The organism is Micromonospora sp. CNZ322, from assembly GCF_007827755.1.
Genome location: NZ_VITD01000004.1, coordinates 57672 through 169866 on the forward strand (window position 1 = coordinate 57672; position 112195 = coordinate 169866).

Annotated in this window: 115 protein-coding genes, 1 tRNA gene and 1 pseudogene (1 of these 117 running past the window's edge); 70 read left to right on the forward strand and 47 right to left on the reverse strand. The window is 70.6% G+C overall.

Going from position 1 to position 112195, the window contains the following annotated elements:
• Window positions 1-180 precede the first annotated feature (180 nt).
• Entirely contained in the window at window positions 181-744 is a 564-nt protein-coding gene (locus FB453_RS11575) for a hypothetical protein (protein ID WP_145790354.1), read from the forward strand.
• 2 nt (window positions 745-746) lie between these two features.
• Here the strand turns inward: FB453_RS11575 and FB453_RS11580 are convergent, their stop codons facing one another.
• The 7 genes from FB453_RS11580 to FB453_RS11610 all read right to left on the reverse strand — a co-directional run bounded on the left by FB453_RS11580 (window position 747) and on the right by FB453_RS11610 (window position 9238).
• A complete protein-coding gene (locus FB453_RS11580) occupies window positions 747-1346 on the reverse strand; it encodes a hypothetical protein (protein ID WP_145789776.1) in 600 nt (199 codons plus the stop codon).
• A 13-nt stretch (window positions 1347-1359) separates the two neighbouring features.
• On the reverse strand, window positions 1360-2538 hold the full coding sequence (locus tag FB453_RS11585) for a M23 family metallopeptidase (protein ID WP_145789778.1): 1179 nt from the start codon (window positions 2536-2538) through the stop codon (window positions 1360-1362).
• Window positions 2535-3092: a hypothetical protein gene (locus FB453_RS11590; protein ID WP_145789781.1), complete on the reverse strand. Its 558-nt coding sequence runs from the start codon at window positions 3090-3092 to the stop codon at window positions 2535-2537. The genes FB453_RS11585 and FB453_RS11590 overlap by 4 nt, the downstream gene beginning before the upstream one ends.
• The gene (locus FB453_RS11595; RefSeq protein WP_145789783.1) at window positions 3089-5044 is read right to left on the reverse strand and encodes an MFS transporter; all 1956 of its coding nucleotides are present in this window, start codon (window positions 5042-5044) and stop codon (window positions 3089-3091) included. Before FB453_RS11595 ends, FB453_RS11590 begins: the two co-directional genes overlap by 4 nt.
• Window position 5045: 1 nt before the next feature.
• Complete coding sequence (locus FB453_RS11600) at window positions 5046-8477, reverse strand: ATP-binding protein (RefSeq protein ID WP_145789787.1); 3432 nt, start codon at window positions 8475-8477, stop codon at window positions 5046-5048.
• 70 nt (window positions 8478-8547) lie between these two features.
• The gene (locus FB453_RS11605) at window positions 8548-8910 is read right to left on the reverse strand and encodes a hypothetical protein (RefSeq protein WP_053654782.1); all 363 of its coding nucleotides are present in this window, start codon (window positions 8908-8910) and stop codon (window positions 8548-8550) included.
• A gap of 13 nt (window positions 8911-8923) precedes the next feature.
• Window positions 8924-9238 (reverse strand): hypothetical protein, encoded by a 315-nt coding sequence (locus tag FB453_RS11610; RefSeq protein ID WP_030327982.1) that lies wholly within the window; start codon window positions 9236-9238, stop codon window positions 8924-8926.
• 356 nt (window positions 9239-9594) lie between these two features.
• On the opposite strand from FB453_RS11610, the gene folP reads away from it, so the two are divergent.
• From folP to FB453_RS11645, 7 genes are all read left to right on the forward strand, one after another.
• Window positions 9595-10491 carry a dihydropteroate synthase gene (gene folP / locus FB453_RS11615; protein ID WP_145789789.1) on the forward strand — a complete coding sequence of 299 codons (897 nt, stop codon included), beginning with the start codon at window positions 9595-9597 and terminating at the stop codon, window positions 10489-10491.
• The gene (folB, locus tag FB453_RS11620; protein ID WP_112601536.1) at window positions 10488-10856 is read left to right on the forward strand and encodes a dihydroneopterin aldolase; all 369 of its coding nucleotides are present in this window, start codon (window positions 10488-10490) and stop codon (window positions 10854-10856) included. The genes folP and folB overlap by 4 nt, the downstream gene beginning before the upstream one ends.
• Window positions 10853-11380 (forward strand): 2-amino-4-hydroxy-6-hydroxymethyldihydropteridine diphosphokinase, encoded by a 528-nt coding sequence (folK, locus tag FB453_RS11625; protein WP_145789791.1) that lies wholly within the window; start codon window positions 10853-10855, stop codon window positions 11378-11380. Before folB ends, folK begins: the two co-directional genes overlap by 4 nt.
• A gap of 19 nt (window positions 11381-11399) precedes the next feature.
• Window positions 11400-11936 carry a DUF3180 domain-containing protein gene (locus FB453_RS11630; RefSeq protein ID WP_112700333.1) on the forward strand — a complete coding sequence of 179 codons (537 nt, stop codon included), beginning with the start codon at window positions 11400-11402 and terminating at the stop codon, window positions 11934-11936.
• Window positions 11937-12054: 118 nt separating this feature from the next.
• Window positions 12055-13269: an ABC transporter permease gene (locus FB453_RS11635; protein ID WP_145789794.1), complete on the forward strand. Its 1215-nt coding sequence runs from the start codon at window positions 12055-12057 to the stop codon at window positions 13267-13269.
• A 53-nt stretch (window positions 13270-13322) separates the two neighbouring features.
• Window positions 13323-13631: a hypothetical protein gene (locus tag FB453_RS11640; RefSeq protein WP_091403607.1), complete on the forward strand. Its 309-nt coding sequence runs from the start codon at window positions 13323-13325 to the stop codon at window positions 13629-13631.
• Window positions 13632-13756: 125 nt separating this feature from the next.
• On the forward strand, window positions 13757-14188 hold the full coding sequence (locus FB453_RS11645) for a hypothetical protein (RefSeq protein ID WP_309251436.1): 432 nt from the start codon (window positions 13757-13759) through the stop codon (window positions 14186-14188).
• Between the two features lie 52 nt (window positions 14189-14240).
• Here FB453_RS11645 and FB453_RS11650 read toward each other — a convergent pair whose 3' ends face one another.
• On the reverse strand, window positions 14241-15245 hold the full coding sequence (locus FB453_RS11650; protein ID WP_186718223.1) for an ABC transporter ATP-binding protein: 1005 nt from the start codon (window positions 15243-15245) through the stop codon (window positions 14241-14243).
• A gap of 2 nt (window positions 15246-15247) precedes the next feature.
• Here FB453_RS11650 and FB453_RS11655 point away from each other — a divergent pair, with 2 nt between their 5' ends.
• From FB453_RS11655 to FB453_RS11670, 4 genes are all read left to right on the forward strand, one after another.
• The gene (locus FB453_RS11655) at window positions 15248-15934 is read left to right on the forward strand and encodes an ABC transporter permease (RefSeq protein ID WP_091403225.1); all 687 of its coding nucleotides are present in this window, start codon (window positions 15248-15250) and stop codon (window positions 15932-15934) included.
• Window positions 15931-16671: an ABC transporter permease gene (locus FB453_RS11660; protein WP_091403223.1), complete on the forward strand. Its 741-nt coding sequence runs from the start codon at window positions 15931-15933 to the stop codon at window positions 16669-16671. The genes FB453_RS11655 and FB453_RS11660 overlap by 4 nt, the downstream gene beginning before the upstream one ends.
• A 200-nt stretch (window positions 16672-16871) precedes the next feature.
• On the forward strand, window positions 16872-17876 hold the full coding sequence (locus FB453_RS11665; protein WP_145789796.1) for a glycine betaine ABC transporter substrate-binding protein: 1005 nt from the start codon (window positions 16872-16874) through the stop codon (window positions 17874-17876).
• Between the two features lie 109 nt (window positions 17877-17985).
• Entirely contained in the window at window positions 17986-19617 is a 1632-nt protein-coding gene (locus tag FB453_RS11670) for a hypothetical protein (protein WP_186718225.1), read from the forward strand.
• 18 nt (window positions 19618-19635) lie between these two features.
• Here FB453_RS11670 and FB453_RS11675 read toward each other — a convergent pair whose 3' ends face one another.
• Entirely contained in the window at window positions 19636-20823 is a 1188-nt protein-coding gene (locus FB453_RS11675) for an NADH-quinone oxidoreductase subunit D (RefSeq protein WP_181518448.1), read from the reverse strand.
• A complete protein-coding gene (locus tag FB453_RS11680; RefSeq protein WP_145789798.1) occupies window positions 20820-21965 on the reverse strand; it encodes an SAM-dependent methyltransferase in 1146 nt (381 codons plus the stop codon). Before FB453_RS11680 ends, FB453_RS11675 begins: the two co-directional genes overlap by 4 nt.
• A 299-nt stretch (window positions 21966-22264) precedes the next feature.
• Between FB453_RS11680 and FB453_RS11685 the strand changes: the two genes are divergently transcribed.
• The 7 genes from FB453_RS11685 (at window position 22265) to FB453_RS11715 (ending at window position 29022) form a co-directional block, all read left to right on the forward strand.
• Entirely contained in the window at window positions 22265-23239 is a 975-nt protein-coding gene (locus tag FB453_RS11685; protein WP_112700377.1) for a Rossmann-like and DUF2520 domain-containing protein, read from the forward strand.
• Window positions 23236-24084, forward strand: coding sequence for a pantoate--beta-alanine ligase (gene panC, locus FB453_RS11690; protein WP_145789800.1), 849 nt, complete (start codon window positions 23236-23238; stop codon window positions 24082-24084). Before FB453_RS11685 ends, panC begins: the two co-directional genes overlap by 4 nt.
• 44 nt (window positions 24085-24128) lie before the next feature.
• Window positions 24129-24557 (forward strand): aspartate 1-decarboxylase, encoded by a 429-nt coding sequence (panD, locus tag FB453_RS11695; RefSeq protein ID WP_030327945.1) that lies wholly within the window; start codon window positions 24129-24131, stop codon window positions 24555-24557.
• Window positions 24558-24653: 96 nt separating this feature from the next.
• Window positions 24654-25550 carry a septum formation family protein gene (locus FB453_RS11700; protein ID WP_145789803.1) on the forward strand — a complete coding sequence of 299 codons (897 nt, stop codon included), beginning with the start codon at window positions 24654-24656 and terminating at the stop codon, window positions 25548-25550.
• A 108-nt stretch (window positions 25551-25658) separates the two neighbouring features.
• Window positions 25659-27353 carry an L-aspartate oxidase gene (locus FB453_RS11705; RefSeq protein WP_145789805.1) on the forward strand — a complete coding sequence of 565 codons (1695 nt, stop codon included), beginning with the start codon at window positions 25659-25661 and terminating at the stop codon, window positions 27351-27353.
• On the forward strand, window positions 27350-28246 hold the full coding sequence (nadC, locus tag FB453_RS11710) for a carboxylating nicotinate-nucleotide diphosphorylase (protein ID WP_145789807.1): 897 nt from the start codon (window positions 27350-27352) through the stop codon (window positions 28244-28246). Before FB453_RS11705 ends, nadC begins: the two co-directional genes overlap by 4 nt.
• Before the next feature lie 17 nt (window positions 28247-28263).
• Entirely contained in the window at window positions 28264-29022 is a 759-nt protein-coding gene (locus tag FB453_RS11715) for a type III pantothenate kinase (protein WP_091403191.1), read from the forward strand.
• 35 nt (window positions 29023-29057) lie between these two features.
• Here the strand turns inward: FB453_RS11715 and FB453_RS11720 are convergent, their stop codons facing one another.
• Window positions 29058-29798, reverse strand: coding sequence for a class I SAM-dependent methyltransferase (locus tag FB453_RS11720; RefSeq protein WP_145789809.1), 741 nt, complete (start codon window positions 29796-29798; stop codon window positions 29058-29060).
• An 87-nt stretch (window positions 29799-29885) separates the two neighbouring features.
• Here FB453_RS11720 and lysS point away from each other — a divergent pair, with 87 nt between their 5' ends.
• The 3 genes from lysS to FB453_RS11735 all read left to right on the forward strand — a co-directional run bounded on the left by lysS (window position 29886) and on the right by FB453_RS11735 (window position 34933).
• Window positions 29886-31394 carry a lysine--tRNA ligase gene (lysS, locus tag FB453_RS11725; RefSeq protein ID WP_112733703.1) on the forward strand — a complete coding sequence of 503 codons (1509 nt, stop codon included), beginning with the start codon at window positions 29886-29888 and terminating at the stop codon, window positions 31392-31394.
• Between the two features lie 112 nt (window positions 31395-31506).
• Complete coding sequence (locus FB453_RS11730) at window positions 31507-31851, forward strand: histone-like nucleoid-structuring protein Lsr2 (RefSeq protein ID WP_036392792.1); 345 nt, start codon at window positions 31507-31509, stop codon at window positions 31849-31851.
• Window positions 31852-32389: 538 nt separating this feature from the next.
• Window positions 32390-34933 carry an ATP-dependent Clp protease ATP-binding subunit gene (locus FB453_RS11735; protein WP_030327930.1) on the forward strand — a complete coding sequence of 848 codons (2544 nt, stop codon included), beginning with the start codon at window positions 32390-32392 and terminating at the stop codon, window positions 34931-34933.
• A gap of 578 nt (window positions 34934-35511) precedes the next feature.
• On the opposite strand, the gene FB453_RS11740 is transcribed toward FB453_RS11735, so the two are convergent.
• The gene (locus tag FB453_RS11740) at window positions 35512-36423 is read right to left on the reverse strand and encodes an HhH-GPD family protein (protein WP_124854981.1); all 912 of its coding nucleotides are present in this window, start codon (window positions 36421-36423) and stop codon (window positions 35512-35514) included.
• A gap of 96 nt (window positions 36424-36519) precedes the next feature.
• Here FB453_RS11740 and FB453_RS11745 point away from each other — a divergent pair, with 96 nt between their 5' ends.
• The 3 genes from FB453_RS11745 (at window position 36520) to FB453_RS11755 (ending at window position 38424) form a co-directional block, all read left to right on the forward strand.
• Window positions 36520-37032 (forward strand): glycine cleavage system transcriptional repressor, encoded by a 513-nt coding sequence (locus tag FB453_RS11745; RefSeq protein ID WP_112588162.1) that lies wholly within the window; start codon window positions 36520-36522, stop codon window positions 37030-37032.
• Entirely contained in the window at window positions 37029-37601 is a 573-nt protein-coding gene (locus FB453_RS11750) for a peptide deformylase (RefSeq protein WP_145789812.1), read from the forward strand. Before FB453_RS11745 ends, FB453_RS11750 begins: the two co-directional genes overlap by 4 nt.
• Window positions 37602-37707: 106 nt before the next feature.
• Window positions 37708-38424 carry a hypothetical protein gene (locus FB453_RS11755; protein WP_145789814.1) on the forward strand — a complete coding sequence of 239 codons (717 nt, stop codon included), beginning with the start codon at window positions 37708-37710 and terminating at the stop codon, window positions 38422-38424.
• 6 nt (window positions 38425-38430) lie between these two features.
• Here the strand turns inward: FB453_RS11755 and disA are convergent, their stop codons facing one another.
• The 4 genes from disA to FB453_RS11775 all read right to left on the reverse strand — a co-directional run bounded on the left by disA (window position 38431) and on the right by FB453_RS11775 (window position 43049).
• Window positions 38431-39615 carry a DNA integrity scanning diadenylate cyclase DisA gene (disA, locus tag FB453_RS11760; RefSeq protein ID WP_030327921.1) on the reverse strand — a complete coding sequence of 395 codons (1185 nt, stop codon included), beginning with the start codon at window positions 39613-39615 and terminating at the stop codon, window positions 38431-38433.
• A gap of 131 nt (window positions 39616-39746) precedes the next feature.
• Window positions 39747-41204 (reverse strand): DNA repair protein RadA, encoded by a 1458-nt coding sequence (radA, locus tag FB453_RS11765; RefSeq protein WP_091403173.1) that lies wholly within the window; start codon window positions 41202-41204, stop codon window positions 39747-39749.
• An 85-nt stretch (window positions 41205-41289) separates the two neighbouring features.
• Window positions 41290-42069, reverse strand: a complete 780-nt coding sequence (locus FB453_RS11770) for a hypothetical protein (protein ID WP_112588159.1) — start codon at window positions 42067-42069, stop codon at window positions 41290-41292.
• Between the two features lie 140 nt (window positions 42070-42209).
• Window positions 42210-43049 carry a UbiA family prenyltransferase gene (locus tag FB453_RS11775; RefSeq protein WP_225855232.1) on the reverse strand — a complete coding sequence of 280 codons (840 nt, stop codon included), beginning with the start codon at window positions 43047-43049 and terminating at the stop codon, window positions 42210-42212.
• 46 nt (window positions 43050-43095) lie between these two features.
• Here FB453_RS11775 and FB453_RS11780 point away from each other — a divergent pair, with 46 nt between their 5' ends.
• The 4 genes from FB453_RS11780 to FB453_RS11795 all read left to right on the forward strand — a co-directional run bounded on the left by FB453_RS11780 (window position 43096) and on the right by FB453_RS11795 (window position 46895).
• On the forward strand, window positions 43096-43869 hold the full coding sequence (locus FB453_RS11780) for a methyltransferase domain-containing protein (protein ID WP_145789816.1): 774 nt from the start codon (window positions 43096-43098) through the stop codon (window positions 43867-43869).
• A gap of 40 nt (window positions 43870-43909) precedes the next feature.
• A complete protein-coding gene (locus FB453_RS11785; protein WP_145789818.1) occupies window positions 43910-45076 on the forward strand; it encodes an acyl-CoA dehydrogenase family protein in 1167 nt (388 codons plus the stop codon).
• 85 nt (window positions 45077-45161) lie between these two features.
• Window positions 45162-46220 (forward strand): type III polyketide synthase, encoded by a 1059-nt coding sequence (locus FB453_RS11790; protein WP_486480240.1) that lies wholly within the window; start codon window positions 45162-45164, stop codon window positions 46218-46220.
• 24 nt (window positions 46221-46244) lie between these two features.
• Window positions 46245-46895: a hypothetical protein gene (locus tag FB453_RS11795; protein ID WP_145789822.1), complete on the forward strand. Its 651-nt coding sequence runs from the start codon at window positions 46245-46247 to the stop codon at window positions 46893-46895.
• Between the two features lie 9 nt (window positions 46896-46904).
• Here the strand turns inward: FB453_RS11795 and FB453_RS11800 are convergent, their stop codons facing one another.
• The gene (locus FB453_RS11800; protein WP_145789824.1) at window positions 46905-47597 is read right to left on the reverse strand and encodes a hypothetical protein; all 693 of its coding nucleotides are present in this window, start codon (window positions 47595-47597) and stop codon (window positions 46905-46907) included.
• A gap of 328 nt (window positions 47598-47925) precedes the next feature.
• On the opposite strand from FB453_RS11800, the gene FB453_RS11805 reads away from it, so the two are divergent.
• The 4 genes from FB453_RS11805 to FB453_RS11820 are packed head-to-tail and all read left to right on the forward strand — an operon-like array spanning window position 47926 to window position 50701.
• A complete protein-coding gene (locus tag FB453_RS11805; RefSeq protein WP_007073334.1) occupies window positions 47926-48411 on the forward strand; it encodes a CarD family transcriptional regulator in 486 nt (161 codons plus the stop codon).
• Window positions 48412-48467: 56 nt separating this feature from the next.
• The gene (gene ispD / locus FB453_RS11810; RefSeq protein ID WP_091403154.1) at window positions 48468-49163 is read left to right on the forward strand and encodes a 2-C-methyl-D-erythritol 4-phosphate cytidylyltransferase; all 696 of its coding nucleotides are present in this window, start codon (window positions 48468-48470) and stop codon (window positions 49161-49163) included.
• Between the two features lie 13 nt (window positions 49164-49176).
• Entirely contained in the window at window positions 49177-49662 is a 486-nt protein-coding gene (gene ispF / locus FB453_RS11815) for a 2-C-methyl-D-erythritol 2,4-cyclodiphosphate synthase (RefSeq protein ID WP_145790359.1), read from the forward strand.
• A gap of 10 nt (window positions 49663-49672) precedes the next feature.
• Complete coding sequence (locus FB453_RS11820) at window positions 49673-50701, forward strand: tetratricopeptide repeat protein (RefSeq protein WP_145789826.1); 1029 nt, start codon at window positions 49673-49675, stop codon at window positions 50699-50701.
• Window positions 50702-50853: 152 nt separating this feature from the next.
• Here FB453_RS11820 and FB453_RS11825 read toward each other — a convergent pair whose 3' ends face one another.
• Window positions 50854-52020, reverse strand: coding sequence for a homogentisate 1,2-dioxygenase (locus FB453_RS11825; RefSeq protein ID WP_145789828.1), 1167 nt, complete (start codon window positions 52018-52020; stop codon window positions 50854-50856).
• A gap of 94 nt (window positions 52021-52114) precedes the next feature.
• On the opposite strand from FB453_RS11825, the gene FB453_RS11830 reads away from it, so the two are divergent.
• The 10 genes from FB453_RS11830 to FB453_RS11880 all read left to right on the forward strand — a co-directional run bounded on the left by FB453_RS11830 (window position 52115) and on the right by FB453_RS11880 (window position 60132).
• Window positions 52115-52984 carry a hypothetical protein gene (locus tag FB453_RS11830; RefSeq protein ID WP_145789830.1) on the forward strand — a complete coding sequence of 290 codons (870 nt, stop codon included), beginning with the start codon at window positions 52115-52117 and terminating at the stop codon, window positions 52982-52984.
• Complete coding sequence (gene fahA / locus FB453_RS11835; RefSeq protein WP_145789832.1) at window positions 52981-54177, forward strand: fumarylacetoacetase; 1197 nt, start codon at window positions 52981-52983, stop codon at window positions 54175-54177. The genes FB453_RS11830 and fahA overlap by 4 nt, the downstream gene beginning before the upstream one ends.
• 175 nt (window positions 54178-54352) lie before the next feature.
• Entirely contained in the window at window positions 54353-54562 is a 210-nt protein-coding gene (locus FB453_RS11840; RefSeq protein WP_112588140.1) for a DUF397 domain-containing protein, read from the forward strand.
• Between the two features lie 144 nt (window positions 54563-54706).
• A complete protein-coding gene (locus FB453_RS11845) occupies window positions 54707-55189 on the forward strand; it encodes an SRPBCC family protein (protein WP_145789834.1) in 483 nt (160 codons plus the stop codon).
• An 81-nt stretch (window positions 55190-55270) separates the two neighbouring features.
• Window positions 55271-56527 (forward strand): outer membrane protein assembly factor BamB family protein, encoded by a 1257-nt coding sequence (locus tag FB453_RS11850; RefSeq protein WP_145789836.1) that lies wholly within the window; start codon window positions 55271-55273, stop codon window positions 56525-56527.
• A gap of 98 nt (window positions 56528-56625) precedes the next feature.
• Window positions 56626-56997 (forward strand): LPXTG cell wall anchor domain-containing protein, encoded by a 372-nt coding sequence (locus FB453_RS11855; RefSeq protein WP_145789838.1) that lies wholly within the window; start codon window positions 56626-56628, stop codon window positions 56995-56997.
• Window positions 56998-57341: 344 nt separating this feature from the next.
• Entirely contained in the window at window positions 57342-57797 is a 456-nt protein-coding gene (locus tag FB453_RS11865) for a hypothetical protein (RefSeq protein WP_186718227.1), read from the forward strand.
• Between the two features lie 58 nt (window positions 57798-57855).
• Entirely contained in the window at window positions 57856-58398 is a 543-nt protein-coding gene (locus FB453_RS11870) for a hypothetical protein (protein ID WP_145789846.1), read from the forward strand.
• Between the two features lie 25 nt (window positions 58399-58423).
• Entirely contained in the window at window positions 58424-59488 is a 1065-nt protein-coding gene (locus tag FB453_RS11875; protein ID WP_145789848.1) for a hypothetical protein, read from the forward strand.
• Between the two features lie 188 nt (window positions 59489-59676).
• Complete coding sequence (locus FB453_RS11880) at window positions 59677-60132, forward strand: hypothetical protein (protein ID WP_145789851.1); 456 nt, start codon at window positions 59677-59679, stop codon at window positions 60130-60132.
• Between the two features lie 104 nt (window positions 60133-60236).
• On the opposite strand, the gene hisC is transcribed toward FB453_RS11880, so the two are convergent.
• The 4 genes from hisC to hppD are packed head-to-tail and all read right to left on the reverse strand — an operon-like array spanning window position 60237 to window position 64244.
• Entirely contained in the window at window positions 60237-61340 is a 1104-nt protein-coding gene (gene hisC / locus FB453_RS11885) for a histidinol-phosphate transaminase (protein WP_145789853.1), read from the reverse strand.
• Window positions 61337-62329 carry an RDD family protein gene (locus FB453_RS11890; RefSeq protein ID WP_112640985.1) on the reverse strand — a complete coding sequence of 331 codons (993 nt, stop codon included), beginning with the start codon at window positions 62327-62329 and terminating at the stop codon, window positions 61337-61339. Before FB453_RS11890 ends, hisC begins: the two co-directional genes overlap by 4 nt.
• Window positions 62326-63027, reverse strand: a complete 702-nt coding sequence (locus FB453_RS11895; protein WP_145789855.1) for an RDD family protein — start codon at window positions 63025-63027, stop codon at window positions 62326-62328. Before FB453_RS11895 ends, FB453_RS11890 begins: the two co-directional genes overlap by 4 nt.
• An 11-nt stretch (window positions 63028-63038) precedes the next feature.
• On the reverse strand, window positions 63039-64244 hold the full coding sequence (hppD, locus tag FB453_RS11900) for a 4-hydroxyphenylpyruvate dioxygenase (protein ID WP_145789857.1): 1206 nt from the start codon (window positions 64242-64244) through the stop codon (window positions 63039-63041).
• A gap of 139 nt (window positions 64245-64383) precedes the next feature.
• On the opposite strand from hppD, the gene FB453_RS11905 reads away from it, so the two are divergent.
• From FB453_RS11905 to FB453_RS11925, 5 genes are all read left to right on the forward strand, one after another.
• Complete coding sequence (locus tag FB453_RS11905; protein ID WP_112588124.1) at window positions 64384-64887, forward strand: Lrp/AsnC family transcriptional regulator; 504 nt, start codon at window positions 64384-64386, stop codon at window positions 64885-64887.
• A 78-nt stretch (window positions 64888-64965) separates the two neighbouring features.
• On the forward strand, window positions 64966-66402 hold the full coding sequence (locus FB453_RS11910) for an outer membrane protein assembly factor BamB family protein (RefSeq protein WP_486480241.1): 1437 nt from the start codon (window positions 64966-64968) through the stop codon (window positions 66400-66402).
• Window positions 66403-66528: 126 nt separating this feature from the next.
• Window positions 66529-68196, forward strand: coding sequence for a fumarate hydratase (locus FB453_RS11915; RefSeq protein WP_145789860.1), 1668 nt, complete (start codon window positions 66529-66531; stop codon window positions 68194-68196).
• Window positions 68197-68455: 259 nt separating this feature from the next.
• Window positions 68456-71434: an AfsR/SARP family transcriptional regulator gene (locus tag FB453_RS11920; RefSeq protein ID WP_145789863.1), complete on the forward strand. Its 2979-nt coding sequence runs from the start codon at window positions 68456-68458 to the stop codon at window positions 71432-71434.
• A 35-nt stretch (window positions 71435-71469) separates the two neighbouring features.
• Window positions 71470-72879, forward strand: a complete 1410-nt coding sequence (locus tag FB453_RS11925; protein ID WP_181518450.1) for a class II fumarate hydratase — start codon at window positions 71470-71472, stop codon at window positions 72877-72879.
• A gap of 19 nt (window positions 72880-72898) precedes the next feature.
• Here FB453_RS11925 and FB453_RS11930 read toward each other — a convergent pair whose 3' ends face one another.
• The gene (locus FB453_RS11930; RefSeq protein ID WP_145789866.1) at window positions 72899-73189 is read right to left on the reverse strand and encodes a hypothetical protein; all 291 of its coding nucleotides are present in this window, start codon (window positions 73187-73189) and stop codon (window positions 72899-72901) included.
• Between the two features lie 453 nt (window positions 73190-73642).
• Here FB453_RS11930 and FB453_RS11935 point away from each other — a divergent pair, with 453 nt between their 5' ends.
• From FB453_RS11935 to FB453_RS11945, 3 genes are all read left to right on the forward strand, one after another.
• Entirely contained in the window at window positions 73643-74455 is an 813-nt protein-coding gene (locus FB453_RS11935) for a Scr1 family TA system antitoxin-like transcriptional regulator (RefSeq protein ID WP_145789868.1), read from the forward strand.
• Window positions 74446-74628, forward strand: a complete 183-nt coding sequence (locus FB453_RS11940; protein WP_145789870.1) for a DUF397 domain-containing protein — start codon at window positions 74446-74448, stop codon at window positions 74626-74628. The genes FB453_RS11935 and FB453_RS11940 overlap by 10 nt, the downstream gene beginning before the upstream one ends.
• Before the next feature lie 97 nt (window positions 74629-74725).
• Window positions 74726-75325, forward strand: a complete 600-nt coding sequence (locus tag FB453_RS11945; RefSeq protein ID WP_145789872.1) for a GNAT family N-acetyltransferase — start codon at window positions 74726-74728, stop codon at window positions 75323-75325.
• Here FB453_RS11945 and FB453_RS11950 read toward each other — a convergent pair.
• Window positions 75292-75837 carry a CGNR zinc finger domain-containing protein gene (locus FB453_RS11950; RefSeq protein WP_091403587.1) on the reverse strand — a complete coding sequence of 182 codons (546 nt, stop codon included), beginning with the start codon at window positions 75835-75837 and terminating at the stop codon, window positions 75292-75294. The two genes, FB453_RS11945 and FB453_RS11950, sit on opposite strands and share 34 nt — an antisense overlap.
• 86 nt (window positions 75838-75923) lie before the next feature.
• On the opposite strand from FB453_RS11950, the gene FB453_RS11955 reads away from it, so the two are divergent.
• The 3 genes from FB453_RS11955 to FB453_RS11965 all read left to right on the forward strand — a co-directional run bounded on the left by FB453_RS11955 (window position 75924) and on the right by FB453_RS11965 (window position 79577).
• The gene (locus tag FB453_RS11955; protein WP_145789874.1) at window positions 75924-76889 is read left to right on the forward strand and encodes a DMT family transporter; all 966 of its coding nucleotides are present in this window, start codon (window positions 75924-75926) and stop codon (window positions 76887-76889) included.
• 97 nt (window positions 76890-76986) lie between these two features.
• Window positions 76987-77682, forward strand: coding sequence for an HAD family hydrolase (locus FB453_RS11960; protein ID WP_112601557.1), 696 nt, complete (start codon window positions 76987-76989; stop codon window positions 77680-77682).
• Window positions 77683-77858: 176 nt separating this feature from the next.
• The gene (locus FB453_RS11965) at window positions 77859-79577 is read left to right on the forward strand and encodes a S8 family serine peptidase (protein WP_145789876.1); all 1719 of its coding nucleotides are present in this window, start codon (window positions 77859-77861) and stop codon (window positions 79575-79577) included.
• Window positions 79578-79776: 199 nt separating this feature from the next.
• Here the strand turns inward: FB453_RS11965 and FB453_RS34825 are convergent, their stop codons facing one another.
• The gene (locus FB453_RS34825) at window positions 79777-80187 is read right to left on the reverse strand and encodes an endonuclease domain-containing protein (RefSeq protein WP_486480242.1); all 411 of its coding nucleotides are present in this window, start codon (window positions 80185-80187) and stop codon (window positions 79777-79779) included.
• A 1135-nt stretch (window positions 80188-81322) separates the two neighbouring features.
• Window positions 81323-81964: pseudogene (locus FB453_RS11975) on the reverse strand (IclR family transcriptional regulator); the annotation flags it as partial.
• Window positions 81965-82279: 315 nt separating this feature from the next.
• Here FB453_RS11975 and cysS point away from each other — a divergent pair.
• On the forward strand, window positions 82280-83695 hold the full coding sequence (gene cysS / locus FB453_RS11980; RefSeq protein ID WP_112699296.1) for a cysteine--tRNA ligase: 1416 nt from the start codon (window positions 82280-82282) through the stop codon (window positions 83693-83695).
• Window positions 83695-84828 carry a 23S rRNA (guanosine(2251)-2'-O)-methyltransferase RlmB gene (gene rlmB, locus FB453_RS11985; protein ID WP_112582882.1) on the forward strand — a complete coding sequence of 378 codons (1134 nt, stop codon included), beginning with the start codon at window positions 83695-83697 and terminating at the stop codon, window positions 84826-84828. Before cysS ends, rlmB begins: the two co-directional genes overlap by 1 nt.
• A 138-nt stretch (window positions 84829-84966) precedes the next feature.
• Here rlmB and FB453_RS11990 read toward each other — a convergent pair whose 3' ends face one another.
• On the reverse strand, window positions 84967-86058 hold the full coding sequence (locus tag FB453_RS11990; RefSeq protein WP_091403085.1) for an ABC transporter ATP-binding protein: 1092 nt from the start codon (window positions 86056-86058) through the stop codon (window positions 84967-84969).
• 341 nt (window positions 86059-86399) lie between these two features.
• On the opposite strand from FB453_RS11990, the gene FB453_RS11995 reads away from it, so the two are divergent.
• A tRNA-Thr gene (locus tag FB453_RS11995) sits at window positions 86400-86476 on the forward strand.
• Window positions 86477-86549: 73 nt separating this feature from the next.
• On the opposite strand, the gene FB453_RS12000 is transcribed toward FB453_RS11995, so the two are convergent.
• The 13 genes from FB453_RS12000 to FB453_RS12060 all read right to left on the reverse strand — a co-directional run bounded on the left by FB453_RS12000 (window position 86550) and on the right by FB453_RS12060 (window position 95074).
• Window positions 86550-87791 (reverse strand): site-specific integrase, encoded by a 1242-nt coding sequence (locus tag FB453_RS12000; protein ID WP_145789880.1) that lies wholly within the window; start codon window positions 87789-87791, stop codon window positions 86550-86552.
• Window positions 87791-87988: a helix-turn-helix domain-containing protein gene (locus FB453_RS12005; RefSeq protein ID WP_196929226.1), complete on the reverse strand. Its 198-nt coding sequence runs from the start codon at window positions 87986-87988 to the stop codon at window positions 87791-87793. Before FB453_RS12005 ends, FB453_RS12000 begins: the two co-directional genes overlap by 1 nt.
• Before the next feature lie 31 nt (window positions 87989-88019).
• On the reverse strand, window positions 88020-89819 hold the full coding sequence (locus FB453_RS12010; RefSeq protein ID WP_145789882.1) for a replication initiator: 1800 nt from the start codon (window positions 89817-89819) through the stop codon (window positions 88020-88022).
• A complete protein-coding gene (locus FB453_RS12015) occupies window positions 89819-90088 on the reverse strand; it encodes a hypothetical protein (RefSeq protein WP_145789884.1) in 270 nt (89 codons plus the stop codon). The genes FB453_RS12010 and FB453_RS12015 overlap by 1 nt, the downstream gene beginning before the upstream one ends.
• The gene (locus FB453_RS12020) at window positions 90085-90792 is read right to left on the reverse strand and encodes a hypothetical protein (RefSeq protein WP_145789886.1); all 708 of its coding nucleotides are present in this window, start codon (window positions 90790-90792) and stop codon (window positions 90085-90087) included. The genes FB453_RS12015 and FB453_RS12020 overlap by 4 nt, the downstream gene beginning before the upstream one ends.
• Window positions 90792-91202 carry a hypothetical protein gene (locus tag FB453_RS12025; protein WP_145789888.1) on the reverse strand — a complete coding sequence of 137 codons (411 nt, stop codon included), beginning with the start codon at window positions 91200-91202 and terminating at the stop codon, window positions 90792-90794. The genes FB453_RS12020 and FB453_RS12025 overlap by 1 nt, the downstream gene beginning before the upstream one ends.
• Window positions 91199-91582 (reverse strand): RRQRL motif-containing zinc-binding protein, encoded by a 384-nt coding sequence (locus tag FB453_RS12030; RefSeq protein WP_145790368.1) that lies wholly within the window; start codon window positions 91580-91582, stop codon window positions 91199-91201. The genes FB453_RS12025 and FB453_RS12030 overlap by 4 nt, the downstream gene beginning before the upstream one ends.
• A gap of 20 nt (window positions 91583-91602) precedes the next feature.
• Entirely contained in the window at window positions 91603-91905 is a 303-nt protein-coding gene (locus FB453_RS12035) for a hypothetical protein (RefSeq protein ID WP_145789890.1), read from the reverse strand.
• Window positions 91902-92342, reverse strand: a complete 441-nt coding sequence (locus tag FB453_RS12040; RefSeq protein ID WP_145789892.1) for a DUF6197 family protein — start codon at window positions 92340-92342, stop codon at window positions 91902-91904. Before FB453_RS12040 ends, FB453_RS12035 begins: the two co-directional genes overlap by 4 nt.
• Window positions 92343-92426: 84 nt before the next feature.
• Window positions 92427-92636 carry a hypothetical protein gene (locus FB453_RS12045; RefSeq protein WP_145789894.1) on the reverse strand — a complete coding sequence of 70 codons (210 nt, stop codon included), beginning with the start codon at window positions 92634-92636 and terminating at the stop codon, window positions 92427-92429.
• Window positions 92633-93502 carry an FtsK/SpoIIIE domain-containing protein gene (locus tag FB453_RS12050; protein ID WP_145789897.1) on the reverse strand — a complete coding sequence of 290 codons (870 nt, stop codon included), beginning with the start codon at window positions 93500-93502 and terminating at the stop codon, window positions 92633-92635. Before FB453_RS12050 ends, FB453_RS12045 begins: the two co-directional genes overlap by 4 nt.
• An 82-nt stretch (window positions 93503-93584) precedes the next feature.
• On the reverse strand, window positions 93585-94523 hold the full coding sequence (locus FB453_RS12055; protein ID WP_145790371.1) for a hypothetical protein: 939 nt from the start codon (window positions 94521-94523) through the stop codon (window positions 93585-93587).
• 230 nt (window positions 94524-94753) lie between these two features.
• On the reverse strand, window positions 94754-95074 hold the full coding sequence (locus FB453_RS12060) for a hypothetical protein (RefSeq protein WP_112681382.1): 321 nt from the start codon (window positions 95072-95074) through the stop codon (window positions 94754-94756).
• 175 nt (window positions 95075-95249) lie between these two features.
• Between FB453_RS12060 and FB453_RS12065 the strand changes: the two genes are divergently transcribed.
• Together FB453_RS12065 and FB453_RS12070 are read left to right on the forward strand one after the other, a co-directional pair.
• Window positions 95250-96008 carry an XRE family transcriptional regulator gene (locus tag FB453_RS12065; RefSeq protein ID WP_145789899.1) on the forward strand — a complete coding sequence of 253 codons (759 nt, stop codon included), beginning with the start codon at window positions 95250-95252 and terminating at the stop codon, window positions 96006-96008.
• A gap of 4 nt (window positions 96009-96012) precedes the next feature.
• A complete protein-coding gene (locus FB453_RS12070) occupies window positions 96013-96483 on the forward strand; it encodes an NUDIX hydrolase (protein WP_145789901.1) in 471 nt (156 codons plus the stop codon).
• Here FB453_RS12070 and FB453_RS12075 read toward each other — a convergent pair.
• Together FB453_RS12075 and FB453_RS12080 are read right to left on the reverse strand one after the other, a co-directional pair.
• Window positions 96471-97034 (reverse strand): HD domain-containing protein, encoded by a 564-nt coding sequence (locus tag FB453_RS12075; RefSeq protein ID WP_145789903.1) that lies wholly within the window; start codon window positions 97032-97034, stop codon window positions 96471-96473. The two genes, FB453_RS12070 and FB453_RS12075, sit on opposite strands and share 13 nt — an antisense overlap.
• A 1196-nt stretch (window positions 97035-98230) precedes the next feature.
• Complete coding sequence (locus tag FB453_RS12080) at window positions 98231-98680, reverse strand: hypothetical protein (protein WP_145789905.1); 450 nt, start codon at window positions 98678-98680, stop codon at window positions 98231-98233.
• A gap of 23 nt (window positions 98681-98703) precedes the next feature.
• On the opposite strand from FB453_RS12080, the gene FB453_RS12085 reads away from it, so the two are divergent.
• The gene (locus tag FB453_RS12085) at window positions 98704-99756 is read left to right on the forward strand and encodes a serine/threonine-protein kinase (protein ID WP_145789907.1); all 1053 of its coding nucleotides are present in this window, start codon (window positions 98704-98706) and stop codon (window positions 99754-99756) included.
• A 107-nt stretch (window positions 99757-99863) separates the two neighbouring features.
• Here the strand turns inward: FB453_RS12085 and FB453_RS12090 are convergent, their stop codons facing one another.
• The 3 genes from FB453_RS12090 to FB453_RS12100 all read right to left on the reverse strand — a co-directional run bounded on the left by FB453_RS12090 (window position 99864) and on the right by FB453_RS12100 (window position 101601).
• Window positions 99864-100328, reverse strand: a complete 465-nt coding sequence (locus FB453_RS12090; RefSeq protein WP_486480243.1) for a nucleotidyl cyclase domain-containing protein — start codon at window positions 100326-100328, stop codon at window positions 99864-99866.
• A gap of 215 nt (window positions 100329-100543) precedes the next feature.
• Window positions 100544-100792 carry a hypothetical protein gene (locus tag FB453_RS12095; protein ID WP_145789911.1) on the reverse strand — a complete coding sequence of 83 codons (249 nt, stop codon included), beginning with the start codon at window positions 100790-100792 and terminating at the stop codon, window positions 100544-100546.
• An 89-nt stretch (window positions 100793-100881) separates the two neighbouring features.
• Window positions 100882-101601: a Crp/Fnr family transcriptional regulator gene (locus FB453_RS12100; RefSeq protein ID WP_486480244.1), complete on the reverse strand. Its 720-nt coding sequence runs from the start codon at window positions 101599-101601 to the stop codon at window positions 100882-100884.
• Window positions 101602-102065: 464 nt separating this feature from the next.
• Here FB453_RS12100 and FB453_RS12105 point away from each other — a divergent pair, with 464 nt between their 5' ends.
• Window positions 102066-102845, forward strand: coding sequence for a hypothetical protein (locus FB453_RS12105; protein WP_145789915.1), 780 nt, complete (start codon window positions 102066-102068; stop codon window positions 102843-102845).
• A gap of 24 nt (window positions 102846-102869) precedes the next feature.
• Here the strand turns inward: FB453_RS12105 and FB453_RS12110 are convergent, their stop codons facing one another.
• A complete protein-coding gene (locus FB453_RS12110; RefSeq protein WP_145789917.1) occupies window positions 102870-103208 on the reverse strand; it encodes a hypothetical protein in 339 nt (112 codons plus the stop codon).
• Between the two features lie 173 nt (window positions 103209-103381).
• Between FB453_RS12110 and FB453_RS12115 the strand changes: the two genes are divergently transcribed.
• The 4 genes from FB453_RS12115 to FB453_RS12130 all read left to right on the forward strand — a co-directional run bounded on the left by FB453_RS12115 (window position 103382) and on the right by FB453_RS12130 (window position 105622).
• Entirely contained in the window at window positions 103382-103783 is a 402-nt protein-coding gene (locus FB453_RS12115; protein ID WP_112605121.1) for a helix-turn-helix domain-containing protein, read from the forward strand.
• Window positions 103784-103818: 35 nt separating this feature from the next.
• Window positions 103819-104238 (forward strand): VOC family protein, encoded by a 420-nt coding sequence (locus tag FB453_RS12120; RefSeq protein ID WP_088952055.1) that lies wholly within the window; start codon window positions 103819-103821, stop codon window positions 104236-104238.
• A gap of 11 nt (window positions 104239-104249) precedes the next feature.
• A complete protein-coding gene (locus tag FB453_RS12125) occupies window positions 104250-104909 on the forward strand; it encodes a DUF998 domain-containing protein (RefSeq protein WP_145789919.1) in 660 nt (219 codons plus the stop codon).
• Window positions 104910-104977: 68 nt separating this feature from the next.
• Entirely contained in the window at window positions 104978-105622 is a 645-nt protein-coding gene (locus tag FB453_RS12130; protein WP_145789921.1) for a histidine phosphatase family protein, read from the forward strand.
• Here FB453_RS12130 and FB453_RS12135 read toward each other — a convergent pair.
• Window positions 105610-106179 (reverse strand): hypothetical protein, encoded by a 570-nt coding sequence (locus tag FB453_RS12135; protein ID WP_145789924.1) that lies wholly within the window; start codon window positions 106177-106179, stop codon window positions 105610-105612. The two genes, FB453_RS12130 and FB453_RS12135, sit on opposite strands and share 13 nt — an antisense overlap.
• A gap of 167 nt (window positions 106180-106346) precedes the next feature.
• On the opposite strand from FB453_RS12135, the gene FB453_RS12140 reads away from it, so the two are divergent.
• From FB453_RS12140 to FB453_RS12160, 5 genes are all read left to right on the forward strand, one after another.
• Window positions 106347-108734 carry a M4 family metallopeptidase gene (locus FB453_RS12140; protein ID WP_145789926.1) on the forward strand — a complete coding sequence of 796 codons (2388 nt, stop codon included), beginning with the start codon at window positions 106347-106349 and terminating at the stop codon, window positions 108732-108734.
• Window positions 108735-108958: 224 nt separating this feature from the next.
• Window positions 108959-109726 carry an enoyl-CoA hydratase/isomerase family protein gene (locus FB453_RS12145; protein ID WP_145789928.1) on the forward strand — a complete coding sequence of 256 codons (768 nt, stop codon included), beginning with the start codon at window positions 108959-108961 and terminating at the stop codon, window positions 109724-109726.
• Between the two features lie 148 nt (window positions 109727-109874).
• On the forward strand, window positions 109875-110456 hold the full coding sequence (locus tag FB453_RS12150) for a hypothetical protein (protein ID WP_145789931.1): 582 nt from the start codon (window positions 109875-109877) through the stop codon (window positions 110454-110456).
• Between the two features lie 111 nt (window positions 110457-110567).
• Window positions 110568-111155, forward strand: a complete 588-nt coding sequence (locus FB453_RS12155; RefSeq protein WP_145789933.1) for a hypothetical protein — start codon at window positions 110568-110570, stop codon at window positions 111153-111155.
• Window positions 111156-111233: 78 nt separating this feature from the next.
• Window positions 111234-112195 carry the 5' portion of a serine/threonine-protein kinase gene (locus tag FB453_RS12160; RefSeq protein WP_486480245.1) on the forward strand. The gene runs 649 nt beyond the window's last position, so only the first 962 of its 1611 coding nucleotides appear in the window; it begins with the start codon at window positions 111234-111236; its stop codon lies beyond the right edge, outside the window.

A 112195-nucleotide genomic window follows, 5' to 3' on the forward strand; every position in this document is an offset into this window, starting at 1 on the left:
TTGGCAACCCCTCCCCAAGCAGAGACGGTATCCCAGCCGACGGTGCTCCTCCGGGAGGTGCCTCGGCGCTGCGCCGGTGTTGTCGCGGATCTCACCGGTGGGGAGGGGTCCGTCACGATCCGCTGGATCTGAGGCATTGGCTCCGGGGCGTCCAGCCGATAACTTCAGGAGGTGGAATCAGTGCAGCCCCCCGCCGGTTCCCAGGTCTCCCGCGTACCGGCCCAGCGGACACCGTCGGAGCAGCTGCCGCCCGCCCCGGCACCGCCGGCACCGCAGCCGCCACGCCGCCGGATGCGGACGGTGCTCACTGTCGTCGCTGGCGTGCTCGCCCTGCTCTGCGTCGGCGGGGTCGCCACCGCCGTGGTTTGGTACAACCGCGCCTCAACGCCCGACCGCAGCGCACCCGACGTGGTAGTGGACAACTATCTGCGCGCGTTCCTCGTGGATCGCAATGACGTAAGAGCAGACCTTTTCACCTGCGAGAGTCAGGCCGACCTGCAGGCCGTTCGAGACCTCAGAGCTGAGATTGAGCAGCGCGAGTCGAAGTTCGGCGTCGCCGTGCGAGTCAGTTGGGGCCAACTGACTCGCACGCCATCCAGTGAGGGAGAATCGGTCGGCACTACGCTGACCATTTCCGGGTCGGCCGAGGGCGTTGTCCGAAGCAGCCGCCGAGAGGACTGGACGTTCTCTGTCGTGGAGGGTGACGATGGGTGGCGAATCTGCGGCGGCACGGAGGCTAGCTAATGTCACTCAATCCATAAAAGGTGAACCGGAACCTCCAACGTGGTGGGTGACTGACCGCGCCAGGCCCAGCGGTACCATTCCACTTCGGGTGTGACTCGCACGCAAATGTCCCCTTCGGCGCCAGAGTAGGTCTCGGTGACCGCTCGAAGGTCGCGGTGCTCCAGGCCGCCCTCGACGTGCACCACCCGACGACCGGTGACCGCGTCCGCTTCGAAGACCGGTGTGGGGGTCCGGTGTGCCGGGCCGTCCAGCGAGACCAACCGGATGCCCGTGTCCCGGGCGTCGTCCATCCCCGGACGGCTGCCGACCGTCTCCACCCAGACCCGCTCCACCGGCACCAACGGCGCGAACACCTCGACCTGGTCGGCTTCCGCCCGGTACCACTCGTGCTCGGGGATCACCGGCACGTAGGTCCGGGCGCTCTGCACCACCCGGTCGTCCGCGCGCAGGTCCCCGCGCCAACCCATCCCGGGCAGCCCGACCAGCACCCGCCGTCCGCGTAGCTCGACCCGCTCCGTCGCGGGGACGATGGCCAGCGGTCTCGGCGCTTGCGGTGCCCAGTCGGGCTGATCGGCGAACGGGTCGGGCAATGGTCCGGTCATGACCGCAATGGCCTCACTCAGCGGCGCGCAGCGGGGCACCCCGCTCGCGCATGAACGGGACCGGGTTCACCGCGCCGGACGCGTTGCGGTTGTTACGCAGGTGCACCTCGAAATGCAGATGCGGGCCGGAGGAGTTGCCACTGCTGCCGACCTTGCCGATCACCTGACCGGCCGTCACGATCTGATCCTTCTTGACGAAGGGCTGGACCACCATGTGGCAGTACCGGGTGATGTAGCCACCGGCGTGCAGCAGGTCGACGAACCAACCGCAGCCCCCCTTGCCGGGAAAGCCGTCCACGTTGCAGTCCTGTCGGCCGCGGTGGTCCTCGTCGCAGGTCGAGACCAACACTCGACCAGTCGCTGCCGCGCGGATCTCGGTGCCCTTGGCCGCGCCGATGTCGACTCCGTTGTGGCTGGGTCGGCTGGCGGTGCGGAAACCGGAGCCGACTCCGCCGGGGATCGGGGCGGTCCATCCGGAGGCCGCGATCTGGCCGCGCTCGGCCGCGTTGCACACCGCCTTGCCGTTGATCTCGACGGTACGGGCCGCGCCGCCGGCCAGGGCGTCCACGATCCGGCTGGCTAGCTCTTCGTGTTTGGCGTACGCGTCCGGGTATGCGCTGACCTGCACCCGCTGCGCGACCGCGGTGAGCGGTCGGCGTTGCCAACTCTCCACCTTGACGAGCTTCTCGTAGAACTTGCGAGCCGCGTACGCGGGGTTCAACCGCTGGGCGACAGTGCCCCACCCCGGCCGCTGCTGGAACAGGCCCAGCGAGTCGTGGTCCGCGCCAACACCCTCGTGCGGCAGGGCCAGGGACTCGGGTACGCCGCTGTTCGCCAGGTTGCGTAGGGCGGACTCCTGCATCGCGGTGGCGAGGGCGACCACCCAACCTCGCGAGGGCACGCCCATGTCCTGGCCGACCTTGATGATGATCGCGGCATTGCGGACCTGGGTGTCGCCGTACTCGGTGAACCGCGGCAGCTTGCCCGCGACGTTCACCGCTCGGACCGGCCCGCACTCCATGCCCGCCAAGGCATCCACGCCCTCGGCGTCGTCGCCGCCGAGCCCGGTGAGGAAGAACGCCGCGGTGCCGCCGGTACAGCAGAGCAGGAGCAGCATCCCGGTGAGCACCGCGGCGACCACACCGAGCCGGAGGGGCCCGCGCCGAGTTCCGGCGTTACCAACGTCGTTCATGGCCGCTCCCAGTCCAGAACGTCGACCAGCCAACCACCGTCGGCGGTGACCAGCTCCAACCGGAGCCCGCCGGCATCAAGAGGGAGCAGCAACTCGACGAACGTCTCGTTCCGCTCTCGCATGCTTGGGGGACCGATGACCTTCTCGGCGGGCACGCTCTCGGGCTCGGCGCCAGTCAACTTCTCCCTCAGCGCCGGCGTGGAAAGTGGCCGCAGACCAGCCTGCCACTCTTCGGCGGTCATCCCGGGACGGCCCAGCCAGGCCTTGGCGAAGCGTTCGGCGGTCTGTTCGGGCGTGCGGGCGCCGGGCGACGTGACGGGTGACGGCGGGGCCGCGCTGTTGAGTAGACCGTCGTCGCCGGCCGTCGGGTCCACGGTGATGATCGGTCCATCCGGACGGCTACTCAATCCATCCGCTGAATCGGCCGGGTTGGATATCAGCCGGGTCGCCCCGAGCACGCCGACGACCACCACTCCGATCACGAGCGCAACGCCCAAGCGGGACCGCAGCGCCCGAGTGAAGAGGAACTCCAACGCCCGTCGCATGACCGTCACCTCGCTTCTGAGCGCACCCGAGGACCGGTGCGATCCGGTGCTCGCTCCGTGGAGCCCGGGCGGTAGACCACGAACGATGGGTTCTCAGCCGGAACATCCGGCTCGGTCCAGGTCGCTGGCTGTCGGCGTCGAGGTTGCGGGGCGGCTGGGCGGTTCCGACCCCTGCCCTCCTCCGCCGGCGCCTCGTCGGGCCGCTCTCGACCGTCGGGTCGTACCGCGTCTGCGCGTCGGCCCTCGGCCGCAGCGGTCGGTACCGGGGCCGGGTCCTCCCGCCGCGCCTCCGGACGTAGCCGGGTCTGCGTGGCGTCGGGCGACCGTCGACGTCCGCCCACCGGCTCAGCGGTGCCACCCGGCTCGGCTACGTCCAGCCGCGCGGCGGTCCGCATGTCTCGGAAGAACCGGCGGTGCCAAGACCCGGCCGAACTGACCGCTTCGCTGCTGTCCTTGCCGCCGAGTTGCGTGATCCGCCGGTACGGGCGCAGCAGCAGCCATCCGACCACCCCGCAGAGCCAGACCAGCACCACCTGAAGCCAACCCGGCAGGGCAGGGGTACTCATGATCAGATCGACGGCGAACAGGTAGATGGCGGCCCCGGTGCCGAAGATGGCAATGTTGAACACTGCGGCGACCACGGCGTTCGCCAACCGTCGCAGACCGGCGCTGGCCGGCCGGAGCAAACCGATGGTGCCCAGGATGGGTGCCGCGATCACCGCCCACCGGAAGATCAGGAAGCCCAGCAGTACCAGCACTGACGCGGTCAGGTCGAACATCGCGAAGAGCACGGCGGCGAGCACGGCGATGAACCCCGAGCCGATTCGGTCCATGTCGCGGGCACCGGTCAGAAACTCGTACGCCTCCGGGTCTTCGGTTTCGATCTGCTCCGCGACCGTCATCCACTGCTGCTGCTTGGCCTTAATCGTTGCTCCCCGGGTGCCCGGGTTGGCGCGCAGCTTCTCGGCCTCCTCCCAGGAAAACGCCTTAGCGTCGTACAGGGCGGGGCCATACTTGCGGGCGGTCTCGCTATCCGCCGAGCCGAGCACTCCACGGAGCCAGTTGCGATAGAGCATGGCCTCGGTGGCAGTGTCGCTGGCCCGAACGGCCGGCGGCCGGTTGTCCTTGCATGCTTTGGGATCTGGGTCGTCGCACTGATCCGGCGGGGTGTCCTTTGACGCCGGGCCTATGGCGTCGTGTACGACGCCGAGTGAGGTGATCAGGGTTCCGTCGGCGATGTTCGCCGACTTGACCGGCCACGCCGCCAGCGCGGTGACCGCCACCATCACCAGTAGCGCCCACCCTGCCGTCGTCATCGCATTGCTCATGTCCGACTGGCGGGAGCGCCAGAGCAGGTAGAGACCCACCACGCAGAGCGTGACGATCCCGAAGACGCTGAAGACTTTCTGATAGACGGCCTTGGTGGCCTTCTCCACCAGCGGGTCGGCCCAATCCCACATCGAGCGAGGGTCCCAGGCTCGTTCCCGCAGGGCATTCGAGGCACCCACGACCGCTGTAGCGATCATGAGCTCGCCGTTGGCGACCGTGGTGGTGAACTTGTAGTCGGGATGGAGGATGGCGGAGGCACATCCGCCATCCACTCGATACGTGTTGAAGCTGTAACCGCCGTAGCCGTAGTCGCTGTAGATGCCCTTTGGCCCGGGCAGCTTGGAGGAGTCCGGGCGGGAGGCGAACCAGCCGGCGAGGCCCGAGTCCGGAGCGGAGGGTACGGGGGGCTTCCGACACTCGATCTCCCCCTCACCGACCTGCTTCAGCTTCCCCACGCAGGCGCGGAAGTCGGCTTGCCATTCCGGGGTCGTGCAGAGGTCGGCGCGGGCCTGGGCGGTGGGCGGTGCGGCGGCTGCGGCCTCCGCGCCGATCAACGGCCAGGTGAGGGTGGCCCCGGCCAGTACGCCAAGGGCGAGCAGGAATGACGCAGTCCTTGCCCAGGCCCTAGCCATGTCACGCCTCCAGATCCGGCAGGGGGATGCTCGGCAGGACTCCGGCCGCTGCGGCGATCGCGGCGGGCGTCGTGTCGAGGTGGTCCAGCAGCCCTTCGACGTACGAGACGTCGACTCGGACCTTCTGCACCCGGCCGTCGACGTCGCGCATCACGAACTCGCGGAAGCCGAGCCGGCTGGACGAGCTGGTGTCGGCGGCGGAGAGTGAGGCGAGGGTGGCCTCGTACCCGTCGTTGACCGGTACCCGGAGCAGCCGGAGCGCTTCGGAGGCGATCTCGGCGTCCTCGGCGATGCGGCCGACGAAGACGGTGGAGACGAGGTTCTGCACGTCGAGGCCGAGGATGTCGCGGGGGTTCTGGGAGGCGACCAGTGCGGCCAGGTTCCACTTGCGGGAGTCGCGGGCGAGTCGGACCAGGAAGGAGCGCCCGGACCGCCAGCCTTCCATGAAGTGCGCCTCGTCGAGGCCGACGAGCTTGCGGGATGACATTGAGCCGCCGTAGCAGCGCCGGACGGCGAGCCGGTGCGCGGTGTGCAGCATCGGCAGGGCCAGTGCTTCCTCGGCTGACCAGTACTCCCGTTCGATCTTGAGGTCGGGCAACCGTAGCCCGGCCATGGTGATCACGGTGAGTGCCGCGTCGGCGCCGAGCAGGCCTTCCGGCGGTCGGCCGAAGAAGAGCATGGCCAGTGGCATCTCGGCGGTGTCCAGCAGGAGGTTGGCCAGTTCCTTGCCGGCGTCGTCGTCGAGCCGCCCGAGGCAGCTCACCACGTCGTCCAGGGTGGAGGTCTCCTCGGCGGGGACCTGGCGGACGGCGTGCCGGAAGAGGGTGGCGGTCGACGCCTCCCTGGCCACCTGCGGCGGGACGAGCATCATGCAGATGTCCTGGACGAGCATCCGCCGCTCGGCTCGGGCGTTGGAGACGGCGATCTCGAACTCCCGGTCACCGGCGGCCCCGGTGCCGAACTCGGAGCGAAGCGGCGTCGGGATGAGCGAGTAGGGCGCCAGGGTGCCGTGCTCCGAGCCGGTCAGGTTCAACACCCGGGAGTACGGCCGCAGTTCGGGCATCGCGCAGAGGCGGGCCAGCGGGCCGGATGGGTCGAGCAGGGTCACCTGCACACCTCGGCGGGCGGCCAGGTAGCCCAGGGCGCCGAGCAGGGTCGACTTGCCACCGCCCGGTTCGGCGACGAAGACCGCGAGCCCGGAGCGTTCCCGGACCTCCATGGGGAAGTGCAGGTCGAGGAAGACCGGGCGGCGGCAGGTGCCGGCGGTCCGGCCGATCAGGTCGCCCCGCCGGTCGCCCACGTTGGATGCGGCCTGGGGGAGCGCGGCGGCGAGCAACGGCACCGGCATGCGACGCACGTAGCCGGTGTTGGCGATCGGCTCGCCGGGGATGAACTCGCGGGCCAGCCAGTCCTGGTTCTTCGGGTGCTGCAGCGAGATGCGCAGTTCCCGGGAGTAGAGCTGGATGAGCCGGCGGGCCCGCTCCAGGCATTCCTCCCTGGTCCGGCCGCCGACCGCGATCCGGTGCCAGCCGTGCGCACGGGCCGAGTCCACCGGCAGGCCGGTGGTCATCTCGTCGCCGATCACCAGGGCGCGCTTGGCCAGTCGCTCCAGCTCCGGGGGCGCGTCGATGCCGTGTTCGGCGTAGTCGAGCTGCTGCGAGCGGATCATCCGCAGCCGGTGTTCGAGATTGCGGAAGGAGTCGCCGGAGCCGAGGATGTCGACGCGGGTCGAGATTTCCATCGGCCAGGGCAGCCGCTCGTGGAAGTGCAGCCAGGGCTCGTGTCGTTCCGGGATCTCCAGCGGCTCCATCCGGCCTACCGCGAGCACTGCCACGTGCCGCTCCTCGCCGGTCATCCGGTTGACCAGCTTGACCGTCGAGCCGTACGGGGTGCGGTAGCGCTCGACCTGCTCGGTCATGGCGAGCAGGTCGCCGCGCTCCCAGCGCCCGTCGGTGACGGGGGAGAGGGTGCTCGGCGGCGACATACACAGCGCCACCGAGCGGTAGAGCAACCATTCCAGCTCCTGGGCGGTGACCCGCCGGCCGCGCATGCCGAACGCCCCGAGCACCTCGTCGAACTGTTCCACGGTGCGACCCAGCTTGCGGCGTTCCCCATCGGCGGTGCCCCGGCCGAAGGTGCGCAGCAGCCGCTCGGTGAGCGAATCGCCGAGGGAACGCCGGGCGAAGGTGACACCCAGGTAGGTCTGGCCCTCGGCGTGGTTGACCGCCATCAGGTGGCGTTGGGCGGCGACCAGATGGTCGGCCCAGCCGGTGGTGCCGGGGACGTCGGGCAGCGGCGCCGAGGTGTGCGTGTCGATCGTGCGCGCCCACTCGTCGGCGGGGAACGGCCGGGTGGTGCGGCGCAGGTGCAGTCGGAAGCCGGCCAGGCCGGCGTACTGCTCGGAGATCGCCGACAGCAGCGCCTCGCGTTCGGCGTCCGGCCGGAACGCCCAGCGGACCTCGGGCAGCCAGTACCAGGCGGTGACGGTGTTCGGAGTGAAGGTGAGGTGCCCGGCGATCTCGGTGATGGCCAGTTCGACAGACGGATCCCGATCCCCGAATTTGATCTTTGGAGCGCGAACCCGGGTCGGCTTGATCGGTCGGTCCGGACGGCTCGCCGTGCGCTGTCGGGGTGCGGCGATCTCCTTGCCGGTGCTCCTGGGCCGATCCGAGTCGGTGGCCCGGCGCGGCGCGCGTTCGAGAGCTGGCCGATCCGCAGCCGTGATCATGGCCGGCTGCTCCGAGGTGGCCGTGGACCGGCCGGCCGTGGCCGTCGGCTGGGGCGCTTGAGCTGCCGGTCGGGCCGGCGACGTCGCTGCGGGGTGGCCGCCCGGCGCGGTGCTGGCGGGTCGGCGGACGGGGCTCGCGGTCGCCTGCGGCCCGCCGCCGGTGGACGGGTCGGGCTCGTCCGGCGGACGCAGCATCGGCCGTCGATCGCCGGCCTGGTGCGGCACCCGGGACTCGCTGGCCGGGTGGCCGCCTCCGTGTCGTGGCTCGACGGGTCGGCCACCGTTGCCCGGCGGGTCGGCCGGCGTCCACGGTGGCTCGAGCTCGGGAACCGCGCGGGCCGGTGCCGGGCTGGCGGCGGGTGGCGGCTGATGCGGGATCGCCGGCTGCTCGCGGGTGCTCGGGCCGGCGGTGACGGCTCGTGGCGAGGCGGGTCGTCCCCCGCCGCCGAAGAGGTCCAGGAAGGGAGAGTCGATGTCGGCGTTCTCGCCGGCCGACACGGCGGTGGGCTCGGCCGGTGGCGTCCGGCGGGGAATCGGCCGGGGCGCCTGGAACACGCCGACGGCACCGTGGCCGGGCGACGTCACCAACGCGGGGTCGAGGGCAACCTCGCCCTCGTCCTCCGTGTAGTCGAATGAGTGCGTACGGTGACCGGCTGGTGCGCCCGGGCGGCCGGCCGGGGAGCCCGGCGTGGAGGAGCGGCTCATGCGATCGCCTCGGCGACTGTCGGCAGACCCATGCCCGCGTCCTGCGACAGACCATTCGACGTACGTCCGGTCATGCCAGCTCCTCCCTAATCCTGATCCGGCTGCCGACCAGGCGCGGATCGCGCTGCTCGACCGCCGGCTCCCGGGTGCGTCGCCAGTCGGTCAGCGCGGTGCGGATGACCACCCGCGCCGGCCGATCAGGGTCGACGTGCCGGAAGATGAACGACGTGGTCACGATGGCGAGCGCGATCTCCCAGGCTGGGAAGAGCTCGACCGTCAACGTGAACAGCCAGTGGATGAACATGTAGAGGGGGACCAGCAGCATGAAGAGCCCGTACTGGGCGTAGGGCAGGTGGACCGGAAGGGTGTAACCGGGCGGCCCGAGGTAGACCAGGCGGGCCCGGTAGATGTCGTCGTCGGTGCGCAGCCGCATCTGGTGAACGCGCCTATTCGAAGATCAGGTCGATCAGGTAATCGCCGACGAAGAAGAGTGTTGCCGCGCCCGCTATGAAGGCGAGCCCGACGATGGCGATCGCGGAGCTGGTCAGCACCTTGGAGATCTCGCCTCGGCTGGCACGGCCGATGAAGATGACGCCCAGGACGGCGAGCAGGATCGGCGCGATCTTGCTGGCGAAGAAGGTGACGACACTGTTGGTGTCGATTCCCTTCGGTGCCGGCTCCGCGAGTGGAGCCGACGCCAGGGTGGAGAGCGCGTGGGCGACGCCGGACGACGCCGTCTCCATGAGCTCGAAGGCGATCACTGGAACCTCCCCATAGCGCGGCCGGCGGTGCCGCGGCGGTGCAATAGGCAAGCCGGACGGGAAAAGTGCCCCACAGGGCATGGCGTTCTTGACCCTGTGTTCGTTACTCACCACGGAGGGTGGCGAGGTTTGGGCGGATTTTCCCCGCTTCGGCCCTCCCTCCAAGCTTCGCCATCTCGATGCTGGCCAATTCCAAAGCGTACGGGCCGCCCCGGATTGCGACAAGCCGCGAAGGGGCTGCCCGATACTGCCCGGATGACCGATCGTACACCTGTTCCAATCGGCACGTCAGGGGCAGTGATGCGCGGCCTACCCGGGTCGCTGGGCGCCGCCGCCGCGACCGGTACCGTCTAGTCGTGACCGATCTGGTGCGGGCTTCGGGCCCGGTGGTGATGGGCGTCCTCAACGTCACACCGGACTCCTTCTCCGACGGCGGACGGTACGCCGACCTGGACGCCGCCGTCGGACACGGCGTCCGTCTACGCGATGCCGGCGCGCACCTGGTCGACATCGGTGGCGAGTCGACCCGTCCGGGCGCCGAGCGGATCGACGCCGCGACCGAGGCCGAGCGGGTGTTGCCGGTCATCAGCGAACTGACCGCCGCCGGTGTGGCGGTCAGCGTCGACACCAGCCGCGCGCGGGTCGCGGAGGCTGCCCTGGTCGCCGGCGCGGCGGTGGTCAACGACGTTTCCGGTGGCCTGGCCGACCCGGACATGGCCCGGGTGGTCCGCGACGCGCACTGCCCCTGGGTGCTGATGCACTGGCGTGGGCACTCCCGTGCCATGCGCGAGCTGGCCACCTACACGGACGTGGTGGCCGACGTCCGGGCCGAGCTGGCTAAACGGATCGACACGGCGCTGGCAGCCGGGGTGGCCGCCGACCGCCTCATCGTCGACCCCGGGCTCGGCTTCGCCAAGACGGCCGCGCACAACTGGGAGCTCAGCGCCCGCCTGCCGGAGTTGCTGGATCTCGGCTACCCGCTGCTCTTCGGGGCGAGCCGCAAGTCGTACCTCGGTGGGTTGCTGGCCGGTGCGGACGGCACGCCACGACCGACCGCCCAGCGGGAGGCGGCCACCGTGGCCACCAGCGTGCTGGCGGTCGCCGCGGGCGCCTGGGGCGTACGCGTGCACGACGTGCAGGCCACCGCCGACGCGCTCGCCGTCTGGGCGGCGACCGGCAGCCCCCGCCTGGCCGTGCCGCCGCACGCCAGGAAGCGAACGCAAGACGATCACGAGCATGGGGTACGGCGATGACGACGGACCGGATCCAGCTGACCGGCCTACGGGCGCGCGGCCGGCACGGGGTGTACGACTTCGAACGCGAACAGGGGCAGGACTTCGTGGTCGACGCCGTCCTGGAGCTGGACCTCGGCCCGGCCGCGGCCAGCGACGACGTCACCGCCACCGTGCACTACGGCGAACTGGCCGAGCGCCTGGTCGCGGTGGTGACCGGCGAGCCGGTCAACCTGATCGAGACCCTGGCGGACCGGCTCCTCGCGGTCTGCCTGGCCGACGATCGGGTCGACGCCGCGACGATCACCGTGCACAAGCCGGAGGCTCCGGTGCCGCACACCTTCACCGACGTGGCCGTCACCATGACCCGGGCGCGTACGCGATGACCCGGGCGGTCCTCTCGCTCGGCAGCAACCTGGGCGACCGCCTGGAGCACCTGCGCACGGCCGTCGTCACCCTCGGCGACGCGGTGCTCGTACTCTCCGGGGTGTACGAGACTCCACCGTGGGGCGACACCGATCAGCCCGCGTACCTCAACGCGGTGGTGCTCGTGCAGGACGAGAGCGCGACCCCGCGCGACTGGCTGGAGCGGGCCCGCGACGCGGAGCGCGCGGCCGGCCGGGTCCGTGACCCGCAGCGGCGGTTCGGGCCGCGCACCCTCGACGTGGACGTGATCGCGGTCTGGGGCGACGACGACGAGCCGGTGCTCAGCGACGAGGAGGAGCTGACCCTGCCGCACCCCCGGGCGCACCTGCGCGCCTTCGTGCTGCGTCCGTGGATCGACATCCAGCCGTACGGTCGGCTGCCCGGTCACGGCTGGCTGACCGACCTGCTGACCACCGGTCCCGCGGCCGACGAGGCGTTGGAACTGCGTCCCCGGCCGGAGTTGGCGTTAGAGTCGACGGCATGACCGAGCGGAACCGGCCGGCATGACGCAGGCGAAGCCCCCACCCGGCGGGTCGGGCCCGGACGGGTCCCGGATGGGCCCCACCCGGATTTCGACCCTGGTCGTGGCCGGCCTGGGTGCGGCGGCGGTGGCCTGGCTGCTGATCAGCAGCCTTTACTACAGCGGCATTCCCCGGCTGCCCTGGCTGCCGGTGGTGACGCTGGCCGGGCTCGCCGTGCTGGAGGCGTACGCCGCGATCAACACCCGGGGCCGGATCGAGCGCAAGCCGGGCCGAGACCCGGTCAACCCGCTGTTGGTCGCCCGCTTCGTGGTGCTGGCCAAGGCGTCGGCACTGGCCGCCGCGATCTTTGCGGGCTTCTACGCGGGACTCACCGGCTGGCTCTTCGTGGAAACCACCCGCGCGGCCCTGGACGATCGACCGGCCGCCAGCGGAGGCCTGCTCGCCTCGCTGGCACTGGTCGGCGCCGCGCTCTGGTTGGAGCGCTCCTGCCGGGTGCCAGAACGCCCGGACGACGAGCGCGAGCAGGACTCTCGGGAGAGCCGCCCCGGCCAGCGCTGAGCAGGGGGTTACGCCCGGCTGCGGGCGCGGGTACGGTGCCTGCGATCGGAGAGCAAGGGCCGCCCAGGGTCCGTCCGTGCGCCGGACTGGGACGGTCGGCCACTGGGGAGGCGGCGCCATGGGGTACGAAGAAGCGGGCCGGGACCGGTCGGCCGAACCCGCGTCTGGGGTGCCGGCCGCCGTACTGGAGAACGTCTTCGACGACCCCACCCACGGTGAGCCCGGCCGTGATCGGATCGGCGTGCACCTGTGGTGGGAGCTGCTGCTGCTGGCCGGGCTGGCCGCCGTGAGCTGGCTGCTCTGGCGGGAGGATCCGGCCGCGGTGCGCGACGGCAACCTGCGCACGCTGCTGATCGACGCGGTCGGGCTGGGGTTGCTCGCGCTGGCCGCCGGGCTGAGCCTGCGGACGGCCGCGCCGAACCTGGCCGTCGGCCCGATCGCGGTGGCGGCCGCCCTGCACTACGCCGAGCAGGGTGACCGGGGCCTGCCGGCGTCGCTCGGCTCGGCCATGGCGGTCGCCGCGGTGGGCGGGCTGGCGCTGGCGCTGGCCGTGGTGGTGCTGCACGTGCCGGGCTGGGCCGCCAGCCTGGCCGGCGCCGCCGCCGTGGTGGTGTACATCGAACGCCGTTCGGCGCCCGTGCTGGTGCAGGGCGACTACGACCCCACCAGCAGCGCCGGTTACCTCTTCGCCGGCTTCGCTGCGGTGGCCGTCCTGGGTGGCCTGTTCGGCGCGATCCGGGCGATCCGCCGGCTCGTCGGCCGGTACCGGCCGATCACCGACCCGGCCCGTCGGCGGGGCGTGGTGGCCGCCGTGGTGACCGCCGTCGCGTTGGTCGTCTCCACGGTGCTGGCCGCTCTGGCCGGCATGCTGCTCGCCGCCAACGATCCCGGGCCGGTGGCGCCCACCTCGGGGCTGGACTGGACGGTGCTGGCCATCGGCGTGGCCCTGCTCGCCGGCACCAGCGCGTACGGCCGCCGGGGCGGTGTGTTCGGCACGCTGCTGGCGGTCGGCCTGGTCACCGTCTTCCAGGTGTACGCGCCGGAGCGGGGCTGGACGCTGAGCAACTGGGTGGTCGGCGGAGCGGCGCTCGGCGTCGGGTTGCTGGCCACCCGGCTGGTGGAGACGCTAGGGCGACCGCGACCGGGCAGCCCCGACCGGCCCGAGCCGGTCAGCGACGGCACGATCAGCTCGGGCTGGGCCACGCCGCAGCCGCAGTCCGTCGACAACTGGCCTCCCACGCTGCCGACTCAGGCCGCGCCGCAACCGATGGACCCGTGGCGGGATCCGCGGTGGGAGGACAGCCCGCGACGGTGGGACACCGACGAGCGGTGAGCCGCGTCGCGTCCGCCGAGCCGGAGCTGATCTCGACCGTTAGGCTCGGCGACATGACCGACTCACCTGCCGCCACCCCGGGCGGAACCTCGTTCGAGGAGCTTGACGCGCTGTCCACCGAGGAGCTGCGGGAGCGGGCGTTCGCCCGGGCCCGGGAGCATCGGGACGTGGGCTTCTTCTGGTCGGTGCTGCGCCACCTGCCGAACGCGGACGAGGCCACGGTGCTGGACGGCGCCCCGAACTCGATCGGCCCGACGATCGACGAGGCCAACGCGCTGTGGCGGGAGCTGACCGGTCACGGCTACGAGGAGTCGGCGCCGCTGCTGCGCGCCGCCTTCATCGACTACCTGATGAAGCACTGAGCCGCTCGGGGCAGCCCAGGTCCGCCCGAGCCACCGGTTCGGGGCCTGGGCGGATCGCGTCGCTCGTCCACCGTTCCGGCCCGGTCAGCCGCTACGGCACGGCCGCCGGCACCGGCGCGCTCGCCGTGTTGCTGCTGGTGGGTATCTGCGGCAGTCCGGCGTACACCGGCTGGGCCGCCACCCTGACCGACCCGGAGTCGGGCGGCGCGTTCTACGCGCGCCTGCTCGCCTGGCCGGCCTGGCGGCTCGACGCGGACGGGCAGGCCGGCGGGTTGTTCGCCGCCGACCTGCGAGCTGTGCTGCTGGTGGTCCTCGCGGTGGCGCTGCTCTACCTGTTGCCCGCCGCGCAGGTCGCCCGGGTGCCCGGCCCGGTCAGTCAGTTCTTCTCCGGCTGGGCCGCGTACGTGCTCGCCGGCGGGCTGGCCGCCGTGCTGGCGGCGCTGCTCGGCCCGGCACCGTCACTGCTGGGGGCCCTGCAGGACGCCAGCACCGGTGCCGGTTACGGCTTCCTCACCGGGTGGATCATCGGCATCGCCAGTCTCGGCGGTCGCGCCTGACCCGGCCGAGGCGCGGTCAGGCGCGGCGGTCGTGCCTGCCCCGGCCAGGGGTTCAGCTGCTCGGGCGGCCGAGGTCGAGGAGGCGCTGTCGGCTGAGCGCGCCCACCGGCCGACCGGCGTCGGTCACGAGGAGCCGGTCCCGGCCCGATGTGAGCAGGACCGCCAACGCGTCGTACGCCGAGCCCTCCACAGCGACGGTGGGCAGGTCCGGTGCGGCGTCCTCGGGCACCGGCTCCAGCGCCTCCCGGTCGAGCGGGGTGACCGCCAACCGGCGAATGCCCCGGTCGGCGCCGACGAACTCGCGTACGAACGCAGTGGCGGGTGCGCCGAGCAGTGCGGCCGGGGTGTCGTACTGCTCCAGGTGACCGCCCTCGGAGAGGACCGCGATCCGGTCACCGAGTCGGACGGCCTCGTCGAGGTCGTGGGTGACCAGCACGATCGTCTTGCGCACCTCGGCCTGGAGGCGCAGGAACTCCTCCTGGAGGCGGGCCCGGACGATCGGGTCGACGGCCGAGAACGGCTCATCCATCAACAGCACCACCGGGTCGGCGGCGAGCGCCCGGGCCACCCCGACGCGCTGACGCTGGCCACCCGACAGCTCGTGCGGGTATCGACCGCCGAACTCCGCCGGGTCCAACCCGACCAGGTCGAGAAGCTCGTCGACCCGGGCCCGGGTCTGGCCCTTGGGCCAGCGGAGCAGGCCCGGCACGGTGGCCACGTTGGCCCGCACGGTCTGGTGTGGAAAGAGACCGACGTTCTGGATCACGTACCCGATTCGACGGCGCAGTCGCACCGGGTCGACGTTCGTGACGTCCTCGTCGCCGAGCGTGATGCGACCGGCGGTCGGTTCGATCAGGCGATTGATCATCCGCAGCACTGTCGACTTGCCGCAGCCGGACGGGCCGATCAGCACCACCAGCTCGCCGGCCCGGACGTCCAGGCTGAGGTCCCGGACGGCTTCGGTGCCGTTCGGGTAGCGCTTCTGGATGCCGTGCAGCGCGATCGGCGCCGCGCGAGGGGACTCGGCCACGCTGGCAGCCTCCGGGGTAACGTCCACGTATGTCCTTCCGCCTGAGCTACCGGGCCGACCCGGGTAACCCCTGGTTCTCCTGGCAGTACGTGCGGGACAACTCTGACACGATCCTCGCCGCGGTGCGTGAACACGCCTCCCTCACCGGTCGAGCGGTGTTGATCGCGGTGCTGATCGCCCTGCCCTTGTCCGTGCTGGCGTACTGGGTACGTCCGCTCGCCGGTCCGATCCTCGCCGTCAGCGGGGTGGTCTACACCATTCCGTCGTTGGCGCTCTTCGCGTTCATCGCCCCCTACCTGGGCACCGGGGCGACCACGGTGCTGGTCGGGCTGGTCCTCTACGCGCTGCTGCTGATCGTGCGCAACGTGGTGGCCGGTCTCAACCAGGTGCCCCCGGAGGTTCGCGAGGCCGCCGAGGGCATGGGTTACGGCCGGTGGAGGCGGCTGTTCCGGATCGACCTGCCGCTGGCGCTGCCGGGCATCGTGACCGGCGTACGGCTGGCGACGGTCTCGACGGTGGCGTTGGTCACGGTCGGGGTGCTGGTCGGGCACGGCGGGCTCGGGCAGTTGATCTTCGCGGGCTTCCAGAACAACCTCTACAAGGCCGAGATCATGACGGCAGCACTGCTCTGCGTGGCGCTCGCGGTCGTGCTCGACCTGTTGCTCATCCTGGTCGCCCGACTGGTGACTCCCTGGTCCACCCGGAGGGCACGGTGACCGTCGCGGCGAACCCGATCGGGCAGGCGATCACCTGGATCAACGACCCACTGAACTGGACCAACCCCGGCGGCATGCTGGACCGGCTCGGCGAGCACCTGACGATCTCCGCCCTGGCGGTGGCGCTCGGCTGTCTGGTGGCCTGGCCGCTCGGGCTCTGGTTGGGTCACCTCGGTCGAGGTGGCGGCCTCGTGGTGCTGATCTCCAACGCCACCCTGGCCATCCCGACCCTGGCGCTGCTGACCATCCTGCCAGTCGTCTTCGCCAGCGGCTTCGGGAAGACACCGGTCGTGGTGGCACTTGCTGTCTTCGCCGTACCGCCGCTGCTGGCCAACGCGTACACCGGGGTTCGGCAGGTGGACCCGGAGGCCCGCGACGCGGCCCGGGGGATGGGCCTGTCCAGCGCGCAGCTGCTGCGCCGGGTGGAGTTGCCGCTGGCGGTGCCCTATCTGGCGGCCGGCTTCCGCACCGCGGCGGTCCAGGTGATCGCGACCGCGGCGCTGGCGTCCTTCGTCAACGGCGGCGGTCTGGGCCAGATCATCCGGACCGGCTTCGGTATCGGTATCGCGGCCGGCGGAGGGCAGATCGTCGCCGGCGGTGTGCTGGTGGCCGGGCTCGCGCTGTTGGCTGAGGTGGTCCTCGGCGGCGTCGAACGGCTGGTCACCCCCAAGCCGCTGCGGCGCGGGCGGCAGCGCCTCGGGCGGCCCCGGGCCGCCGACGCGACCGGGAGCGCCTGACCCGTCCGGGTGAGCTCGCGTCGAGCTGGCGACCCACGCCCGTCAAATCGGTGACGATGGGGTGACGAAGTCCATCCCAAGTTGTCGGTCGGTTCCGGAGCATGTTGGGTGGACATTCGCGGGCGGCCGACAGTCAGGATCGCCCGTCGGACACGCGGCCGGCCCGGGACGGGTCGCGCCGGGACACGGAAGGCGGGCACATGCGCGCACGTACACGTCTGGCGATCGGGGCGGTCAGCGCCGTCGCCGGGGCGGCACTCCTCACCGGTTGCGGTGACGCCGGCTCGTCCGGCACCGACGCACCCCAGACCAGCGCCTCCGGCGCCGGGTGCGCCCCGGTCGCCGGCCAGCAGCTCATCGCTCTGCAGGACGACAAGAAGCTCCAGAACTCCGACAACGTCATCCCCGCGGTCAACAGCAAGGCGGCCAACCCGCAGCTGATCGCCGCACTGGACAAGGTCTCCGCCGCGCTCGACACCCCGAAGCTGATCCAGCTCAACAAGGCCGTCAACGAGGACCGCAAGACCCCCAAGGTGGCGGCCGAGGAGTTCGCCAGCGCGAACAACCTCACCGCGGGCATCGCCAAGGGCCCGGGCGGCGACATCACGGTGGGCGCCGGCAACTTCGCCGAAAGTCAGATCCTGGGCGAGCTGTACCGGATCGCGCTCTCCGCCGCCGGCTACCAGGTCAAGGTGCAGCAGATCGGCAACCGGGAGCTCTACGCGCCGGCCCTGGAGAAGGGCGAGATCCAGGTCGTCCCGGAGTACGCGGCCACCATGGCCGAGTTCCTCAACACCAAGGCCAAGGGCGGCACTCCGCCGCCGATCTCCTCGCCCGACATCAACACCACGGTTACCGCGCTCAAGGCCGAGGGCGACAAGGCCGGCATCACCTTCGGCACCCCGGCCGCCGCACAGGACCAGAACGCCTTCGCGGTGACCCAGGCCTTCGCCGACAAGCACGGCGTGCGGACCCTCTCCGAGTTGGCCGCGAAGTGCTCCGGCAGCGCGACAGTGCTGGGCGGCCCGCCGGAGTGCGAGCAGCGTCCGTTCTGCAAGCCGGGCCTGGAGAAGACGTACGGGCTGTCGTTCGGCAAGTTCTCGTCGCTGGACCAGGGTGGGCCGCTGACCAAGAGCGGGCTGCGCGACGGTTCGATCAGCGTGGGTCTGATCTTCTCCTCGGATGGCGCCTTCGCCACCAGCTGAGCCATTTCCGCACGAGCTGAGGACGCCCTCGCCCCGACCGGGCGGGGGCGTCCGTGCGTCCCGGGGACCCCGTTCCCTCCAATGGTCAACGTGGGTAGGCTGCACATCCATGCCAGCCCCGGCCACCTCTGAAGCCCGGCGTCAACCATCGCTGCTGACCATGCTCTTCTGGGCGGGCGTCGCTCTCGCGCCGGTGGCGGCGCTGATCCTGCTGGTGGCCGACGGCAACGGCCCGCTGCGCTTCGCCGCGGTGCTCGCCATCCTCGCGGTGGTGCTGATCGGCCTCTCCATCGCGTTGCGGTCCGACGGCGAGGGCGACTCGGTGCGCGCCGACGAGTTGCTGAACGAGATCGAGGAGCTGCGCCGGGAGCTGCGCAGCGAGATCGTGGCCGCCGCCCAGCGCGGCAACCAGGCGCTCGACCAGGCGCAACGGGCCCAGGAGGGGATCGCCGCGGTGCGCCGCCGTCTCGACACCAGCGGTGCCGCCCTCGCCGGTGCCGCCTCCACCGTCGAACCGGCAGGCGCCGGCCGGGCCCGGGTGGCCGTCGAGCCGCCGGTGGACGACACGCCGGTGGCCCGTAACCGGGGCGACGCGCCGGCCGGCCGCGCCCGGGTGTCCGGCCCCGACGACGCGCCCCGGTGGGGGCGCCCCGAGCACCCGGACGACGACGAGCCGGCGTACGCCCGGGAGGCCCCCGAGCCGCCAGCCACCGCCGGGATGTACGGCGGGGAACGGCCGGCCGCCACCGCGTACGGCTCAGCTCGCCCCCGGGAGCACGACCGCCCCGAGGCGGCGCACCGGCCGGGTGGCGTGGTCCGACACACCGAGACCGTGCACGTCACCACCCGGCACACAGTGGTGGACGGCGGCCCGGCCGAGCCGGCGGGGCGCTACGGCGGTGGGTACGCCGGTCAGTGGACCCCACCCGCGCAGGAGTGGACCCGGGGCGGCGACGCCGATCAGCCCCCTCGCCCGTCCGGCCGGGCGAGGAGCGAGCCGGAGCAGCACCCCAGAGCCGGGTACGGCGACGAGCCGAGCTGGACGGGCCGCCGCGACGAACCGGAGTGGACGGATCGGCGCGACGCGTACGCCCAGCCCGACGAGCCCTCTCCGGCGGCCCGGTCACACCGCACCCCGGAGAGGCCGGCGGCGGAATCCTGGGACAGCCCGGACGATCGGGGCTGGTCGGAGCAGCGCGACCGGGCGGGCGCCCCGGCACCGCAGCCCGGGCCGCCGCTGCGGGCCGACGACACCGGCGAGTACTGGTCGCAGCTGCGGGCCGGTGACCGGTGGGCCGCTGTCCGCGACGACGAGAACGGTCGCGAGTTGCGGGTGGGCGAACGTCGGGCCGAGGTGCACGCCGACGCCACCGGCACCGAGTACCGGGTGGCCGACCGCTGGGCCGCCGTCCGCCACGAGGAGCCGCGCCGTCACGAGGACGCCGCCCGCTACGAGGAGCCGCGCCGTCACGAGGACGCCGCCCGCTACGAGGACGCCGGCCGGTATGAAGAACCGCGCCGCCACGACGGTGGTCGGCGGGCCGAGCCGGGAAGGCCCGCGCTGCCGGTGGGCGGTGTGCCGGTGCCGGACGAGTGGCGCCCACCGCGCCAACGCGGGCACCAGGCGGAACCCGCGCCGGAACGGACCGGGCGGCGACGGGTCGACGAGCGCTACGGCTACCCGCCGCAGGACGACGTGCCGCGTGCCGGCGGCGCGCCACCCACCGACCGCTGGCGGTGACCGGTCAGGCGGCTCGGGTCACTTGTCGATGTCGCCGACCACGAAGAACATCGAGCCGAGGATCGCGATCAGATCAGGGACCAGGCAGCCGGGGAGCAGCGTGGCCAACGCCTGCACGTTCGCGTACGAGGCGGTGCGCAGCTTCAACCGCCACGGCGTCTTCTCGCCCCGCGACACCAGGTAGTAGCCGTTGATGCCGAGCGGATTCTCCGTCCAGGCGTACGTGTGCCCCTCCGGCGCCTTGAGCACCTTCGGCAGCCGGGTGTTGATCGGCCCGGTCAGCTGGTCCACCCGGTCGAGGCACTGCTCGGCAAGGTCCAGTGACGCGTACACCTGGTCGAGCAGCACCTCGAAACGGGCGTGGCAGTCGCCGGCGGTCTTGGTGACCACCGGAACGTCCAGCTCGTCGTAGGCCAGGTAGGGGTCGTCGCGGCGCAGGTCCAGGTCGAGCCCCGAGGCCCGGGCCACCGGGCCGGACGCGCCGAACGCGGCGGCGTCCGCGGCGGACAGCACGCCCACGCCGACGGTGCGGGCCAGGAAGATCTCGTTACGCCGGATCAGGTGGTCCAGGTCGGGCAACCGGCGTCGTACCTCGCCGATCGCCGCGCGGGCCCGCCCGGTCCACCCGTACGGCACCTCTTCCTTGAGGCCACCGACCCGGTTGAACATGTAGTGGATCCGGCCGCCGGAGACCTCCTCCATCACCGCCTGGATGGTCTCGCGTTCCCGGAAGGCGTAGAAGATCGGCGTGATCGCCCCGATCTCCAACGGGTACGAGCCGAGGAACATCAGGTGGTTGAGCACCCGGTTCAGCTCCGCCAGGGCCATCCGCAGCCAGGTGGCCCGCTCCGGCACCTCCATGCCCATGAGGCGTTCCACAGCGAGCACCACGCCCAGCTCGTTGGAGAACGCCGAGAGCCAGTCATGCCGGTTGGCCAGCACGATGATCTGCCGGTAGTCGCGCACCTCGAAGAGCTTCTCCGCGCCCCGGTGCATGTAACCGACGATCGGTTCGCAGGCGACCACCCGCTCGCCGTCGAGCACCAGCTTCAACCGCAGCACACCATGGGTGGAGGGGTGCTGCGGGCCGATGTTCAGCACCATGTCGGTGCCGAGCTGCTGATCACCGGTGCCGGCGATCAGCCCGGCCCCGGTGCCGACGGTCAGTTCACGGAGGTCCCCGGCGTCGGTGGTCATGCCCGTCATCGTGCCACGACCGGCCCGAGCGGGATGCCGACCGGCTGGCGCAACCACCAGTGCCCGCCGAGCCCGGCCGGGTCGGTCAGCTCGGCCACCGCCGACGCGGCGGCCAGCGCCCGCACGTAGCCGACCGGGTCGGTGCCGGCCAGGCTGAGCGGCGGTCGCCCGCCGTCGGCCCCGAGTGCCCGCAGCGCCTCCCGCTGCAAGACCAGGGAGTACGCGCACCGGGCGACCGCCGCACCAGCGGAGGCGACCGAGTCCATGGCCACGTGCGCTGTGACATCACTCGACCCGTCGGGCACCGGAGGGACCTGCCGCCCACCCCGGTACCCGGTCAACGTCCCGTCGACCGGCCTGGTTTCCCGCAGGTGCCCGTAGTCGACGGCTACTGCGAGGCCTTGGCTGATCTTCCCTACCGCCTGCGCCCAGGCTTCGTCTCTCGTCCGGCCGATCTCGGCTCGGTGGTTGCTGTTGGGGGTTTCGGGGCTGGGCCACCAGTTGGTGAGCCAGTCGAGATCATCGGGGCTGACCGGCTCACCGACTGATTCGGCACCGGTGGCGGGGTCGACCAGCAGGTATCGCCAGCCGTCTTCGGTGCGCACCGCGACGTCCAGCGGGACGTTGTCCAGCCACTCGGTGGCCAGCAGCACTCCGGTGATTCCGCCGGGGATCTCGGACGTCCAGTTGATCTCTTCGGGTAGGTCCTCGGGGCGGTGGGCGTACTCGACTGCGGTGAAGCGCACGCGGTCCGCGAGCGACGGTCCGACCGTGCCGGACGACGGCTCATCCCGCAAGAAACGAACGGAGGCCGCGGGAGTCAGGGTTTCCGGGGAGCCCGCCCGCGCAGGGATCAAGCCTGACCGCCCGGAGCGGGTGGGCTCCCCGGAAACCCCCACCGCAACCCCAACGGACGCCAGCAGAGCGTGGAGCAGTTCCCCACGCCCAGCGCCCACGTCGACAACATCGAGTCGGTCAGGGTGGCCGAGGGCGGCGTCCACCTCCGTGACAAGGCGCAGCAGGGCGGTGGCGAAGGCCGGAGAGGCGTGCACGCTGGTGCGGAAGTGGTCGGCCGGCCCGGCGCCGGCGACGAAGAAGCCGCCCGGCCCGTAGAGGGCGCTGGCCATGGCGTCCCGCCACAAGATCGGCATCAGTGCGTTCCGCGTTGCGCGTGGGTCACCGTGCCGACCCTACGGTCACCGGGTACGAGGCGGCTCGTGATCCCCGCACCCGCTGTCCAGCCCGCCGATCTTGCAGTTACTGTCGCGACGTAAGGGACATTTCACGCATCACGGCGACCGGAACTGCAAGATCGGCGGGGCGTGGCCCGGCGCGCGGACGGGGCGTCTCATCGGTGGTGAAGGTTTTCACACATGCTTGTCCGGGTTCGGTAGCCCGGGCGCATACTTGCGATCGACCGGTACCCCTTCTCGAGGACTGGATCGTCGTCATGAGCGCACCGTTGCGCCCGCGTCCGGCCGGCCCATCCGGGCCCGCCGCCTCGTGGGATAGCGCCGTTCCCGGCGCCCGCGCCACCTCCCGTCTGCTCACCGTCGGTGTCGTTGGCGCCGGTCGGGTCGGCGCCGTGCTGGGCGCCGCGCTCGCCGCCGCCGGGCACCGGGTGGTCGCCGTCTCCGGCAGCTCCGGAGCCAGCCGCGCCCGCCTCGCCCTGCTGTTGCCCGAGGTGCCCCGCCGCCCGGTCGCCGCCGTGGCCCACGCCGCCGCCGACCTGCTGCTGATCGCGGTACCGGACGACAGGCTGGCCGGTGTGGTGACTGACCTCGCCGAGCAGGGCGCGCTGCATCCGGGCCAGATCGTCGCGCACACCTCGGGAGCCCACGGCCTGGCCGTGCTGGAGCCGGCCGTCGCGGTCGGCGCCCGGCCGCTCGCACTGCACCCCGCGATGACCTTCACCGGTACGCCGGACGACCTGGCCCGGCTGGACGGCATCTCGTACGGGGTGACCGCCCCGGCGGAGTTGCGCCCGCTGGCTGCCCGGCTGGTCGCCGACCTCGGTGGCGTGCCCGAGTGGGTGGCCGAGTCGGATCGTCCGCTCTACCACGCCGCGCTGGCCCACGGCGCGAACCACCTGGTGACCCTGGTCAACGAGGCGACCGACCGGTTGCGGGACGCCGGGGTGTCTCGGCCGGAGAAGGTGCTCGCCCCGCTGCTGCGGGCCGCCCTGGAGAACGCGCTGCGGCTCGGCGACGACGCGTTGACCGGCCCGGTCTCCCGCGGCGACGCGGGCACCGTGCAGCGGCACCTGGCCCGGTTGGCGGCCACCGCACCGGAGTCCGTCCCCGCGTACCTGGCGCTGGCCCGTCGTACCGCCGACCGGGCGATCGCGGCCGGCCGACTGCGGCCGGTGGACGCACAGTCGCTGCTCGGCGTGCTGGCCGACAGCGGTCGGGAGGTGGCCGCATGACGCAGGTGGTGCACACGCGCGCCGAGTTGGCCGAGGCCCGGGCCGGGCTGAAGGGCACGGTCGGGGTGGTGATGACCATGGGCGCGCTGCACTCCGGGCACGAGACGCTGCTGCGCGCGGCCCGGGAACAGGCCGACCACGTGCTGGTCACGGTCTTCGTGAACCCGTTGCAGTTCGGGCCGAACGAGGACTTCGACCGCTACCCGCGCACCCTCGACGCCGATCTGGAGGTGTGCCAGCGGGCGGGCGCCGATCTGGTCTTCGCCCCGTCGGTGACGGACATGTACCCGGACGGTCAGCCCCGCGTACGCCTCGATCCGGGCCCGCTCGGCGCCGAGCTGGAGGGGGCGAGCCGCCCCGGCTTCTTCCACGGCGTACTCACCGTGGTGCTGAAGCTGCTCCAGCTCACCCAGCCGGACCTGGCGTTCTTCGGCGAGAAGGATTACCAGCAGCTCACCCTCGTCCGGCGGATGACCCGCGACCTGGACGTGCCGGTCGAGGTGGTCGGCGTGCCGACCGTCCGGGAGCCGGATGGGCTGGCCCTCTCCAGCCGCAACCGTTACCTGAGCGAGCCGGAGCGGGTCGCCGCGCTGAGTCTGTCCGCCGCGCTGCGGGCCGGCGCGCAAGCCGCCGATGACGGCCTGGACGCGGGGGCGGTGCTGACCGCCGCGCACGCCGCGTTCGGCGCCGGTACGCCCGGTGCCCGCCTCGACTACCTGGTGCTCACCGATCCCGAGTTGGAACCGGGGCCGGTGGCCGGGCCGGCTCGACTGGTGATCGCCGCCTGGGTGGGCGCCACCCGGTTGATCGACAACGCGGCGATCCACCTCGCCCCGCGTCCCTGACCCGGCCGTACCACCCTCCACCGATACCGCGAAAGGCCACTCCGATGTTGCGGACCATGCTCAAGTCGAAGATCCACCGAGCCACGGTGACCCAGGCCGACCTGCACTACGTCGGTTCGGTGACGGTGGACGAGGATCTGCTCGACGCCGCCGACCTGCTCCCCGGCGAGCAGGTGGCGATCGTGGACATCACCAATGGCGCCCGGTTGGAGACGTACGTGATCCCGGGCGAGCGGGGCAGCGGCGTGATCGGCATCAACGGCGCCGCCGCGCACCTGGTGCACCCCGGTGACCTGGTCATCCTGATCTCGTACGGGCAGATGGACGACGCCGAGGCGCGGTCGTACCGGCCACGGGTCGTGCACGTCGACGCCGACAACCGGGTGATCGAGTTGGGTGCCGACCCGGCTGCGGCGGCACCCGGCACTGCCGGGAACCCGGTGCCCAGCCCGTTGGCCGTGTCCGGAGTCTGATCCCCCGTACCGCGATTCCGGTCTGTCACCAGAAGGTCATTTCCGGTTACCCTGGGCACGCTGGCGGAAGCCGGTCGGTGGCTGGGGGAGGCCGCGATGAGCCGTGCCATGACGACCCTGTTCGCCGCTGCCGTGACGGCAGTGCTGCTGGTGGGCTGTGCCGGGTCCGGCGGCCTGGACGGTGATCTGACCGACGACTGGGCGGCGTTGCCGGCGCCGTCGGCGTTCACCCCGGCCGCCGGTGTGTGTCACGCCGCCGACTTCACCGATCTGGTCAGCCTGGCCAGCTATGAGCCGGTGGACTGCGCCGGGCCGCACCGCCTGGAGACCGTGCACGTCGGGGCCTTTCCGGCCGAGCGGACGGCCGCTCCGGCGGGTGGTTCGGCCGAGCTGCGTGGCGCGTTCGCCGAATGCGACACCCGGGCGACCGGCTACGTGGGTGACGACTGGCGGTCCGGCCGGCTGCGGCTGTCCGTGGCGCTGCCCAACGGGCCGGGGTGGGCGGCGGGTTCCCGGTGGTTCCGCTGCGACCTTACCGAGCTGACCACTGTCGAGGCGGCGGCCACAGTGGTGGTCCGGTCGGGCAGTCTGCGGGACGCGTTGAAAAGGCCCACCGGGCTGCGCCTCGGTTGCCAGCAGACTCGCGGTGGCGTTGGCCGGGGTGTGCAGACGCTGACCCCGGTGGAGTGCGGCAAACAGCACGACGCCGAGTTCGTCGGGGTGTGGCGCGCACCGGACCTGGCGTACCCGACCCGGGACGCCGACTGGCTGCCGCTCTACACAGGTTGTCGCAGCGTCCTGGCCCGGTACGCGGGCGTACCGGACGATGCCAAGCTGCGCTTCCGCAGCGGTGTGGTGGTCCGTCCGCCGGGGGCGGGGCGCTGGAAGGTCGGTGATCGGGGCGTCCGCTGCTATCTGTGGCTCAGCGACCGTACGGTGACCGCCTCGCTGAAGGGCGCGGGCCAGGCTGGTCTACCGGTCCGGACGAAGTGACCACGGCCCGACGGTCGACGCGTCGCGGCGCGCGCCGGACGGGGTCGCCCAAAACACTCGTCGCGCCCCCGCCGCCCCGGGCGAGGACGGTTCGGGTTGACTGGGGGGATGGACCTCCCGACCGTCGACCTGCCTACCCTGCCCGCGCTGCTGGCCGCGCCCGCGCCCGGCTGGGTGGAGACCACCGACGTGATCGTCGTGGGTTCCGGCGTGGCCGGGTTGACCGCGGCGCTGCACCTGCGTGAGGCCGGTCTGCACGTCACGGTGGTCACCAAGGTCAACATTGACGACGGATCGACCCGGTGGGCGCAGGGCGGAATCGCCGCCGTGCTCGACCCGGCCGACACCCCGGCGGCGCATGCCCGGGACACCGAGGTCGCCGGGGTCGGGCTGTGCGACCCGGCGGCGGTCCGGGTGCTGGTCGAGGAGGGCCCGACCCGGCTCCGTGAGCTGATCCGGATCGGCGCCGAGTTCGATCGTCACCCGGACGGCTCGCTGATGCTGACCCGCGAGGGCGGGCACCGGGCGGACCGGATCGTGCACGCTGGCGGCGACGCCACCGGCGCGGAGGTGCAGCGGGCCCTGCACGCCGCGGTGCAGCGCGACCCGTGGATCCGGCTGGTCGAGCATGCCCTCGTGCTGGATCTCCTGCGCGCGCCCGGCGACGGCCCGGACGGGCTCGGGGCGGCTTGCGGGATCACCCTGCACGTGTTGGGTGAGGGCAGCGAGGACGGCGTCGGCGCGCTGCTGGCCCGTGCCGTGGTGCTCGCCACCGGCGGCATGGGGCAGATCTTCTCGGCCACCACCAACCCGGCGGTCTCCACCGGGGACGGGGTGGCGTTGGCGCTGCGGGCCGGGGCGGCGGTGACCGACGTGGAGTTCGTCCAGTTCCACCCGACCGCCCTGATCACCCCGGTCGGCGCGGGGGTGCCCGGGGCGGGGCACGCGCAGCAGCCGCTGGTCTCGGAGGCGTTGCGCGGCGAGGGCGCGTACCTGGTGGACGCGGACGGCAAGAGGTTCATGGTGGGCCAGCACGAGTTGGCCGAGCTGGCACCCCGGGACGTGGTGGCCAAGGGCATCCACCGGGTGCTGCTGGCCACCGGCGCGGACCACGTCTTCCTCGACGCACGGCACCTGGGCGGCGACTTCCTGGCCGGTCGGTTCCCCACCATCGTGGCGTCCTGTCTGGCGATCGGCGTGGACCCGGCGACCGATCTGATCCCGGTGGCGCCGGCCGCCCACTACGCCTCCGGCGGGGTCCGCACCGATCTGCGCGGCCGCACCTCCATCCCCGGCCTGTACGCCTGCGGCGAGGTGGCCTGCACGGGTGTGCACGGCGCGAACCGGCTGGCCAGCAACTCGCTGCTGGAGGGTCTGGTCTTCTCCCGGCGGATCGCCGAGGACATCGCGGCCGGCCTGCCCGAGCAGGCCCAGCCGGCGGAGACCGGCGCCTGGCGTGGCGGGACGGGCTGGGTGCTGCCCGCGGAGGTGACGCCGACCCTGCAACGGGCGATGACCCGGGGGGCCGGGGTGCTCCGATCCGCGGCGACGCTGGCCGGGACGGCCGGGACGTTGACCGAGCTGGGCGTTGCCCGGGGCCGGCCGCGGACCGCCGACTGGGAGGCGACGAACCTGCTCACCGTGGCGTCGACGCTGGTTGCCGCCGCGTACGCCCGTGGTGAGACCCGGGGCTGCCACTGGCGGGAGGACTTCCCGACGGCCGACGAACGGTGGCTGGGCCATCTGGTCGGGGCCGTCGGGGCGCAGGGCCGGGTGACGCAACAGTGGGAGGGAAACTCGTGATCGAGTCGACGGAGACGGCGTTGCGGGCGGCTGGGTTGGAGCCGGCGCACGTACGGCAGGTGATCGAGGGCGCGCTGGTCGAGGATCTCGGCCCGGATTTCCTGGACGTCACAAGCGTGGCCACCATTCCGGCGGAACAGACCGACACCGCCGACCTGGTGGCCCGTGCGGACGGGGTGTTGGCCGGGATGGCGGTGGCCGCCGCCGTGTTCGAGCTGGTGGGCGAGGTGACTGGCTTCGGTCGTACCGTCGAGGTGTCGGTGCTGGCCCGCGACGGCGAGCGGGTGGCCCGCGGCGACGTGCTGGCGACGGTGACCGGCCCGACCCGGCTGCTGCTGACGGCCGAGCGGACGGCACTCAACCTGCTCTGCCGGATGTCCGGGGTTGCCACCCACACCCGCGCCTGGGCGGACGCGCTGGCCGGCTCGAAGGCGATGGTGCTGGACACCCGCAAGACGACGCCGGGCCTGCGGGCGCTGGAGAAGTACGCGGTGCGGGTCGGCGGCGGCACCAACAAGCGGATGGGCCTCTACGACGTGGCCATGATCAAGGACAACCACAAGCTGGCGGCCGGGAGCATCACTGCGGCCTATCGGCGGGTCCGGGAGGCGTTCCCGGAGGTGCCGGTGCAGGTCGAGGTGACAGGAGTCGACGAGGCGGTGGAGGCGGTGGAGGCCGGGGCGGACTTCCTGCTCTGCGACAACATGTCGCCGGAGGTGCTGGCCGAGGCGGTGGCCGCGGTGGGTGACCGGGCGGAGCTGGAGGCGACCGGCGGGCTGACCCTTGAGGTGGCCGGCCGGTACGCGGCCACCGGCGTGGACTTCCTCTCGGTGGGCGCGCTGACGCACTCGTCGCCGATCCTGGACATCGCGCTGGACCTGCGCACGGAGTAGTTGTCTAGGCTGCGTGCGTGCTGCTCTGCATCGACATCGGAAACACCAACACCGTGCTGGCGACCTTCGACGGCGACAAGCTGGTGCACTCCTGGCGGATCAAGACCGATGCCCGCTCGACGGCGGACGAGCTGGGCCTGATGTTCCGGGGTCTGCTCGCCGGGGACAACGTCGAGATCACCGGTGTGGCCGCCTGCTCCACGGTGCCGGCCGCGCTGCGGTCGCTGCGCACCATGCTCAGTCGTTACTACGCCGACCTGCCGAGCGTCGTGGTCGAGCCGGGCGTGCGGACCGGGGTGCAGTTGGCGATCGACAACCCGAAGGAGGTCGGCGCCGACCGGGTGGTGAACACCCTGGCCGCGTACACCCTCTACGGCGGTCCGTCGATCGTCGTGGACTTCGGCACCACCACCAACTTCGACGTGATCAGCGAGCGCGGTGAGTTCCTCGGCGGCGCGTTCGCCCCGGGCATCGAGATCTCCTTCGACGCGCTGGCCGCCCGGGCCGCGCAGCTACGCAAGGTCGAGGCCACCAAGCCCCGCTCGGTGATCGGCAAGAACACCGTGGAGTGCCTCCAGGCCGGCCTGTACTTCGGCTTCGCCGGGCAGGTGGACCGGATCGTCGAGCGGATGACCGAGGAGTTGGGCGAGGTGCGGGCGGTGATCGCCACCGGCGGCCTCGCCTCCCTGGTGATCAACGAGTGCCGCAGCATCACCCACCACGAGCCGATGATCACGCTGATCGGCCTGCGGATGGTCTACGACCGCAACCTGTGACCCGGCCGCCGTCGGGCGCCGGCCCCGTGCGGGCGTCAGCGCCGCCGGGCGCGCAGCACCAGCGTTCGGTACGGCAGCTCGATGGTGTCCCGACCAGTCAGGGCGGGGTGGGTGTTCAGGAGTTCGGTCAGTTCCCGCTCGACCCGCCGCTGATCGTCGGTGGAGGCGGTGAGCCAGTACGAGCGGGTGCGGACCATGCCGAGCAGCTCGTCCGGCGTGAGGGTGGTGCGGTGCGTGAACTCGCGCTTCTCGACGGCGTCGAACGCGGGGCCGAAGTCGGGGCGTTCGCCGAAGACCTGGCTGGTCGACTTGTCACCGAAGTGGGCGATGCGACCCAGCTCGGCCACCCAGTCGACGCTGCCGTCCCGGATGTTCCAGATGGGGGCGAAGGTGCCGCCGGGGCGGAGCACCCGGGCGATCTCGCTGTGCGCGGGCCCCCGGTCGAACCAGTGGTACGCCGTCCCGACCAGCACCGCGTCCACCGCCGAGCCGGGCAGCGGCATGGACTCGGCGCTGCCCGCCAGTGCCGTCGTGTCCGGGGTGCTGGCGGCGAGTTGCACACGCATCCCCGGATCGGGCTCGACCGGTACGACCTCGTGGCCCAGAGCCAGTACGGCACGGGTCAGGATGCCGGTACCCGCCGCGAGATCGACCACCCGGGCTTCGCTCAGCCCGTCGAGTGCCCAGAGGACCGCAGCCTCGGGATAACGTGGTCGAAACCGGTCGTAATCACTCGCGGCGGCACCGAAAGACAGGGCGTGAGTGTGATCGACCATGACGGGCAGGTTATCCCGTAACGCCCTCCGGACCGCTTGAGTACGCTCGGGCCTGACCCCTGTATCTCCGTGACGAGGAAGCGTGCCGTGACCGAGCAGAACCCCGTGCCAGTGGACCCCGCCGATGACCTTCCCGAGCAGATGAAGGTCCGCCGGGAGAAGCGGGACCGGATGCTCGCCGAGGGCGTCGAGCCCTACCCGGTCGGCTTTCCCCGCACCACCACCCTGGCGCAGGTCCGGGCGGCCTACGCCGACCTGCCCACCGACACCGCGACCGGCGACCAGGTCGCGGTCACCGGCCGGGTGATCTTCGTACGCAACACGGGCAAGCTCTGCTTCGCGACCCTGCGGGACGGCGACGGCACCGAGTTGCAGGCGATGCTCTCCCTGGACCGGGTCGGGCCGGAGCGGCTGGAGGCGTGGAAGCGCCTCGTCGACCTCGGCGACCACGTCGGCGTCACCGGTGAGGTGATCACCAGCCGTCGGGGTGAGCTGTCGGTGCTGGCCCAGCAATGGGAGATGACGGCCAAGGCGCTGCGACCGTTGCCGGTGGCCCACAAGCCCCTCTCCGAGGAGGCGCGCGTCCGGCAGCGTTACGTCGACCTGATTGTCCGGCCACAGGCACGGGAGATGGTGCGCACGCGGGCCGCCGCGGTACGCAGTCTGCGGGATTCACTGCACGGGCAGGGCTTCATCGAGGTGGAAACGCCGATGTTGCAACTGCTGCATGGCGGCGCGGCGGCTCGACCGTTCGTGACCCACAGCAATGCGTTGAACACCGATCTGTATCTGCGAATCGCTCCGGAACTGTTTCTCAAGCGCGCTGTGGTCGGCGGCGTCGACCGCGTCTTCGAGATCAACCGCAACTTCCGTAATGAGGGTGTCGACTCTTCGCACTCGCCGGAGTTCGCGATGCTGGAGACGTACCAGGCGTACGGCGACTACGACACGATGGCCGAGTTGACCCGCAATCTCGTGCAACAGGCGGCGATCGCGGTGAGCGGCTCGCCGGTGGTGACCCACGCCGACGGGCGCGAGTTCGACCTGGGCGGCGAGTGGCGGTCCGTGACGTTGTTCGGTGTGCTTTCCGAAGCGCTGGGCGAGGAGGTCACGGTCCGCACCGAACGCACCCGCCTGGTGGAGTACGCGGACAAGGTCGGATTGGCAGTGGACCCGAAGTGGGGCCCGGGCAAGCTGGCCGAGGAGTTGTTCGAGGAACTGGTCGTTCCCGGCCTGGAGGCACCCACCTTCGTACGGGACTACCCGGAGGAGACCAGCCCGCTCACCCGGGCCCACCGCAGCGAGCCGGGGCTGGCCGAGAAGTGGGACCTCTACGTGCTCGGCTTCGAGCTGGGCACGGCGTACTCCGAGCTGGTCGACCCGATCGTGCAGCGGGAACGGCTGGTCGCCCAGGCGCAGTTGGCCGCGCGTGGCGACGACGAGGCGATGCGTCTCGACGAGGACTTTCTTCGGGCGATGGAGTATGGAATGCCGCCGGCCGGCGGTATGGGAATGGGAATCGATCGGCTCTTGATGGCCCTGACCGGCCTCGGAATTCGGGAAACGATCCTCTTCCCGTTGGTCCGCCAGGAGTAGTCCCCTCCGGGCGTACGCCGAGCCGTAACCGGATCCTATTGACGCGACGAGCGGCGCGCGGGTTATTGTGCTCTCGTTAGCAGGAGCACCCTGCTCGAAAGGAATGTGGGACGTGGCCAAGCAGATCATTCACAAGCTGGTCGATGACCTGGACGGCGGGGACGCGGACGAGACCGTCAAGTTCGCCCTCGACGGCGTTCAGTACGAGATCGACCTGTCGAGCGCCAACGCCGCGAAATTGCGCGATGCATTTGCGTCGTACGTGGGTGCCGGCACCAAGGTCGGCCGGGGCGGTGTCGTGATCGGTGGGCGGGCTGCCCGCGGTCGAGGTGGCGCGACCGCCGATCGGGAACAGAACAAGGCGATCCGGGAGTGGGCCAAGAAGGCCGGCAAGGACATCTCGGACCGGGGTCGAATCCCGCAGGAGATCGTGGACGAGTTCCACGCGAAGCGCTGATCCGTCAGCAGCTTGGTGGCCAGCCGTCACCGCAGGCGACACCGACGCCGGGCCGGAGGAGTTCTCCGGGCCGGCGTCGCCGTATCCGGGAGGCCTCGCCGTGCCCCGTTCGGGCGGCGTCGTCGTGCCCGTTCGGGGCCGGGAAGCATTCCGGGCCCACCGGCGTTGTCCACAACCAGTGGAACAGCTATCCACAGCCTGTGGACAACCTCCCCCAGGGCCCGGGCGCGGCACTCGTCGCGACCGCCGGTCCGCCCTCCAGGGCTCCCGGAGCGCTTCCGGACCCCCGGATGGGGCTTCCGTCGAGCCAGTCGGATTTCGCTCTGCGCGTAGCGACAGGGCTACCGGAACACCTCCTGAGCGCGGACGGTTGTTCAAAACGACGTGCAACCGACCCAGAGCAGAGACACACGACCTCAGCTGAGTCGGTCAGCGACGATAGAGTAAGGAGGCACGGACGCCCGTCCTGGACGTTCGTGCACCGGCCCCGCCAAGATCTTGACCATCAAGGCGCACGGCACGTGAGGAGCACGAGGGCATGTTCGAGCGGTTCACCGACCGAGCGCGACGGGTTGTCGTCCTGGCCCAAGAAGAGGCCCGGATGCTCAACCACAACTACATCGGTACGGAACACATCCTGCTGGGCCTGATCCACGAAGGTGAAGGCGTCGCGGCAAAGGCCCTGGAGAGCCTCGGCATCTCCCTGGAGGGCGTCCGTCAGCAGGTCGAGGAGATCATCGGCCAGGGCCAGCAGGCGCCGAGCGGGCACATCCCGTTCACGCCGCGGGCCAAGAAGGTGCTGGAGCTGTCGCTGCGCGAGGCGCTGCAGCTCGGCCACAACTACATCGGCACTGAGCACATCCTGCTCGGGCTGATCCGTGAGGGCGAGGGCGTCGCCGCCCAGGTGCTGGTCAAGCTCGGCGCCGACCTCAACCGGGTCCGCCAGCAGGTGATCCAGCTGCTCTCCGGCTACCAGGGCAAGGAGCCTGCTGCGGCGGGCGCCGCGCCGGGTGAGGCCGCGCCGTCGACCAGCCTGGTGCTGGACCAGTTCGGCCGCAACCTGACTCAGGCCGCCCGCGAGGGCAAGCTCGACCCGGTCATCGGGCGCGAGAAGGAAATCGAGCGGGTCATGCAGGTGCTCTCCCGCCGTACCAAGAACAACCCGGTCCTGATCGGTGAGCCCGGCGTCGGCAAGACCGCCGTGGTGGAGGGCCTGTCCCAGAAGATCATCAAGGGCGAGGTGCCCGAGACCCTCAAGGACAAGCAGCTCTACACGCTCGACCTGGGCGCGCTCGTCGCCGGTTCCCGCTACCGCGGTGACTTCGAGGAGCGCCTCAAGAAGGTGCTCAAGGAGATCCGCACCCGCGGCGACATCATCCTGTTCATCGACGAGATCCACACCCTGGTGGGTGCGGGTGCCGCCGAGGGCGCGATCGACGCCGCGAGCATCCTCAAGCCGATGCTGGCCCGTGGTGAGCTGCAGACCATCGGTGCCACCACGCTCGACGAGTACCGCAAGCACCTGGAGAAGGACGCCGCTCTCGAGCGCCGCTTCCAGCCGATCCAGGTGGGTGAGCCGTCGCTGGCCCACACCATCGAGATCCTCAAGGGCCTGCGGGACCGCTACGAGGCTCACCACCGCGTGAGCATCACCGACGCTGCTCTCGTGGCTGCCGCGACCCTGGCCGACCGGTACATCTCCGACCGCTTCCTCCCGGACAAGGCGATCGACCTGATCGACGAGGCCGGTGCCCGGATGCGGATCCGTCGGATGACCGCGCCGCCAGACCTGCGTGACTTCGACGAGCGCATCGCCCAGGTGCGTCGCGACAAGGAGTCGGCGATCGACGCGCAGGACTTCGAGCGCGCCGCCCAGCTGCGCGACAAGGAGAAGCAGCTCCTCGGCCAGAAGGCTCAGCGGGAGAAGGAGTGGAAGGCCGGTGACCTGGACGTCGTCAGCGAGGTTGACGACGAGCAGATCGCCGAGGTGCTCGGCAACTGGACCGGCATCCCGGTCTACAAGCTGACCGAGGAGGAGACCTCGCGCCTGCTGCGCATGGAGGACGAGCTGCACAAGCGCGTCATCGGCCAGGAGGACGCGGTCAAGGCGGTCTCGAAGGCGATCCGGCGTACCCGGGCCGGCCTGAAGGACCCGAAGCGCCCGTCGGGCTCGTTCATCTTCGCCGGCCCGTCCGGTGTCGGTAAGACCGAGCTGTCCAAGGCGCTCGCCGAGTTCCTCTTCGGCAGCGAGGACGCCCTCATCCAGCTGGACATGTCCGAGTTCCACGACCGTTACACGGTCTCCCGGCTCGTGGGTGCCCCTCCCGGCTACGTCGGCTACGACGAGGGCGGGCAGCTGACCGAGAAGGTGCGGCGTCGGCCGTTCTCGGTGGTCCTCTTCGACGAGATCGAGAAGGCCCACCCGGACGTGTTCAACACGCTCCTGCAGATCCTCGAAGACGGTCGGCTCACCGACGGTCAGGGTCGGATCGTGGACTTCAAGAACACGGTCATCATCCTGACCACCAACCTGGGCACCCGTGATGTCGCCAAGGCGGTGTCGCTGGGCTTCCAGCAGTCGGAGGACTCCGAGTCCAACTACGACCGGATGAAGCAGAAGGTCAACGACGAGCTCAAGCAGCACTTCCGGCCTGAGTTCCTCAACCGGATCGACGACACCATCGTCTTCCACCAGCTGCGCCAGACCGAGATCCTCTCGATCGTGGACATCATGATCCAGCGGATCGAGGGCCAGCTGCGGAACAAGGACATGGGTCTGGAGCTGACCGACAACGCCAAGAAGTACCTGGCCGCGAAGGGCTTCGACCCGGTGCTCGGTGCCCGTCCGCTTCGTCGCACGATCCAGCGCGACATCGAGGACAACCTCTCCGAGCGGATCCTGTTCAACGAGCTGACCCCGGGTCAGATCGTCGTGGTGGACTGCGAGGGCGACCCGGACGACATCGACAAGTCCAAGCTCGTATTCCGGGGCTCGGACAAGCCGGTCGAAGTTCCGGACGCCGTCCCGGCCGATCTCGGTGGCACTGCCGCTGGCACCGCCGCCGCAGGCGTGGACGAGTAACAGAACCAGCAAGGGGCGGGGCCCCGGTGGCGCAAGCCACCGGGGCCCCGCCTTTCTGCGTCCCCCTCACATCACCCCGCCGCCGCCCCGGCTCGTGCCCTCCCGGCCAGCCCCTGCGTCGCACTTGCCCGACGCACCCCACCCGCATGCGGGCGCTCTCACGCTGCGTGCGCGGCAAGATCCCCACAACATCAGGGAAAGTGCTGCCTCGCGGCGTCCGGAGACAGCACTTTCCCTGATGTTGTGGGGCAGGGTGGTGAGCTTGCCGGCGGCCTCGCTCCCCGTGGAGGCCTCGGCCGCAAATCGCGCAACATCTTGGATGTAGTGGCATCCGGCCCGCCCGACACCACTACATCCAGGATCGAGCACGATCTTGAGGTGGAAAGCGCCGATTGCCGGCCTTCGCGCGCCGCGTTCGGGCGTTCGGCGTGGGGCCGGTGCGCGGCGCGCAGACGTGCGGCGGCGGCGCAGGCGTGCGGCGGCGGCGCGGGCGTGCGGGCGTGCGGAGGGCGCGCGGACGTAGCAGCGTGCGGGCGTGCGGATGCCGGCCTGTGGGGCCGGCGCAACGGGTGGGCGGGTCAGGTGGTGAGGTCCGCGGTTGGGAGGGACGGGCCGTCACCGACCAGGCGGAAGGAGTCGGTGCCGGCGGGTTCGACCAGCCCGTCCTGCACCAGCCCGGCAAGGGCGCGGGCGCGTTGCACGTCGTCGGTCCAGACCTGGTCCAAGCGCTGGTGCGGGACCGGCCCGGTGCTGTCCCGGAGCACTCCGAGCAACAGACCGCGGACCTGTCGGTCGGTGCCCGCGTACCGCTGGGGTCGGCGGGTCGGCCCGGCCGGCGCCTCCTGGCCGGACGCACGCCAGGCGCAGACGGACTCGACGGGGCAGGCGGTGCAGCGCGGTGACCGGGCTGTGCAGATCACCGCGCCGAGTTCCATGAACGCTGCGCTGGCCAGTGCCGCTGCGGCCGGTTCGGTCGGAAGCAGTTCTTCGGTGGCGACGAGGTCCGCTGGTCGGGTGACGGGCCCGGCGTCCGGTTCGCCGGCCACCGCCCGGCACACGACCCGGCGTACGTTGGTGTCGACGACCGGGTGCCGCTGCCCGTAGGCGAAGGCGGCCACCGCCCGGGCGGTGTACGTGCCGACGCCGGGCAGTGCGAGCAGCTGCTCCAGCCGGTCCGGCACCTGGCCGCCGTGCCGGTCGACGATCGCGACCGCGCATTCGCGTAGCCGGACCGCCCGACGGGGGTAGCCGAGGCGTCCCCACATCCGGATCGCCTCGGCTGGGGTGTCCGCCGCCAACGCGGCCGGCTCCGGCCAGCGGGCCAGCCACGCCTGCCAGGCCGGCACCACCCGGACCACTGGTGTCTGCTGGAGCATGACCTCGCTGACCAGGATCGCCCACGGGGTGACGCCGGGCTCGCGCCACGGCAGGTCACGGGCGTGCTGCTGGAACCACCGGCTGACCAGGGAGGCGAAGTCGGGTTGAGTCATGGCGTCGTCGATGATGTCACGCCCGGCGTTCCCGTTGGGTGGGCGGCTCGGGCGGGGTGCCACGTCCTCGTTCGGCGGACGGGGGAGAATGCGCGGATGAACGAGCTCGCGATCACCGTCATCGGTCGGGACCGGCCGGGCATCGTGGCCGACGTCGCGGAGGTGCTGGCCCGACTGGGCGCGAACCTCACCGACAGCACGATGACGCGGCTGCGGGGGCATTTCGCGATGACCCTCATCTGCACCGGCCCGGCGGCCGCCGAGGTCGAGGCCGCGCTGGCGTCGCTGGCCGCCGAGGGTCAGCTGCTGGCGACGGTACGCGCCGTCACCCCGGACGGCGATGTGCCTCCGGTGGGTGAGCCGTACGTGATGGCGGTGCACGGTTCGGACCGGATGGGGATCGTCGCGGCGATGACGCGGGTGCTGGTGGATGCCGGGGGAAATGTCACCGACCTGAGTACCCGGTTGACCGGTGCCCTCTACGTGGTCCTGGCGGAGGTCGAGTTGCCGGCCGGTGTGGCTGACGCTGTGCTCGACCGGCTGCACCGGACGGCTGCCGAGCTGGGCGTGGAGGTCACCCTCCGGCCAGCGGATCCGGACCTGTTGTGACCGGCGGGGAGCGCGGGCCGGAGGTCGGCCTGGGGGACTGGACACCGGAGTCGCTGGACGTGCCGGGCGAGGTACGGGCGGTGGTGTCCGCCCCGCATCCGGTGCTGAGTCGGGCCGCGGAGGAGGTCGACCCCAGGGCGAAGGAGACGGTCCAACTCGCGGCCGACCTGATAGCCACTATGAAGGTGTCACCGGGCTGCGTCGGGCTGGCCGCGCCGCAGGTCGGGGTGGGTGCGCGAGTGTTCGCCGTCGACGTGACCGGGCACCCGAAGGCGGTGACGGTTCACGGCACCTTCGTGTTGTGCAACGCGCGCGTGGTCGAGGCGACGCGGTGGAAGCCGGGCCGGGAAGGCTGCATGTCGGTGCCGGACCTGACCGGGGACGTGAAGCGGGCCAGCCGGCTGGTGGTGGAGGGTGACCTGCCGGGCAGCGGCGAGCCGGTCCGGCTGGTGACCGACGGCTTCGAGGCTCGGGCGTTGCAGCACGAGATCGACCACTGCGCGGGGCTACTCTTCCTGGACCGGGTGGCCGGCGCGCACGCGGTCTATCAGCGCAAGGTCTACCTGTGACCGGGTGCCGGACCGTCCTCATTGGAGGGTGGTGTGAGCGCCCCGGAGTGGCTCCGGCGCGTCGCGCCGCACTGCCGGGTACGGCGCGGCTACGGTGGAGGGCATCATGCGTCTGACGGTCGGCCCCCTGCCACCCGCCGTGTACTGGCGGCGTCGCGCCGTCGTACTCGGAGCGGGGTTCCTGTTCCTGATTGTCCTGCTCTACTCCTGCACCGGTTCGGGTCGTTCCGGCGACAAGGAGCCGAAGGCGGGCGGTTCGCCGTCGGCGACGTCCGCCGCGACGTCTGGTCCCGCCGGGCCGGTGCTGACACCGCAGACCGGCGGTCCGTCGTCGTCCGCGTCCGCTGATTCGGGTGCGACGAGCCCGAGTCCGGCGATCACCAGCAACACACCGCCGCTGGGCGCGGCGGCCGGTTCGGAGGACGACGGCACCTGCACCGATGAGGAGATCAGCGTGGTCTCGTCGGCGAGCCCGACCTCGGTGCAGCGGGGCGCCGTGGTCCAGCTGCAATTGAAGATCAAGAACACGTCGGATCGGACCTGCAGTCGCAACGTGGGTGCGGACGTCCAGGAGATCTTCATCAAGTCCGGTGCTGAGAAGGTCTGGTCGTCGGACACCTGCGGCAAGGTCCAGGGCTCGGACGTCGTGTCCTTCACGCCGAACATCGAGCGCTCCTACCAGGTGCCGTGGAACGGGCGGGACACCAGCCGCTGCGACGGCGCGTTGGCCGGCGGGCCGTTCCCGCCGGTTGGGTCGTACCAGGTGTTCGCCCGGGTCGGCACGAAGCTCAGCGACCCGGTGAAGCTCACCGTCACCGGCTGAGCCGGGTCAGACGTAGCGTTCCAGGATGGATGCCTCGGCCAGCCGGGACAGCCCCTCACGGACGCCGCGGGCCCGGGCGTCACCGACCCCTTCGACGGCTTGCAGGTCTTCCACTGTCGCGCCGAGCAGACGCTGGAGGCTGCCGAAGTGCAGCACCAGGCGATCGACCACCGCCACCGGCAGCCGGGGCACCTTGGCCAGCAGTCGGAAGCCGCGCGGGCTGACCGCGGCGTCGAGCGCGTCGGACGCGGCCGGGTAGCCGATCGCCTTGGCCACCGACACCAGGTCGATCAGCTCGGTGGCACCGAGCAGATCCAGCTCGACAAGAGCCTCGTCCAGGGTGCGCGACTTGCGGCCGACGGGGAGGTAGTCCCGGATGACCAGCGTGCGGTCGGCGTCCACTCCGGCCATCAGCTCGTCGAGTTGCAGGGCGAGCAGGCGACCGTCGGTGCCCAGCTCCACCACGTAACCGGCGATCTCGTCGGCGATCCGGCGAACCATCTCCAGTCGCTGCACCACTGCCACCGCGTCCCGCACGGTGACCAGATCCTCGATCTCCAGGGCGGAGAGCGTGCCGGAGACCTCGTCCAGCCGGAGCTTGTAGCGCTCCAGGGTGGCGAGCGCCTGGTTGGCGCGGGAGAGGATGGCCGCCGAGTCGTCGAGCACGTGCCGTTGGCCGTTGACGTAGAGGCTGATGATCCGCATGGACTGGCTAACCGAAATGACCGGATAGCCGGTCTGGCGGGCCACCCGCTCGGCGGTGCGGTGCCGGGTGCCGGACTCTTCGGTCGGGATGGACGGGTCGGGCATCAGGTGCACTGCCGCCCGGACGATCCTGGTGCCGTCGCTGGAGAGCACGACAGCGCCGTCCATCTTGCACAGCTCGCGCACGCGGGTCGCGGAGAACTCCACGTCCAGTGGGAAGCCGCCGGTGCAGAGGCCCTCGACCACCTTGTCGTAGCCGAGCACGATGAGCGCGCCCGTGCGACCCCGCAGGATGCGCTCCAGACCGTCGCGCAGGGCGGTGCCCGGGGCCATCAGGGCGAGATTGGCGCGTAGCGGATCTCCGGCGCTCCCGGCGGCTCCCGCAGTCACGCTCACGCTGATCGGGCGGGCGGGCGAGCCCACGGCGCCGGTGCGGGCCTGGGGCGGCGCGCCGGCTGGCTTGGTGGTATCGCGGTCGATCGGCACGGGCACAGTCTACGGACTGCCGTGCGGTGGGTGCTGTCGTGGTTACTGTGATGTGTCACGATGCCGCACTTTCCAACGTTTCCCGCTTGGGACGTGCTGTCCGGTTTGGCCGCCCTCGTCGGCACGGTGGGTCACTCGGCGGACGCGCGGGCAGCATGGTGCAGCGCCGAACGGACGTCGGTGACCTCGGTCACCCGCATCTGCTCGGGGCCCGCGCCGGTGCTGGCCGGGCCGCAGCCGGGCGGCACCAGGGCCACCTTGAACCCCAGTCGGGCGGCCTCGGCCAGCCGGCGCGGCACCGCCCCGACCCGGCGCACCTCGCCGGTCAGCCCCACCTCACCGATCGCCACCAGGTGCGGCGCGATCGCCAGATTGAGCCCGCCGGAGGCGACCGCCAGAGCCACCGCCAGGTCGGCGGCCGGCTCCACCACCCGGATCCCGCCCACGGTGGCGGCGAAGACCTCCCGGTCGTGCAGGGTCAGCCGCTCGGTGCGCCGTTGCAGCACCGCGAGCACCATCGCCAGTCGCGCCGAATCGAGGCCGGAGACGGTGCGTCGGGGAGAACCCGCCACTGTCGCGCCGATCAGCGCCTGCACCTCGGTGACCAGGGCCCGCCGCCCCTCCATGGCCACCGTCACGCAGGTGCCCGGGACCGGTTCCGCGTAGCGGGTCAGGAACAGCCCGGACGGGTCGGCCAGGCTGCTGATGCCGCCCTCGTGCATCTCGAAGCAGCCGACCTCGTCGGCCGCACCGAACCTGTTCTTCACGCCGCGCACCAGGCGCAGCGACGAGTGCTTGTCGCCCTCGAAGTGCAGCACCACATCGACCAGGTGCTCCAGCACCCGAGGCCCGGCCACCTGGCCGTCCTTGGTGACGTGCCCGACCAGCACTGTGGCGATGCCCCGCTCCTTGGCGACCGAGACCAGCGCGGCGGTGACCGCGCGGACCTGGGTCACCCCACCGGGCACCCCCTCGGTGCCGGTGGTCGAGATGGTCTGCACCGAGTCGAGCACCAACAGGCCCGGCTTGACCGCGTCGAGGTGACCGAGCACCGAGGCGAGGTCGCTCTCCGCGGCGAGGTAGAGCTGCTCGTGCAGCGTGCCCATCCGCTCGGCGCGCAGGCGCACCTGACTGACCGATTCTTCGCCGCTGACCACCAGCGAGGGGCTGCCGGCACCGATCGCCCAATGCTGCGCCACATCCAGCAGGAGGGTCGACTTGCCCACGCCGGGCTCGCCGGCGAGCAACACCACGGCACCGGGGACCAGGCCGCCGCCGAGCACCCGGTCGAGCTCGCTTACCCCGGTGGGCACGGCGCGGGCCGGAGCGGCGCTGATGGTGGCGATCGGTCGGGCCGGCTCGGACGGCATCCGGGAGCTGACCACCCGACCGGAGACGGTCGGGCCGGTCACCGTGTGCTCGACCACCGCCCCCCACTCGCCGCACTCCGGGCAGCGCCCCACCCACTTGGGCGGCTGGTGCCCGCAGGCGTCGCACTGGTAGGCCGGACGCGGATCGCGGGCGGCGGACCGACCACGGGCGGCACCGGCCGTGCCGCCACGCGGAGGGGTCGATCGGGAGGTGGTCACATCAGGACGCTAGCCCTCGCGTACGACGAAAACACCCCGGCGTGGTGGTCACCACGCCGGGGCGTTTGTCGATGTGCGGGTCGGGTCACTCGTGGGTCGTGCCGCCCTCGTTGCCCTCGTAGCCACCCTCGCGCTCGATGATCGGCGACGGAGGGGCTGCCGGGGTGAGCGGCACGGCGATCGGCGCCTGCCCGGTGACGGTGTTGCCGTTGCCGAAGTCGAAGGTCACGACGACGTTCTGGCCGGAGCGCAGCGCCTCGGTCAGGCCGATCAGCCGGAGCTGCGTGGTGGCCTCGGAGTTGAACTGGACGTAGCTCAACGGAGCCAGCTCGATCCGGGCCGGCTGGCCGGGAGCGGAGGGGCTGGCCGAACCGGACGCCCGCGCCGACTCCGGGGCGGACGGGGTGGCCGAGGACGATCCGGTCTCGGAGGGCGTCACCGACGGGCTCGGCGAACCGGACGTCGAGTTCGACGGGCTGGCCGAACCGGACGGCGACGGGCTCATGGAGGCGGATTCCGAGGCGGACGGCGACGGGCTCGCCGAGCCGCCGCTGATCACGATCTCGCGGGCGCTCTCCGTGGTGACGGTGACCGTCACCGTCTCCTTCGAGTCGTTGTAGATCACGGCGCTGAGCCCAGCATCCTGGCCGGCCTTGTAGCCCTCGGTGCCCGGGTAGTCCACGAGCAGGCCACGCACGGAGAAGGATCCGTTGTTGGTGGTGAGGCTGACGCCCTGGACCGACGCCTCCTTGGTGGCGGTCTCGGCGATCTGACCGGTGCCGCAGCCGGACGTCAGCAGACTGGCCGCCGCAATCCCGGACAGCAACAGGGCCGCCCGCCGGGATCCCCTGATCGAGCGCGTCACGTCGGTCCTCCTCGTCACAATCCCCACCCGGGCCGTACGCCGGGCACGGTGGCCATACCCGCGCAGACCGCGCTCCAGGGTAGTTGGGACTGATCGAGGCCCGCACGCGGACCCGGCAATGCCACCTGCCCGGGTGGCGTTCACACCACCCGACCGCTCGCCACCAGCAGAACCACGTCGATGAGGGCCACCAGCATCACCGCCCGGAAGGCCGCCACCGGCCGCCGGCCGGCCCGGGTCGCCGAGCGCCCGGCGTACCAGCTCAGCGGCGGCACCACGGCGGCCGTGCCGACCGCCGCCCAGCCGATCGCCGACGGCGGCCCGGGTGGTCCGAGGACCAGCGTCGCGGTCGCCGCGAGAAGGAGACCCGCCGCGGCCACCCGGCTGCCGGCGGCACCCAGCCGGTGGGGCAGGCCGCGCACGCCGGTGCGGGCGTCGTCGGCCAGGTCGGGCAGCACGTTGGCGAAGTGCGCACCGGCACCCAGGCAGGCTGCCGCCGCCACCAGCCAGACCGGCGGGGTCGGCTGACCGGGCAGCGCCAGCACCACGAAGGCGGGCAGCGCGCCGAACGACACGGCGTAGGGCAGCACCGAGAACGCGGTGGCCTTGAGCGGCCAGTCGTAGAGCAGGGCGGAGACCAGGGCGAGCGTCAGCCAGAACGCCGCCACCGGGTTCGTGGTCAGCGCCAGCAGCGGGCAGGCCACCGCGGCCGCCGCGGCGGCCCAGGCCGTGACGCGTCGACCGACCGCGCCACTGGCGACCGGCTTGTCGGTACGCCCCACAGTGGCGTCCCGCTCGGCGTCCAACGCGTCGTTGGTCCAGCCGACGGCGAGCTGGCTGGCCAGCACGGCGAGCACCACCGAGACGATTCCGGCCGGCCGGTGGCCCACTCCCCAGGCCAGCAGACCGGCCACCGTGGTCACCGCCGCGGCCGGTTCCGGATGGCTTGCTCTGACCAGCCCTAACACCCTCGACGACATAAGGGAAGTCTGGTCGTTACCGAGCAGTCGTGCCACGCTCGGTTCCATGCGAGACGTGGCTGCGGCCGGGGCGTCCACCGGTCCGAGGGTGCTGCCGCGAAACGATCCGCGTCAGTACGACGATCTGGCCGGTGAGTGGTGGCGGCCGGACGGCGCGTTCGCGATGCTGCACTGGCTGGCTGAGGCCCGTGCCGCGCTGGTGCCGCCGGCCACCCGTCCGGACGCGTTGCTTGTCGACCTGGGTTGCGGCGCCGGCCTGCTCGCGCCGCACCTGGCCGGCAAGGGCTACCGCCACGTGGGGGTGGATCTGACCCGCTCGGCGCTCGTCCAGGCGGCCGAGCACGGGGTGCGGGTGGTCCAGGGTGATGCCACAGCGGTGCCGCTGCCCGACGGCTGCGCCGACGTGGTCTCGGCGGGTGAGCTGCTGGAGCACGTGCCGGCCTGGCCGCGCGCGGTGGCCGAGGCGTGTCGGCTGCTGCGCCCCGGGGGCGTGCTGGTGCTGGACACCCTGAACGACACCGCGCTGGCCCGGCTGGTCGCGGTCCGGATCGCCGAGCGGCTGCCGACGGTGCCGCGTGGCATCCACGATCCACTGTTGTTCGTGGACGCCCAGGCGCTGGTGGCCGAGTGCGCGCGACACGGTGTCGAGCTGAGCCTGCGGGGCATCCGTCCGCAGGTCGGCGGCATGCTCGCCTGGCTGCTGCGCCGCGCTCGCGCGAGCCGAACGGCCGGTGCGGTGCCCGCCGGCCGGGCGCCGCGCATCGTGCCGACCCGCTCCACCGCCGTGCTCTACCAGGGCCGGGGGGTCCGCAAAGGATAGTCAGGCCGTGGCGGGGTATGGAACGCCGAGGAGGAACGAGATGACGGTGCACGCGCTTGAGGCAGCACGCCGGTTGGCGCCGCGGTTCGCCGCGCGGGCGGCCGAGCACGACCGGGACGGTTCCTTCCCCGTGGACGACTTCGCCGACCTGCGCGAGGCCAACCTGTTCGGGCTGATGGTGCCCCGGGCGCTCGGCGGTCTGGGCGCCAGCTTCGCCGAGTACGCCGCGGTGGCCACTGAGCTTGCCCGGGGCAACGGTGCGACCGCCCTGGTGTTCAACATGCACGCCTCGGTGACCGGCGCGCTGGGCGCGGTGACCGAGGAGTTGGCCGAGGCGCTGGGCGTGCCCGACGAGGCGCTGGCCGCCCGCGACCGGCTGCTCAACGCGGCGGCGCAGGGCTCCTGGTACGCGGTCGCGATGAGCGAGCGTGGCGCGGGCGCGCGGCTGTCCCAGCTGACCACGGCGTACGAGCCGACCGACGGGGGTTGGCATCTCAAGGGCAGCAAGACCTTCTGCTCCGGCGCCGGGCACGCGGACGGCTACCTGGTGGCGGCGCGCAGCGCGGCCGACCAGTCGGTGGTCTCACAGTTCCTGGTGCCGGCCGGCGACGGGCTGACAGTGGAGCCGACCTGGGACTCGCTCGGCATGCGCGCCACCTCCTCCCACGACCTGCACCTGGACGTCACGGTGCCCGCCGACCGGCTGCTCGGTGGGGTACAGGGGCTTGCGCTGGTGGTGGCCCAGTTGATGCCGCACTGGTTGGTGGCCAGCTACGCCGCCGTCTACGTGGGGGTCGCCCGTGCGGCGATCGACGCGGCGGTCGAGCACCTCAACGCCCGCAACCTGGCCGGTCTGCCGGCGGTGCGGGCCCGGCTTGGTCGGGCGGACGCGGCGACGGCCGCCGCGCAGTTGGTGGTGGCCGAGGCGGCCCGCCGGGTGGACGAGGCGCCCGGTGACGAGGAGACCAACCGTTGGGTGTGGCGGGCGAAGCTGCTCGCCGGGACCACGGCCGCCGAGGTGGCGGCGTCGGTGCTGGAGGCGGCGGGCACCTCGGCGACCCGCCGTGGACATCCGCTGGAGCGGCTCTACCGCGACGCCCGCTGCGGCTCGCTGCACCCGGCCACGTCGGATGTCTGCGCCGACTGGCTCGGCATCGCCGCACTGGGCGGCGACCCGGATCGTGACGGATCGGCACCGCGTTGGTGAGCCCGCCGCACCGGGCTCGCACGGAGGAACGACCAGCCGAGGTGGCTGGTGGGACGGCCAGGGGGAGGACAGCATCTGACGAGAGGTGGGGATCGTGTTCGTACCAGTGATCGCGGGGCTCGGGACAGCGCAGCCGCCGTCCGCTTCGCAGGACGAGTTGTGGGAGGGCTTCTTCTCCCGGCACTTCACCGGCACTACCCGGTCGTTGGCCCAGCGGATCTTCGCCAACTCGGGGGTGACCCGGCGGCAGGCCGCGGTCAATCCGCTGCTGGAGGATGTCTCGGACTGGCCGACCGAGCGCCGGATGCGCCGCTACCAGGTGGAGGCGCTGCCGCTGGGCAAGGAGGCGGTGGGTCGGGCGTTGACCGCGGCCGGGCTGAGCGCCGGCGACATCGGGCTGTTCATCGTCTGCTCCTGCACCGGGTACGCCACCCCGGGGCTGGACATCCTGCTCGCCCGGGACCTGGGCATGGCCGCGGACACCCAGCGGATGTTCATCGGCCACATGGGCTGTTACGCGGCGTTGCCGGGGCTCGGCGCTGCGAGTGACTTCGTCACCGCCCGGGGGCGACCGGCGCTGCTGCTCTGCGCGGAGCTGACCAGCCTGCACATCCAGCCGTCCAGCGCCCGGGTGGACACGCAGCAGATCGTCTCCCACGCGCTCTTCTCGGACGCCGCGGTCGCCGCCGTGGTCGTGCCGGGCGGCTCGGGGTACGCGGTGCGCGAGGTCACCGCCGTCACCGACACCTCGACCGCCGACCACATGACCTGGGACGTCACCGACGCCGGGTTCCGGATGGGGTTGTCGCCGAAGGTGCCGCAGGTGCTGTCGAGGCACGTCCGCGGGCTGGTCGACGATCTGTTGGCCCGACACGGCGTCACCAGCTCCGAGGTGGACGGTTGGGCGGTGCACCCGGGCGGGCCGCGGATCCTCAACGTGGTGGAGCGGGAACTGGCGCTGCCTCCGGTGGGGCTGGCGGCGTCCCGGGCGACGCTTGACGAGCACGGCAACTGCTCGTCGCCGACCGTGCTGCTGATCCTGGACCGGCTGGGTCGGGCGACACCGGCGGCTCGGCGCATCGTCATGCTGGCCTTCGGCCCCGGCCTCACCCTGTACGCCGCCCTTCTCGATCGACAGGACTGAGCCTCCGGCCGGTACGCTCACGGAGTGGATGTGACCTCGGACGACCGGCTGCGCTCGGTGGTCCTGTTTGGCGCGGCGGTGGCCGTCCTGGTCGTCGGTGCCTGGTGGTGGCGTGCAGCCGCGCCCGCGTCGACGGCAGGGACGGCTGTCCCTTCGGCGGCGGCGGTGCCATCGGTCGGGCCGAGCGTCAGCACCCCACTGGAACGTCTCCTCGCGGCTGAGGAGCCCGACGAGCGGGTGACGGTGCGGATGGACCCCAACACCGGCGAGGTCCTGCGGGTGCGAAGCGGCCCGCGGCTGGTGATCGACCCGGCGACGGGCTCGATCAGCGACATCGAGGGCGATCCCCGGGCGCTCTTTTCCGCGGGTGACCTGCCCGTGTTCCAGGAGACGATCTGGCGGGAGCAGCGGGACCTCGCCCCCGGCCAGGAAGTGACCCGGCAGGCCGGCAACCACGGCGCCCGCTACCTGCTCCAGTACCGGTGCACCCGCCCCGGCACGATGGCGGTGACGAGCGACGAAGCCAAGATCAACGGTCCGGCGCGCATCGACTGCGACGGCACGATCGCCAATGCCGAGGTGCTGCCCGGCGCCGGACCGTTCCTGGTGTCGCTGTCAGCCGCCGACCGGCCCATCGACATCCAGGCGCAGCTCGTCGCCCTGCCCCCTCGCTAACAGGGCCGCTCAGGCGGCGAGGGCGTGCAGGTCGCTCCGGTAGGACTCGATAGTGCCCAGGTCGGGCAGCACCCGGGTCACTGTGCCGGCCCGGTCGACCAGCAGGGCGGTCGCGGCGCCGGAGCGGGCCGGCTGGCCCAGGAACGAACGCAGGCCTCCGGCGGGGTCGGCCAGGGCGCGAGCCTGCCGTTCGATGGTGGGCCCGGCTGGGGCCGTCCGCCCTCCGGTCACGGTGACCACGGAGACGCCGGCGGGCGCGGCCGCCAGGGCGTCGGTGACCCGGTCCGGGCAGGGGCAGCCGTCCAACAAAATGATCATGGCGGGCAGCAGGCCGCGCAGTGGCACGGGTGCGTCGTCCGCGTCGACCAGGTCAAGTGCGGGCAGCGCCCGACCGACGAGGGTCGCGGGTGGCGAGTAGGGGGCCGGAGTCGGCCGGTCGGCGCCGCGGTTGGCGCGGGGCCAGGTGACCGCCAGCAGGCCGGCCAAGGTGGTGAGGACCGCCACCAGCAGGACCACCAGCGGCAGACCCAGGGCCCGGTGACCGCCCGGGAGGCCACTGGCCCGGCGCAGCTCACGGCGGATCTCAGCGGCCTCGGCGGCCAGCGCGGAGGCGTCGTCAGGAACCACCACGCGGCCCCATTCGGGCGGTAGGCCGGGCAGGCCGTCGGCTGGCCCGTGACCCTCTGCGTCCGGCTTGCCCATCGGACCTCCTGGAAGCGTCTCGAGAGCGGAGTGCGGCTCGGTCTCCAGGGTCGCGCACCAGGGGCTCCTCCCGCTACATCTGGGCGCAGTCCTGCTGGCCGGGCTACCATGGGAGGAGCGCATAGCCCTTGATCTCGACGTTCTGTTCACCCGTACCGGGCAGTCATTTCCGCGTTACGGAGCGTGTTCGAACCATCGGTTTGACCGCCTGTCAAGCTGAAGCAAGACCTCTCACAGGGCCCCTGAGCTGCGCCAACGGTCAGGACATCGGTGAGACATCGGTGCCTGAGCGTGTTACCCTAGACACAGCGAAAGGGGTTTCGAACCTATGGTTTTCAGTGTCGGCGAGACCGTTGTTTACCCCCACCACGGGGCCGCACTCATCGAGGCAATCGAGACTCGGGTCATCAAGGGCGAGCCTAAGCAATACCTCGTCCTGAGGGTCGCGCAGGGTGACCTGACGGTCCGGGTGCCTGCCGAGAACGCCGAGATCGTGGGCGTCCGCGAGGTGGTCGGCGAAGAGGGCCTCGGGAAGGTCTTCGACGTTCTGCGGGCTCCGCACACCGAGGAGCCGACCAACTGGTCGCGGCGTTACAAGGCCAATCTGGAAAAGCTGGCTTCCGGCAACCCGCTGAAGGTCGCCGAGGTCGTGCGTGACCTGTGGCGCCGGGAGCGGGAGCGGGGCCTCTCTGCGGGCGAGAAGCGGATGCTCGCCAAGGCCCGCGACATTCTCGTCGGCGAGGTCGCGCTGGCCGAGAAGAGCACCAAGGACGAGGCGGAGACGCTGCTCGACAAGGTCCTCACCGAGGCCTAGTCCGCACAGCATCGTCGTACCCACTTCGTAGTGAAGAAACCACCGAGGACCGCGACGTGACCGCGCAGCTCAATCCGCGCGGTGACGTCGCGGTCCTCGTGCCTGCGGCGGGTGCCGGCGTACGGCTCGGCCCCGGCCGACCCAAGGCGCTGCGCCTGCTCGCCGGTGAACCGCTGTTGGTGCACGCCGTGCGTCGACTGGCCGCCGCTCCGTCGGTGCACACCATCGTGGTGGCCGCGCCGGCCGCCGAGGTGCAGGCCGTCCGCGAGCTGTTGGCCCCGGTCGCCCCGGTGATCGTGGTGCCCGGCGGTGCCGAACGGCAGGCGTCGGTGGCCGCCGCGCTGGCCGCGGTCCCCGCCGGCCCGACGATCGTCCTGGTGCACGATGCCGCCCGGGCGCTCACCCCACCTGATCTGGTCGAATCTGTCGCGGCGGCGGTGCGTGGCGGGCGTGACGCGGTGATCCCGGTCCTACCGGTCGTCGACACGATCAAGGAAGTCGGTGCCGACGAGGTCGTGCTCGGCACCGTCGACCGTTCCGCCCTGCGCGCGGTGCAGACCCCGCAGGGTTTCCGTCGGGCCGTGCTCAGCGCCGCCCACGCCGCCGCCGGTGACTCCCTCACCGACGACGCCGGGCTGGTCGAGAAGCAGGGCGTCGCGGTGAGCTGCGTGCCCGGCTCGGAGTACGCAGTGAAAATCACCCGACCGTTCGACCTGGCTCTGGCCGAGCATCTGCTTGCCGCTGCCGGTTGACGCGTACCCTCTGATCATGATCGTTCCCCGGGTGGCCATCGGCACCGACGTGCACGCGTTCGAGCCGGGCCGGCCCTGCTGGGTGGCCGGGCTGCTCTGGCCCGATCAGGACGGCCTCGCCGGGCACTCGGACGCCGACGTGGCCGCGCACGCCGCCTGCAACGCGCTGCTCTCCGCCGCCGGTCTCGGTGATCTCGGTTCCGCCTTCGGGGTGGGCCAGCCGGAGTGGGCCGGCGCGTCCGGGGTGGCTCTGCTGACCGAGACGGCCCGTCGGGTGCGCGTCGCCGGCCTGGAGATCGGCAACGTGTCCGTGCAGGTCATCGGCAATCGCCCCAAGATCGGCCGGCGCCGCGCGGAGGCGCAGGAGGTCCTCTCCGCTGCGGTCGGCGCCCCGGTCACCGTCTCTGCGGCGACCACGGACGGGCTCGGCTTCGCCGGCCGCGAGGAAGGGTTGGCCGGGGTCGCGGTGGCCCTGGTGTACGACGCGTCGGCCGCCTAGGCTCGCCGCGATGTCCAGCGACCCCGCCCCCGACCAGTTCGCCGCCGACGGCTACGTCCAGCGGGCCCAACTCCTCGCCGAACTCGGCCGCTACGACGAGGCGGCCGGGGAGCTGGCCTACGGGTTGGCCCTCCAGCCGGATGACGTCGACGCGCTAACCATGCTGGCCCGGGTGCACCTGGCCGCCGGCCGCCCGGCCGAGGCGCTCACCGCCGCCGACACGGCCGTGGCGGCCGCACCGGAGGCCCTGCCGCCACTGGTCGCCAGGGGCATGGCCCTGGCCGACCTGGAGCGCTACAGCGAGTCGGCGGCCACCGCCGATCGGATCCTCACCCTCGGCCCGGCCGACGCGTACGCCCAGCGGAGCGCCGCGGCGATCCTGGCCGGCGCCCGCAACGGTCAGCCGGCGCTGAACGCGGCCTGGCGCGGTGTCGAGTTGGGCCCGCAGGAGCCGCAGGCGCACCTGGTGCTCAGCCTGGTCGCCGCCCGCCTGGACCTGTTCGACCTGGCCGAGCGCGCCTACCGGGAGGCGCTGCGGCTCGACCCGCGGATCGGCGAGGCCGGCCACGATGTGGGTGTCATGCGGCTGGAGCAGCGTCGTTGGTCGGAGGCGTTGGAAGACGTCGCGGAGGCGGTGACGGTCAGCCCGAGCCGGATCGACTCGCCACGAACCCTCGCGTACGGGCTGCACCGCCTGATGCTCTACGGCGCGGGCTGGTCGCTGGTGGCGGCGGTGCTGGTCGCGTTCGCGGCGTCGGCGAGCGACGGGTTCTCCCGCGTCCTGGCGGTGCTCGCCGCCCTGACCGGCGGGATCATCGTCTGGCAGCTCGCGGCTCGGCTGCCCGGGCTGACCCGGACCGTCCTGCCCGCCCTGCTGCACTCGGACCGGGCGATGGCCCTGGCCATCTACGCCGTGGCCGCCGCGCCGCTGCTGCTGCTGGTGTACGCCATGGTCGGCTCCCCGTGGCCCCTGGTGCTGGCCATCGCCACCACGGCGGTAGCCGAGTTCGCCGTATTCACCAGAACCGCCATCCGCTGACCCAACCCCGGGCCCCAACGCCCAGCATAACCCAGAAGATCACCAGCGTCGCGTAGCTCGACCAGGTCAGGGGTTTCGCCGGAGCCCGCCCGCGTCGGGATCAAGCCTGACCGCCCAGAGCGGGTGGGCTCCGGCGAAACCCCGAACGGCGACTACACAGAACGCGCCCAGGTCCAGGCGTACCCCTCGTCTTCGCAGGCGCTGGCGGCGTCGCAGAGATCCAGCGGGCGGAAGGTGTCGACCATGACGGCCAGCTCGTCGAAGTAGTCCGCGCCGATGGAACGCTCGGCGGCACCCGGCTGGGGGCCGTGGGTGAAACCGGACGGGTGCAGGGAGATCGAGCCCTGTTCGATGCCGGAGCCGCGCCGCGCCTCGTAGTTGCCCCCGGTGTAGAAGAGCATCTCGTCGGAGTCGACGTTGTGGTGGTTGTACGGCACCGGGATCGACTGCGGGTGGTAGTCGACCTTGCGCGGCACGAACGAGCAGATGACGAAGTTGGGCCCCTGAAAGGTCTGGTGCACAGGTGGGGGCTGGTGGATGCGGCCGGTGATCGGCTCGAAGTCGTGGATGGAGAACGCCCACGGGTAGAGGTGCCCGTCCCAGCCGACCACGTCGAACGGGTGGTTCGCGTACACGTAGCGGGTCCAACCGCGACGGTGCCGGACCAGCACCTCGACCTCCTCGCCGTCGACGAGCAGCGGGGCGTCGGGGCCGCGGACGTCCCGCTCGCAGTACGGCGAGTGCTCCAGGAACTGGCCGCGTACGGAGAGGTAGCGCTTGGGCGGGCCGATGTGCCCGGACGCCTCCACGGCGAGCAGCCGGACGGGCTGGTCGCCGGTGGGCACCAGCCGGTGGATGGTCGAGGTGGGGATGACGACGTAGTCACCGGCGACCGCGTCCAGCACTCCGAACGGGGACTCGACCCGCAGGGTGCCCGACTCGACGTAGAGGCAGTGGTCGCCGGTGGCGTCGCGGAACAGCGGTGAGGGTCGGTCGGCGAGGACGTACCCGATCCGTACGTCGTCGTTGGCGAGCAGGTACTGCCGGCCGAGGATGGGGTCGGAGCCGCCGGTGTCCAGTTTGTGGGTGCGCAGGTGGCGGGGCTTGAGCGGCAGGTTCGGCGTCCGGGTGAACGCGGGCGGGGTGAACTCGTCGGCGGCCAGGATCGCGGTGGGCGCGTGCCGGTGGTAGAGCAGGGACGAGTCGGAGGAGAAGCCCTCCTGGCCCATCAGCTCCTCGGCGTAGAGGCTGCCGTCGGGCTGCCGGAACTGGGTGTGGCGCTTGCGCGGCACCTCGCCGACGCTGCGGTAATACGGCATCTCGCCTCCCGATATTTCCCGTTCACCGGCCGAAGGCGTCCGATAATCGGACGCTGTTGTCCGTTCCTCGTAGCGTCCCGTACATTCTTGTTCCGTGTCAACGCAGGTGCCAGCACTCCTCCACGGCCTGGTGGACGACGCCGCCGTCTTCCCACCGGGCAGCGCCGCGCTGCACGACGCCCTGGCTGCCCACCGCCAACACCGCGCCGCCTGGTACGCCGACCTGGTTGGCCCCCTGCTGATCCCTGCGTCGGACGTGGCCGCCGGTGAGCTGAGTGGTCTCGTCGACCCGGGCGAGGGCCTGGTGGTCGGCGTGATCGGTGACACCGGGATCGGGAACCTGCCGTTCGCGCTGTCGTTTCTCGCCCCGGACGGCGTCACCGCGCGTCAGGTCGAGGTGGCGGTCGCCAAGCGCGGCGAGGACCCCCTGCCCGGCATCGCCGAGTTGCTGCGGCTGACCGACGAGCTACCGGGCGTGGAAGCCGTCTACGCAGAGCTGCCGCTGACCTTCGGGCTGATGGGCGCACTGGACGCGCTCGTCGCGGCGCGGGCCGACGGGGCGCCGATCGCGGCCAAGTTCCGCACCGGCGGCCTGGCCGCCGAACTCTTCCCCACCCCGACCGAGCTGGCCGCGGTGATCTGCGCCTGCCGGGACCGGGGCCTGCCGTTCAAGCTGACCGCCGGGCTGCACCAGGCGATCCGACACCTGGACCCGGAGACCGGGTTCACCCACCACGGCTACGCCAACGTGCTGGCCGCGACCCTGGCCGCCGCCGACGGTGACGGTGTGCGCTCGGTCGCCGAGCTGCTGACCGTTGTCGACCCGCGCCCGCTGGTGGAGCGCACGACGGCACGGCTGGACTGGCCTCGCCCTCTGTGGGTGGGCTTCGGCTCGTGCAGCATCCTGGAACCACTGACCGATCTGATCCGGCTTGGGCTGGTGAACGGGGGCTACGACGCATGACCTGGGTGACCGGCGCCGACGGTTCGCCGTACGGGGTGACGAACCTGCCGTACGGGGTGTTCCGGCAGAACGGGGGTCCTGCGCGGATCGGCGTACGGATCGGGTCCTGGGTCTTCGACCTCGCGGCGGCCGAGGCCGCCGAGCTGGTGCTGGCCGCCGGCACGCTGTGCCGGCCCGTGCTCAACGACTTCATGGCCCTGGGTCGTCCGCAGTGGACGGCGGTACGGCAGCGGCTCACCGAGCTGCTGACCGACCCGGCGCACCGGGACGCGGTGGAGCCACTGCTGGTGCCCCTCGACGACGTGGAGCTGCTGCTCCCCATCGAGGTGGCCGACTACGTCGACTTCTACTCATCCGTTCACCACGCGTCGAACGTCGGGCAGATCTTCCGCCCCGGCCAGCCGCCGCTGCTGCCCAACTGGAAGCACCTGCCGATCGGCTACCACGGGCGGGCCGGCACGGTGGTCGTCTCCGGCACGCCGGTGACCCGGCCGACCGGGCAGCGGGCCTCCGCCGAGGGCCCGGTCACCGGCCCATCGGTACGCCTCGACATCGAGGCCGAGGTGGGCTTCATGGTGGGCGTACCCAGCGCGTTGGGCGATCGGGTTTCCGTGGACGACTTCGCCGAGCACGTCTTCGGGGTGGTGCTGGTCAACGACTGGTCGGCCCGGGACATCCAGGCCTGGGAGTACCAGCCGCTCGGCCCGTTCCTGGGCAAGTCGTTCGCCACCTCGGTCTCGGCCTGGGTGACGCCGCTGGACGCCCTCGCCGACGCTTTCGTGCCAGCCCCCGACCAGGACCCGCCGGTGGTGGACTACCTGCGGGACGTGCCGCACCTGGGCCTGGACCTGCGCCTGGCGGTCGAGTGGAACGGCGACCAGGTCAGCGAGCCGCCGTTCGCCACCATGTACTGGACCCCCGCCCAGCAGTTGGCGCACCTCACCGTCAACGGCGCTTCGCTGCGCACCGGTGACCTGTACGCCTCCGGCACCGTCTCCGGCCCGGACCGAGGACAGGTCGGCTCCTTCCTGGAACTGACCTGGGGCGGGGCCGAGCCGGTCAAGGTGGGCGGCGAGAGCCGTACCTTCCTCAACGACGGCGACACGGTGACCATCACGGCCACCGCCCCCGGCCCGGACGGCACCACCGTCGCCCTCGGTGAGGTATCCGGCACGGTTCGTCCGGCCCGCTGAGCGGGCACCCGCCATCCGTCTCGTGCATGGGACCCGTGATCGCACCGGCTGTGCGATCACCGGCCCTGGTTGATCCGTTGATCGTCCGGATTCCGTTGCTACACCGCGCAATCCGAGTCGGGCTCTGCCCGACCGTCAGCGGTGGGGCATCCCGACGCACACGGAGGTAACGACGATGCACGATCTTGCGGGCGCGGTCTGGCGTACCAGCAGCCGCTCAAACGACCAGGGGCTCTGCGTGGAAGTGGCGGACAACCTGGTCGATGTCCATGGTCTGGTCGGGGTTCGCGACTCCAAGGACCAGGCCGGTCCCACACTCGCGGTCAGCCCGCCGGGGTGGACAGCGTTCATCGGCGCGATTCGGGCTGGCCACTTCGAGCGCTGACCGGCGCTTCGGCACCGGTCGACGACGACCGGAGCCGAAGCGACCGCCGAATCGGACAGCGTGGCCCCCGGACGGTGAAAATTCCGCTCCGGGGGCCCCGTCCGGCCCTCACTCCGCGTACCGTCGGGGACACGGGAGGGTGGCATGTCGACGGTGGCGATTACCGGGATCATCGAGGCGCACGCTGTCGACGTCTGGCGTCTTCTGACCGACCTGCCCGGCCGCGCGGCCCGGTTGACCGCAGCCGGCCCGATCGAGGTGCTCACCCCGGGTTCGTTCGGCCCGGGCACCTCCTGGCGCGAGGAGCGGGTCCAGCCGGGCGGCGGCACGCTGACCGAGGAGTTCCTGGTGGTCGAGGCGCTCGCACCGCAGCGACTGGTGCTCTGTTCCTCCGGCACCGGTGCCGACTACCGCATCACCTGGAGCCTGCGTCCGGTCCGCCGCCGCCGCCGGGGTTGCACCTCGATCACCGTCACCCACGAGGCGGTGCCGACCGCTCCGTACGGTCGGGTGGTGGCGCTGCTGCTCGGCGGGCTGGCCGCGCGGGCGGTCGAGGCGGCGCTCTGGCGTGATCTCGCCGACCTCGCCGTCGCGGCCGGTGCCACCGGCTCCGTCGAAGCCGCCTGAACGCCAGTCGCTCAGCCCTCGCCGTGACCTGAACGGGGTCCGGCCACCTCCGCTGGGTAGGGTGCCGGGCGGAGGTGCGGCATGAGGTTCCCGAGAGGCCGGCGACGGCTCGCGATCGCGGTCGCGGCGCTGCTCGCGACGGCGGCCGTCGTGGTCGTCGTCCACCGGGTCCTCGCACCGGCAGAGGTGAGCACTGTGGCGCGGGCCGACTATCCGGCCCCGGCCCGACCGGCTGCCGGAGTGATCGGTCGGTTGCCGGTCGCCCCGTTGATCGTCGACGGGAGACTGCGGGTGTACGCCGCACACCGCCAGGTCTACGCCGACCGGCCGGTCGACGGGCGGTACCGGACCAGCCCGTACTGGTCGTACCGGCGGTGGCCGGCGGAGCTGACCGGGGTGGTGGCCAGCGGCAGCACGGTGGTCAGCCGCTGGTCCGACGGGCAACTCGTCGCACTCGACGCCCGGACCGGCGGGGTGCTCTGGCGAGCCGACGGCCCGGAGCCCGCCGAGAGCGCGGCGCCGGTGCGTCGTACCTGGGCGGCGACGGTCTGGGACGCGCCCGGGCTGCAGCTCACCGACCTTCCCGACGGGCGGACCGTGCTGGTGGTGACCGGGGATGCCCAGGCGCGCGGGGTCGAGCTGAGCGGCGGTCGGGAGCTGTGGCGGGTCGAGCTGCCCGGCAGGTGCCGTAGCGATGTCGGCACCACCGCCACCGGGCAGCTGATCGGCCTGGACACCTGCGCCGGGGCGGCCATTGTCGAGTTCCGGGACGCGGCGACGGGCGAGGTACGTGAGCGTTGGCGACCGCCGGGCAGCCCGGACGGGTTTGTGGTGACGCCGCTCGGCTGTCGTACCGGCCGGTCGGACTGTCTGGGTTTGCGGACCGCCGGGCCGGGTGACGAGGGTGGTCGGGGTTGGTTGTTGGCTGCCGGTCCGCCGGTCGCCGCCCCCGCGCTGGACCCGGCCGGCGCCGCGCTGGTCGGTGAGCAGTCCGTCGCCGTGCTCGACGGGGTCGTGGTGGGCCGATCGGCGCGTACGGGCACCGAGCTGTGGCGGTCCGCGGCCCTGGGCGCGCCCAGGGTGCTGGCCGGGCAGCCTGGCCGGGTACACCTGCTGACCGAGGCGAACGATCTGGTGACGCTCGATCCGGTGACCGGCAGGCAGTTGTCCCGCTTCGTGCTCAACGTCGGCTCGGACGGGACCGGCTGGGCACCCGGGGCGGTGACGGCCGAGGACGGGTTCGTCGCGATCGAGCGGCTCCGCAAGCCGGTCGACCCCACCGGCGACGACCGGCGCTACTACTACACCGGCGAAGCAGTGATCCTGGCCGCCGCCTGATCGGGTCAGGTTGCCTCCGAGGGAATCGAATGCCCGCCCCAGATGACCGAAAAAGGTATTTTTCTCGGGATTGGGGTTCTCCGGAGAGAGGGGTCGTCATGGCAAAGGCCGTCGGCAGGTCGAGGCTCGTCGGGGGACTGCTCGCGGCGGCGGCCGGGCTACTGCTCGTGGTGTCGCCCATGCTCGTCCCGGACGGCGGGGCGCTGAACGCGGTGTCTGCGGCCCAGGCCGCACCGTCGGCGGGGGCCAACGTGATCTTCGAGGTGCTGCCCTCGCCGACCGCCTCTCCGACCCCGTCCCCGACGGCGCAGCCCACCCCGCATCCCACGCAGCCCACCCCGCACCCCACCAGCAGTCACCTGCCGGTGACCGGCGAAGATGGTGGGACGGTGGGGTGGCTCGCCGGGTTGGGCGGGGGCCTGCTGCTGCTCGGCGGGCTGCTGGTGGCCCGTCGCCCCCGGCGGAGCTGATGACGCGCGGAGGGTTGACGAGGTCGCCGCTTTGAGTTACCCGAGACCTGACAATAAGGACAACTAGAACTTATAGTCGTAAGGTGCCCATGCTAGCCGTCCTCCTGTCGTCAGTGCTCGGCGTCAGTGTCGGTCTCACGCCGAGTCCGGGCCCAACGATGCCCCTCGCGTCACCGTCGCCCGCCACCTCTCCCGCGCCGACGTCGAGCAGCACCCCCTCACCGACCGCCCGGCCGAGCGCGCCCACGCCGAGCGGCAGCAACCCGTCTTCGTCCCCGTCGCCGAATCCCGGTCGGGCGCCCGGCGCGGCTCCGACACCGCTCACGAGCGGCTCGCCGGGCCCGGTGGAGGAGCTGCCGGCTCCGCTGGCGGTGGGGTTGGACATCACCGCACCGCCAGCCGTCAACCTGGGCGCGGGTTTCCCCGGCGGTCTGCTGACGGGCGCCCTGGGGGCCGTCGAGGTTGCCGACTTTCGGGGGAACCAATCGACCACGTGGGTGGCCACCGTCACCTCGACCGCGTTCGTCACGGGAGCGGGCGGAGCCAACCGGACGGTGGCCAACTCGCTGGTGTCGTACTGGTCGGGGCCGGTTGTCAAGGCCACCGGCGGCGGAACTCTCGTTCCCGGTCAGCTCACCGCCGCCCAGGCGGTCCCGCTCAACGTGAGTCGGGTCGCCTTCACCAAGACCGCCGGCAACGGCAACAACACGGTCAGCTGGCGCCCGACCCTGCGAATCAGCCTGCCGGCAGGCCTCGTCACTGGCACCTACACGGCCACCGTGGTGCACTCTGTCGCCTAAAGTGTGCTTTGTCCGAATGTGAGTCTTAGGCGTGGTGTGACCGATTAGCGTCGGACTCATGCGGAAGATACTTCTTACCCTGACCGCGTCGGCAGCCACAGTGCTTGCCCTCGCTGCGCCGGCTGCGGCCGCGCCCACCGACGACACAGTCGTCACGTTCACCATCGGCACCGCGAACCTGGACATCACCGCCCCGCCGGCGATCAACCTGGGCGCGGGTTTCGTCGGCGGCACCCTGACCGGCCAGATCGGTCCGGTCACCGTCAATGACGCGCGGGCGGCGCTGGCCGCCACCTGGACGGCCACCGTGACCAGCACGGCCTTCACGACAGGGGGCGGAGGACCGGACGAGACCATCATTCCCGGCCTGGTGGAATACTGGTCCGGCCCGTCGACCGCCACCACCGGCACCGGCACCTTCGTACCCGGCCAGCCCACCGCCGCCCAGGCGGTGGCGTTGAGCCTTCCCCGCGTGGCCTTCAGTAAGACGAGTGGCAGCGGCAACAACACGGCGACCTGGAACCCGACGATCAACGTCCAGATCCCGCCTGCCGCCGTCGCCGGCACCTACACGGCGGTGATCACCCATTCGGTGGCATGATCCGGCTCGCGCCCTCGCCCTGACCGTGGCCGCCCTGGTCACGGTCGGGGCGACCGCGCCGGCCACACCGCACGCGTCGGCCTCGCCGGCCGGCGTCCACGCACCCGACCTACCGGAGGCCGGCCAGGAGGCGTCGGAGCGTAGCCCGGACCGCGAGGGGAGCCCCTCGCCCGGTCCCACCGCATCCGGGCCGGCCCCCTCGGTCGGCATCCGTCTCCTGGAGGCCCCGATCGAGCGCCGCGCCGACAGCCGGGCGCGCAAGTACATCGTCGACCATGTGCATCCCGGTACGACGATCAAACGGCGGATCATCGTGCAGAACACGTCCGAGGTGCGCCGAGCGATCGCCGTCTACGCGGCTGCCGCCGACGTCACGAAGGACGGGTTCTTCTTCGCTCCGGACCGGACCGAGAACGAACTGAGCAGTTGGATCCACGTCGACGACGGGAAACTCCAGCTCGACGCCGACCAGGAAACCGAACTGTTGGTGACCATCGCTGTGCCCGCGAAGGCCGAGCAGCGCGAGCGGTACGCGGTCATCTGGGCCGAGGTGTCCGGAGATGGCGGGCAGACCGTCCGCAACGTCGGCCGGGTGGGCATCCGGGTCTACCTGTCCGTCGGCCCCGGGGGCGAACCGGTGTCCAGCTTCGTGATCGGTGCCCTGACCGGATCGCGGACCCCGGACGGCAGGCCGGTCGTCACCGCCGACGTGCGAAACACCGGTAAGCGGGCGCTGGACCTCGCAGGCGAGCTGCGGCTGCACGACGGGCCTGGCGGGCTGTCGATCGGCCCGGTTCGATCCGAGACGCAGACCCTCGCCCTGGGCGGCGCCACCACGATCCGGGTCGTCCTCGATCGTCGCCTTCCGGACGGCCCGTGGACCGGAAAGCTCGACCTGGCCAGCGGCTGGACCAAGGGCGATGCCAGGGGAACGCTCACCTTCGGCCCCGTCGCCGCCCCGGTCAGCGACACCGGCGACCGGTCCGGCCAGCTCCGCACCGGAGGTCTGGTCGGCTCGGGACTGGTGCTGCTCCTGTTCGCGCTGTACGTGTACCGGAGGCGGCTACGGCACCCGGCAACGGCCGCCTGACGTCACCTGAGCCGTCGCTGTTCCGGATTGACCGAGGCGGCCCAGGTGCGCGCAGGTCAATACGACCTGGTCAGGCCCTCTGGCGGTAAGGGTGTGACAATGGTGCCGCTCGTGCAGTGGCGTTCCAGGCAGCTTGACGACCGAGGTGAGGTTCAGCATGCTCGTCCGGCCTGGATTGGAGTCGCGAGATGCGTGCTGGTCGTTACGCCGTATGCCTGGCCATCGGCATGGTCGTCCCGTTGCTGATGGTCAGCGGCTGCACCGGTGACACGGCGAGACGATCGGCGGAGCCGTCCGAACGCCCCTCACCCACCGTGCCGAGCTGGCCTTCCCCCACTCCGGAAGCGCCGACGGGCTGGTTTCCGGCCGGTCGGGTGCTGCTGGCCGGCCCGCTGGCAGAGCAGAAGGAAGCAACCATCGCCGATGTTGTTCCCAGTGGGGCCAGCTTCACTGTGTATTTCGTCTGCACCGGAGGAGGTCGGATCGCACTGAACGTGAAGACGGCCGCTCCGCTGCGATATCCGTGCGACGGGGTGCCCAACCTGTCGCAGGTCTACGTCGACAAGGGCGTCTCGACCGATCTTGCCGTCGGGGTCGAGGGTGAAGCGCAGTGGCGACTGGCGGTGGTCGACGGAGCGCCCTAGTCGGGTACTGGCGGGCGGGGCAGCTGAGTGCTGTCCCGCCCGCCCCGTCTTTCGTTACCTGCCTGTGTGCCGGTGCGGTACCGCCCGCGAGGGCGAGCTGTCGCTCAGACCAGGGCGGCTTCGGCCGCTGCCAGGAACGCGTCGTTCTCGGCCGGGGTGCCGATGGTGACCCGGACCCCGTCCCCGGCGAACGGCCGCACGATCACCCCGCGCGCCTCGCACGCCTTGCCGAACGCCACGGCCCGCTCGCCCAACGGCAGCCAGACGAAGTTGGCCTGGCTCGTCGGCACGTCCGGCACGAACTTGCGCAACGCCTCGGTGACCCGGTCCCGCTCGGCGACGACCAGGGCGCAGCGACGCTCCATCTCCGCCACCTGGGTCAGCGCGGCGAGCGCCCCGGCCTGGGCTGCCGTGCTGCTGGAGAACGGGGTCGCCACCTTGCGGATGGCGGCCGCCACCACCGGCTGGGCAACCAGCCAGCCCATCCGCAGACCGGCGAGCCCCCACGCCTTCGACAGCGTGCGCAACACCGCCACGTTCGGCCGGTCCAGGTAGTCGAGACCGTCCGGCACCTCCGCGTCGGTGACGAACTCCCGGTACGCCTCGTCGATGACCACCAGCACGTCGTCCGGCACCGCGTCGAGGAACCGGTCCAGCTCGGCCCGGCGCAGCGCCGTACCCGTGGGGTTGTTCGGGTTGCAGACGAAAATCACCCGGGTCCGGTCGGTCACCGCCGCGGCCATCGCCGCCAGGTCGTGCCCGTGCCCGGCGTCGTTGGGCACCCGCACGCTGGTCGCGCCGCTGGTCGCCACGATGATGGGGTACGCCTCGAAGGACCGCCACGAGTAGAGCACCTCGTCGCCGGGCAGGCAGGTGGCACGCACCAGGTGCTCGGCCAGCGCCACCGAACCACAGCCGGTGGCGATCCGGTCGGCGTCCACCCCGTACCGCTGGGCCAGCGCGTCCCGCAGCGCGACCACACCCATGTCCGGGTAGCGGTGCGAGGTGGTGATCGCCTCGGTGACCGCCTCCACCACGCCGGGCAGCGGCCCGTACGGCACCTCGTTGCTGGCCAGCTTGATGGCCTCCGGCAGGCCCAACTCCCGGGCCAGGTCGGCGGGGCTGCGCCCCGGCACGTAGCTGGGCAGCGCGTCCAGGTCGACGCGGGTCAGCCGCAGCGCCGGCTGGTGACGTCCGGAGTCGGTCATGGGGTGTCTCCCGGGGGCTGGTTACGGTCGTTCGAGGGGGCGGTATCGGTGTGTTGGGGGACTTCGACGACCACCGTCTGCGCGCGCTTGTCGTGCAGCGCCTGGCGCAGGGGGTGGTCGAAGAGGGGGGAGAGAGCGTCGACCAGTTGCAGCACCAGGCCGAGCCCGGCGCAGTACCAGAGCAGAGTCGGCAGGCCCAGCGTGCTCCACCGGCTCAGCGCCCGGCGGACGCCCAGCGGCTGGTCGGCGGCCATCGGCACCGCCCGGATCCGCATCACCCGCTTGCCGACGGTCTGCCCGCCGGAGGCCATTGTCGGCACCTCGTACGCCAGCCAGAGCGCGGTGGCGATCAGCAGGATCGCCACCAGCAGAGAATTGGCCTGCTCACTGGGGAGCGGCAGGCCGTCGGCGGAGGTGTCGCCGCGCGACGCGCGCCGGAAGACCTCCTGCCAGTACGGCGCCCATTCCTGAGCCCAGCGCCAGACGAACCAGCCGTTGACAACCACGTTCAGTGCGAAGACGAGGCCGAAGTCGATCAGCCGGGCGACCAACCTACGGCCGTAGCCGGCCAGCCTGAGGCCGTGCGGTCGAGGCTCGGGCGGTCGTCCGGGCCAGCCGGGGTGACCGGCCGGAGGCGCCCAGCCGGGAGGGGCACCCGGTGGGGTCCAGCCCGGCGGACCGCCCTGCGGACCCCAGCCGGGAGGGCCCGCCTGTGGTCCCCAGCCCGGGCCATGGCCCGGTTGCGGGCCGTACCCCGGGGGTGGGCCCTGCTGGGGCGACCAGCCCGGCGCGCCGGTCGCCGAGTCGGGGGTCGTCGACGCCGCGGGCGCGGCCGGGGTGACCGGTGCGGGCGGTGGCTCGGCCGGCGGCGGGCCGTCCGGCGGAGTGGCGTCGACGGGAATGGGCGCACCCAGCCAGCCCTCGCCGTCCCAGTAACGCCGGGTCTCGGTATCGGCGGGGTCGACATACCAGCCAGGTTGAACGCTCACGAAGACACCTTAACGACGACCGTCGCGGCGAACTTGTCATGGAGGCACTGCTGCCACGGCTTGTCCCAGAGCTGCCAGAACCCGTCGAGGTAGCTCAGCCCCGGGAAGAAGCCAGAGAGCTGCTGCACCAGGAACCGCTTCGCGGCGGCCCGGCGGTCGAGGGAGCGCGTCGGATCCAGCGGCACGATCCGCAGGTTCATCATCTTCTTGCCGAAGGTCTGGCCGGTCTTGAACATCATCTCGACGTAGTAGACGTACGCGAGCACGAGCGATATCGCGATGATCCCCAGGTCGATCCAGATCAGGGGCAGCATGAGGTCGTGAAAGAAGTCGACCTCGCCAAGCGAGCCGTCCGACGCGAACAGCGTGATGTCGGGTGCAACGACAACGAGGAAGATGATCGCCGCGGGCACCGCGAGCACCAGGCCGACCACCATGAAGACCGCGGAGTCGAGCAACATGGCCAGTAGCCGATCGCTGAAGCTGGCCAGCGGCTGTCCGCCCGGAGTCAGCGTCGGGGGCGGGGCTGCCGGTCGCGGTGGTCCGCCATAGAACTGCGGCGGGGCGTACCCGGGTGAGGCGTACTGCGGCGGCGCGGCGTACCCGTGGGGGTGTGGGCCGGGCTGCGGCGCGACGCCGCCGGCGGTGGGTCGGGGCCCACCGGCCGGCGGCGTCGGGTACGACGGAGGTTGCGTCACGCTCGCAAGTGTTACAGGTTGCCGCGGGCTTCCTGCTCCCGCTCGATCGCCTGGAAGAGCGCCTTGAAGTTGCCCTTGCCGAAGCCCAGCGAGCCGTGCCGCTCGATCAGCTCGAAGAAGACAGTGGGGCGGTCCTGCACCGGCTTGGTGAAGATCTGGAGCAGGTAGCCGTCCTCGTCCCGGTCGACCAGGATCTTGCGGGACTTCAGCTCCTCGATCGGCACCCGCACCTTGCCGATCCGCTCGCGCAGCTCCGGGTCGTCGTAGTACGAGTCCGGGGTGTCCAGGAAGTCGACACCGGCGGCGCGCATCGCGTCGACGCTGGCCAGGATGTCGTTCGTGGCGACGGCGATGTGCTGCGCGCCCGGGCCCTGGTAGAACTCCAGGTACTCGTCGATCTGGGACTTCTTGCGGGCGATCGCCGGCTCGTTGAGCGGGAACTTCACCTTGCGGGTGCCGTTCGCCACGACCTTGCTCATCAGCGCCGAGTAGTCGGTGGCGATGTCGTCGCCGACGAACTCCGCCATGTTCGAGAAGCCCATCACCCGCTTGTAGAACTCGACCCACTCGTCCATCCGGCCCAACTCCACGTTGCCGACCACGTGGTCGACGGCCTGGAAGAAGCGCTTCGGCTGGATGCCGGCGTCGATCATCGGCTGCCGGTCCACGATCGGGCCCCGGGCCACGAAGCCGGGCAGGAACGGGCCGGTGTAGCGGGACCGGTCGACCAGCGTGTGCCGGGTGTCGCCGTACGCGGCGATGGCGGCCATCCGTACGGTGCCGTGCTCGTCGGTCACCTCGTGCGGCTCGACGACGCTGGCGGCACCCTGTGCGATGGCGTGCGCGTACGCGGCGTCCACGTTCGGGACCTCCAGCGCGATGTCGCTGATCCCGTCGCTGTGCCGGGCCACGTGCTCGGCGCCCTCGGCGTCCGGGCGCACCGCGCCGGTCAGCACGAACCGGGCCGAGCCGCTGGTCAGCACGTACTGGGCGTGGTCCCGGTAGCCCTGCTCGGGGCCGCGGTACGCCACGCAGGTCATGCCGAAGGCGGTGGAGTAGTAGTGGGCGGCCTGCTTGGCGTTGCCGACCAGGAAGTGCACGTGGTCGAGGCCCCGAACCGGGAACGGGTCGTGGCTGATGTCGTGGTCGACAGCGCCGACGAGCCGGTCGACGTCGACGTCCTCGGTCGACTGGGGTCGGTCGATCGCCTGGGTCATGGTGGGCTCCCTCGCGTACCGGCCGGCCTTGTGGGCCGCCGTGGTCGGTTCTTGTGGCGAGGATCGCTGCCCCGGCATCGAGTGGGCAACTGTTGCCAGAAATGCTGGTCAGGTTGCGCATTCGGTATGGTCTTCACTCATGAATGGTGAGCAGAATGTACAGCTCGACGCGCTCGACGTGCGCTTGATCGAACTGCTCGCCGAGGAGCCGCGGATCGGGGTGCTGGAGTGCTCCCGGCGGCTCGGCGTGGCCCGGGGCACCGTGCAGGCGAGGCTGGACAAGCTCATCGAGCGGGGGGTCATCAAAGGCTTCGGCCCCGAGATCGCGCCGGCCGCGATCGGGTTCGGGGTGACCAGCTTCGTCACCCTGGAGATCAGCCAAAGACACGGCCACGACCCGGTCACCGCCCACCTCGCCGCCATCCCCGAGGTGCTGGAGGCGCACACCATCACCGGCTCCAGCGACCTGCTCTGCCGGATCGTGGCCCGCTCCAACACCGACCTGCAACGGGTCATCGACCAGATCGTCTCGTCCGCCGGCATCACCCGGGCCTCGACGATCATCGCGCTGGCCGAGCAGATCCCCTACCGCACGCTGCCGTTGGTGCGTAGCGCTGTTCGGGCCGAGGGAAGGGTGCTGTAACACCTCCGAGCCCAGAAAGCGTGGCGACACGGCGGCGCGGGCGTACGGAAGATCCGTGATCGTGGCTACGGTGTGCGGGTGGCGAAGGGGAGCGTGCGCGGTGGGCTGCTGCTCGGCCTCGCCGTGGTCGTCGCGCTCGCCGCCACCGGCGTGTGGAACCCGTTCCCCGGCCTGTGGGACTGGGTGGACCGCAGCGAACCCATCTCCGAGCCCGACGTGGTCTGGCAGCAACGGGTCGGCGGCACTCCGCGCAGCGTGACCATCGCCGGCGACGCCGTCGTGGTCGAGCAGCGCACCCGGGTCGAGGCTCGCAGCCTGGCCACCGGCGCCCAGCTCTGGGAGCGCAAGGCGGACTGGGCGGCGGTCGCCGGCGGCGACCGCGACCCGGTCGTGGCCGTGGGCAAGCTCCTGGTCAAGGGGTACGAGCTGCTCGACCCGACGACCGGGGTGACCCGGCGGCGTGACGATGACGCGGTGGCCGTCTGGACGTACCGCAACCTGCTCCTCGACGCCAGGTGCACGGACGCCACCGACTGCACCCTGAGCGCCTGGGACCCGCGTGGCACCGCGCCGCTCTGGACGGCCTTCCTGCCCGGGGTGCACAGCGGCCTGCTCGCCGACAATCCGGGTCTGCGCGGCACCCGCCGGCTCACCGCCACCCGGATCGACGACGGCGTGGCCGGGGCGGAGGCCGCGCCACCGCTCCTCGGCTTCCCGGTCGACGGTCGGGTCCACGTGGTCGACACCGCCACCGGCCGGGTGCTGCAGAACGTCGAGCCCGCCCGGGAGGAGCGGCTCTCCGTGGTGGGCGGCCGGCTGCTGCGGATCGCCGCCCGCTCCCAGGACGGCACCTGTTACTTCGCCATCTCCGCCCGGGACTCGGCGACCGGGCAGGAGGCCTGGCAGCGCGCCGGCATCAACCTGCGCACCGCCGACTCCGCCGGCTGCGTGCAACGCGAGGACCCGCAAGGTGCGCGGAACGTGCTGATCGGCGTCGCCCCGGACGGCCGTGAGGCGGTGATCGACGGGTACGACGGCCGGCTGCTCTGGGTTGGTGAGCCGGGCACGAAGTTGATCGCGGTGGACGACCGTTCGGCGGTGTTCCGGGCCGCCGACAAGCGCTCGGTCATCGCCCGCGAGTTGGGCACCGAGAAGGTGCTCTGGACGCGACAGGCCAGCGGCAAGGCCGGAGCCGCGCTCACCCCGTACGCGGTGGTGGTGGCCGACGAGAAGCCGTCCCGGCTGGCGGCACTGGACCCGCGCACCGGCCGGGAGTTGGCCGTCCTACGCACCTCGGCGAACGTCCTCGCCGTCGGGTCACAGGGCATGATCATCGGCGAGGGGCGGGAGATCGGGTACGTCCGCTTCGGCGCGTCCGGAAGCTCGCCCACCCGACCGCCCGGCGACGGTGGGAATCCCGGGCCGGGCGGCCCTGGCCCCGGCGGGCCGAACAACGGCGACTGCGGGCCGAAGGGGGAACTCTGCCCCGACCCGGGCGGCGGCAAGGACGGTTGAGCGGGCGGTTCGCCCGATGATCCACCGGGCGTGCGGGGCCCGGCACGCCCGGTGGATGAGAGCGGCGTCCCAGCACCCGCCCGGCGGGTGGGAGTGATCGACCGGTCTGCCCTAGGCTTGCCGCTCATGAGCAGTGCCGCCGCATTCTCGTACTCCCCTCTGCTGCCGACCGGCCCGGACCAGACGGATTATCGCCTGGTCACCGACGAGGGCGTGGACGTCGTACACGGCCCGGGAGGCCGTCGGTTCCTCACCGTGGAGCCGGCCGCGCTCACCGCGCTGACCGCCGAGGCGATGCACGACATCGCGCACTTCCTGCGCCCCGCGCACCTGGCGCAGCTCCGGGCGATCATCGACGACCCGGCCGCCTCGCCGAACGACCGGTTCGTCGCGCTGGACCTGCTGCGCAACGCCAACATCGCCGCCGGCGGTGTCCTGCCCATGTGCCAGGACACCGGCACCGCCATCGTGATGGGCAAACGCGGTCGGCACGTGCTGACCGACGGTGCCGACGCGGAGGCCATCTCGCGGGGCGTCTACCAGGCGTACACCAAGCTCAATCTGCGCTACTCCCAGCTCGCCCCGCTGACCATGTGGGACGAGCGGAACACCGGCAGCAACCTGCCCGCCCAGGTGGACCTGTACGCCGAGGACCCGGACGGGCACCCCGACGCGTACAAGTTCCTCTTCATGGCCAAGGGCGGTGGCTCGGCCAACAAGTCGTACCTCTACCAGGAGACGAAGGCGCTGCTCAATCCAACGCGGATGATGCAGTTCCTGGAGGAGAAGCTGCGGCTGATCGGCACCGCCGCCTGCCCGCCGTACCACCTGGCCATCGTCATCGGCGGCACCTCCGCCGAGTACGCGCTGAAGACCGCGAAGTACGCCAGCGCCAAGTATCTCGACGCGCTGCCGACAGCGGGTTCGATGAGCGCGCACGGCTTCCGTGACCTGGAGCTGGAGGCGGAGGTGCTGGAGCTGACCCGCAACTTCGGCATCGGCGCGCAGTTCGGTGGGCGGTACTTCTGCCACGACGTACGGGTGGTCCGGTTGCCCCGGCACGGTGCGTCCTGCCCGGTGGCGATCGCCGTCTCCTGCTCGGCGGACCGTCAGGCCGTCGCCAAGATCACCCCGTCGGGTGTGTGGCTGGAGCGCCTCGAAACCGACCCGGCGCGGTTCCTGCCCGACGTGACCGACGATTCGCTCGACGCCGAGCTGGTGGTCCGGGTCAACCTGAACCGGCCGATGGACGAGATCCGCGCCGAGCTGTCGAAGTACCCGGTGAAGACGCGCCTCTCGCTCTCCGGGCCGCTCGTGGTCGCCCGGGACATCGCCCACGCAAAGATCGCCGAGCGGTTGGACGCCGGGGAGCCGATGCCGCAGTACCTGCGTGACCACGCGGTCTACTACGCCGGCCCGGCGAAGACCCCCGAGGGGTACGCGTCCGGCTCGTTCGGCCCGACCACCGCCGGCCGGATGGACGCCTACGTGGAGAAGTTCCAGGCCGCCGGCGGCTCCCAGGTGATGCTGGCCAAGGGCAACCGGTCGGGTCAGGTGACCCGCTCCTGCCAGCAGCACGGCGGCTTCTACCTCGGCTCGATCGGCGGCCCCGCAGCCCGCCTCGCGCAGGACTGCATCAAGCACGTCGAGGTGCTCGAATACGCGGAGCTGGGCATGGAGGCGGTCTGGAAGATCGAGGTGGAGGACTTCCCCGCCTTCATCGTGGTCGACGACAAGGGCAACGACTTCTTCGCCGAGGTGACCAAGCCGGTGCTCACCGTCGGCCGCCGCTGACCCGACAGGTACGCCAACGGGCGCCGGGCGAACTCGCCCGGCGCCCGTTCTGTCGCCCGTGCTCTGCCGACATCGGTACGCCCGCCCCGCTGGGGTGGGACGGGCGCACCGCCCCCGTCGGATGCCGTCACCGACAACCCGGAATGAGTGTGCTGCGCACCGCTGTCGATCCGCTCTCAGATCACTATCGCCTGACCGAGGCGGTCTGTTACCAGCGGACTACTCTGCTGGAAGTTGCACCACTGACGCGGGAGAGCAGATGCGTTTCGGGATCCTGGGGCCCCTGCGGGTGGGCGGTGGCGAGTCCACTGTCACCGCCGGGCGCGACCGGATCGTGCTCGCCATGCTGTTGTTGCGCGCCGGCCGGCTCGTGCCGGTCGACGAGCTGGTCGACGCGGTGTGGGAGGACCACCCGCCGGCCACCGCCCGGGCGCAGTTGCAGACCTGCGTGTCACGGTTGCGCCGCCGGTTCACCGAACTCGAACTGGCGCCGGACCTCATCGTCACCGACCCGGCGGGGTACGGGGTGCGTGCCGCACCGACCGAGCTGGACGCCGAGGTCTTCACCCGGGGCGTGGAGGCGGCCCGAGCCGCCGCCACTGCCGGTCGCCTGGTCGACACCCGTGTCGAATTCCGCGCCGCCTTGGCGTTGTGGCGCGGGCCTGCGCTGGGTGGAATCCCGAGCCGGAGCGTCCGCCGCCGTGCACAGGCACTCGACGAGCAGCGCCTCACCGCCCTGGAGGAGTGCGTCGACGTCGAGCTGCGCCTTGGTCGGGCAGCCGAGCTCATCGAGGAGCTCGCGGAGAGCGTCGACCGGCATCCGTTGCGGGAGCGGCTGCGCGGCCAACTGATGCTGGCGCTGTCCGCGGTCGGGCGGCAGGCCGACGCGCTCGCGGTCTACCGGGAGGGCCGGCGGTTCTACGCCGACGAGTTGGGCATCGAGCCGGGCGTCGAGTTGCAGGAGCTGCACCAGCGGGTACTCGCCGGTGACCTGGCCCTGGCAGGTCGGGAGGCGCGGCCGACCGCTCCGGTCCGCTCGTTGCCCCGGGCGATCGGCGACTTCACCGGCCGGCAGCAGACGATGGCCCGCCTGGTCAAGGAGGTGGAGGCCGGGGCCCGGATCCAGCTCATCGACGGCATGGCGGGCAGCGGCAAGACCACCCTCGCGGTGCATCTCGCCACCGCTCTCGCAGACGACTACCCGGACGCCCAGCTCTACATCGACCTGCACGGGCACAGCGAGCGCACTCCGTTGACGCCGGCCGCGGCGGTGGCCACGCTGCTGCGGCAGCTCGGTGTGCCCGCCGAGAGGGTGCCGACGAGCCAGGACGACCGGTTGGCGCTCTGGCGTAGCGAGCTTGCCGGTCGGCGGGCCCTGCTGGTGCTCGACAACGCGGCGACCGCCGACCAGGTGACGCCGCTGCTGCCCAACGGCTCGCACTGCCTGATCCTGATCACCAGCCGCCGCCGGCTGGTCGGGGTGGATGAGGGGCGACCGTCGTCGCTGCCCGTGCTCGACAGTGACGAGGCGGTCGAGTTGCTCGGGCGGGTCGTCGGCGTGGACCGGGTGGCGGCGGAGCCGGAGGCGGCCACCAAGGTCGTCCAACGCTGCGGACACCTGCCGCTGGCCATCCGGCTGGCCGGTGCCCGGTTGGCACACCGACCCCGTTGGCGCATCGCCGACCTGGCCGAGCGGCTGAGCACCCGGCCGGATCCATTGGCCGAGTTCGAAGCCGGCGAACGGTCCGTCGGCCGGGCCTTCGCCCTGTCGTACGCCCAGGTGTCGCCGGTGGCGCAGCGCGCGTTCCGGTTGCTGGGCCTGCACCCGGGAGTACGGTTCGACAACTCGGTCGCCGCCGTACTGGCCGAGCTGTCCCTACCCGAGGCCCAGGACCTGCTGGACGAGTTGGTCGACGCGCACCTCGTGGAGGAGGCGGAGCCGGGCCGGTACCGGTTGCACGACCTGGTTCGGGAGTACGCGCGGACGCTGGTGGCCGAGCCGGAGCGAACGGTCGAGCGACGGGGCGGTATCGAGCGTCTGCTCGATCACCACCTGCACGTCGCCACGGCGATCGCCCGCGAGAGGGAACTCTCCGCGCTCCGCTCCCTGATTGTGGTGGGGGAGCCGCTCCGTCCTGACCTGGTCATGCTCGTCGCCGAGCAGGGTCGGGCCTGGCTCGACGAGAACCTGGCCGCCTGGACAGCCCTGGTCCGGTTGGCGGAGACCGAGGGGTTCCTCCGCTACTGCTGGCAGTTGGCGAGAGCCTGCTGGCACGCCCAGTTCGAGGGCGGTCGCCTGGATGAACTGATTGAGACACACAGCATCGGCCTGCGCGCCGCCGAGGAGTTGGCTGACGACAGGGCGGTGGGGATGACCCTCAACTATCTCGCCTCGGCCCATTACCGGCTGGGTGATTTCCCCACGGCGATCCGGGTGATGGAGAGGTCACTCGACATCTTCCGCCGCCTGGGTCTGCAATACGAATACCGCAACACCCTGGGCAACCTGGGCACCGCGTACGCGGCCAACTTTCAGTTCCGCCGGGCTCGCGAGTCCTACGACGCTGCTCGGGCGCTGGCGACGCGGATGCGCGACACGACGGCGCTGGCGAACGAACTCAACAACCTGACGATCACCCTGCTGCTCTGGGGACGGCACGACGAGGCGCTGCGCACCGCTCGGCGGCACCTGGGGATCGCCCGCGAGGCCGGCGACACGCGGCGGCTCGGCAATGCCCTCGGGCACCTCGGGATGGTCCGGCACCGGATGGGCGACGTGGTGCCGGCCGCACGGTTGTTGCGCGTGGCGCTGCGCTTCAAGCGCCAGCTGGGCGCCCGGTTCGGTGAGGGTGAGGTGCTCAACGAGATCGGGATGATGGAACGGGAGGCCGGCCGTCCGGAAGAGGCCGCTGATCTGCACCGTGCAGCGCTGGCCGCGATGACCGAGGCGGGGGATCGCATCGGCCAGTGCGGCTCGCGCAACCTGCTGGCCCGAGCCATCCTGGATCAGGGGGACGTGAGCAGCGCGCTCGACCTGCATCGTCGCGTACTCGTCGACGCCACCGGGCTGGGTTCCCTACACGAGCAGGGTCGGGCGCTGGAGGGCGTCGCCCGCTGTTTGCTGGCGATCGACCCGGCGGCGGCGCGGGCGCACCTGACCCGGGCGCTGGCGCTGTTCCGGCAGATCGAGTCGCCGGACCAGCACGAGGTGGAACGGCTGCTCACCGAGTTGGGCTGACGGATCATCTGCGAGTCGGCCACGGGCGCGGCAGGATGGTACGCGTGACGACTCCAGAGGCGACCGGTTACCGCATCGAACGCGACTCGATGGGCGAGGTGGAGGTGCCCGCCGAGGCGCTGTGGCGGGCGCAGACCCAGCGCGCGGTGCAGAATTTCCCGATTTCCGGCCGGGGCCTCGAACCGGCCCAGATCAAGGCCCTCGCCCAGATCAAGGGCGCGGCGGCCGAGGTCAACGGCGAGCTGGGCGTGATCGACGCCAACGTGGCCGCCGCCATCGCCGCCGCCGCCGCGCACGTGGCCGACGGTGGTTACGACGACCAGTTCCCGGTGGACGTGTTCCAGACCGGCTCCGGCACCTCGTCGAACATGAACACCAACGAGGTGATCGCGACCCTGGCCAGCCGGGAGCTGGGCTCCCCGGTGCATCCGAACGACCACGTCAACGCCTCCCAGTCGAGCAACGACGTCTTCCCGTCCTCGATCCACCTGGCGGCCACCCAGTTCATCGTCGAAGACCTGCTGCCGTCGCTGGCGCACCTGGCGTCGGCGTTGGAGGCCAAGGCCGCCGAGTTCGAGACGGTGGTCAAGGCCGGGCGTACCCACCTGATGGACGCCACCCCGGTCACCCTCGGCCAGGAGTTCGGCGGGTACGCCGCCCAGGTCCGCTACGGGATCGAACGGCTGGAGGGCGCTCTGCCCCGACTGGCCGAGCTGCCGCTGGGCGGCACCGCCGTCGGCACCGGAATCAACACCCCGCTCGGCTTCGCCGCCGCCGTGATCGACAAGCTGCGCGAGTCGACCGGGTTGCCGCTGAGCGAGGCGCGTAACCACTTCGAGGCGCAGGGCGCGCGGGACGCGCTGGTGGAGACCTCGGGGCAGCTACGGACCGTGGCGATCGGTCTCTACAAGATCGCCAACGACATCCGCTGGATGGGCTCCGGCCCCCGCGCCGGTCTGCGCGAACTGCGTATCCCGGACCTCCAGCCCGGCTCGTCGATCATGCCCGGCAAGGTCAACCCGGTGGTCGCCGAGGCGATGCGGCAGGTCTGCGCCCAGGTGATCGGCAACGACGCGACCGTCGGGTTCGCCGGCTCGCAGGGCGACTTCGAGCTGAACGTGATGCTCCCGGTGATGGGCCGCAACCTGCTGGAGTCGATCCGGCTGCTCTCCGCGGTGAGCCGGCTCTTCGCCGACCGGCTGGTGGTCGGCCTGGTCGCGGACGCCGAGGTCTGTCTGGCGTACGCCGAGGGCTCACCGTCGATCGTCACCCCACTCAACCGCTACCTGGGGTACGACGAGGCCGCGTCGATCGCCAAGGAGGCGCTGGCCAAGCAGACCTCGATCCGCGAGGTGGTCATTTCCCGGGGCCACGTCGACTCCGGAAAGCTCACCGAGACCCAGTTGGACGAGACGTTGGACCTGCTCCGGATGACCCACCCCTGACCCGGGTCGCCTGCCCTGGTCAGGGTAGGTGCCGTGGTCTCGCCCAGCCGAGGAACCGGGTGAAGAGCGCGGCGGGGTCGGGGCCGTCGTGCGGGTTGAGTCGGTACAGGTCGGCAGCGGCCTCGTGCAGGGCCATGCACAGGTAGATGCTCAACCCGATGCGGTCGTGCGCGTACTCCTGGCGCAGGGTGAGTCGGGCGACCGGGCACGGCCATGGCGCGGCGCACACCCGGCAGAGCCAGAGCGGGCGCAGCGGCAGGTGCGATCGGCGTGGTGTCGTCGCGCGGCCGTCCGGGGCGGTCCGGGACATGCGGCGGCCTTCCTTTCGACCTGAATCGTTTGTGGCATCACCACGCCCCCGGGGCTCGCCCCGGGGCCGGACTGCGCCAAGATCGTGCTCGACCCTGGATGTAGTGGCTTCCGCATGTCAGGACCCCACTCTTTCCAGGATCGAGCACGATCTTGCGTGGTCGGTCGGGGCTGCCAGTGGGGTCCGGTGGCCGAAGTGGTCGGTCGGTTGGTGGGCGTGGTCCGGTGCTGAGCGCGGCTGGAATGGTGGGCATGGTCGGCCTGGGTGGCCGGGGCGGCCCGGGTGGCCGGCGTGGGCGTGGTCGGGGAGCGGCGCCGCGCTTCACAGTCTGGTGATCAGGCGACTACGGTCGGAAGGGTTTGGCCGCGTCGTCATAGTCGCCCTGTTTCGGGTGGCACCGCCGCTGGCGGCCGGCTGGAGATGATCGTCGGCGGGGTGGAGGGGGGGCACGGCATGGCCGATGGACAGATGACGGCGGCGGCGTTCCTGATCGCCGAGCTGCGGCGGGCGCGGGCTCGGCGTGGCTGGAGTCAGGAAGAGCTGGCCAGGGCGGTCAACTACTCGGCGTCGATGGTCAGCGCTGTCGAGCTGGGGCAGCAGCCGCCCACTGCCAAGTACCTGGAACTCGTCGACCGCGCCCTGGACACCGGCGGCCTCTTCGGCCGGATGTCCACCGAACTGGTCAGCCTGGACCGGGCGCAGCCCTGGCTACGCGGCTGGCAGGCGATCTTTACCCAGGCGCGCACACTCCGGTGGTATGAGCCCCGCTACGTGCCCGGGCTGTTCCAGACGGAGGCCTACGCGCGGGCGGTCTTCGAGGCGGGCGGCCTGCTCGCCCCAGAAGAGGTCGACCGGCGACTGACCGCCCGGATGGAGCGTCAGGACGTGCTGCACAGCGAGCGTGCGCCGCAGATCGTGGCGGTGCTGGACGAGGCGGTGCTGCGGCGACGGGTGGGCGGGCGGAAGGTGATGCGCGACCAGACGCTGCACCTGGTGGGCATCGCCACTGGGCACCCCCGGGTCCGGTTGCACGTGGTGCCGCGATCGGCCGAGGAGTATCCGGGGCTCGGTGGACAGTTCGCTCTCGCCGTCCTGCCCGACGGCACGGAGGTGGCCTACCTGGACTGTCAGGTCCGCGGCCAGGAGCTGGACCAGCCGAAGGATCTGTTGCGCTTGCAGCGGGTCTGGGAGGCTACCCTGGGCGAAGCCCTGCCCCCGCAAGCATCGATCGAGCTGATGAACGAGGTGGCCGAGTCGTGGAGTTGACCGGTGCTCGATGGCGCAAGAGCAGCCGCAGCAACCAGGACGCCAACTGCGTTGAGGTGGCGACGAATCTTGGGGACGTGGTCGGGGTGCGAGACAGCAAGGACTCGGACGGGCCCGTGCTCGTTGTCGACGCGTACTCCTGGCGGCTCTTCGTGGGCGCGCCCCCGCGCTGACCCGACCGCCTCGCCCGCGACGGCTGTCGGGTTTTCCGCGCAGCTGGCCCTGGTAAACGGCTCGACGGGGTCCTGAGCAGGACGGATGATCCGGGCCATGGGTGACGATGGCGTGGATGTGCCGGCGGGGACCGAGCGGCTGCGGTTGCGGCGGCTGACCATGGCCGACGTGGATGCGCTGGTCGAGTTGGACAGCGACCCCGAGGTGATGCGTTTCCTCACCGGCGGCGTCGCGACCCCGCTGGCCACAGTGCGCGACGAGCAGTTGCCGAGGCTGCTGGCCCAGTACGACAGGTATCCCGGGCTGGGTCGGTGGGCGGCGCACGACCGGGAGTCCGGCGAGTTCCTGGGTTGGTTCGCGTTGGACCCGTCGGCGGACGGCACCGAGGCCGAGTTGGGCTACCGGCTGCGTCGCTCGACGTGGGGGCGCGGGCTGGCCACCGAGGGGTCGCGGGCGTTGGTCCGGTACGCCTTCGACACCGTCGGGGTGCGTCGGGTCTGGGCCGAGACGATGACTGTCAACGAACGCTCCCGGCGGGTGATGGTGAAGGCCGGGCTGCACTACGTGCGGACCTTCCACCTCCAGTGGGACGACCCGATTCCGGGCACCGAGCAGGGCGAGGTGGAGTACGAGGTGCGGGCGGAGGAGTGGGCGACCGTCGGTCAGGAGCGGCCGGCGGCCCGGCGGGCGCGGTAGGCGGTCACCGCGGCGCGGTTGCCGCAGCCGGCCTCGCAGAACCGCCGGGACCTGTTGCGGGACAGGTCGACGACGACGTTGTCGCAGTCCGGGTATTCGCAGATCCGCAATCGGCTCAGCTCGCCGGTCCGGACCAGATCGGCCATCGCCATGGCGGCTTCGACCGCGATCCGGGTGGCCAGCGGTGCGTCGCGGGGAACGGCGTGCAGGTGGTACGGCTCGTCGTCGTGCTCGATGAGCTGAGGCAGCGCCTTGTGTTCCAGCAGCAGGCCGTTGACCACCGCGACGATCTCGGGTGGTTCGGCGTACCAGATGCGGCGCAGTTGGGGCCGCAGCTCCCGTACGGCGCGCAGCTCGGCCTCGGTGTGCTCGTGCCGGCCGCTGTAGGAGTGGCGGACGAAGAACGCGTCCAGCGCCGCAATGTCGGGCAGCAACTCACCGTCCCGACCTGCGGTGTTGACCAGCGCCGCGGCGGCGATCAGCGAACACTCGGTGTCATGAGCGAATAGCAACTTGACTCCTGTCAGGGCTTCCGCCTAGCGTCATCAGTACGAGGATAGTTTGCTCATGACACGGTGCCCATCCCGAGGAGCGCGACATGCACTCACGATCTGCTGCCGGCATCGGGTTGGCGCTGCTCGCCGCAGTCACCTTCGCCACCTCCGGAACCTTCGCCCGTTCGCTCATCGAGGCCGGCTGGTCAGCCGAGTCCGCGGTGATCGCCCGCGTCGGCGTGGCCGCCCTGGTGCTGGCGATCCCCGCCCTGCTGTCGCTGCGGGGCAAATGGGACGTGCTGCGGAGCAACGCCACCGCCATCGGGCTGTTCGGGCTCCTCGGTGTGGGGCTGGCCCAGGTGTGCTTCTTCAACGCCGTGCGCTACCTGCCGGTCGGTGTCGCGCTGCTGCTGGAATACCTGGGCATCATCCTCGTCGTGGCCTGGATGTGGCTGCGGCACGGGCAGCCGCCCCGCCGACTCACCATCGCCGGGTCGGTGGCCGCGCTGGCCGGGCTGGCGTTCGTGCTGGACCTCGCCGGCACCGCCGACTTCCACCCGGTGGGCGTGCTCTGGGGGCTGGGAGCGGCGTTCGGCCTGGCCGGATACTTCGTGCTCGCCGGCCGGGTCGACCCCCGGCTGCCCTCGGTCGCCATGGCCAGCGGCGGAATGGCCGTCGGCGCCGCCATGCTGCTCCTCATCGGGCTGACCGGCCTGCTGCCGCTGCACGCCACCTTCGGCGAGGTCACCTTCGCCGGGCAGCCCACCAGCTGGTTGGTGCCCATCGCCGGGCTGTCGCTGGTGGCCGCCGTCATCGCGTACCTCGCCGGCATCGCCGGCACCCGGATCCTCGGGCCCCGCCTGTCGTCGTTCCTCGGGCTGACCGAGGTGCTCTTTGCGGTGCTGATCGCCTGGCTGTTCCTGAACGAGCTGCCCACCGGCTGGCAGCTGTTCGGCGGTGCGCTGATCGTCGCCGGCGTCGCCCTGGTACGCCTCGACGAGCTGCGCGGGTCGCCCTCGACGCCCGGGCAGCCCACGCCCGAGCCCGAGCTGGCGCTTGACGGTCGGTGAGGTTTGGCGGTCGGGTGCTCCTGATGATCGGGCGATTGCCGGCGGGCGGTGACCTCGGCGGGCGGTGGGTTCCGCGGGCGGTGAGAGGGTGGGTGTTGTGCTGACCACTGTGGTGTTCGACGCTGACGAAACGCTGTTGGACCTGCGCCCGGCCGTCACCGGCGGGCTGGTGGCCGTCCTCGACGAGATGCGGCGACGCACAACTGCGGCGGCCGGGGTGACGCTCGCCGAACTGGAGTCGGACTGGGGCGCGGTCTTCGGCGAGTTGAGCGCCGCCCCGGTGGCGGAGATCCGGCGCGCCGCACTGGCCCGGTCGCTGGCCCGCGCCGCGCTGGTCCACCACCTGGACGAGATCGCGGACCTCTTCTTCGCCCAGCGCTTCGCCCTCACCCGACCGTTTCCGGACGTGCCACCGGCGCTGGCCACGCTGCGCGGCCGGTACACGCTTGGTTTCGCCACCAACGGCAACAGCCGCGCCGAACGGTGCGGGCTCGCCGGCGAGTTCGCCTTCGAGCTGTACGCGCACGAGAACGGCCTGCCCAAGAAGCCGGCCCCGGAGTTTTATGCCGCGGTGGTCGCGGCGGCCGGGGTGCCAGCCGGGCAGATCGTGTACGTCGGCGACTCGTGGGAGCACGACGTGGTGGCGCCTCGGCGGGCCGGCCTGCGATCGGTGTGGCTGAACCGGCTCGGCCTGCCTCGCCCCCTCGGCTGCCCACCCGACGCCGAAGTTTCCAGCATGGCCGACCTGCCGGCCGCGCTGGCGAATCTCGGTGTCGACGCGGTAGGTGTGTAGGTCGAGGCGGACGCTGCGGGTGTCTCTGCGGCCTGTGCCGGTGCGGCCTGTGCCTGTGCGGCCGGGGTGCGGCTCGAACTGGCGGGATTCACGGCCATAACGGGCGCTCAACTGGCGTAATCCGGATCGTTGTTGTGTGATGGCTGCCACGTCCCTCAACGAGAGGATCCGATGTGGTGAGCAAGCGCTTCACCGCCCGTACGGTCGCGACCGCGGCTGTGCTGGCACTTACGGCTACGGGGTTGGGTGTGCCGGCCAACGCCGCGCCGAGCAACTCCAGGACCTTCACCGTCGTCGCCGAGGATGGCGTCGCCACCGACACGGCCGTCGCCGCGATCCGGGCAGCTGGCGGCACTGTGGTGTCCCGGTCCGATGAGGTCGGCATGTTCCAGGTCAGCAGCGACCGGGCCGACTTCGCGGCCAGGGCGACCGCCGCGCCGACGCTGATCGGCGCCGCCGAGCAGAAGGCCATCGGCCGCAAGCCGAAGCTGGACCGGGTCGAGCAGGAGCACCTGCTGGCCGCTGCCGGTGCTCGTGCGGGTGCTGCCGGTGCTGCCAAGAAGGGCGCCAAGCTCGATCCGCTCGATGACAAGCTGTGGGGCCTGGAGATGATCCGGGCCGACAAGGCCCGCAAGATCGAGCCGGGCGACCGTCGGGTGACCGTCGGCGTACTGGACACCGGCGTCGACGCCAGCAACCCGGACATCGCTCCGAACTTCAACTGGTCGCTGTCGCGCAACTTCGCGCCTGACCTGACCGATGTGGACGGCCCCTGCGAGGTGCCGAGCTGCCTCGACCCGGTCGGCACCGACGACGGCGGGCACGGCACCCACGTGGCCGGCACCATCGGCGCCGCGGCCAACGGCTTCGGTCTCTCCGGCGTCGCCCCGAACGTCTCGCTGGTCGAGCTCAAGGGTGGTCAGGACTCCGGCTACTTCTTCCTCGACCCGGTCGTCAACGCCCTGGTCTACGCCGGCCGGTCCGGGATCGACGTGGTCAACATGTCGTTCTATGTCGACCCGTGGCTCTACAACTGCACCGCCAACCCGGCCGACTCCCCCGAGGACCAGGCCGAGCAGCGGGCCATCATCAAGGCGATGAAGCGGGCGTTGGTCTTCGCGCACAACAAGGGCGTGACCCTTGTCGGTGCGCTCGGCAACAACAACGAGGACCTGGGTGCACCGCGCACCGACGTCACGAGCCCCGACTACGGCGCCGACCCGTATGACCGCCCGATCGACAACGAGAGCTGCTGGGACCTCCCCACCGAGGGCCCGCATGTGATCGGCGTGTCGTCGGTTGGCCCGTCCGGCAAGAAGTCGGACTTCTCCAACTACGGCACCGAGCAGATCTCGGTTGCCGCGCCCGGTGGATTCGCGCGGGACGGCTTCGGGACTCCGACGTACAACACCCCCGGTAACCGGATCCTCTCCAGCTACCCGCTCAAGGTGCTCCAGGAGGAGCCCATCTCCCTCACCATCCCGGACCCCAAGGTGGACGCGGACGGCAACATCGATCCGCGCGTCGCCACGAGCGTGTTCAAGCAGTGCAAGGCCAACGGCGAGTGCGGGTACTACACGTACTTGCAGGGCACCTCGATGGCCTCCCCGCACGCCGCCGGTGTCGCCGCGCTGATCGTCAGCCGGTACGGCAAGGCGCAGGGTCGGACTGGCTTCGGGATGTCGCCGGACCAGGTCGAGCAGCACCTCTACCGCACGGCCGCCGAGCACGCGTGCCCGGAGCCGCGCCTCCAGCAGTACCGCAACGAGGGCCGGGACGAGACCTACGACGCGTACTGCGCCGGTGGGGTCAACTTCAACGGCTTCTACGGCTACGGGATCGTCGACGCATACGCGGCGGTGAAGACCCCGCTCAAGCCGAGCGCCCGCCCGTAGCGCACATCGCACTGCGGTGGCCCAACCGCCGCCGTCCTCCGGGGCCCGGTCGACACCTCGTCGACCGGGCCCCGGCTCGTCCAGGCACGTTGTAACCGGCCACCGCCGGGCGCCAGTCATGATCGACTCGGTTTCCTGGAAGGCGCGGTGTTGGCGCCTGAAGGATGGCGCGGTTTCCAGGAACCCGAGTTGATCCTGGTCATCTGGACGATCCCTGTCGCCAGCCGCGGCTGACCAGCGCGTCGCGCACCTCTCGGAGCACCGACGGGAACTCGCCGTGCAGCCGGCGGCTGGTCACGTGCAGGACCAGCCAACCCGCGGCGACCAGCTGATTCAGCCGACGGCGGTCGCGGTGTAGCTGCTCCACGTCGGAGTGCCACTTCCCGTCGTACTCCACCGCTACCCGATATTGCGGCCAGGCCAGATCGGGGTGCAGAACAATGCCGGTGGGCAGGCGTACCGGATGTTGAACCGCTGGGCGCGGCAGCCCACTCAGCACCAACCGCACGCGTAGTTGTGACTCCGGCGGAGACTCGGCTCCGCCGTCGGCCAGGTCGAACACCCAGCGTGTTCGTCGCGCACCCGGCCGGTCAGCATGGCGAGCAGCCATGGCGGCCAGGGTCTCGCGATCGACCAGCCCCTGCCCGAGCAGCGAATCGACGATGGCGACCGCCCGTACCGGGTCGAGCCAGACAGCCGTCTCCCAGGCGGCCCGCCCTGGGTCGGATCGGGGGATTGGGAGGTCTTGCCCCCTGGGCCTGGGCGGGCTGGCCGCCGCCCACCCATCGCTTCGACCAGGCACCACCATGCCCCCTGCTCCGACGAACACCGCCGCCGGACGGGACAGGCGCCGTGCTGGGCGTTGTGACATTCCGCCGGTAGGTGGGCGGCCCGCTCCCGTAGGTCGCGCTGGATCACGTGGACTTCCAGCGCTCGGCGCTCGTCCTGCGTCTGGGGGTCGTCCTGCGTCTGGGGGTCGTCCTGCGGCTGACCGATGTCCTGGGGTCGGCGGACGGCTCGCGTTCGGTGGCCGGCCTGATGGTCGTCGTGCGGATGGCGCGGCCAGCTCGAGGGTCTCGCTCGCCGTGAGCGGGGTGATGGCGTTGACGTGCACGCGGAGGCCACGCTGTGGGCCTATCCGCAGCGGTCGGGGCACGAGGACGTGCACATCGTCGGTAAAGCTCGCGGCGTGTTGGACGCCGTGCAGGTAGGCGGCCGACGGGCCGCCGACCACCACGCCGGGCGGTAGCCGGAGGAGGGCGGCGCGACACGCGAGGGCGTGATCCCGGTCCAGCCGCGAGTCGGCGTAGATGTCGTGGCGCAACCGCACCCAGGCAGAGTTACGCAGCTGATGTTCGGTGAGCAGGCCGTCCCGGACAGCGTCGGAGCCGCGGAAGACCTGCCAGGCCAGGGCATCGGGGCGATGCGGACGTGGGGGCATGCCGAGCAGCCTGCCGACCACGGACTGTCCACCGAAACCCCTGTGGACAACTCGGCCCGCGCATGCCGCCGGACCTGTGGACAACCACGAATCCGCCTGCCGATCGTGCTATGACAGCGGTCAGAACGGCCGACCAATCAGGCATCGGAGCCGTCGACGGGCGGTGATCCACTCGCGTTTCTGAAAGTCGGGCGATCACCGGCTTCGGGACACCGCGACTTCCATGAACCCGAGTCGATCAAGCCGCGGGGGCAGGGTGGGGCCGCGCGGCGGGGGGCGGTGAGGTGGGGTGTGGCGGTCGGGGTCAGCTGAGGGCGGTGGTGATGGCTCGGGCGGCGGCCAGCACCTCGGGGCCGATCGTGTCGACGTCCAGCGGGGCGAGCGCGACCACGCCGACGCTGGCCTCCAGGCCGGGTACGCCGAGCACCGGTGCGGCCACCCCGTACGCCCCGGCCTGCAACTCCCCGCTGCTACTCACCGGCTCGGCCACCCCGGCGCGACCGGCCAGGATCGCCCGGCCGGCCGCTCCCAGGTCCAGTGGATGCCGTGCCCCGGCCCGGTACGCGACGTGGAACGACGTCCAGCTCGGCTCGACCACGGCCAGGGCGACGCCCTCGCCACCTTCGACGACGGTCAGGTGCGCGGTCGCGCCGGCCTGCTCGGCGAGGCGGCGTAGCGCGGGCAGCGCACCCTCGGCGAGCAGCGGCTGGGCCCGTCGGGCCAGGTGCAGCAACCCGGCACCGAGGCGCAGCCGACCGTCTCCGTCGCGGCGCAGCATGCCGTGCCCGGTCAGCGCACTGACCAGTCGGTAAACGGCGGCCCGGCCGATGCCGAGCCGATTCGCGGCCTCGGTGACGGTCAGACCGCCAGAGGCGTCGGCGACCAGGTGCAGCAGCCGCAGCCCCCGGTCGAGCGTCTGCGACGTCTCCCCGCCCCGCCCCGCAACCGCGTCGGCCCGCCCGGCGCCAGCCTCGGCCCGCCCGCGGGTCGCGTCGGTCGAGCGGGAGGCCCGCCCGGAGGCCGCGTCGGCTGAGCCGGAGCCCCGCCCGAAGGGCACGTCGGCCCGACCTCCACCTGCGCCGGACGATCCGAAGGTTGCGTCCGTCGGCCCGGAAGCCCGCTCGAAGGCCGGGTCGGCGGGGGCGGTGGGGTTGGCTGGCGGGTCACCGGAGCCACCGGAGCGTGCGGTCGCATCCACGCCTGGCAGCGTACGACCCGGCACCGGCGGACCCGGACAGGCACGGACAGCTACCCTTGTACGGTGACGCTACGCCTGTATGACACCGCCACCCGATCGGTGCGGGACTTCGTCCCGCGGGAAGCCGGCAAGGTGGGGGTCTACCTGTGTGGTCTCACCCTCCAGGCGCCGCCGCACATCGGTCACCTTCGCTCCGGCGTCAACTATGACGTCCTGCGTCGTTGGCTGTTGGCCGCTGGCTACGAGGTCACCTTCGTTCGCAATCTGACCGACATCGACGACAAGATCCTGGTCAAGGCGGGCGAGCAGGGCCGACCGTTCTGGTCGATCGCGTACGCCAACGAGTTGCTGCTCGCCGAGTCGTACCGGTCGTTGAACGTGCTGGCGCCCACCTACGAGCCGCGCGCCACCGGGCACATTCCCGAGATGCATGAGCTGATCACGAAGTTGATTGCCGACGGGCACGCGTACCCGGCGAGTGACGGCTCCGGCGACGTCTACTTCGACGTGGCGTCCTGGCCGGCGTACGGGTCGCTGTCGGGTCAGTCTCCGGACGCCATGCAGTCGGCCGGGGACGCCCCGGATCGGGGCAAGCGGGATCCGCGCGACTTCGCGCTGTGGAAGGGTGCCAAACCGGACGAGCCGGCGGACGCCTACTGGCCTTCGCCGTGGGGGCTGGGCCGTCCCGGCTGGCACATCGAGTGCTCGGCGATGTGCTGGCGCTACCTCGGCCCGGAGTTCGACATCCACGGCGGTGGCCTGGATCTGACGTTCCCACACCACGAGAACGAGATCGCCCAGTCCCAGGCGGCCGGGTTGCCGTTCGCCCGCTACTGGGTGCACCACGGGCTGCTCAGCATCGGCGGGGCCAAGATGGGCAAGTCCGCCGGCAACGCGCTGGGCCTGGCGTACGTGGACTCGCTCGGGGTGCGGCCGGTGGAGCTGCGCTACTACTACGCCGCCGCGCACTACCGCTCGGTGATCGACTACTCGGAGGATTCGCTGCGCGACGCGGCCACCGCGTACCGGCGGATCGAGGGTTTCGTGCAGCGTGCCGCCGAGCGGGTCGGTGCCGGGCAGCTCGGTGAGCTGCCCGCCGGATTCGTCGCGGCGATGGACGACGACCTCAACACGTCCGCCGCGCTGGCCGTGCTGCAACAGCACATTCGGGACGGCAACACCGCGCTGAGCGTCGGCGACGATGTGACCGTCCGCACCACGCTGGCCGTGGTGCGGGCAATGCTGGATATTCTCGGGATCGACCCCCTCGACCCGGCCTGGACCGGTGGCGGCCGATCGGACGATCTTCGTGCCGTGGTGGACTCCCTGATCGCGCTGGCCCTGGAGCAGCGTGCGCAGGCGCGGGGCCGCAAGGACTGGGCTGCCGCGGACGCCGTGCGTGACCAGCTCAAGCTGGCCGGCGTGGTGGTCGAGGACACCCCCCAGGGCCCCCGTTGGACTATTGGAGAGCAGGACTGATGGCCGGCAACTCGCAGCGCCGTGGCCGGCGACTGACGTCGAAGGCAGGCGCCCCCAAGGGCACCGGCGGCAAGAACAAGGACTCGTTGGCCGGGCGGGGTCGCACCCTGCCCGCGGACGAGCGGCCGTGGCACAAGGGCTACTCGGGCACCGAGAAGCTGCCCCAGCGCACCGCCTGGAAGCAGGACAAGGAGCGCCGCGCGGCGGCCGAGGAGGGGCGCGCCCCCAAGATCGGCCAGCCTGGCAGCAAGGACACCACCTGGGGTCGGGGCGGCGGTCGGGGCGTACCGGTCGGCCGGGGTGCTGCCACCGGCGGGCGGGGCGGCAAGCCCACCGGGCGGTCCGGCCCCCGGGTCACGCCGGGGCGCAAGTCCAACCCGTCCAAGGACACCCCGGAGCTGTTGGTCGGGCGTAACCCGGTGCTGGAGGCGCTGCGCGCCAACGTGCCGGCGACGGCGCTCTACACGGCCCAGGGCATCGACATGGACGACCGGATCAACGAGATCATCCGGACCGCCGCCGACCGGGGCATCGCCAACCTGGAAATCAGCCGCGCCGAGTTGGACCGGATGACCGGCGGGGTGCTGCACCAGGGCGTCGGCTTGCAGGTGCCGCCCTTCGCGTACCAGCCGTTCGAGGACATGGTCGCCGCTGCCCTGGAGCAGCAGGCCCCGCTGCTGGTCGCGCTGGACGGTGTCACCGACCCGCGCAACCTGGGCGCCGTGATCCGGTCGGCTGCCGCGTTCGGCGCGCAGGGTGTCTTCGTACCCGAGCGTCGTGCCGCCGGGATCACCGCGACCGCCTGGCGGACCAGTGCCGGCGCGGCCGCGCGGGTGCCGGTGGCGCAGGTGACCAACCTGACCCGGTCGCTGAAGGCGTGCCGCGACGCCGGCTTCATGGTCGTCGGCCTGGATGCCGACGGCGACACCGACCTCTACAACCTGGAGGCCGCGGTCGGTCCGCTGGTGGTGGTGGTCGGTTCCGAGGGGCGCGGTCTTTCCCGCCTGGTCGGGGAGACCTGCGACCTGACCGTCAGCATCCCGATGATCTCCGAGGTCGAGTCGCTCAACGCCAGCGTGGCGGCGGCGGTCGCCCTGGCCGAGGTCGCCCGCCGGCGCTCCGTCGAGCAGTAGCGCACGTCGAACGAAGGCCCCTTCCCGCCGAGCGCGGGAGGGGGCCTTCGTGTCAGCTCTGACAGGTCAAGAGCCGCTTCGGGTACGACGAAGGGGCGGCCCGCCGAAGCGGACCGCCCCTGTCGGTACGGCGTTACGTCAGATCCGGCCACCGGTGGCGGCGTGGAAGACGTGGCTGCGACCGGCGACCGGCTTGACGAACACGGTGTCACCCATGTTCGGCATGTTGCGCCGGTCGGTGCGGACGACGAAGCGCTCCGAGTTGCCACCCAGCGCGGCGTGGCCGTAGACGTTCGCGTCCGAGCCGAGGTCCTCGACCAGCTCGACCACGACCGGCATGCCGCCCTCGGTCGGGCTGACCAGCTCGCAGTCCTCCGGGCGGAAGCCCACGGTGACCTTGCCGTCGCCACCCTCGGCGCGGGCCGCCTCGACCTGCTCGCGGGTCAGCGGGATCTGCAGCTCGGCGAACTCGGCGCCCCGCTCGTTCAGCGGAACGGTCTTGATGTTCATGGCGGGCGAGCCCATGAAGCCGGCGACGAACACGTTGGCCGGGGTGTCGTAGAGCGCCCGCGGGGTGTCCACCTGCTGGAGGACACCGTCGAGCAGCACCGCGACCCGGTGACCCATGGTCATAGCCTCGACCTGGTCGTGCGTGACGTAGACCGTGGTGACGCCCAGCTTGGCCTGCAGGGACGCGATCTGAGTACGGGTCTGCACGCGGAGCTTGGCGTCGAGGTTCGACAGCGGCTCGTCCATGAGGAAGACCTGCGGCTCGCGGACGATCGCCCGGCCCATCGCGACACGCTGACGCTGACCACCGGAGAGCGCCTTCGGCTTACGGCTGAGGTACTCCTCCAGCTGGAGCAGCCCGGCCGCCTCCTTGACCCGCCGGTCGATCTCCGACTTGGAGGTCTTGCGCAGCTTGAGGGCGAACGCCATGTTCTCGTACACCGTCATGTGCGGGTAGAGGGCGTAGTTCTGGAAGACCATCGCGATGTCGCGGGCCTTCGGGGGAAGGTGGGTGACGTCACGCTGGTCGATGTAGATCGAACCGGCGTCCACGTCCTCCAGGCCGGCGAGCATCCGCAGGCTGGTGGACTTACCGCAACCCGAGGGGCCGACCAGGACGAGGAACTCCCCGTCGCCGATCTCGAGGTCCAGCTCGTTGACGGCGGGACGCTCTTGGCCCGGGTAGACCCGGGACGCCTTGGAATAGGTGACCGTAGCCATGGTGAAGCGCTTCCTTTCACCGGCAGGAACGTGCCGGACGATCCGAGTGAAGGAGCAACCGGCACGTGTCCGTGCCGGTTCAGCGGACGGCGGCGCGGTCGCGGGGGCGCCCGGTCGTCGTCCGTGTCAGTGAACCGTAAACGCGTTTACCCGTGCTGCCAAGGTGGGGGGCCGCCCAGCCCACCAGGCGGGCTACGCATTCCGGTCACTCGGGCACGGTCAGACATCAATCGACGCCGTGGGAAACGAGTCTGCGTCGGGTTGTTGACGATTCCCGTTCTCGGGAGGCCACGCGATCGGGATTACCGGACGTCAGTCGCTATGCTGACCTCGACGCACGCGCCCCTGTAGCTCAGCTGGCCAGAGCACTCGCCTTGTAAGCGAGATGTCGCCGGTTCGATCCCGGCCGGGGGCTCCAATTCCATCAGGCATTTCCCGATGGTCACTGCCGCGAGTCGACCGGTTGACAGCAACGCTGACAGCAATGGCACTCACGAGAGCTTCCCGTCGAGCTTGCCTAGAGCCTGACGCATCGCGTCGAGGTTGGCGTGAGCGTAGACCTTGAGCGTGATCTTCACGTCGGCGTGCCGAGCGATGGCCTGCACGACGTGTGGCGGTACACCCAACTCCATCAGCAGCGAGACCACGGTGTGCCGCAGGTCGTGCAGGCGGACACCAGGCAGACCGGCCGTTTCCCGGAGACGAGCGAATGAGCGGCTGAGGTTGGTGGGCTCCATCGGAGTGCCCCGTTCCGAGGGAAACACGAGATCGTGGTCCTCCCACACCTCGGCGAGTGCGGCTCGCTCCGTCTGCTGCCGTTCCTGGTGTTCGAGGAGAGTGAGCCAGGTGACCTCGGGCAGCGGCAACACCGCCTCCGAGTCTTCGGTCTTGGCGTCCTGGACGTGGAGCTGCCCGGCAACCCGCTGGACGGTCTGCTGCACCCGTAGCGTGCCCTCGTCTAGGTCGAGATCCGACCAACGGAGGCCGACCAGCTCACCTCGACGCAGCCCCATCGTCGCCGCCACGACATAGAGCGCATGGAGCCGGTGGCCCGCTGCGGCGGCCAGGATCTTTCGTACCTGGTCGACGGACAGCCCTTTGCCGACCTTGTAGCGAGGCGAGGGGATACGAACCAGCTTGGCGACGTTGCGCGACACCAGCTCTTCCCGCATGGCATGTTGAAGTGCGTTGCGGAGCACCGCGTGCACGAACTGAATCTGACGAGCGCTGGGGTAGTGCTGGCAGCAGCGACCGACTGAGCAGCAGCGGCGTTCAGCGGGTCGAATCTTGTCGAGGCCGTTGGTGCAGCAGAGGCACTTACGGCGGAACTCGTCCATGAACGCCTTGACGTGCTGGACCTGCAACCCGTCGAGACGCTTGGTGCCGAGTGCCGGAACGAGGTGCAGCCTTACCGCGCTTTCGTAACCCCGGGCGGTGGTGGGCTTGAGGTCGCTGACGTAGGCGGCCAGCCAGTACGGCAGATAGTCGGCCAGCTTCCAGGCCCGGTCGGGAACCGGGATGCCTCGCTGCGAGCGGGATTTCAGGTCGACAAGCTTGGTGTGAGCTTCTTCCCAGGTCGCGCCGTAGACGAACTTGCGCTTACGGGTGCCCTCGGTGGTGAGCACGTAAGCCTGCCCGACCCAGCGGCCGTCGCTAGACCGCTGATAGATCGAGCCTTCGCCGTTGGGATTGCGACGAGCGGCGGACTGGCGTTGCTTGGGCTCTCTGGGCATCAGGCAGCTTCTTCCGTGAGCGTGGTGATGACTTCGTCGATGGCGGCAGCGGGGATAAGCCGGCGGCTTCCGACCTTGAAGGAGCGGAGGCGACCGGAGCGGATCAGGTCGTAGACGAGCGAGCGACCGATGCCGAGCGCTCGGGCGGCTTCCTCGACGCGCAGCACGCGAGGAGTGATCGAAGTGGGGGCGTCCATCGGTTGGCCTTCCTCGTGCGGCGTGGCGGGATCAAGCGGCAGCCGGCGAGGTGCCGGCCGGGGTGGTGGCGATTTCGTGGGCGAGTTCTTCGCGGCCGGTGGTTCGTCGCTCTCGTGCCATGGCGGCGGCGGTGTTGGCGAGGAGGGCGTCTCCGGTGGTGTGCCAGCCGACTCCGGCGAAGGTGAGGGTGCCGACGATGAGCGTCGTGTCGTCTTCGTCGAGGTGGTCGACGGCGCGGAGGGTGCCGGGTTGTTCGTCGGCCTGGTGCTCGTGCTCCTGGCGTCGGAAGGTAACGCGGGTGTCGCGCAGGAGTTGGAAGGTGACGGAGTAGCGGCGTGCTTTGGTGAGGAAGTGGCCGCCGAAGCCGAGCATGTGCGCCCAGCGCCGCAGCCGGGCGTAAGGGTTGCCCGTGGCTGGTTTCGTCGGTCCGGTGTCAAGGCTGGCTTGACGCTGGGCGACGCAGACGGGGCAGGCGGCGTAGCGGGTGTGGGTGCCGCAGTCGGGGCACTCCCAGCGGTCGACGAAGCCGGGCCGTGGCCGGTGGTCCCGGGGCCTCTCCGCGAGGGGGACGGGTGTGCCGGTGGGTCGGCCGGTGTGCCAGCAGGCGTCGATGAGGCGGGCGGTGTGGTCGCCGTCGGGGTCGGCGTAGTCGCCGATGGAGTCGGCGTCGAGTCTGACGGAGCGGTGCCCGGTTACCTCGGTGCTTTTGGTGGCGTACTTGGCAAGGTAGCCCGCGACCATGCTGTCCGTGACCTCACCGTCTCCGGTCAGGTTGATGGGTCGGATGTCGAGGCCCTTGCCCGGATCACCCCAGGCGATCTGCCAACCACCGGGCCGGTCGGGATGGGTCGGGGTGGTAAAGGCGACCTGCTCGACAGCGGCGCGGATCGCGTCGTCAAGGTCCGCGATGGTGAAGCCGGCTGGTGGCGGGATGACAGCGGTGGGGTCGTCGGGGTGGACGCCGTCGAGGCGCACCAGGGCGTGGAAGTGCACAGCGCCACGTGCCTGGAACTCGGCCACCTTCCCGTGTGACAGCCGCACAGGTGCGACGGTGCGGATGTTGCCGGAGGCGGTGACGACATGGACGCGGGGGATGCCCCGGCGGCGGGCGAGTTTGGCGAGCCATCGTTCCGCGGCTTGCTTTGTGCGGTGCCACAGCTCGCCGGAGAACAGGTTCCACACGACTTGGTGGGTGTGGTCGTAGCAGTCCAGGCACAACGGCTGCCCGAGCACCTGGTCCCCGGCTTCATGGCGTGCCCAGCAGACAGCAGGCCGTCCGTGTTCGCAGAGGCCGGTGTCGCGGCGGGCGTGGCACGGGTCGGGCCGGCAGTCGCAGCGTTTGCGGTTGCCGCAGGTGTGCCGCTTGACCGCCCGGGTGTGCACGGTGCCGAAGGACGGTGCGGTGAACGTGGCGAACACCGCCGGATGCTGGGCGACCGTGTCAGGGACACCTTTGCCGCCGATGAGGCCAGCGCGCAGGAGTTGGAAGGCGTCGCGTTGGTAGGTATGGGCGCAGGCGGGGCAGACGGTGGCGCGTCGGTTGCCGCAGGCGGTGTAGATCGCGGCGTCGGGCATGGCGTCGGTGTGCCGCTGGTCCAGGACCCTGCCCGTTGACGAGTCGACGGTGAGCAGCTGGCCGGCGAGGCGAATGGGTCGGGTGCAGCCGGCGGCGGCCCGGACGTGTTCCAGCCACCCGAAGTAGTCCGGGCGGGTGGCGCGGGTGAATGCGGAACCAGTGGCGGTGTAGTCGTAGACGGGGATGGTGTCGGCGTTCGAGCCCACACCCCGGGCCCTGATGGTCCGGGGTGTGAGGTCCAGCGTCGAGGCCATCAGCCGCGAACCTCAGTGGTGAGGGTGCGGGTGGTGATGGTGCGTTCGGTGACGATGACCCGGCAGGCACCGCACTGGCGCTTGACCGGTTCGTGCCGACGGCACGGGATGGTGGCGGTGGTGTCGCCGCAGCGGATGGTGACGGGTGCCCGGCAGGGACCACCCGGGATGACGTCTACCAGAGTTCGGCGGATGTCGAACGGGTGCGCGTCGGGGTAGGCGGGGCAGGTGTGGGTGACCTGCTCGATGTCGACCAAGACGATGGTCATCGGACACCGCCGATAGTGGTCAGGAGCTTCCCGGCGACGACCGTGCTGACGTCGAGGCGGTCGGCCAGCTCGGCAGGGGTGATGGGTTGGCCGGTGGCCTGTTCGTGCTGCACGGCCGCGAAGCGAGCGGTAGGCAGCAAGTGAGCGGGGACGTCGACCGGCTCCGAGGCCGGTGCGGTGACAGGTTCCGGCGTAGGGGCCGGGGTGATGGCAGCCGGCGGTGCCGGCTCAGTGATGACCTGCTCGGCCACCTGAACGCGGATCGGCTCCATCGGCTCAGGAGCCGGTGCCATGGGTTGCGTGGTGGGCGCGGGGGCGAGGACGAGTTTGACCAGGGCCATGAACGCGAGCGCGGGAACGGCCGAGAGGAGCCACCCGGACGGGCCGGGCTTGGCAACGGCGAGTTGGGCGGCGAGGGAGAGGCCGGCGGCGGCGATGAGCAAGACCATCGGGTAGCCGATGGAAGCGCCGGTGCGGCGGCGTCGGCGGATGGTGAGTAGGGCGGCGATGGGGACGAGTTCGGAGATGACGGCGTTGGCCCAGCCGAACCAGCCCGGGGTGTTGTCGGGGCTGTTGGCCATGGTCCAGTCGTGGACGTGGGTGAACGAGGCGGCGCCGGCGGAGCCGCCGACGACGATGAGGATGAGGACGAGGACCAGGCCCTCCAGACGGGTGCCGGCGTTGGCCGGGTTGGTCGCGGGCATCACTCGCTCCGCTCGACGGTGTCGTTGTTCGACAGGTGGAAGGCGGTGGGGCGGCATGCGGGACAGGGCTTGGTGATGTCGAGGTAGGCACCAGGCCCTGGGGAGTCGTCGAATCCGCCGTGCTGCGCCTCGTAGGTGAGGTCCAACCGGACGTGGATGTCACCGGTGTCGTGGCAGAGGGGGCAGGGGCCGTCGGTGGGTGCCAGGCACCGGTACGGGGTGTTGTGGCCGTCCTGCCGGAGGGTGACGTAGATGGTGACGGTGGCGCTGGTCAGCGGGTCGGTGAAGGTCACGAAGTCGTCGGTGAGTGTGGGTCGCCAGTTCGGGACCGGGTGCAGGCAGTAGGCGGTTCCACCGGTCAGCGGAGACAGGATGAAGATCGAGGCACCGGTGTCGAAGGGGTCGGTCATGACAGGCCTCCCTGGCAGTCGAGGCAGCAGCCGTAGCGGCGGGGGATGTAGTAGGGCTTCACCTGGCCGCAGTGCCGGCAGGTCCGGCGGGCGAGCAGGGCTCTGGCGATGGCCTCCCGCTGCGCGGGCGTGGCGGTGCGCTTCGCCTTAGCGAGGTCAGCGCGGTAGAGGTAGGCGACCCGCCGGTTTTGGCGGTGTCGCCAGAGGATCTGGGCGACTGGGTCGTGTCCGCCGGGGCGGAGGCCGGCGGCGCGGAGTTGCCGCAGGGTGGCCAGGCCGGTGGGGGCGCAGTGGTAGGGGAAGGTGGGGAACCCGTAGCGGGTGCCGAGCGGGTCGTAGAACTCGACCCGGATGCCGGTGCGCTCGGCCAGGTTGTCCAGGTCGACGGCGCGTAGGTCGGTCATGGCTTGTCACCGCCCCAGCGCTGTTGGGCGGCTTGGCGGGAGATGCCGAGGCGGGAGCCGATTTCGGCCCAGGAGTAGCCGAAGGCGCGGAGGCCGATCACGGCCTCGCCGATGGCGTCGTCGATGACGGAGGACAGGGCGATGAGGTCGCGGAGGGCTTCGACGTCTCCGGTGGCGACGCGGCGGCCGTGGGCGCGGATGATGCGCCGAGCGAACGAGGCGAAGGCGTCGTTCTCAACGACGTCCCGACGCCGTTGCCGGGGCAGGTTGGGCGTCAAGGGCTTCTTGACGGTGTTCATCGCGTCTCCCCTTCCGCCTTGCGGAGGGAGTCCCACTGGGTGGCAGCCGCCGTGAGGGCGGTGATGACCTGCTCGGCGGTGCGGGCCGGGTCGTCGTTCCAGGAGTACGGAGAGGTGTGCTCGTCGAGGAGGTAGCCGTCCTCGTCGACGAAAAACATGGGCGCGGTGGTGTCGAGGTAGTCGACGAACACGCCCAGGGCGGCGAGGTAGTCGGCGAGGGCGTCGGGGTCGAGCTGGGAGAAGTGCTCGACGGTGTGTCCGGCGCAGGCGATGCCGATGGCCCCGGCGGCACAGGCCGGCGGGGTGAGGTTGTCGGTGGTGTGGGCGTAATAGGTGCCCTGGTGCCAGCCGTGCCGGCGCAGGTAGAGGGCAGCCATCCGCAGTAGGTCAGCGGGTGTGACCGCTGCTGTGGTGGGTGGGTTTTGGGTAGCCTTCATGGCAACCACGTCCTTTCGAGGTTGTTGGTGGAGGTCGGCAGGACCAGCGGGTGCTGGCAGGCGTTGACTGGTCCTGTCGACCGGCTATCGGGCGCGTAGCCGCAGGTAGCGGCGGTGCCGGTTGTCGTCACCCGGCATCTGGGTGGGTGCGGAGAGGTAGACGAGTCGCCCACTGCGGGCGACGGCCTGGACCAGGGCGGCGATGTCCTCGGGACTGCCGGTGATCCAGAGTTCGGTGAACTGGGCGGCGCGTTGGTTGTTCGCGCGGGCGTAGGCGCGTTCGCGGGTGGTCATGCCGCCATCTCCCACTCGGTGGGGTCGACCGCCGGAGTGCTGGTGCCGACGGGGCGGCGGGTCCAGGCGGCGTAGTCGGCGATGTTGTAGATGTCGGTGTCGGTGAGGTAGGCGGCCTTGATGCGGCGGGGGACGCCGCCTTCGGCGAGGAGGTAGGCCGCGCCTTGGTTGGTGGGTGAGATGTCGGAGGCGGTGTAGCCCTGCTCGGCCCAGCCCTGACCGAGGATGATGTTCGAGCTGTTCAGCGAGGTGCACCGGAACGCGGCCCGGTAGCCGAACAGGTCCCGCAACGAAGCGGGGATGATGTCCCACGATGGGCGCTGAGTCGCAGCCACGACGGGCATGCCGCAGGCACGGCCGAGGGAGACGAGCCCTCGCAGGAGGGTGGAGAACTCTTCCTGTTGCTGCTTGGTGCCGAGGACGGTGGAGAACATGGCGAGTTCGTCGATGATGGTGACGATGACGGACATGCCGTCGCCGTCGGCGAGCTTGCGGCGCCGGTTGGCCAGGAGCCAGGCGTAGCGGTTGGTGGCGACGACCAGGAGGCGACGGAGCACCTCGATGGCTTGGTCGATGTCGGGGCCGATGAAGGCGTCGGCGAGGTCTCGCCAGGGGCCGAGTTCGACGAGTTTGGCGTCGAAGAGCACGAGGCGGGTGTTGTCGCACAGGGCGGCGTGGCCGCAGATGTTGTTGATGAGGCCGGACTTACCGCCGCCGGGTTCGCCTGCGGTGAGCAGGTTGCGGTAGATGACGTCCAGGTAGACGGGTTGGCCGAACTCGTCGATCCCGATGAAGATCGGGTCGAACATCGACAGGCCAGGACCCACCGGCACCGCGTCGGCGGTGGTGGGAATCGTGGTGGTCATGAGGTGCCCTCCTGGGCGTTGTGGGCGCGAGGAGCCACACGAACGAGCCGCCATGGCTCCTCGCGTCCGGGGTTGGGTGGGGTCAGATCCAGTCGGAGACGTCGTCTGCTTCGGGCGACGCGGAGGAAGCCGCGGGCTTGCTGCCGTTGGCCGTCGTTGCGGCCGGCTTCTTGCTGTCGGACTTGCCCTGGGCGGGGATCCTGATCGTCGGAGCGGTGACGTCCGGCAGGTCCAGGGCGGTGGGGACCATCAGCGGCGATGCCGAGACGGGTGCGCTCGGGTCGATCACGTCGACCAGCGGGGAACCGACGTGGGCGGTCAGCACCTCGCGGCGTTTGATGTCGAACCGCAGGTAGGCGGCGTTGTTCTCCGAAGCGCGCTCGATGAGCACGGTGGAGGCGTGGCAGGTGACCGCGATCTTGTCGAGGCGGCCTTCCAGGTCCTTGGCGGACAGGCCCGGTCGTAGGTAGACCCAGACCCGCTCGCCAACCGGGGTGGGCTTGGCCCACAGGATTAGCGGCAGGCTGCCGGACTGGTTGGCGATGATGAACTGCGCGAAGCAGACACGCAGCCGATGCCTCACCACGAGGCACCACGTCCAGGCGATGACCTGGCGGCGGACCGGGCGGATGGCGGCGGGGACGCCGACGACCAGGGCGACCACGAGAAGGGTCACCAGAGTCGGGGTGTGGTTGGCGAGCTGCACCCACGCGGTGAGCAGCAGGACACCGAGGATGGTTTCCGGGGTCCACCACCACAGCAGCCGGATCACCGGCCAGATGCGGACGAGCACCCAGACGAGGCCGCCGGTTGGAACGCCGATCAGCGCGCCGACGAAGACGGCGAGGATCGGGTGGATAGAGGAAGCGGCCACCACGGCCGACAGAAGGCCGACGATGACCGCCGTGAGGATGAACGCCATTCGGGCGTTGCGTGCGGAGGAGCGGTGGACTTTGGCCTCGATGACCGTCACCGTTCCGGTTGACCTGCCGGCGAACCGGCGGGGGCTAGACTTGGACATGACGAGTCCTCCCAAGCACATTGGGTTGGATGAGTTGGAGGGCACGGGGTCGGCAGATGTAGGAGTCGGACCGACCCCGCGCCAGCTCTTGCGGGGATGCCACCACCACTGGTGGTGACGGGCCGGGAATGTAGGAGTCGGAACCACTCCCGGACCAGGAATCTCAGCGGACCATCAGGCCGCTTCGTGCCTCAGACACCAGGGCTCACACAGCGCGGTGAACGAGGGACCTACTTAGCCGCCGAGTTACCAGCCTTCGGCTTCAACGTGATCGCACGGAACGCGACGCCGTTACGCCCGTTGGTCGCCCACGGAATAGCCTCCAACTGCTCGACAGCGACGAGCTGTCCCACCGTCACGCCCGGCTTCTCACCCGCCGTGGTGATGGTGATGATCTCGCCGCCAGTCTCGTCGAGCACGAAGACCTGGGTCGACCACATGAGCCGGCCAGTGTTCTTCTCCGACCGCTGATTGCCGTTCTGGTCGTTCTTCGGCTCCGGGTCCTTCGTCACCTGGACCTGCTTGCTCTGGGTGTCCACGTACAGCTTCACAACAAACCTCCTGGGTCTCGGGCCAGTAATGAGCTAGTCCCCGGTGGACTGTTGCTCGTGGCCTCTGCGGATAAGGCTCCCGAAAAGCCAGGGACAACCCATCCGATGAGCTGGACGACTATGGGACGTCTTAGTTACGATGAATGCGTCCCTAGTCGTCCCTTGAGGAGGAACGATGCCAAACGACCGGCTCCGCGATGCCATCCTGCGCAACGGCCTGACGCCGGTCGCTGTGGCCGAGAAGATCGGGGTTGATGCGAAGACCGTAGAACGGTGGATCACGCAGGACCGGACGCCGTACCCGCGTCACCGACACGCAATCGCGGCAATGGTGCGGGAAGACGTGCCGTACCTGTGGCCAGACGCGGTGACCCCCGAGAAGGCGTCGAGGATTGGGCAGAGCGAGTTGGTGCAGCTCTACACCCGGCGCTCTGCCGTGCCGTACGACCTATGGCGTCGACTGATCGAACGCGCGGAGAAGCGAATAGACGTGCTGGCCTACGCCGGCCTGTTCCTCGTAGAGCAGGACCGCAGGCTGATCGACACCCTGCGTCAAAAGGCTGTTGACGGCGTCACGGTGACAATCCTGCTCGGGGACCCGAATAGCGAGGCGATCGAGCGCAAGAGCATCGAGGAGGGTTCGCCGGGTGTGATGGCCGCGAAGATCCGCCAAGTTCAGCAGTACTACAACCGGCTTGACGATGCGCCCGGGGTGAAGGTCCGCTACCACAACACGACGTTGTACAACTCGATCTATCGCTTCGATGACGAGATGTTGGTGAACATGCACGTGCTCGGGTTTCCGGCGCCACATGCGCCCGTGATGCATCTGCGCAGGCTCAACGGCGGCGATCTGTTTGGCACGTACGCCGACAGCTTCGACCGGGTCCTAGCTGCCTCGACGACTCAGCCACGCGGCGAGATGGCAGCCTAAGAGCATGGCAAGAACCGAGCACTACCACGACCCGAGCGCGCCGAAGGCCAACAGCATCGTCGTCGCCGTCTCCGTCTTCGTACGAGACGATCGCGGACGGGTGCTGCTCATCCAGCGGACCGACAACGGCCTGTGGTCCCTGCCCGGCGGCGGACAGGAAGTTGGCGAGTCGGTCGCAGAGACGGCAGTCCGGGAAACCCACGAGGAAACCGGCATCCGCGTCGAAGTGCTCGGGATCGTCGGCGTCTACTCCGACCCCGGTCACGTCATCGAGTACTCAGACGGCGAGGTACGACAGCAGTTCTCGCTCTGCTTCCGCGCCGTACCGGTCAGCGGCAAACCGACGCCGAGCGATGAGTCACATGACGTCCGGTGGGTGGCCCGCGACGAGCTGGCCGCGCTCGACATCCACCCGTCGACCCTGCTCCGCATCACCCAAGGCTACGAGGAACGTCCCGAGCCCTACATCGGCTGATGGACGCCGGCGAGCCGGCGCTGAGTCCGCCGCACGGCAGCGACCATCTCCGGTTCCGCCCGACCGATGAACCGGGTAACCAGGTGCTCCGGCCCGTACCGCGACCGAATCTCCGCCAGCCGCTCCAACACCTCGAAATCCTGGCCATCCGGTCCGGTCGTCATGTCTGCGCAGCAGATGGCGTCGGTCACCGCGGTTTCCTCCCGAGGGAACTCGGCGGCCAGGGCCTCACCGAGCCCACGCTCGTCGGCTTCCAGCCAGGCGCAGGAGTGATGAGCGACCAAGGCGGCAATCCGCTCATTGAAGTGCTCACGGCGTAGCCAGCGGCCACCGTCGAGCGAGTGGAAGCCGGTGTCGACCAGGTCAGGGCTGTAACCGACGTCGTGTAGCCAGGCCGATGCTACGAGCACCTCACGATCCTCGCTCGGGACTGCTCCGCTAATCCGGTCCGCCTTGGCAGCGACCGCCTGGACGTGACTCCATCGACGGGGCAACGGTGTCTCCAGCAGGTGTCGTGCAACTTCCCGAGCGGTGTCGACGAGGTCGGCCATATCGCCAGGGTACGGAGGCACCCGGTCCGCTCGCCATCCCGTGTTCGGGTGCCGGCCGAGCTGCCGGCGAAGTGGTTCAAAGTTTCTGTACGTCTTCAAGGCGGCCCTGAACGGGCCGCACGCGCCGCCGCCTGGGCGCGCGTCCGTCGCTCCGCTGGCGCTCCGACTCCGGCCACGCAACACGCCCGGCGGCTGGCGCGGAAGCGGGAAGCCCAAGGGGCCGCCGCAGAACGACAGGCCGCTGACCGGCGGGGTGGTGGGCCGGCAGCAGCCGGCCGGGCCGCGCGGCCACGAGGCCGCACGGCGCAGGGGAGCGCACGCCGGCCGCGTCGGCGAGTTGGTGGCGGTCGCGGGGTTGCGGTTACTGCGCCTCCGGCGGGGGCGCTCCGGCTCCAGGATGGCCGGGGCTCCGTCGGCGCGTCGCGGTCCGTGGGTGGTTGCGGTAAGCCATCCCGCCCGCCGTCGACCCGGGCAAGCCGAGCAGACCACCGCCCGACCCGCCAGCGCCCGACCGTGCGTCAAGGTCCGCTTGACGTGGCGGGCCGGGCGGTGGCCCGCTCCCCAAGTGGGCGGGTCGACGGCAGACGGGATGGCAGGGCCGTTTGCAAGGCTGTGCGACAACCGACTACGCGTGCCGAACCGACCTATTTGTGACGAGACGCGGGTAACGTTGCAGTGACAAACCCCATCAAGATCCACACGTCTGGCTATGCAAGCCCATACTTGGGCTCCGGTCGTTAGCACGCATGTTCGCGATGGTGGAGGACGCTGTGAGCAGTCTGTTGGACCTCGTGGCAGCAAGCGAGCGCAACGTGAACGAGTTGTCTGATAGGGGCCGGCTGAGGGAGGCTGCTTCTCAGGTTGCTTTAGTGGCAAACAGTTACGGGATGACACGTCTCGTTGCTGCGAGCCCTGCCGCAGAGCGTCTTGTCGGCGCTGCCCTCCTGATGACGCCCGGCCTCCGCGCTTTGATGTATTCACAAGGAGGGCTCGACCTTGACGGAGAGCCCGTGCTGGTCGTAGATGTCAACTTGGCCAGCGGGACGGGGATGGCCAATGCCGCTCGTCGAGCTCGGCAGGCAGGAGCTGGCCGAGTGGCCGGAGCCGCTCTGCACGCACTGCCGCACGCTGTTGGCCCAGTAGAGTGCGGTGTGGACGCGTTGGAGATCCTGCAAGTTTGATTCGCCTGGATTGGGTCACTTCGCTGGCAAAGCGCTAAGAGCCGCGCTCGCAGCAGTCGCGCGAGCTTTGTCAAGCGCTTGGCCAGCAGAGTCGGCCTTCGGCTTCGAGACGCCGAGTTCGAGGCCGATTTCTTTTCCAGTTCGAACGCGCACGTCTGAAAGTCGCCCCTTACACGCGAAGCCTAGTGCCCCCTCAATCAAGAGCCTGTGACGAGGTGCGGCTGAGCGGCTTGCGACTGGGGCGAAGTCAGCAATGCGGATCACCGCCGCATCAGCGCCAAGAGCGGCGAGTTTGCTGCTCAGCTGTTTAGCCAAGTCCTCTCCTTGATCCATAACATAATCACTGGCTGTCTTCAAGTCGAACACGCCAACTTTCGTTGGAGCGTCGCGGGTTCCATCCAGAAGAACGCAGGAAACAACGGGGCGCTTCGGCGTCATCGACACCGCGATACCAAGGGTGGTCACTCAGATAAACTACGCTCATCGTCATGTCTGCCTCCACGCAGCCGTACCCCGCGGGGGGGCGGATCAATGATCGTTACACGGTCACCAGGGATCTAGGCAAGGGCAGTGACGGGCAGGTTTACCTGGTATTCGACCAGTATCTGCACAAAGAGGTCGCTCTAAAGATCCTTGCTCCGCGTCCCGGTCAGGCAGCAACATGGGACGAAGCTCAGATGCTGGAGCAGTTAAAGTCGGAATTCCTCCTACCTGTGTTCAACGCGGACATCTTGCACCCTTCGGACCTACGGTATCTGGCTACGGCACACATGCCTGGCGGTGATCTCCACACAAAGGCAGGTTCCTACGGAGTGGGCACGGACCAGGCAATTCGCTGGGCGATCGAAATCGCCCATGGCCTTGAGCGCGTTCACGCTGACGGTCTTGTCCATCGCGACGTTAAGCCCGCGAACGTGTTTCTCGGGGACAATGAGAGGGCCCTACTGGGCGACCTTGGCAAGGCTCATCGGCTCGACTCATCGGGGAGCGCTCCGCCCGATGGAACTCCTGCGACGGTGGCTCCCGAGGTTTTATCCCGGCATGTATGTAGTGTCGCTTCGGACATCTACTCACTCGGGGCCACGATCTGTTACCTGTTGACGGGCAAGTTTCCTGTCGATACCCGTGGAGATACGGCGCGTGTCTTGGCAAGGGTCAAGTCTGGAGAGAAGCGACCTGTGCGAGACTTGGGACCCCACATCTCCCAGAGTCTGGGTCAGGTTCTCGAGAAATGTCTGTCCGTCGACCCAGTTATTCGGCCCAACAGTGCGTTAGAGGTCGCCAATCGGCTCGCGTCTGCCGGTGTCCACGATCGGGTGTGGCGGCTTGTCCCAACACACGACGGCCACCTAATGTGCATGACCGGTGGACCGAAACGCACGGCGAAGGCTGTGACCGTGTGCGCAGTTCAAGCCAGCGCCTCGCACTGCGATATCCAAGTCACCTTGACAACCGGGGTCCGTGTTCGGCGGCATGAGCGGTCCGGTGTATCTCGCCAGCGTGTCCTACAGGAGTTGCGGACGCTTGCTCGCGCTATTTAGGGCAACTTTTGTTAGATCCAGGGAGTTTCGCGCTCGAGCACTGTGCCGTCCAGCTCCTAACATCAGTCAGCTAAAGCCGTTGCTTCAGGGTCAAGCTCCTGACCAACTTACTTGGCGCGTGGATTGTCGGTAACGTAAACCATGCGCTCTACTCCGCCTATCGTGTAACTGGCGAATGAGCCGGCGGGCAGTGAGTCATTCTTGATGTGCTTGGCTGCTTGGTCAGTGATGGCGATGCTGTCTGGAGGCGCAAGACGGGACAGTTTTGCTGCGGTATGAACGCCGATCCCCGTCCAAGCTGTGAAGGGATTTGCCTCGCTCCCGACTGCAACCGCGAAGATGGGGCTGTGGTCTATTCCTATCGTGACATCGAGCCCGTCTTTACCAAGCAGAGTGTGAACCTTTTCGGCAAGCTCCGGAACTTGCTGCATCACGTAGCTACGGGCGCTGTGCAAAATCTCGGTTGCTGTCTTCAAAGCGGAGTCAGTGCTACGTTCTCCTGTGTAGAGAACAAGGGCGCCATCCCCGTTGAAATGTTGAATAGAACCGCCTTCTCGCTCCACTGCCTCCACCGCACCCTGAATGAATACTTGCAGTATTCGAGCCAGGGCAACCTCACCGACATGCACAAGGAGGTCGGTTGATCTCCTCAGATCGAAGAAGAGGCTCGTTGCAGAGAAGGTAACCGAGATATCCGAAGACCACATCTCGGCGGGAGTGGGCAGCTGCCTTCGTGGCGAGTTGGCCGGAGGCCATGTCTCGCTACGCGGACCCGTCTGTTGGTACATCACTTGCCCTGTGCCGGTTCGGCGCTCGGAACATGAACGCTGTTGTTGGCCGGTTCGCGGTTCATGGCCCTTACGGACGACAGCTCCAAGTAGAGCCCCAGCGCCATGGTGACCACGCCGAAGCCGGCAAGCAAGACGATCCGAAGCCGAGAGATGTTGGCGATCTGCACACCACCGACGCGAAGTCCTCCGCCGAGGATGGTGATGGCTACGAGTACGGCCCCTACGACGGCCAAGGTCAAGTTCATAGTGCGCGCCCCTCAAGACGACAGCAACGGCGAGTCCGTGGTAGTGGAAACCATACCAGGACGGGTTGCGAAGACGTACTTGTAAGGGTTTAGAGGCTGTCGGCGTGGGCGATCCGCTGGAGGCTGCTACGGTCCGTAATTACTACCCTGCGGTAGCCCACTCGGATTACGCCCTCGTTTCGGAGCGTTCGCAACGCCTTATGGACAGAGACTTCAGCGGCTCCAATCATCGACGCTAGGTCTGACTGGGTTATCGGGATGTCGATCACCGTGCCGGCCGCCTCTTGGTGGCCAAAGCTGTCGGCGAGCACCTCTAGGACGCCCGCGAGCCGAGTGATCACTGACTGTGACGCGAAGCTAAGCCTTTGTTGGTTCGCGGAGGCTAGTCGCTGGGCAATCATCTTGGTCAGGGCCAGCGCAATCGACGGGTCGTCCTGTAGTAGCTGCGTAAAGTCTCGATTCCTGATAAGGCGGGCGGAAACTTCGAGCACGGCCTGGACCGTAGCGGAACGACCCTCTCCGGTTATAGCGGACAATTCACCCACGACATCACCGGGGCCGCGCCACGCGAGAGTCACCCTGTCGCCTTCTGGCGTGACAGCCTCGATCTTCACTACGCCGCTCGTTATCGCGAACACATGGTCGGATGGATCACCGTGCCGCACTAGCGTCTCCCCGGCACCAAAAGTCCTCCTGGTGCCGACCTTGATTACCCGTTCCAGAGAAGCCGGATTGAGTGACGCAAGGAAGCTTTTTGCCCGCCACTGAACCCGCTCCCCGTCAGCGCTGGCGGCACTAGGGGCTTCCACGCTCAGCCCTCCACTCGAACTCCGCTGGTCGACTCCGAGGCAAGCCTAGCCTCAAGGTTGTGCGGAGGCGGAGACAGTTGGGCGGGGTTTGAGTGTGTCCGTCTTTGGAGGTCTGCGCCCGCTAAGAACTGCCGCTCTTTGAGGTTCGCTCGGGTGAGCCAGGTTGTTGGGCTGGCGACAGCTACGCTGACAGCAACCGCCTCGGACGCCAGCGCGCTAACGAGTCCGGGCATGGACGAAGCTCCGAGCGTGCAGCCGGTCCCGGACGAGCGCGGACGACGTGCACAGAGCTTGTAAGCGAGATGTCGCCGGTTCGATCCCGGCCGGGGGCTCCAATTACATCAGACCTTTCCGAACGGCACTGCTGTCCCTGTCGGTCCGGCCCGAGCGGCACCCGGGCGTCGACCAAGTTCGCTATCGTGCCTCCGTCCCGCCATCAGGCGGTGGTCCACGGGGGAATCACAATGAAACAGAGCACCACTCTGCTCGTGCTGGGCCTGACCGGCGGCCTGTTCGTTGCTGCCGGCTGCACTCCGACGACTGAGCCCACGCGCGCCGACAAGCTGGTCCAGGCCACCGCCACGGCCACTGCCGTGCCGTCTCCGACGCCCAACGTCCGCGGCGAATTGGTCGCGGCATTGCAGCGGTCGCAGGGGGCTGCCCACCGGTACGCCGTGCGCGGCAACCTGCCCGAAGGGCAGAACGTCAACGGCACGGGTGCCTTCGATCCGAAGAAGCGCCGTTTCCAGACCACGATCTCGGTCACCGGAGGGAAGTATCCGTCGGCGGGGAGCCGGATCGTGATTGGCAACGACAGTTACGTGCGGCCGTCCGACGACAAGGACTGGGTGCACGTCGATCTGAAGCGAGTGAAGCGCGACGATCCCTTCCTGCGCTTCGACTGGGTCGACCCGACCGGCCTGAAGGCGTTCACCTCGTCGATCGCCTCGGTGGACCGCGTCGACCCGCATACCTACACCGGCCGTTTCGACCCCACCGGCAAGGACGCCACGTCGTTCCTCCCGGTGGGCGCACCGAGCATCGTCTCGATCGGCATAGGCCTGTCGCCGTTCACGATCACGACCGACGAGCAGGGTTGGGTGACCTCGATCAAGGTGGAGCTGAGCCCCAGCGATGGCCCGAAGCTGACGCTGACCACCACCATGAAAGATCATGGGAAGTCCTTGAAGATCAACGCGCCGGCACGCGCTGGTGAGGCCGCCGACTTCTACTACCGCAAGTAACAGTTCAGCCGCACCAGGCCGGTGTCACTCAGGGCGCACGGTGTCCCACAGGTGTGGTTGGCGGTAGTGGTTGCGAGCACCAGCCGCCAGCACCGCCCGCAGCGGTACGAGGTGTGGGGTGTCCGCGGGTAGCTGAAGGCGGTCCAGCAGGGCGAGCGCCGGCACCGGTTCGAGGTCGCCGTAGACGTCGTGGTAGCTGGCCCGGAGGCCATTGAACAACGCCAGCCGCAGCTCGGGCACGGTTGCGACAGCCTCATAGAGGTCACCCGCCGAGGTGGATTCCAACCAGCGTCCCTTACCGAGCGGCGTCACGCCCTGTTCGGCCAGCCAGCGCAGCGCGTCGTTCGCCTCGGGTGTGAGCACCCGCGAATCATCGGGGACCGGAGACAATCTGCGGGCCCCGGTCGTCCCGGTCGGGCCGCGAGGGGCACTGCCACCGCGGATGCCCCGAGTTGAGTGGCGCGCCCACCCGACCGGACGACGGAGCGCCCGGCGCTAACCTGGGGCCGGAGCAGCGCGGAGCGGGACGGGGGCAGATGAGTCGGGCGGTGGAGGAGTCGAACCGGGCGATGCTGCGCGCCCGGGACGCGATGGACCGGGCGTACGCCGAGCCTCTGGACATTCCCGCGTTGGCCCGGATCGCGCACGTCTCGCAGGCGCACTTCATTCGTACCTTCCGGGCCACCTTCGGTGAGACCCCGCACCGCTACCTGCAACGGCGCCGGGTGGAGCGGGCGATGTCGTTGCTGGTGGAGACCGAGCGGGACGTGACGGACATCTGCTACGCCGTCGGCTTCGGCAGCCTGGGCACGTTCAGTCGGACCTTCCGGCAGATCGTCGGGGAGTCCCCCTCGGATTTCCGGCGTCAACGCGTCGCGCCGGCCAACGTGCCGTCGTGCTTTACCAAAGCCTGGACCCGACCCAGCAGTTTTGGATAAGCCGCAGGTCACGGTCTACCTCTAGCGTCATGGGCATGACGATGAACGCGATCAGCCGCTCCCAGATCTACGTCCTCGACCAGGACGCCGCGCTTGACTTCTACGTCAACAAGCTCGGCATGGAGGTCAACACTGACCAGGACCTCGGCTTCATGCGGTGGCTCACTGTCAACCTGCCCGGCGACCCGGAGCGCGAGATCCTGTTGGAGAAGCCGGGCCCGCCCGCGCTGGACCCGGCCACTGCCGAGCAGGTCCGGGAGCTGCTCACCAAGGGTGCCCTCGGCGGGTACCTCTTCATGACCACTGACGACGCCCGCAAGACGCACGAGGATCTTGTGGCGAAGGGCGTCGAGATCACCGACGAGCCGACCGAGCGCCCGTACGGGATCGACTTCGGCATCCGGGACCCGTTCGGCAACCGGATCCGCATCGGCCAGATGTTCCCCCGGGCGTAGGGGGGCGGGCGATGAGCCAGGCCGCGGCGTTTCCCGTGGTACGACCGGCCGCCGTCGGTCGGGACCGCCTGCTGTTGCTCGGCGGGGTGCTCGCCGGCCCGATCTTCGTCGGCTCGGCGATGGTGCAGGCGGCGACCCGGGACGGCTTCGACTTTCGTCGCCACCCGGTCAGCGTGTTGAGCACCGGCGAGCTGGGTTGGATTCAGATCGTCACGTTCCTGGTCACCGGGGTGCTCTGCGTGCTGGCCGCCCAAGCGTTGCGCCGCCGTACCGGCGAAGGCAGCGGATCGGTCTGGCTCCCCCGACTGCTCGCGCTGTACGGCCTGGGCCTGGTCGGGGCGGCGATCTTCAGTGCCGACCCGGCCGACGGGTTCCCGGTCGGTACGCCTCGGGGCGCCGGTGAGATCAGTTGGCACGGGGGCCTGCACTTCCTGGTGGCGGCGGTCGCCTTCGTGTCTCTGATCGTGGCGACTGTGGTGGCCGCCCGGCAGGGGGCGCGCGGTCGAGCCGCGTACAGCCTGGTGACCGGGATGTTCTTCGCGGCGGCCTGGGTGACGTTGATCGCCCGGCCGGCACCGGCCGTGATGGTGGCGTTCGGCCTGGCGGTGACGGCTGGCTGGCTGTGGGTGTCGGTCACCTTCGCGCGGGCGGCGTCCGGTCGGGTCGACTGAGCCGACGGCCGCAGGACCGGGAGGTGCGGGGTCGAACTCGTACCTCCCGGTGTGTTGAGGTGGGGGCCATGGTGACCCGGTTGCTCTACCTGACCCGACACGCCGAGCAGGATCTCTCCGAGCCGAGTGGGCCGGATGCCGGCGAACCGGATACCGGCCTGTCGGAGCGCGGCCGGCGGCAGGCCACCCTGCTCGGCGAACGCCTGCGGGCCCGGCGGTTCGCCGCCGTCCACCACGGGCCGCTGCGCCGGGCCGCGCAGACCGCCGAGCTGGTCGCCAAGTCGCTGTCCGACGTTCCGGTGTACGAGACGGAGCTGGCCGGTGACCACCTCCCACACGACACGGATCCGGCTGGCCTGCCGCCCGCGTACGCCGAATTCCTGACGCAGTTCTCGGCGGCCGAGCGGGTCGACGGGCCGCGAGTGACGGCGGACGCGGTGCGACGGTTCGCCGGCCCGGTCGCCGAGGGACCCGCCGGCGGGGAACCGGTGCGTGAACTGGTCGTGACGCACAGCTTCCTGATCGCCCGGCTGGTGCGGCACGCCCTCGACGCGCCGGAGCGACGGTGGCTGGGTTTGAACTCGCACAACGCGGGGCTGACCGTCATCCGGTACAGCGCGGCCGGCCCGCCCAGTCTGATCGCCGTCAACGACGTGGCCCACCTGCCGCCGGAACTGCGGGGCACCGGCCTGCCCCCGGACTACCTGGTCTGAGTGTCGGTGGCCCGCAGCAGCAGCTCGACCAGCGCGCGGGTGGCTGGCAGCCGTTGCGCGTCGTCGCTGGGGCAGTCGTCGTACCCGATCTCGGTGGTGCCGACGGTCAGCCGGTAGCTGAACACGTCTGTGCAGTTGGTCGCGCCGGCCGTCTGGCGGGCCTCGGCGGACAGCCGGGAGTCGGCGGTCAGCCCGCGCAGCCGGCCGAGGTCGGCGGGGTTGAGTTGGCCGGTACGCCGACCGCCGGCACGGTCCACGGCCGTCCACCGGCCGTCCGGCGCGACGGTCACGGTGTCAGCGCGGCCGGCGAAGCCGCCGGAGCGAAACAGCATCACCCGCGTCGACGCGATATCGGTGGCCGGCGGCCCGGTCGGCAACGTGGAGGCGGGGGCCGCGGTTGGCGGCGGTGGGGCATCGGTGGCCGGCCCGGTCGGGGTGGGGCCGGCGCTGGTCGGCGGCTGGTCACGAGCGGCGCCGCTTCCGTCGGTGCTGGTGCAGCCGGCCAGGAGCGCGACCAGTAGGGCGAACGTGACGCCGGCTGTCGAGGCGGGTCTCATGTCCGTCGGACGTGCCGGGGCGGGTGTTGGTTCCCTCGTCAAGCCCCTCATCCGAACGGTCAATGTCGATGTCTGACATCGGTTCAGGCCTTCTCTTTTCTTCAACACATAGCTATATGTACATGCGTGACTACCTCCGTCACATCCTTCTCCTCTCAGGAGCGCACGTGAAAAGAGCTCTTGCCGCCGTCAGTGCAGTGCTGCTCACCAGCGGCCTGCTGACCGGCGCCGTCACCCCGGCGCATGCGGCCCCGCCCACCTCTCCCGCGCCGGACGCCTCCGCCGCGGCCCGAGCGGCAACCGTCCTACGAGCGAACCCCGGCGCCGTCCAGGGTTCGAGCGCCGAGTCCTACCAGGTGCACAGCACCAAGGTGGACGCCACGGGTGCCGCGCACACCCGCTACACCCGGACCTACCACGGCCTGCGGGTGTACGGCGGTGACTTCGTCATCCACACTGCGCCGAACGGCACGTACGCCGGCAGTTCGGTCGGTTTGGCCGCGCCGCTGACCCTCGCCACCTCGGCCAGGACCACCGCGGCGGCCGCGAAGAAGGCTGCCAGTGCCCGGTTCGCCGGTAAGGCCGAGGCGGTGGGCACACCGGAACTGTTCGTCGACGCCAGCTCCGGCACGGGCCGGCTGGCGTGGGAGACCGTGGTCAGCGGGTGGCAGCCCGACGGGCAGACCCCGTCCCGGCTGCACGTGATCACCGACGCCGCCACCGGCGCGACAGTCGGGTCGTACGACGAGATCGAGTCGGTGGTCGGCAGCGGTCAGGGCATCTACACCGGCACGGTCAGCATCGACACGACGCTCTCCGGCAGCACGTACCAGATGATCGATCCGTCGCACGGCAACGGCCGTACCTGCGACATGAACAACGGCACGTCGACCTGCACCACCTTCACCGACGCGGACAACGCGTGGGGCACCGGGGCAAACTCCAACCGGCAGTCCGCCGGCGTGGACGCGTACTTCGGCGCGGCGAAGACGTTCGACTACTTCAAGAACGTGCACGCCCGCAACGGCATCTTCGGCAACGGCGCCGGCGTGCCGAGCCGGGTGCACTACGGCAACAACTACGTCAACGCCTTCTGGGACGGCGCCCAGATGACCTACGGTGACGGCTCCGGCAACTCCCGCCCCCTCGTCTCGCTGGACGTGGCTGGGCACGAGATGAGCCACGGTGTCACCGAAGCGCTGGCCGGCCTGGTCTACTCCGGCGAATCCGGTGGCCTCAACGAGGCCACCAGTGACATCTTCGGCAACATGGTGGAGTTCTACGCCGCCGCGCCGAGCGACCCGGGCGACTACCAGGTCGGCGAGAAGATCAACATCAACAACAACGGCACGCCGCTGCGCTACATGTACAACCCGTCGCTGGACGGCTCGTCGGACAGCTGTTGGTCCACCAGCACCAAGAACAAGGACGTGCACTACTCCTCCGGCGTGGCCAACCACTTCTTCTTCAACCTGGCCGAGGGCACCGGCGCCACCTCGTACGGCACCTCCCCGGTCTGTGGTTCCGCCCCTGCGATGACCGGCATCGGCCGGGCCAAGGCCGAGAAGATCTGGTTCCGGGCACTCGACGTCTACTTCACCTCCAACACGGCGTACGTCAGCACCAGCAACCCGGCGAACACCGCCCGCGCCTACAGTCTGCGGGCGGCCACCGACCTGCACGGAAGCTGCTCCACCGAGTACAAGGCCGTGCAGGCCGCCTGGACCGCGGTGAACGTCGCCGGCAACGATGCGCCCTGCTCGACCGGCAACGACTTCTCCGTGTCGCTCTCGCCGACCGCCGGCTCGGTGAACCCGGGCAGCTCCGCCGCCACCACCGTGTCGACCGCCACCACCAGTGGCTCGGCGCAGACGGTGACGTTCTCCGCGTCCGGCCTGCCCAGCGGGGCGAGCGCCGCGTTCAGCCCCGCCTCGGTGACCTCGGGCGGCTCGTCCACCCTCACCATCAGCACCTCGGCGAGCACCCCGGCCGGCACGTACTCGATCACCGTCAACGGTGCCGGCGCGGTCACCCGCAGCGCCACCTACCGGCTGACCGTGAACGGCGCCGGTGGCGGTTGCACCGCGCCAGGTCAGAAGCTGGCCAACCCGGGCTTCGAATCCGGCGCGACCGGCTGGACGGCAAGCTCCGGCGTCATCACCAACTCCAGCAGCCAGGCAGCCCGCACCGGGTCGTACAAGGCATGGCTGAACGGGTACGGCAGCACCCGCACCGAGACGCTCGCCCAGTCGGTGAGCCTGCCGGCCGGCTGCGCGTCGTACGCCCTCAGCTTCTGGTTGCACATCGACTCCGCCGAGACCACCAGCAGCGTCGCCTACGACAAGCTCAACGTCCAGGTGCTCAACTCGAGCGGAACCGTTCTGGCCACCCTGGCGACCTACTCGAACCTGAACAAGGCCACCGGCTACAGCCAGAAGTCCTTCTCCCTGGCCGCGTACGCCGGCCAGACCGTCAGCCTGAAGTTCACCGGCACCGAGGACTCCTCGCTCCAGACGTCCTTCGTGGTCGACGACACCGCGGTCACCGTCTCCTGACCTGACCACGAGCCCAGCGACCCGCACAGTGGTCGCTGGGCTCGCCGGTGCGGGTCCCGGCAATCTTGGACTGTTTCCGTTAGCGCTGACGGAAACAGTCCAAGATTGCTTCGGGCAGTCCGCGTGGTCTGACCAATCGCCGCGCCGTTAGTGTCGCCGCACTGGTGCACGGCGTCGGCTCGCCAGATCGGCGTCGTCGAACGGGTGCGCGGGAAGGGGCGGACGTGTCGGACGCGGAGTTGACCGTCGAGGTGACCGGGCCGGTCGCCACCGTTGTCATCAGCAACCCGGCCCGGCGCAACGCGATGACAGCGGCCATGTGGCGTCAGCTCCCCGAGCTGCTCGACCGGCTGGAGCCCGACCCCGACGTACGGGCTTTGGTGCTCACCGGCGCCGGCGACGCCTTCTGCGCGGGCGCCGACCTCGGTGACCTGGCCGAGTTGCTGGACGCTGGTGACGCCAGCATCGCGGTGACCGCCGAGGAGCGGCTGGCCCGGTTCGCCAAGCCGACGATCGCGGCCATCCGGGGCGCCTGCGTCGGCGGCGGGGCTCAACTCGCGGTCGCCTGCGACCTGCGCATCGCCGCGGACGACTCCCGTTTCGGCGTACCGCCGGCCCGGCTCGGGCTGGTCTATCCGGCACCGACGACGCGCCGGCTGGCCCGGCTGGTCGGCCCGTCCGCCGCCAAGCATCTGCTGTTCACCGCCGAGCTGATCGACGCCGAGCGCGCCCTGCGGATCGGCCTGGTCGACGAGGTGCTGCCGGCCGACCGGCTCGCCGTACGGGTGGACGAACTGACCGCGACGATCGCCCAGCGGTCGCCGCTGAGCATCGCCGCCGCGAAGGAGATCATCGAGGAGCGGGCCGAGCCCGCGCGGATCGCCTGGTGGCACCGGAAGGTGACGACGACCGGCGAGGCCCGCGAGGGGGTGGCGGCGATCGCCGAACGCCGGCAGCCCCGCTTCGCCTGGCGGCCACCGACCGACGCCTGAGCGCCTCGGCTGCTGCGGGTCCCATGACTACGCGGAGCCACCCGAGCCGATGTTGAAACCTGCCGGCCCCGAAGCGCCCGACAGCTGATCGCGTTTGTCGTACGACCATCGATGGGTATCCCGGGACCAACCAGGGGCGGGGGCCTTCATGGAGATGGTGACTTCATCGCAGAGCCGCAATCGTCGGCGACTGATGCTCGTGGTACCGCTGTCGATTCTGGCGGCTGCCATCATCGTCGGCGCGGTCGTGGTTGGTCGCGACACCGGCATCGTCGGCGGCGACCCGCCGGCCTGGGTGGCCGCTCTCGGCGGCGTCCTGCAACTCGGCGGGCTCGCCCTGACGATCGCAACCCTTGTCTGGCTGGTGCGCAGCGGCCGGTTCCGCGCCGACCGCGAGTCGTTGCTGCGGCGGCTGCACCCGTCGGACACCCGAAGCCTGCAGCAACAGGTCAGGCGGGGCGCGCCGCAGGACGATGCGGACTTCGGACTACTCCGGGCCGCCGCGCGGACGATGATCAACCAAGGTTGGTATTCACTGACGCTTCTCGGCTTCGTGATCTCGAGCTTTGGTCAGGTGCTGCTGAAGTTCACACCGCTGTTCGCCGGTCTTTTCGCCGTCATGGCGACGTTGGGCGTCGGTGCCGTCGCGTTCTCCTTCCGTGATGCCAGTCGGGCCAAGGCATTCCTCTGCGCCCACCCAAAACCGGAAGAGCAGGAGTCGCACGACTGACGCGTCTCACCGCAGCATTCGGCAGTCTCGGCCCGACCGGCGGTCGGCGAGCGTTTTGGCTGCCATCGTCGATGGGTAGTTTCCCCGCCACGCGGTGATCGGGGGACCACTATGGACGCGACAGCGACGGATCCGGACCGGGCCGGGCGGAAACAACGGCGACTCCGTCTGATTCTTGGGTTCGTCCTACTGCCCGCCGTGGTCGGCGCGCTCGCGGTCGGTGTCGCGATGGGTGGCCAGAACACCGGCATCTTCGACGGTGATCCGCCGCGCTGGGCCAGTAATCTCGGACGCGTTCTGGTGATTCTCGGAGTCATCGTCGAGGTGGCCGCTGTCGTCTGGGTCGTACGCACCGGGCGCTACCGGGCGTCCCGACAGTCCCCGTTGCTGGCCTTGAGCTGGTCGCGCCGTCGGCGGCTGGCGCGGCAGGTTCGACGCGGCACACCCGAGGCCGACGAAGACGCGGCCCTCCTGGTGGAGACCGCCCGACAGTTCGTCGAGCAGCGCTGGTTTGTGGTGCTGGTCGCCGGGTTGGCGATGACGAGCGTCGGTCAGGCATTCCTGGGGTTCGCGCCGTTCTTCGCGGTGATCGGCGGGTTGTTGCTGGTGATCTGGGCGGTGCTGACCGTGTCGGTCCTGCGAAACGCCCGCCGGGGCGAGGCGTTCCTACGGGACCACCCGGATCTGAGCGGACAGTAGCCGCAAGCCGACCCCACTCATCGCGGGATTTCGATCCCGGGTGCCCGGTTCTCAGGCCGGTACGGCAGGCTGTCCGTCGTGCAGCGTGATCAGTTGCTTGCGGGCCGCTACCGGCTCCTGGAGCGCCTTGGCAGCGGCGGCATGTCGGCGGTGCATCGGGCGTACGACGAGGTGCTCGAACGGGACGTGGCGGTGAAGGTGTTGGTCGCCTCGGACACCAACGCCCGACAGCGGATCCGAGGCGAGGCCAAGGCCGCGGCCCGCCTGTCGCATCCCCACGTGACAGGCGTCTACGACTACGGCGAATCGGTGCTGGACGGTGCCCAGGTCCCGTTCGTGGTGATGGAGTTGCTCGGCGGTCACACACTCGAACACCGGTTGGTGGTCGGGCCGTTGCCGCCGCGCCCCGGTCTGCGGGTGTGCGCCGAGGTGGCCTCGGCCCTCACCGCCGCGCATGAGCAGGGGTTGGTGCACCGCGACATCAAGCCGGGCAACGTGATGCTCACGCCGACCGGTGCGAAGGTGCTCGACTTCGGCATCGCGGCAGCCGCCGGCGCGCCGGAGATCGACTTCGAGGGGCGGCTGCTGGGCACGCCGGCGTACCTGGCGCCGGAGCGGTTGCTGGCCGGCGAGGTGCTGCCGGCCAGCGACGTGTACGCCCTCGGCCTGCTGCTGTACCGGGTGCTCACCGGCCGGTTGCCGTGGCCCGCTGAGACACAGACCGGGATGCTCCGCGTGCACACGCTCGTCGAGCCGGACCCGCTGCCCCCGATCGACGGCGTACCGCCCGAGGTGCACCGGCTCTACCGCTGGTGCCTGGCCGGCGACCCCGCCGACCGGCCGTCGGCCGCCGACGCGGCCCGCATATTGCTCGCCGCCGCCAGCGGCGCCGCCCCCGAGGCGGCTGCCGCTGCCTCGGCGGCAAACGTCGCTGAGTCGACCGGCCCCGGGTCGACCGGCGCCACAACCACGGCCGCACCAACCGGCACCGGGTCAATCGGCACCGGGTCAACCGGCACCGGGTCAACCGGCACCGAGCC

Excerpts from the sequence above, each read along its gene's own strand:
- FB453_RS11580 (WP_145789776.1), bottom strand. The coding sequence starts at position 1,346 with ATGACCGGACCATTGCCCGACCCGTTCGCCGATCAGCCCGACTGGGCA.
- FB453_RS11585 (WP_145789778.1), bottom strand. The coding sequence starts at position 2,538 with ATGAACGACGTTGGTAACGCCGGAACTCGGCGCGGGCCCCTCCGGCTC.
- FB453_RS11595 (WP_145789783.1), bottom strand. The coding sequence starts at position 5,044 with ATGGCTAGGGCCTGGGCAAGGACTGCGTCATTCCTGCTCGCCCTTGGC.
- FB453_RS11600 (WP_145789787.1), bottom strand. The coding sequence starts at position 8,477 with ATGAGCCGCTCCTCCACGCCGGGCTCCCCGGCCGGCCGCCCGGGCGCA.
- FB453_RS11605 (WP_053654782.1), bottom strand. The coding sequence starts at position 8,910 with ATGCGGCTGCGCACCGACGACGACATCTACCGGGCCCGCCTGGTCTAC.
- folB (WP_112601536.1), top strand. The coding sequence starts at position 10,488 with ATGACGACGGACCGGATCCAGCTGACCGGCCTACGGGCGCGCGGCCGG.
- folK (WP_145789791.1), top strand. The coding sequence starts at position 10,853 with ATGACCCGGGCGGTCCTCTCGCTCGGCAGCAACCTGGGCGACCGCCTG.
- FB453_RS11630 (WP_112700333.1), top strand. The coding sequence starts at position 11,400 with ATGACGCAGGCGAAGCCCCCACCCGGCGGGTCGGGCCCGGACGGGTCC.
- FB453_RS11635 (WP_145789794.1), top strand. The coding sequence starts at position 12,055 with ATGGGGTACGAAGAAGCGGGCCGGGACCGGTCGGCCGAACCCGCGTCT.
- FB453_RS11640 (WP_091403607.1), top strand. The coding sequence starts at position 13,323 with ATGACCGACTCACCTGCCGCCACCCCGGGCGGAACCTCGTTCGAGGAG.
- FB453_RS11655 (WP_091403225.1), top strand. The coding sequence starts at position 15,248 with ATGTCCTTCCGCCTGAGCTACCGGGCCGACCCGGGTAACCCCTGGTTC.
- FB453_RS11665 (WP_145789796.1), top strand. The coding sequence starts at position 16,872 with ATGCGCGCACGTACACGTCTGGCGATCGGGGCGGTCAGCGCCGTCGCC.
- FB453_RS11670 (WP_186718225.1), top strand. The coding sequence starts at position 17,986 with ATGCCAGCCCCGGCCACCTCTGAAGCCCGGCGTCAACCATCGCTGCTG.
- FB453_RS11675 (WP_181518448.1), bottom strand. The coding sequence starts at position 20,823 with ATGACGGGCATGACCACCGACGCCGGGGACCTCCGTGAACTGACCGTC.
- FB453_RS11680 (WP_145789798.1), bottom strand. The coding sequence starts at position 21,965 with ATGCCGATCTTGTGGCGGGACGCCATGGCCAGCGCCCTCTACGGGCCG.
- FB453_RS11685 (WP_112700377.1), top strand. The coding sequence starts at position 22,265 with ATGAGCGCACCGTTGCGCCCGCGTCCGGCCGGCCCATCCGGGCCCGCC.
- panC (WP_145789800.1), top strand. The coding sequence starts at position 23,236 with ATGACGCAGGTGGTGCACACGCGCGCCGAGTTGGCCGAGGCCCGGGCC.
- panD (WP_030327945.1), top strand. The coding sequence starts at position 24,129 with ATGTTGCGGACCATGCTCAAGTCGAAGATCCACCGAGCCACGGTGACC.
- FB453_RS11700 (WP_145789803.1), top strand. The coding sequence starts at position 24,654 with ATGAGCCGTGCCATGACGACCCTGTTCGCCGCTGCCGTGACGGCAGTG.
- FB453_RS11705 (WP_145789805.1), top strand. The coding sequence starts at position 25,659 with ATGGACCTCCCGACCGTCGACCTGCCTACCCTGCCCGCGCTGCTGGCC.
- FB453_RS11720 (WP_145789809.1), bottom strand. The coding sequence starts at position 29,798 with ATGGTCGATCACACTCACGCCCTGTCTTTCGGTGCCGCCGCGAGTGAT.
- FB453_RS11735 (WP_030327930.1), top strand. The coding sequence starts at position 32,390 with ATGTTCGAGCGGTTCACCGACCGAGCGCGACGGGTTGTCGTCCTGGCC.
- FB453_RS11740 (WP_124854981.1), bottom strand. The coding sequence starts at position 36,423 with ATGACTCAACCCGACTTCGCCTCCCTGGTCAGCCGGTGGTTCCAGCAG.
- FB453_RS11745 (WP_112588162.1), top strand. The coding sequence starts at position 36,520 with ATGAACGAGCTCGCGATCACCGTCATCGGTCGGGACCGGCCGGGCATC.
- FB453_RS11755 (WP_145789814.1), top strand. The coding sequence starts at position 37,708 with ATGCGTCTGACGGTCGGCCCCCTGCCACCCGCCGTGTACTGGCGGCGT.
- FB453_RS11775 (WP_225855232.1), bottom strand. The coding sequence starts at position 43,049 with ATGTCGTCGAGGGTGTTAGGGCTGGTCAGAGCAAGCCATCCGGAACCG.
- FB453_RS11780 (WP_145789816.1), top strand. The coding sequence starts at position 43,096 with ATGCGAGACGTGGCTGCGGCCGGGGCGTCCACCGGTCCGAGGGTGCTG.
- FB453_RS11785 (WP_145789818.1), top strand. The coding sequence starts at position 43,910 with ATGACGGTGCACGCGCTTGAGGCAGCACGCCGGTTGGCGCCGCGGTTC.
- FB453_RS11800 (WP_145789824.1), bottom strand. The coding sequence starts at position 47,597 with ATGGGCAAGCCGGACGCAGAGGGTCACGGGCCAGCCGACGGCCTGCCC.
- FB453_RS11805 (WP_007073334.1), top strand. The coding sequence starts at position 47,926 with ATGGTTTTCAGTGTCGGCGAGACCGTTGTTTACCCCCACCACGGGGCC.
- FB453_RS11820 (WP_145789826.1), top strand. The coding sequence starts at position 49,673 with ATGTCCAGCGACCCCGCCCCCGACCAGTTCGCCGCCGACGGCTACGTC.
- FB453_RS11825 (WP_145789828.1), bottom strand. The coding sequence starts at position 52,020 with ATGCCGTATTACCGCAGCGTCGGCGAGGTGCCGCGCAAGCGCCACACC.
- fahA (WP_145789832.1), top strand. The coding sequence starts at position 52,981 with ATGACCTGGGTGACCGGCGCCGACGGTTCGCCGTACGGGGTGACGAAC.
- FB453_RS11840 (WP_112588140.1), top strand. The coding sequence starts at position 54,353 with ATGCACGATCTTGCGGGCGCGGTCTGGCGTACCAGCAGCCGCTCAAAC.
- FB453_RS11845 (WP_145789834.1), top strand. The coding sequence starts at position 54,707 with ATGTCGACGGTGGCGATTACCGGGATCATCGAGGCGCACGCTGTCGAC.
- FB453_RS11850 (WP_145789836.1), top strand. The coding sequence starts at position 55,271 with ATGAGGTTCCCGAGAGGCCGGCGACGGCTCGCGATCGCGGTCGCGGCG.
- FB453_RS11855 (WP_145789838.1), top strand. The coding sequence starts at position 56,626 with ATGGCAAAGGCCGTCGGCAGGTCGAGGCTCGTCGGGGGACTGCTCGCG.
- FB453_RS11870 (WP_145789846.1), top strand. The coding sequence starts at position 57,856 with ATGCGGAAGATACTTCTTACCCTGACCGCGTCGGCAGCCACAGTGCTT.
- FB453_RS11880 (WP_145789851.1), top strand. The coding sequence starts at position 59,677 with ATGCGTGCTGGTCGTTACGCCGTATGCCTGGCCATCGGCATGGTCGTC.
- hisC (WP_145789853.1), bottom strand. The coding sequence starts at position 61,340 with ATGACCGACTCCGGACGTCACCAGCCGGCGCTGCGGCTGACCCGCGTC.
- hppD (WP_145789857.1), bottom strand. The coding sequence starts at position 64,244 with ATGACCCAGGCGATCGACCGACCCCAGTCGACCGAGGACGTCGACGTC.
- FB453_RS11905 (WP_112588124.1), top strand. The coding sequence starts at position 64,384 with ATGAATGGTGAGCAGAATGTACAGCTCGACGCGCTCGACGTGCGCTTG.
- FB453_RS11915 (WP_145789860.1), top strand. The coding sequence starts at position 66,529 with ATGAGCAGTGCCGCCGCATTCTCGTACTCCCCTCTGCTGCCGACCGGC.
- FB453_RS11920 (WP_145789863.1), top strand. The coding sequence starts at position 68,456 with ATGCGTTTCGGGATCCTGGGGCCCCTGCGGGTGGGCGGTGGCGAGTCC.
- FB453_RS11925 (WP_181518450.1), top strand. The coding sequence starts at position 71,470 with ATGGTACGCGTGACGACTCCAGAGGCGACCGGTTACCGCATCGAACGC.
- FB453_RS11930 (WP_145789866.1), bottom strand. The coding sequence starts at position 73,189 with ATGTCCCGGACCGCCCCGGACGGCCGCGCGACGACACCACGCCGATCG.
- FB453_RS11935 (WP_145789868.1), top strand. The coding sequence starts at position 73,643 with ATGGCCGATGGACAGATGACGGCGGCGGCGTTCCTGATCGCCGAGCTG.
- FB453_RS11945 (WP_145789872.1), top strand. The coding sequence starts at position 74,726 with ATGGGTGACGATGGCGTGGATGTGCCGGCGGGGACCGAGCGGCTGCGG.
- FB453_RS11955 (WP_145789874.1), top strand. The coding sequence starts at position 75,924 with ATGCACTCACGATCTGCTGCCGGCATCGGGTTGGCGCTGCTCGCCGCA.
- FB453_RS34825 (WP_486480242.1), bottom strand. The coding sequence starts at position 80,187 with ATGGCTGCTCGCCATGCTGACCGGCCGGGTGCGCGACGAACACGCTGG.
- rlmB (WP_112582882.1), top strand. The coding sequence starts at position 83,695 with ATGGCCGGCAACTCGCAGCGCCGTGGCCGGCGACTGACGTCGAAGGCA.
- FB453_RS11990 (WP_091403085.1), bottom strand. The coding sequence starts at position 86,058 with ATGGCTACGGTCACCTATTCCAAGGCGTCCCGGGTCTACCCGGGCCAA.
- FB453_RS12000 (WP_145789880.1), bottom strand. The coding sequence starts at position 87,791 with ATGCCCAGAGAGCCCAAGCAACGCCAGTCCGCCGCTCGTCGCAATCCC.
- FB453_RS12005 (WP_196929226.1), bottom strand. The coding sequence starts at position 87,988 with ATGGACGCCCCCACTTCGATCACTCCTCGCGTGCTGCGCGTCGAGGAA.
- FB453_RS12010 (WP_145789882.1), bottom strand. The coding sequence starts at position 89,819 with ATGGCCTCGACGCTGGACCTCACACCCCGGACCATCAGGGCCCGGGGT.
- FB453_RS12015 (WP_145789884.1), bottom strand. The coding sequence starts at position 90,088 with ATGACCATCGTCTTGGTCGACATCGAGCAGGTCACCCACACCTGCCCC.
- FB453_RS12020 (WP_145789886.1), bottom strand. The coding sequence starts at position 90,792 with ATGCCCGCGACCAACCCGGCCAACGCCGGCACCCGTCTGGAGGGCCTG.
- FB453_RS12025 (WP_145789888.1), bottom strand. The coding sequence starts at position 91,202 with ATGACCGACCCCTTCGACACCGGTGCCTCGATCTTCATCCTGTCTCCG.
- FB453_RS12035 (WP_145789890.1), bottom strand. The coding sequence starts at position 91,905 with ATGAACACCGTCAAGAAGCCCTTGACGCCCAACCTGCCCCGGCAACGG.
- FB453_RS12040 (WP_145789892.1), bottom strand. The coding sequence starts at position 92,342 with ATGAAGGCTACCCAAAACCCACCCACCACAGCAGCGGTCACACCCGCT.
- FB453_RS12045 (WP_145789894.1), bottom strand. The coding sequence starts at position 92,636 with ATGACCACCCGCGAACGCGCCTACGCCCGCGCGAACAACCAACGCGCC.
- FB453_RS12050 (WP_145789897.1), bottom strand. The coding sequence starts at position 93,502 with ATGACCACCACGATTCCCACCACCGCCGACGCGGTGCCGGTGGGTCCT.
- FB453_RS12055 (WP_145790371.1), bottom strand. The coding sequence starts at position 94,523 with ATGTCCAAGTCTAGCCCCCGCCGGTTCGCCGGCAGGTCAACCGGAACG.
- FB453_RS12065 (WP_145789899.1), top strand. The coding sequence starts at position 95,250 with ATGCCAAACGACCGGCTCCGCGATGCCATCCTGCGCAACGGCCTGACG.
- FB453_RS12070 (WP_145789901.1), top strand. The coding sequence starts at position 96,013 with ATGGCAAGAACCGAGCACTACCACGACCCGAGCGCGCCGAAGGCCAAC.
- FB453_RS12075 (WP_145789903.1), bottom strand. The coding sequence starts at position 97,034 with ATGGCCGACCTCGTCGACACCGCTCGGGAAGTTGCACGACACCTGCTG.
- FB453_RS12085 (WP_145789907.1), top strand. The coding sequence starts at position 98,704 with ATGTCTGCCTCCACGCAGCCGTACCCCGCGGGGGGGCGGATCAATGAT.
- FB453_RS12095 (WP_145789911.1), bottom strand. The coding sequence starts at position 100,792 with ATGAACTTGACCTTGGCCGTCGTAGGGGCCGTACTCGTAGCCATCACC.
- FB453_RS12105 (WP_145789915.1), top strand. The coding sequence starts at position 102,066 with ATGAAACAGAGCACCACTCTGCTCGTGCTGGGCCTGACCGGCGGCCTG.
- FB453_RS12115 (WP_112605121.1), top strand. The coding sequence starts at position 103,382 with ATGAGTCGGGCGGTGGAGGAGTCGAACCGGGCGATGCTGCGCGCCCGG.
- FB453_RS12120 (WP_088952055.1), top strand. The coding sequence starts at position 103,819 with ATGACGATGAACGCGATCAGCCGCTCCCAGATCTACGTCCTCGACCAG.
- FB453_RS12125 (WP_145789919.1), top strand. The coding sequence starts at position 104,250 with ATGAGCCAGGCCGCGGCGTTTCCCGTGGTACGACCGGCCGCCGTCGGT.
- FB453_RS12130 (WP_145789921.1), top strand. The coding sequence starts at position 104,978 with ATGGTGACCCGGTTGCTCTACCTGACCCGACACGCCGAGCAGGATCTC.
- FB453_RS12135 (WP_145789924.1), bottom strand. The coding sequence starts at position 106,179 with ATGAGACCCGCCTCGACAGCCGGCGTCACGTTCGCCCTACTGGTCGCG.
- FB453_RS12150 (WP_145789931.1), top strand. The coding sequence starts at position 109,875 with ATGGAGATGGTGACTTCATCGCAGAGCCGCAATCGTCGGCGACTGATG.
- FB453_RS12155 (WP_145789933.1), top strand. The coding sequence starts at position 110,568 with ATGGACGCGACAGCGACGGATCCGGACCGGGCCGGGCGGAAACAACGG.